This window comes from Arthrobacter sp. P1_H7 (assembly GCF_056405215.1).
Map to the genome: position 1 here is coordinate 55654 of NZ_JBFUCO010000006.1, position 110680 is coordinate 166333.

110 protein-coding genes, 3 tRNA genes and 4 pseudogenes (2 of these 117 running past the window's edge) are annotated in these 110680 nt (G+C 67.5%); 48 read left to right on the forward strand and 69 right to left on the reverse strand.

Features of this window, described 5'->3' with window-relative positions:
* The 7 genes from AC1DXI_RS08110 to AC1DXI_RS08140 all read right to left on the reverse strand — a co-directional run.
* Positions 1–1296: the 5' portion of an MFS transporter gene (locus AC1DXI_RS08110; RefSeq protein ID WP_476938150.1), read on the reverse strand. Its footprint begins 255 nt before the window's first position; only the first 1296 of its 1551 coding nucleotides appear in the window; it begins with the start codon at positions 1294–1296; the stop codon falls past the left edge of the window.
* Positions 1297–1379: 83 nt separating this feature from the next.
* Positions 1380–1943 carry a PadR family transcriptional regulator gene (locus AC1DXI_RS08115; RefSeq protein ID WP_018773635.1) on the reverse strand — a complete coding sequence of 188 codons (564 nt, stop codon included), beginning with the start codon at positions 1941–1943 and terminating at the stop codon, positions 1380–1382.
* Positions 1944–2077: 134 nt separating this feature from the next.
* The gene (locus tag AC1DXI_RS08120; RefSeq protein WP_476938151.1) at positions 2078–2491 is read right to left on the reverse strand and encodes an ankyrin repeat domain-containing protein; all 414 of its coding nucleotides are present in this window, start codon (positions 2489–2491) and stop codon (positions 2078–2080) included.
* Positions 2488–3570, reverse strand: a complete 1083-nt coding sequence (ygfZ, locus tag AC1DXI_RS08125; RefSeq protein WP_476938152.1) for a CAF17-like 4Fe-4S cluster assembly/insertion protein YgfZ — start codon at positions 3568–3570, stop codon at positions 2488–2490. Before ygfZ ends, AC1DXI_RS08120 begins: the two co-directional genes overlap by 4 nt.
* Before the next feature lie 59 nt (positions 3571–3629).
* Positions 3630–4382, reverse strand: a complete 753-nt coding sequence (locus tag AC1DXI_RS08130) for a flavodoxin family protein (RefSeq protein ID WP_476938153.1) — start codon at positions 4380–4382, stop codon at positions 3630–3632.
* Positions 4383–4448: 66 nt separating this feature from the next.
* Positions 4449–5063 carry a nitrobindin family protein gene (locus tag AC1DXI_RS08135; protein ID WP_476938154.1) on the reverse strand — a complete coding sequence of 205 codons (615 nt, stop codon included), beginning with the start codon at positions 5061–5063 and terminating at the stop codon, positions 4449–4451.
* A 167-nt stretch (positions 5064–5230) separates the two neighbouring features.
* The gene (locus tag AC1DXI_RS08140) at positions 5231–5965 is read right to left on the reverse strand and encodes a permease (protein WP_476938155.1); all 735 of its coding nucleotides are present in this window, start codon (positions 5963–5965) and stop codon (positions 5231–5233) included.
* A 243-nt stretch (positions 5966–6208) separates the two neighbouring features.
* Between AC1DXI_RS08140 and AC1DXI_RS08145 the strand changes: the two genes are divergently transcribed.
* The 10 genes from AC1DXI_RS08145 (at position 6209) to asd (ending at position 16545) form a co-directional block, all read left to right on the forward strand.
* The gene (locus AC1DXI_RS08145; RefSeq protein WP_018773628.1) at positions 6209–6907 is read left to right on the forward strand and encodes a winged helix-turn-helix transcriptional regulator; all 699 of its coding nucleotides are present in this window, start codon (positions 6209–6211) and stop codon (positions 6905–6907) included.
* 314 nt (positions 6908–7221) lie between these two features.
* Positions 7222–8244: a mycothiol synthase gene (gene mshD / locus AC1DXI_RS08150; RefSeq protein WP_476938156.1), complete on the forward strand. Its 1023-nt coding sequence runs from the start codon at positions 7222–7224 to the stop codon at positions 8242–8244.
* 88 nt (positions 8245–8332) lie between these two features.
* Entirely contained in the window at positions 8333–10597 is a 2265-nt protein-coding gene (locus AC1DXI_RS08155) for an RNA degradosome polyphosphate kinase (protein ID WP_476938157.1), read from the forward strand.
* A gap of 11 nt (positions 10598–10608) precedes the next feature.
* A complete protein-coding gene (locus tag AC1DXI_RS08160; protein ID WP_476938158.1) occupies positions 10609–11586 on the forward strand; it encodes an NUDIX hydrolase in 978 nt (325 codons plus the stop codon).
* 78 nt (positions 11587–11664) lie between these two features.
* Positions 11665–13311 carry a hypothetical protein gene (locus tag AC1DXI_RS08165; protein ID WP_476938159.1) on the forward strand — a complete coding sequence of 549 codons (1647 nt, stop codon included), beginning with the start codon at positions 11665–11667 and terminating at the stop codon, positions 13309–13311.
* The gene (locus AC1DXI_RS08170; protein ID WP_476938160.1) at positions 13308–13703 is read left to right on the forward strand and encodes a GntR family transcriptional regulator; all 396 of its coding nucleotides are present in this window, start codon (positions 13308–13310) and stop codon (positions 13701–13703) included. The genes AC1DXI_RS08165 and AC1DXI_RS08170 overlap by 4 nt, the downstream gene beginning before the upstream one ends.
* 33 nt (positions 13704–13736) lie before the next feature.
* Positions 13737–14540: a thymidylate synthase gene (locus tag AC1DXI_RS08175; protein WP_018773624.1), complete on the forward strand. Its 804-nt coding sequence runs from the start codon at positions 13737–13739 to the stop codon at positions 14538–14540.
* The gene (locus AC1DXI_RS08180) at positions 14537–15130 is read left to right on the forward strand and encodes a dihydrofolate reductase (RefSeq protein ID WP_476938161.1); all 594 of its coding nucleotides are present in this window, start codon (positions 14537–14539) and stop codon (positions 15128–15130) included. Before AC1DXI_RS08175 ends, AC1DXI_RS08180 begins: the two co-directional genes overlap by 4 nt.
* Positions 15130–15357: an NF038396 family protein gene (locus tag AC1DXI_RS08185; RefSeq protein WP_476938162.1), complete on the forward strand. Its 228-nt coding sequence runs from the start codon at positions 15130–15132 to the stop codon at positions 15355–15357. Before AC1DXI_RS08180 ends, AC1DXI_RS08185 begins: the two co-directional genes overlap by 1 nt.
* A 45-nt stretch (positions 15358–15402) precedes the next feature.
* A complete protein-coding gene (gene asd / locus AC1DXI_RS08190) occupies positions 15403–16545 on the forward strand; it encodes an aspartate-semialdehyde dehydrogenase (RefSeq protein ID WP_476938163.1) in 1143 nt (380 codons plus the stop codon).
* Between the two features lie 44 nt (positions 16546–16589).
* Here asd and AC1DXI_RS08195 read toward each other — a convergent pair whose 3' ends face one another.
* Positions 16590–17696 (reverse strand): winged helix DNA-binding domain-containing protein, encoded by a 1107-nt coding sequence (locus AC1DXI_RS08195; protein WP_476938164.1) that lies wholly within the window; start codon positions 17694–17696, stop codon positions 16590–16592.
* 89 nt (positions 17697–17785) lie between these two features.
* On the opposite strand from AC1DXI_RS08195, the gene AC1DXI_RS08200 reads away from it, so the two are divergent.
* Positions 17786–18304, forward strand: coding sequence for a hypothetical protein (locus tag AC1DXI_RS08200; RefSeq protein WP_476938165.1), 519 nt, complete (start codon positions 17786–17788; stop codon positions 18302–18304).
* Between the two features lie 79 nt (positions 18305–18383).
* Here AC1DXI_RS08200 and AC1DXI_RS08205 read toward each other — a convergent pair whose 3' ends face one another.
* From AC1DXI_RS08205 to AC1DXI_RS08220, 4 genes are all read right to left on the reverse strand, one after another.
* Positions 18384–19451, reverse strand: a complete 1068-nt coding sequence (locus tag AC1DXI_RS08205; protein WP_476938166.1) for a UDP-N-acetylmuramate dehydrogenase — start codon at positions 19449–19451, stop codon at positions 18384–18386.
* 62 nt (positions 19452–19513) lie between these two features.
* Positions 19514–20833 (reverse strand): MFS transporter, encoded by a 1320-nt coding sequence (locus AC1DXI_RS08210; protein ID WP_476938167.1) that lies wholly within the window; start codon positions 20831–20833, stop codon positions 19514–19516.
* Between the two features lie 14 nt (positions 20834–20847).
* Entirely contained in the window at positions 20848–21285 is a 438-nt protein-coding gene (locus AC1DXI_RS08215) for a MaoC family dehydratase (RefSeq protein ID WP_476938168.1), read from the reverse strand.
* Positions 21286–21287: 2 nt separating this feature from the next.
* Positions 21288–21767, reverse strand: a complete 480-nt coding sequence (locus AC1DXI_RS08220) for an FAS1-like dehydratase domain-containing protein (protein ID WP_476938169.1) — start codon at positions 21765–21767, stop codon at positions 21288–21290.
* 195 nt (positions 21768–21962) lie between these two features.
* Here AC1DXI_RS08220 and AC1DXI_RS08225 point away from each other — a divergent pair, with 195 nt between their 5' ends.
* Together AC1DXI_RS08225 and AC1DXI_RS08230 are read left to right on the forward strand one after the other, a co-directional pair.
* A complete protein-coding gene (locus tag AC1DXI_RS08225; protein ID WP_476938170.1) occupies positions 21963–22376 on the forward strand; it encodes an ArsR/SmtB family transcription factor in 414 nt (137 codons plus the stop codon).
* Entirely contained in the window at positions 22373–24070 is a 1698-nt protein-coding gene (locus tag AC1DXI_RS08230) for a SulP family inorganic anion transporter (protein WP_476938171.1), read from the forward strand. The genes AC1DXI_RS08225 and AC1DXI_RS08230 overlap by 4 nt, the downstream gene beginning before the upstream one ends.
* On the opposite strand, the gene AC1DXI_RS08235 is transcribed toward AC1DXI_RS08230, so the two are convergent.
* The 5 genes from AC1DXI_RS08235 to AC1DXI_RS08255 all read right to left on the reverse strand — a co-directional run bounded on the left by AC1DXI_RS08235 (position 24060) and on the right by AC1DXI_RS08255 (position 29115).
* On the reverse strand, positions 24060–24284 hold the full coding sequence (locus tag AC1DXI_RS08235) for a DUF3188 domain-containing protein (RefSeq protein ID WP_018773612.1): 225 nt from the start codon (positions 24282–24284) through the stop codon (positions 24060–24062). The genes AC1DXI_RS08230 and AC1DXI_RS08235 overlap by 11 nt on opposite strands.
* Positions 24285–24412: 128 nt before the next feature.
* Positions 24413–25357, reverse strand: a complete 945-nt coding sequence (locus tag AC1DXI_RS08240; RefSeq protein ID WP_476938172.1) for a DUF2797 domain-containing protein — start codon at positions 25355–25357, stop codon at positions 24413–24415.
* A gap of 25 nt (positions 25358–25382) precedes the next feature.
* Positions 25383–26246 carry an HpcH/HpaI aldolase/citrate lyase family protein gene (locus AC1DXI_RS08245; protein ID WP_476938173.1) on the reverse strand — a complete coding sequence of 288 codons (864 nt, stop codon included), beginning with the start codon at positions 26244–26246 and terminating at the stop codon, positions 25383–25385.
* A gap of 170 nt (positions 26247–26416) precedes the next feature.
* Positions 26417–27412 (reverse strand): aldo/keto reductase, encoded by a 996-nt coding sequence (locus AC1DXI_RS08250; RefSeq protein ID WP_476938174.1) that lies wholly within the window; start codon positions 27410–27412, stop codon positions 26417–26419.
* Positions 27409–29115 carry a glycoside hydrolase family 13 protein gene (locus tag AC1DXI_RS08255; protein ID WP_476938175.1) on the reverse strand — a complete coding sequence of 569 codons (1707 nt, stop codon included), beginning with the start codon at positions 29113–29115 and terminating at the stop codon, positions 27409–27411. The genes AC1DXI_RS08250 and AC1DXI_RS08255 overlap by 4 nt, the downstream gene beginning before the upstream one ends.
* A 103-nt stretch (positions 29116–29218) precedes the next feature.
* Between AC1DXI_RS08255 and AC1DXI_RS08260 the strand changes: the two genes are divergently transcribed.
* Positions 29219–30397, forward strand: coding sequence for an ROK family transcriptional regulator (locus AC1DXI_RS08260; RefSeq protein WP_476938176.1), 1179 nt, complete (start codon positions 29219–29221; stop codon positions 30395–30397).
* Between the two features lie 43 nt (positions 30398–30440).
* Here the strand turns inward: AC1DXI_RS08260 and AC1DXI_RS08265 are convergent, their stop codons facing one another.
* The 6 genes from AC1DXI_RS08265 to AC1DXI_RS08290 form a co-directional block, all read right to left on the reverse strand.
* Positions 30441–31100, reverse strand: a complete 660-nt coding sequence (locus AC1DXI_RS08265; protein ID WP_476938177.1) for an NAD(P)H-binding protein — start codon at positions 31098–31100, stop codon at positions 30441–30443.
* The gene (gene yidC / locus AC1DXI_RS08270) at positions 31097–31900 is read right to left on the reverse strand and encodes a membrane protein insertase YidC (RefSeq protein ID WP_476938178.1); all 804 of its coding nucleotides are present in this window, start codon (positions 31898–31900) and stop codon (positions 31097–31099) included. Before yidC ends, AC1DXI_RS08265 begins: the two co-directional genes overlap by 4 nt.
* A gap of 550 nt (positions 31901–32450) precedes the next feature.
* Positions 32451–32527, reverse strand: a tRNA-Met gene (locus tag AC1DXI_RS08275).
* 62 nt (positions 32528–32589) lie between these two features.
* A tRNA-Thr gene (locus tag AC1DXI_RS08280) sits at positions 32590–32661 on the reverse strand.
* Between the two features lie 198 nt (positions 32662–32859).
* Complete coding sequence (locus tag AC1DXI_RS08285; RefSeq protein WP_476938179.1) at positions 32860–34941, reverse strand: DEAD/DEAH box helicase; 2082 nt, start codon at positions 34939–34941, stop codon at positions 32860–32862.
* A gap of 386 nt (positions 34942–35327) precedes the next feature.
* Positions 35328–35981, reverse strand: coding sequence for an MOSC domain-containing protein (locus tag AC1DXI_RS08290; protein ID WP_018773602.1), 654 nt, complete (start codon positions 35979–35981; stop codon positions 35328–35330).
* Positions 35982–36168: 187 nt separating this feature from the next.
* Here AC1DXI_RS08290 and AC1DXI_RS08295 point away from each other — a divergent pair, with 187 nt between their 5' ends.
* From AC1DXI_RS08295 to AC1DXI_RS08315, 5 genes are all read left to right on the forward strand, one after another.
* Entirely contained in the window at positions 36169–36765 is a 597-nt protein-coding gene (locus AC1DXI_RS08295; RefSeq protein ID WP_476938180.1) for a Tat pathway signal protein, read from the forward strand.
* 2 nt (positions 36766–36767) lie between these two features.
* On the forward strand, positions 36768–37979 hold the full coding sequence (locus AC1DXI_RS08300; protein ID WP_476938181.1) for a glutathionylspermidine synthase family protein: 1212 nt from the start codon (positions 36768–36770) through the stop codon (positions 37977–37979).
* A complete protein-coding gene (locus tag AC1DXI_RS08305) occupies positions 37976–39508 on the forward strand; it encodes an APC family permease (RefSeq protein ID WP_476938182.1) in 1533 nt (510 codons plus the stop codon). Before AC1DXI_RS08300 ends, AC1DXI_RS08305 begins: the two co-directional genes overlap by 4 nt.
* A 9-nt stretch (positions 39509–39517) precedes the next feature.
* Positions 39518–40726, forward strand: coding sequence for an acyl-CoA dehydrogenase family protein (locus tag AC1DXI_RS08310; RefSeq protein ID WP_476938183.1), 1209 nt, complete (start codon positions 39518–39520; stop codon positions 40724–40726).
* A 278-nt stretch (positions 40727–41004) separates the two neighbouring features.
* A complete protein-coding gene (locus AC1DXI_RS08315; protein ID WP_476938184.1) occupies positions 41005–41487 on the forward strand; it encodes a hypothetical protein in 483 nt (160 codons plus the stop codon).
* A gap of 94 nt (positions 41488–41581) precedes the next feature.
* On the opposite strand, the gene AC1DXI_RS08320 is transcribed toward AC1DXI_RS08315, so the two are convergent.
* The 6 genes from AC1DXI_RS08320 to AC1DXI_RS08345 all read right to left on the reverse strand — a co-directional run bounded on the left by AC1DXI_RS08320 (position 41582) and on the right by AC1DXI_RS08345 (position 48480).
* A complete protein-coding gene (locus AC1DXI_RS08320; RefSeq protein WP_476938185.1) occupies positions 41582–42343 on the reverse strand; it encodes an SDR family oxidoreductase in 762 nt (253 codons plus the stop codon).
* 51 nt (positions 42344–42394) lie between these two features.
* On the reverse strand, positions 42395–43759 hold the full coding sequence (locus AC1DXI_RS08325; RefSeq protein ID WP_476938186.1) for a glycosyltransferase 87 family protein: 1365 nt from the start codon (positions 43757–43759) through the stop codon (positions 42395–42397).
* A 102-nt stretch (positions 43760–43861) separates the two neighbouring features.
* A complete protein-coding gene (locus AC1DXI_RS08330) occupies positions 43862–45223 on the reverse strand; it encodes an MFS transporter (RefSeq protein ID WP_018773594.1) in 1362 nt (453 codons plus the stop codon).
* On the reverse strand, positions 45220–45741 hold the full coding sequence (locus tag AC1DXI_RS08335) for a winged helix-turn-helix transcriptional regulator (RefSeq protein WP_476938187.1): 522 nt from the start codon (positions 45739–45741) through the stop codon (positions 45220–45222). The genes AC1DXI_RS08330 and AC1DXI_RS08335 overlap by 4 nt, the downstream gene beginning before the upstream one ends.
* A gap of 127 nt (positions 45742–45868) precedes the next feature.
* On the reverse strand, positions 45869–47077 hold the full coding sequence (locus AC1DXI_RS08340; RefSeq protein WP_476938188.1) for a cystathionine gamma-synthase: 1209 nt from the start codon (positions 47075–47077) through the stop codon (positions 45869–45871).
* Positions 47078–47094: 17 nt separating this feature from the next.
* Positions 47095–48480: a cystathionine beta-synthase gene (locus tag AC1DXI_RS08345; RefSeq protein ID WP_476938189.1), complete on the reverse strand. Its 1386-nt coding sequence runs from the start codon at positions 48478–48480 to the stop codon at positions 47095–47097.
* A gap of 81 nt (positions 48481–48561) precedes the next feature.
* Here AC1DXI_RS08345 and AC1DXI_RS08350 point away from each other — a divergent pair, with 81 nt between their 5' ends.
* Positions 48562–49755 (forward strand): ArsB/NhaD family transporter, encoded by a 1194-nt coding sequence (locus tag AC1DXI_RS08350; protein WP_476938190.1) that lies wholly within the window; start codon positions 48562–48564, stop codon positions 49753–49755.
* A gap of 46 nt (positions 49756–49801) precedes the next feature.
* Here AC1DXI_RS08350 and AC1DXI_RS08355 read toward each other — a convergent pair whose 3' ends face one another.
* Positions 49802–50230 carry a VOC family protein gene (locus tag AC1DXI_RS08355; protein WP_476938191.1) on the reverse strand — a complete coding sequence of 143 codons (429 nt, stop codon included), beginning with the start codon at positions 50228–50230 and terminating at the stop codon, positions 49802–49804.
* A 164-nt stretch (positions 50231–50394) separates the two neighbouring features.
* On the opposite strand from AC1DXI_RS08355, the gene AC1DXI_RS08360 reads away from it, so the two are divergent.
* Positions 50395–51375: a DNA-3-methyladenine glycosylase family protein gene (locus AC1DXI_RS08360; protein WP_476938192.1), complete on the forward strand. Its 981-nt coding sequence runs from the start codon at positions 50395–50397 to the stop codon at positions 51373–51375.
* Between the two features lie 68 nt (positions 51376–51443).
* Here the strand turns inward: AC1DXI_RS08360 and AC1DXI_RS08365 are convergent, their stop codons facing one another.
* Complete coding sequence (locus tag AC1DXI_RS08365) at positions 51444–52364, reverse strand: hypothetical protein (RefSeq protein WP_476938193.1); 921 nt, start codon at positions 52362–52364, stop codon at positions 51444–51446.
* A gap of 132 nt (positions 52365–52496) precedes the next feature.
* Complete coding sequence (locus AC1DXI_RS08370; protein ID WP_476938194.1) at positions 52497–54185, reverse strand: AMP-binding protein; 1689 nt, start codon at positions 54183–54185, stop codon at positions 52497–52499.
* A 111-nt stretch (positions 54186–54296) separates the two neighbouring features.
* Here AC1DXI_RS08370 and AC1DXI_RS08375 point away from each other — a divergent pair, with 111 nt between their 5' ends.
* Positions 54297–54575 carry a putative quinol monooxygenase gene (locus AC1DXI_RS08375; RefSeq protein ID WP_018773585.1) on the forward strand — a complete coding sequence of 93 codons (279 nt, stop codon included), beginning with the start codon at positions 54297–54299 and terminating at the stop codon, positions 54573–54575.
* Between the two features lie 110 nt (positions 54576–54685).
* Here the strand turns inward: AC1DXI_RS08375 and trxA are convergent, their stop codons facing one another.
* From trxA to AC1DXI_RS08390, 3 genes are all read right to left on the reverse strand, one after another.
* Complete coding sequence (gene trxA / locus AC1DXI_RS08380) at positions 54686–55099, reverse strand: thioredoxin (protein WP_018773584.1); 414 nt, start codon at positions 55097–55099, stop codon at positions 54686–54688.
* A gap of 78 nt (positions 55100–55177) precedes the next feature.
* On the reverse strand, positions 55178–55723 hold the full coding sequence (locus AC1DXI_RS08385) for an acyl-CoA thioesterase (protein WP_370123841.1): 546 nt from the start codon (positions 55721–55723) through the stop codon (positions 55178–55180).
* 52 nt (positions 55724–55775) lie between these two features.
* Positions 55776–56504, reverse strand: a complete 729-nt coding sequence (locus tag AC1DXI_RS08390; RefSeq protein ID WP_476938195.1) for a Type 1 glutamine amidotransferase-like domain-containing protein — start codon at positions 56502–56504, stop codon at positions 55776–55778.
* Positions 56505–56686: 182 nt separating this feature from the next.
* Here AC1DXI_RS08390 and AC1DXI_RS08395 point away from each other — a divergent pair, with 182 nt between their 5' ends.
* Positions 56687–57121 carry a DUF7144 family membrane protein gene (locus AC1DXI_RS08395; protein WP_476938196.1) on the forward strand — a complete coding sequence of 145 codons (435 nt, stop codon included), beginning with the start codon at positions 56687–56689 and terminating at the stop codon, positions 57119–57121.
* A gap of 13 nt (positions 57122–57134) precedes the next feature.
* Here AC1DXI_RS08395 and AC1DXI_RS08400 read toward each other — a convergent pair whose 3' ends face one another.
* The 5 genes from AC1DXI_RS08400 to AC1DXI_RS08420 all read right to left on the reverse strand — a co-directional run bounded on the left by AC1DXI_RS08400 (position 57135) and on the right by AC1DXI_RS08420 (position 61581).
* Positions 57135–57584: a VOC family protein gene (locus AC1DXI_RS08400; protein WP_476938197.1), complete on the reverse strand. Its 450-nt coding sequence runs from the start codon at positions 57582–57584 to the stop codon at positions 57135–57137.
* The gene (locus AC1DXI_RS08405; RefSeq protein ID WP_476938198.1) at positions 57584–58126 is read right to left on the reverse strand and encodes a GNAT family N-acetyltransferase; all 543 of its coding nucleotides are present in this window, start codon (positions 58124–58126) and stop codon (positions 57584–57586) included. The genes AC1DXI_RS08400 and AC1DXI_RS08405 overlap by 1 nt, the downstream gene beginning before the upstream one ends.
* Before the next feature lie 92 nt (positions 58127–58218).
* Positions 58219–58947: an MgtC/SapB family protein gene (locus AC1DXI_RS08410; RefSeq protein WP_476938199.1), complete on the reverse strand. Its 729-nt coding sequence runs from the start codon at positions 58945–58947 to the stop codon at positions 58219–58221.
* A 116-nt stretch (positions 58948–59063) separates the two neighbouring features.
* The gene (locus tag AC1DXI_RS08415) at positions 59064–60656 is read right to left on the reverse strand and encodes an ABC transporter permease (protein WP_476938200.1); all 1593 of its coding nucleotides are present in this window, start codon (positions 60654–60656) and stop codon (positions 59064–59066) included.
* Positions 60649–61581, reverse strand: coding sequence for an ABC transporter ATP-binding protein (locus AC1DXI_RS08420; RefSeq protein WP_476938201.1), 933 nt, complete (start codon positions 61579–61581; stop codon positions 60649–60651). Before AC1DXI_RS08420 ends, AC1DXI_RS08415 begins: the two co-directional genes overlap by 8 nt.
* A 116-nt stretch (positions 61582–61697) precedes the next feature.
* On the opposite strand from AC1DXI_RS08420, the gene AC1DXI_RS08425 reads away from it, so the two are divergent.
* Positions 61698–62171, forward strand: a complete 474-nt coding sequence (locus tag AC1DXI_RS08425; RefSeq protein WP_476938202.1) for a DUF1810 domain-containing protein — start codon at positions 61698–61700, stop codon at positions 62169–62171.
* On the opposite strand, the gene AC1DXI_RS08430 is transcribed toward AC1DXI_RS08425, so the two are convergent.
* The 3 genes from AC1DXI_RS08430 to AC1DXI_RS08440 all read right to left on the reverse strand — a co-directional run bounded on the left by AC1DXI_RS08430 (position 62168) and on the right by AC1DXI_RS08440 (position 64247).
* Positions 62168–63316, reverse strand: coding sequence for an EAL domain-containing protein (locus AC1DXI_RS08430; RefSeq protein WP_476938203.1), 1149 nt, complete (start codon positions 63314–63316; stop codon positions 62168–62170). The two genes, AC1DXI_RS08425 and AC1DXI_RS08430, sit on opposite strands and share 4 nt — an antisense overlap.
* A complete protein-coding gene (locus AC1DXI_RS08435; protein WP_079550056.1) occupies positions 63313–63489 on the reverse strand; it encodes a DUF1059 domain-containing protein in 177 nt (58 codons plus the stop codon). The genes AC1DXI_RS08430 and AC1DXI_RS08435 overlap by 4 nt, the downstream gene beginning before the upstream one ends.
* A 164-nt stretch (positions 63490–63653) precedes the next feature.
* Positions 63654–64247, reverse strand: a complete 594-nt coding sequence (locus AC1DXI_RS08440; RefSeq protein WP_476938204.1) for a DinB family protein — start codon at positions 64245–64247, stop codon at positions 63654–63656.
* Positions 64248–64366: 119 nt separating this feature from the next.
* Between AC1DXI_RS08440 and AC1DXI_RS08445 the strand changes: the two genes are divergently transcribed.
* Positions 64367–64945: a LysM peptidoglycan-binding domain-containing protein gene (locus tag AC1DXI_RS08445; protein ID WP_476938205.1), complete on the forward strand. Its 579-nt coding sequence runs from the start codon at positions 64367–64369 to the stop codon at positions 64943–64945.
* A gap of 70 nt (positions 64946–65015) precedes the next feature.
* On the opposite strand, the gene AC1DXI_RS08450 is transcribed toward AC1DXI_RS08445, so the two are convergent.
* Together AC1DXI_RS08450 and AC1DXI_RS08455 are read right to left on the reverse strand one after the other, a co-directional pair.
* A tRNA-Tyr gene (locus AC1DXI_RS08450) sits at positions 65016–65097 on the reverse strand.
* Positions 65098–65268: 171 nt separating this feature from the next.
* Positions 65269–65523: a hypothetical protein gene (locus AC1DXI_RS08455; RefSeq protein WP_028276970.1), complete on the reverse strand. Its 255-nt coding sequence runs from the start codon at positions 65521–65523 to the stop codon at positions 65269–65271.
* Between the two features lie 196 nt (positions 65524–65719).
* On the opposite strand from AC1DXI_RS08455, the gene AC1DXI_RS08460 reads away from it, so the two are divergent.
* Complete coding sequence (locus AC1DXI_RS08460; protein ID WP_018773569.1) at positions 65720–66211, forward strand: YajQ family cyclic di-GMP-binding protein; 492 nt, start codon at positions 65720–65722, stop codon at positions 66209–66211.
* Between the two features lie 19 nt (positions 66212–66230).
* Here the strand turns inward: AC1DXI_RS08460 and AC1DXI_RS08465 are convergent, their stop codons facing one another.
* Together AC1DXI_RS08465 and AC1DXI_RS08470 are read right to left on the reverse strand one after the other, a co-directional pair.
* Positions 66231–67208 (reverse strand): tyrosine-type recombinase/integrase, encoded by a 978-nt coding sequence (locus AC1DXI_RS08465; RefSeq protein WP_476938206.1) that lies wholly within the window; start codon positions 67206–67208, stop codon positions 66231–66233.
* 106 nt (positions 67209–67314) lie between these two features.
* Positions 67315–67719 carry a hypothetical protein gene (locus tag AC1DXI_RS08470; protein ID WP_476938207.1) on the reverse strand — a complete coding sequence of 135 codons (405 nt, stop codon included), beginning with the start codon at positions 67717–67719 and terminating at the stop codon, positions 67315–67317.
* Positions 67720–67768: 49 nt separating this feature from the next.
* On the opposite strand from AC1DXI_RS08470, the gene AC1DXI_RS08475 reads away from it, so the two are divergent.
* From AC1DXI_RS08475 to AC1DXI_RS08495, 5 genes are all read left to right on the forward strand, one after another.
* Positions 67769–67948 (forward strand): hypothetical protein, encoded by a 180-nt coding sequence (locus AC1DXI_RS08475; protein WP_476938208.1) that lies wholly within the window; start codon positions 67769–67771, stop codon positions 67946–67948.
* A gap of 154 nt (positions 67949–68102) precedes the next feature.
* A complete protein-coding gene (locus AC1DXI_RS08480) occupies positions 68103–68327 on the forward strand; it encodes a hypothetical protein (protein ID WP_476938209.1) in 225 nt (74 codons plus the stop codon).
* A gap of 13 nt (positions 68328–68340) precedes the next feature.
* The gene (locus tag AC1DXI_RS08485) at positions 68341–68532 is read left to right on the forward strand and encodes a hypothetical protein (protein WP_476938210.1); all 192 of its coding nucleotides are present in this window, start codon (positions 68341–68343) and stop codon (positions 68530–68532) included.
* A 10-nt stretch (positions 68533–68542) separates the two neighbouring features.
* Positions 68543–69331 (forward strand): hypothetical protein, encoded by a 789-nt coding sequence (locus tag AC1DXI_RS08490; RefSeq protein ID WP_476938211.1) that lies wholly within the window; start codon positions 68543–68545, stop codon positions 69329–69331.
* Between the two features lie 177 nt (positions 69332–69508).
* Positions 69509–69892 carry a hypothetical protein gene (locus AC1DXI_RS08495; protein WP_476938212.1) on the forward strand — a complete coding sequence of 128 codons (384 nt, stop codon included), beginning with the start codon at positions 69509–69511 and terminating at the stop codon, positions 69890–69892.
* Between the two features lie 293 nt (positions 69893–70185).
* Here the strand turns inward: AC1DXI_RS08495 and AC1DXI_RS08500 are convergent, their stop codons facing one another.
* Entirely contained in the window at positions 70186–70374 is a 189-nt protein-coding gene (locus AC1DXI_RS08500; protein WP_476938213.1) for a hypothetical protein, read from the reverse strand.
* Positions 70375–70619: 245 nt separating this feature from the next.
* Between AC1DXI_RS08500 and AC1DXI_RS08505 the strand changes: the two genes are divergently transcribed.
* Positions 70620–71183: a hypothetical protein gene (locus AC1DXI_RS08505; protein WP_476938214.1), complete on the forward strand. Its 564-nt coding sequence runs from the start codon at positions 70620–70622 to the stop codon at positions 71181–71183.
* Positions 71184–71261: 78 nt separating this feature from the next.
* Here the strand turns inward: AC1DXI_RS08505 and AC1DXI_RS08510 are convergent, their stop codons facing one another.
* Positions 71262–71627: a DUF6953 family protein gene (locus AC1DXI_RS08510; protein ID WP_476938215.1), complete on the reverse strand. Its 366-nt coding sequence runs from the start codon at positions 71625–71627 to the stop codon at positions 71262–71264.
* Positions 71628–71727: 100 nt separating this feature from the next.
* Between AC1DXI_RS08510 and AC1DXI_RS08515 the strand changes: the two genes are divergently transcribed.
* Entirely contained in the window at positions 71728–72132 is a 405-nt protein-coding gene (locus AC1DXI_RS08515; RefSeq protein WP_476938216.1) for a hypothetical protein, read from the forward strand.
* Between the two features lie 311 nt (positions 72133–72443).
* Positions 72444–72677 (forward strand): hypothetical protein, encoded by a 234-nt coding sequence (locus AC1DXI_RS08520; protein ID WP_476938217.1) that lies wholly within the window; start codon positions 72444–72446, stop codon positions 72675–72677.
* 181 nt (positions 72678–72858) lie between these two features.
* On the opposite strand, the gene AC1DXI_RS08525 is transcribed toward AC1DXI_RS08520, so the two are convergent.
* From AC1DXI_RS08525 to AC1DXI_RS08535, 3 genes and pseudogenes are all read right to left on the reverse strand, one after another.
* The gene (locus AC1DXI_RS08525) at positions 72859–73128 is read right to left on the reverse strand and encodes a hypothetical protein (protein ID WP_476938218.1); all 270 of its coding nucleotides are present in this window, start codon (positions 73126–73128) and stop codon (positions 72859–72861) included.
* A 496-nt stretch (positions 73129–73624) separates the two neighbouring features.
* Positions 73625–74395 (reverse strand): annotated as a pseudogene (htpX, locus tag AC1DXI_RS08530) (zinc metalloprotease HtpX); the annotation flags it as partial.
* Between the two features lie 70 nt (positions 74396–74465).
* Positions 74466–75737 carry an MFS transporter gene (locus tag AC1DXI_RS08535; RefSeq protein ID WP_476938219.1) on the reverse strand — a complete coding sequence of 424 codons (1272 nt, stop codon included), beginning with the start codon at positions 75735–75737 and terminating at the stop codon, positions 74466–74468.
* 102 nt (positions 75738–75839) lie between these two features.
* On the opposite strand from AC1DXI_RS08535, the gene AC1DXI_RS08540 reads away from it, so the two are divergent.
* The 3 genes from AC1DXI_RS08540 to AC1DXI_RS08550 all read left to right on the forward strand — a co-directional run bounded on the left by AC1DXI_RS08540 (position 75840) and on the right by AC1DXI_RS08550 (position 78683).
* Positions 75840–76307 carry a Fur family transcriptional regulator gene (locus tag AC1DXI_RS08540; RefSeq protein WP_476938220.1) on the forward strand — a complete coding sequence of 156 codons (468 nt, stop codon included), beginning with the start codon at positions 75840–75842 and terminating at the stop codon, positions 76305–76307.
* 22 nt (positions 76308–76329) lie between these two features.
* Positions 76330–77829, forward strand: a complete 1500-nt coding sequence (locus AC1DXI_RS08545; protein ID WP_476938221.1) for a catalase — start codon at positions 76330–76332, stop codon at positions 77827–77829.
* A gap of 203 nt (positions 77830–78032) precedes the next feature.
* Positions 78033–78683 carry a DUF2461 domain-containing protein gene (locus AC1DXI_RS08550; RefSeq protein ID WP_476938222.1) on the forward strand — a complete coding sequence of 217 codons (651 nt, stop codon included), beginning with the start codon at positions 78033–78035 and terminating at the stop codon, positions 78681–78683.
* 8 nt (positions 78684–78691) lie between these two features.
* Here AC1DXI_RS08550 and AC1DXI_RS08555 read toward each other — a convergent pair whose 3' ends face one another.
* The 7 genes and pseudogenes from AC1DXI_RS08555 to AC1DXI_RS08585 form a co-directional block, all read right to left on the reverse strand.
* Positions 78692–79297: a TetR/AcrR family transcriptional regulator gene (locus tag AC1DXI_RS08555; RefSeq protein ID WP_476938223.1), complete on the reverse strand. Its 606-nt coding sequence runs from the start codon at positions 79295–79297 to the stop codon at positions 78692–78694.
* Positions 79298–79423: 126 nt separating this feature from the next.
* Positions 79424–80995: an amino acid permease gene (locus tag AC1DXI_RS08560; protein ID WP_476938224.1), complete on the reverse strand. Its 1572-nt coding sequence runs from the start codon at positions 80993–80995 to the stop codon at positions 79424–79426.
* Positions 80996–81169: 174 nt separating this feature from the next.
* A complete protein-coding gene (locus tag AC1DXI_RS08565) occupies positions 81170–81580 on the reverse strand; it encodes a DUF779 domain-containing protein (protein WP_476938225.1) in 411 nt (136 codons plus the stop codon).
* A 16-nt stretch (positions 81581–81596) separates the two neighbouring features.
* Positions 81597–82607 (reverse strand): alcohol dehydrogenase AdhP, encoded by a 1011-nt coding sequence (gene adhP / locus AC1DXI_RS08570; protein ID WP_476938331.1) that lies wholly within the window; start codon positions 82605–82607, stop codon positions 81597–81599.
* 130 nt (positions 82608–82737) lie between these two features.
* Positions 82738–84156 (reverse strand): annotated as a pseudogene (locus AC1DXI_RS08575) (aldehyde dehydrogenase family protein); the annotation flags it as partial.
* Positions 84157–84301: 145 nt separating this feature from the next.
* Entirely contained in the window at positions 84302–85681 is a 1380-nt protein-coding gene (locus tag AC1DXI_RS08580) for a GAF domain-containing protein (RefSeq protein WP_476938226.1), read from the reverse strand.
* Positions 85682–85796: 115 nt separating this feature from the next.
* Complete coding sequence (locus AC1DXI_RS08585; RefSeq protein ID WP_476938227.1) at positions 85797–87242, reverse strand: FAD-dependent oxidoreductase; 1446 nt, start codon at positions 87240–87242, stop codon at positions 85797–85799.
* A 121-nt stretch (positions 87243–87363) separates the two neighbouring features.
* Here AC1DXI_RS08585 and rarD point away from each other — a divergent pair, with 121 nt between their 5' ends.
* The 4 genes from rarD to AC1DXI_RS08605 all read left to right on the forward strand — a co-directional run bounded on the left by rarD (position 87364) and on the right by AC1DXI_RS08605 (position 91314).
* Positions 87364–88398, forward strand: a complete 1035-nt coding sequence (gene rarD / locus AC1DXI_RS08590) for an EamA family transporter RarD (RefSeq protein ID WP_476938332.1) — start codon at positions 87364–87366, stop codon at positions 88396–88398.
* A gap of 90 nt (positions 88399–88488) precedes the next feature.
* Positions 88489–88893, forward strand: coding sequence for a DUF7793 family protein (locus tag AC1DXI_RS08595; RefSeq protein WP_476938228.1), 405 nt, complete (start codon positions 88489–88491; stop codon positions 88891–88893).
* Entirely contained in the window at positions 88880–90412 is a 1533-nt protein-coding gene (locus AC1DXI_RS08600; protein ID WP_476938229.1) for a putative bifunctional diguanylate cyclase/phosphodiesterase, read from the forward strand. The genes AC1DXI_RS08595 and AC1DXI_RS08600 overlap by 14 nt, the downstream gene beginning before the upstream one ends.
* A 71-nt stretch (positions 90413–90483) precedes the next feature.
* Complete coding sequence (locus AC1DXI_RS08605; protein WP_476938230.1) at positions 90484–91314, forward strand: class I SAM-dependent methyltransferase; 831 nt, start codon at positions 90484–90486, stop codon at positions 91312–91314.
* Here AC1DXI_RS08605 and AC1DXI_RS08610 read toward each other — a convergent pair.
* Together AC1DXI_RS08610 and AC1DXI_RS08615 are read right to left on the reverse strand one after the other, a co-directional pair.
* Positions 91281–92153, reverse strand: coding sequence for a universal stress protein (locus tag AC1DXI_RS08610; protein WP_476938231.1), 873 nt, complete (start codon positions 92151–92153; stop codon positions 91281–91283). The genes AC1DXI_RS08605 and AC1DXI_RS08610 overlap by 34 nt on opposite strands.
* A 129-nt stretch (positions 92154–92282) precedes the next feature.
* Positions 92283–92696 (reverse strand): hypothetical protein, encoded by a 414-nt coding sequence (locus AC1DXI_RS08615; RefSeq protein ID WP_476938232.1) that lies wholly within the window; start codon positions 92694–92696, stop codon positions 92283–92285.
* Between the two features lie 65 nt (positions 92697–92761).
* On the opposite strand from AC1DXI_RS08615, the pseudogene AC1DXI_RS08620 reads away from it, so the two are divergent.
* Positions 92762–93067: pseudogene (locus AC1DXI_RS08620) on the forward strand (hypothetical protein); the annotation flags it as partial.
* Between the two features lie 105 nt (positions 93068–93172).
* Here the strand turns inward: AC1DXI_RS08620 and gabT are convergent.
* Positions 93173–94537, reverse strand: coding sequence for a 4-aminobutyrate--2-oxoglutarate transaminase (gene gabT, locus AC1DXI_RS08625; protein WP_028276688.1), 1365 nt, complete (start codon positions 94535–94537; stop codon positions 93173–93175).
* 76 nt (positions 94538–94613) lie between these two features.
* Positions 94614–96044 carry a gamma-aminobutyraldehyde dehydrogenase gene (locus AC1DXI_RS08630; protein ID WP_476938233.1) on the reverse strand — a complete coding sequence of 477 codons (1431 nt, stop codon included), beginning with the start codon at positions 96042–96044 and terminating at the stop codon, positions 94614–94616.
* A gap of 146 nt (positions 96045–96190) precedes the next feature.
* On the opposite strand from AC1DXI_RS08630, the gene AC1DXI_RS08635 reads away from it, so the two are divergent.
* The 5 genes from AC1DXI_RS08635 to AC1DXI_RS08655 all read left to right on the forward strand — a co-directional run bounded on the left by AC1DXI_RS08635 (position 96191) and on the right by AC1DXI_RS08655 (position 103684).
* Entirely contained in the window at positions 96191–97633 is a 1443-nt protein-coding gene (locus tag AC1DXI_RS08635) for a PucR family transcriptional regulator (protein WP_018775169.1), read from the forward strand.
* A 185-nt stretch (positions 97634–97818) separates the two neighbouring features.
* Positions 97819–99111 carry an MFS transporter gene (locus AC1DXI_RS08640; protein ID WP_476938234.1) on the forward strand — a complete coding sequence of 431 codons (1293 nt, stop codon included), beginning with the start codon at positions 97819–97821 and terminating at the stop codon, positions 99109–99111.
* Positions 99108–99788 (forward strand): FadR/GntR family transcriptional regulator, encoded by a 681-nt coding sequence (locus AC1DXI_RS08645; protein WP_476938235.1) that lies wholly within the window; start codon positions 99108–99110, stop codon positions 99786–99788. Before AC1DXI_RS08640 ends, AC1DXI_RS08645 begins: the two co-directional genes overlap by 4 nt.
* A gap of 216 nt (positions 99789–100004) precedes the next feature.
* Complete coding sequence (gene ppk2 / locus AC1DXI_RS08650; RefSeq protein ID WP_476938236.1) at positions 100005–100886, forward strand: polyphosphate kinase 2; 882 nt, start codon at positions 100005–100007, stop codon at positions 100884–100886.
* Between the two features lie 29 nt (positions 100887–100915).
* Positions 100916–103684, forward strand: a complete 2769-nt coding sequence (locus AC1DXI_RS08655; protein ID WP_476938237.1) for a cation-translocating P-type ATPase — start codon at positions 100916–100918, stop codon at positions 103682–103684.
* Positions 103685–103690: 6 nt separating this feature from the next.
* On the opposite strand, the pseudogene AC1DXI_RS08660 reads toward AC1DXI_RS08655, so the two are convergent.
* Positions 103691–104221 (reverse strand): annotated as a pseudogene (locus AC1DXI_RS08660) (hypothetical protein); the annotation flags it as partial.
* A gap of 240 nt (positions 104222–104461) precedes the next feature.
* On the opposite strand from AC1DXI_RS08660, the gene AC1DXI_RS08665 reads away from it, so the two are divergent.
* On the forward strand, positions 104462–105322 hold the full coding sequence (locus AC1DXI_RS08665) for a DUF1206 domain-containing protein (protein ID WP_476938238.1): 861 nt from the start codon (positions 104462–104464) through the stop codon (positions 105320–105322).
* A 33-nt stretch (positions 105323–105355) separates the two neighbouring features.
* On the opposite strand, the gene AC1DXI_RS08670 is transcribed toward AC1DXI_RS08665, so the two are convergent.
* The 5 genes from AC1DXI_RS08670 to AC1DXI_RS08690 form a co-directional block, all read right to left on the reverse strand.
* Positions 105356–106357 (reverse strand): DNA topoisomerase IB, encoded by a 1002-nt coding sequence (locus AC1DXI_RS08670; protein ID WP_476938239.1) that lies wholly within the window; start codon positions 106355–106357, stop codon positions 105356–105358.
* Between the two features lie 174 nt (positions 106358–106531).
* Positions 106532–108007: an FAD-dependent oxidoreductase gene (locus AC1DXI_RS08675; RefSeq protein WP_476938240.1), complete on the reverse strand. Its 1476-nt coding sequence runs from the start codon at positions 108005–108007 to the stop codon at positions 106532–106534.
* A gap of 89 nt (positions 108008–108096) precedes the next feature.
* Complete coding sequence (gene cobA, locus AC1DXI_RS08680) at positions 108097–109383, reverse strand: uroporphyrinogen-III C-methyltransferase (protein WP_476938241.1); 1287 nt, start codon at positions 109381–109383, stop codon at positions 108097–108099.
* Between the two features lie 245 nt (positions 109384–109628).
* A complete protein-coding gene (locus AC1DXI_RS08685) occupies positions 109629–109925 on the reverse strand; it encodes a putative quinol monooxygenase (protein WP_018775159.1) in 297 nt (98 codons plus the stop codon).
* A 211-nt stretch (positions 109926–110136) separates the two neighbouring features.
* Positions 110137–110680: the 3' portion of an ABC transporter permease gene (locus AC1DXI_RS08690; protein WP_476938242.1), read on the reverse strand. 395 nt of this gene lie beyond the right edge of the window; 544 of the gene's 939 nt are visible here — the last part of the coding sequence; its start codon lies off the right edge, out of view — the gene reads right to left on this strand; the stop codon is at positions 110137–110139.

The following is a 110680-nucleotide window of genomic DNA, read 5'->3' on the forward strand; positions in this document are numbered from 1 at the left end:
TGCTCCCGGCCGGGCGGGGAGCTCGGCCGCCAGCCGCGCCTGGATGAGGACGGCAATGGCGGCGCTGCCGAGCACGGCGCCGATCTGGCGGGTCGTGTTGTAGACGCCCGAGCCGGCGCCGGCCTGCCGCGGCGGCAGGTTCCGCGTGACCGTGGAGCTCAGCGGCGCCCAAATGCCCGCATTGGCGAAGCCCAGCACTGCGCTCGGCAGCAGGAACAGCCAGATGGCGGTATCCGGGTGCATGAGCAGGGCGTTCCAGAACAGCGCCACCGACATCAGGACCAGGCCGGCCGCGGTGATGAATTTCGGGTTCACCCTGTCGATGATCCGGCCGACGACGGGGGCGAGGCCGCCCGAGATCAGCGCCATCGGCACCATCATGAGCGCCGACTGGGTGGGCGTCAGGCCGCGGACGATCTGGTAGTAGAAGATCAGCGGCAGGCTGAACGCGGTGACGGTGAAGCCCACCGTGGTGATCGCAATGTTTGCGAGCGAGAAGTTCCGGTCCTTGAACAGGGACAGGGGCAACAGCGGTTCACCTGTGTTGAACCGCTGCCACAGGACAAAGACCACCAGCACGGCGATGCCGCTGATGATCAGGCCCCAGACGGTGATGGGGCCGGCGATGGTGCCCCAGTCGTACGTTTCGCCCTCCTGGATGCCGAAGACCAGGAGGAACAGGCCGAGGGCGCTGAGCAGCACACCGGGAATATCGAACTTGTGCGGGTGGGTGGTCAGCGAAGGGACGAAACGCTGGGCGAGGATGAAGCCGACAATCCCGACGGGAACGTTGATGAAGAAGATCCATTCCCAGCCGAGGCCGTCCACCAGCACGCCGCCGAGGATCGGGCCAACCAGCGTGGCGACGCCCGCCGTGGCACCCCAGATGCCCATGGCCGCGCCGCGGCGGTCCGGGGGGAAGATCCGGGTAATGACGGCCATGGTCTGCGGCGTCATCATGGCCGCGCCGAGGCCCTGGACCACACGGGCCGCGATGAGGATCTCGACGCTGCCGGAGAGGCCGCACCACAGCGATGCCATGGTGAAGACGACGAGCCCGGAGAGGTAGAGCTTCTTCGGTCCGAAACGGTCCCCCAGGCGGCCTGTGATGAGCAGCGGCACGGCATAGGCGAGCAGGTAGGCGCTGGTCACCCAGATCACCGAGTTGATGTCAGTGTTGAGGCCCTCCATGATGCTGGGGTTGGCCACCGAGACGATGGTGGTGTCGATCAGGATCATGAAGAAGCCGATCACCAGGGACCAGAGTGCCGGCCATGGCCGGGCTACGTTTTCCATACGGTTCCTTAGGGGCTGGTGTGAAACGTGGATGGGCTGTGCGTGTGAGGGCGGCCGGGTCCCGGCCGTGGTCCTGCGCGGGGTCACCACGGCAGTTCGCCGGAGCGGAGCTGGTCCTGAAGGCTGCGGATCCAGGCGATTTCGGCGCGCAGCGTGCTCTGCTGGAACTGGACGTCGATCCAGTACTTGCGCTCCACGCCCTTCTTCGCGAGCAGTTCCTCGCCGGAGACCAGGAAATCGAGTTGCTCCTGCAACGCCTGAAGGCGCCGGTCGAGGAGTTCGACGACGACGCCGGCGGGCAGGTTGTAGGCCTCGGAGATGGCCAGCGGGAAGGCCGGGTATTCGTTGACCGGGGCGGCGAGCATGTCCTGCAGCCACTTCGTGAACGCTTCGCGGCCGGCAGCCGAGATGGTGTACGTGGTGCGCTCCGGACGGTTGCCTCCCCGGTCCGTTCCCGTCGCTGCGACCAGCCCCTGTTCTTCGAGCCGCCCGACGGCGTGATAGAGCGTTCCCGGCCGGACCTTGACCAGCCGGTCCTCGTGCCGGGCGATCAGGAGCTGGTACATCTCGTAGGGATGCATCGGTTCTTCCACGAGCAGGGAAAGTGCGGCGACACCCAGGGGTGTCAATGCGGTTGCCCGGGCCATGGTGCAGTCCTTTTCGGTCTAAGAGTGTCCTCTTCGGTCTCAACGGCGGTTACTCCACTAAAGATTATTCCACGTGGAGTATTTAGGGGCAATCTTCCCGACCCCGCGCCGGCAGAGCCCTGGGCCGGGTTTGGTCAGCCGAGGAGGGCCAGGATGTCCGTCCGGGCGAACATCTGCGCGGCGGCCCGCGCGGTGGGGGTGCCGGCGTCAGGGTCGGCCCCGGCCTCCAGCAGTTCCCGGGCCACGTCTGTGTAGCCCTTGAAGACAGCACCGGCCAGCGGGGTCTGGCCCCGGTCGTTCGGCGTGTTGGCGTCGCCGCCGTGGTCCAGGATCAGCCGGACAGTGCCGGCGTGGCCGTGGTAGGCCGCCAGCATCACCAGCGAGTCGCCGGAGGAAGTGGTCAGCGTGGCCGGGGCGCCGGCGGCCAGGTAGCTGCCCAGCAGCGCGGAGTTGCCCTCGCGGGCCGCGTCGAAGAGCGCGTGGGCCAGCGCGAGTGTCTCGTCGTCGGGCGCGGCGCCCGGCTCGTTCACTTTGGACTCGCCGCTCATCGGGTGCCCCGCAGGAAGCCGGTCTGGCGTCCCACCACTTGGCCGGCGTCGGGGGCCACAATGACTTCCTGGGCCGCGGAGTAGGGCTCGTCCCCGTCCACGACGGTCAGGACCTCGTCCGGGGCGACGGAGCGTTTGATCACGGCCAGGGCCACGGGGCCCATCTCGTAGTGCTGCGCCACGGAGGTCACCGCGCCCACCTTGCGGTCGCCCGCACGCACCTCGCTGCCGGCCGCGGGCAGGGTGTGCTGGGAACCGTCGAGCTGGAGGAACACGAGACGGCGCGGCGGGTGGCCCAGGTTGTGGACGCGCGCGATCGTCTCCTGGCCCTTGTAGCAGCCCTTGGCCAGGTGCACGGCAGTGCGGAGGAGGTCGAGCTCATGCGGGATGGTTTTGTCGTCCGTTTCCGCGCCCCACCGGGGCCGCCACGCCGCAATCCGCAGCGCCTCGGACGCCATGGTGCCGGCGAGGGCACGGTCGCCCACGGTCGCGACCAGCTCGCCCGCGGGGACCAGGTACTCGAACCACGGCCGTTCCAGTCCTGGATGGGCACCCTCGCCCACCACCGCGTAGGAGTAGCCGCCGGCACCGACGTGCGGCCACGGGTCTTCCCAGGCCTGCAGCGCCGCCCATTCCGGGATGCGGCGGGTGGAGCCGAGTACGGCCCAGTCCGCAGAGACGTCCGCGATCTCGACCCGGAGCATGAACTTCATCTTGTTCAGCCATTCGGCGAGCGGGGCCGCCTCGGCCGCCTCGACAATCAGCCAGGTGGTCGCGCCGTCGTCCACCACCCGGGCGTCGAATTCGATCCGGCCCTGCACGCTCAGCAGCAGCAGTTCGGTGGACTGGCCCGGGGCCAGGGAAGTGAGCTGCTGGGAGGACAGGGTGTTGAGCCAGTTCAGGCGGTCCGGGCCGCTGACTGTGACCACGCCGCGGTGTGAGAGATCGACGACGGCGGTGCCGGCGGCCAGCGCCCGCTGTTCCCGGAGCGGCTCGCCGTAGTGGGCGGCGACGCCGGCGTCGGCGCCGCCGGCCTCAACCGCGGCCGGGCGCGACAACAGGGGGCTTTTGATAGTCATATTGAAAGGAACGTCCTTAGCTCTGTGCGTATTCCGGCCCGCTGTGGGGCAGGCCGGCCCTAGCGGTATTCCGGATTTTCAAAGTCGAAGCGGGTGCCGGCTTTCCAGGCGTCGGGCAGGTTTCCGTAGGCGGGTATGCCGCCCGCGTCCTTGAGCATCCGCGCCAGATGCAGCATGTTCCAGGTCATGAAGGTGGTGTTGCGGTTGGTGAAATCGCTCTCCGGCCCCCCGGACCCCTCGTCAAGGTAGCTCGGTCCCGGCCCGACGGGGCCGATCCAGCCGGCGTCGGCCTGCGGCGGAATGGTGAAGCCGATGTGCTGGAGGCTGTACAGGACGTTCATGGCGCAATGCTTGATGCCGTCCTCATTGCCGGTGATGAGGCAGCCGCCCACCTTCGGATAATAGGCCCACTGGCCCTTCGCGTTCAGCTGCCCGGAGTGGGCGTAGAGGCGCTCGATGAGCTTCTTGGTCTGCGAGGAGTTGTCCCCCAGCCAGATGGGCCCGGCGACGACGACGATGTCCGTTTCCTGGACGGCCGGGTAGAGTTCCGGCCATTCATCAGTGGCCCAGCCGTGTTCGCGCATGTCCGGGTAGACGCCGCTGGCGATGTCGTGGTCCACCGTGCGGATCACGCGGGTGGTGACGCCCTGCTTCTCCATGATCCGGCGGCTGACCTCGATCAGGCCCTGGGTGTTGGACACGTCCGGGGACTTCTTGAGCGTGCCGTTGAAGAACACGGCTTTGAGGTCTGCGTAGCCGGTGCTACCGGGGGCTGTGTTGGTGACTGCGTCGTTGGTGACTGCGTCGTTCACGGCATTTCTCCTGGGTCGGTGCTGACAACGGAAAAATCAGTGAGACCGGCTATTGAGACCGCGTAGTTAGCCTACTTTGGCGAGGATGGCCGATGCGTGGGCCTCCAGGCCGCCGCCCGACGTCGAATTCTTGCCGGTGCCCACGTCCCAGCGCCAAAGCAGGTTCCCTTCCACGAGCCCGAAGATCCGGGTGGCCGCCGTGTACTCCTTGGAGTGGCTGCCGCGCATCACCATGTCGGTGCTGAGCTGGATCTGGGGCCCCTTGATCTGCCCGTAGTACAGCTCCGAGATCCCGCCGGGGTGGGCGATGGAGACCGAGATGTCGAAACCGCCGTCACTGTTGCGCAGGGCCTCCACCTCGTCGGCGCTCTTGAGCACGGGGACGATGTCCGCCGGGATCAGGCCGGGGCCGCCGTCCTCGTCACGCTGCTTACGTTCCAGCGCCCAGAAGCCGGTCTCGACGGTGAGGGGACGCAGCTTGGTGCCCTCGTCGTCGGTCAGCCAGCTCTCGGCGCGGTACTGCAGGTACGGCAGGCCGTTGTGCGTGAACGAGACGTGTTGCAGGAAATGCTCGGAGTCCTCGTCCCCGGCCCCCAGCCGGCCGCTGCCCTCCCACTCACCAATGAGCCAGGACAGCGGAACGATTTCGGGGGTCAGATCAGTAGGGATTTCAATCGGCACAGCATCTACCTCTGGAAGCTACGGGGTTTGGAACGTGTTACTTCTGGCCTTTGAAGAGGCGGTACACGACAAAGCCGGCAAACCACGCCATGGACAGGCTGGCCACGCCAAGCAGGACAAGGAAAAAGATCTCATATGCAAGTACGGACATGATGCCATCCTAACGCTTAGTAGATGAGTAGTTTGTCTATGAAGTAGGCCAGGGAACCAACCGCAGACACCGGCCCGAGCCCCATGCCCACGGCCGCCAAAATATTCAGGCCCTCGCCGTTGAGGATGACGAGGCGGCGGAAACTCACCAGCACCGCCCCCACGACGACGCCGACGAGGGCGGCCGGCAGCACGGCGATGTCGGAGAACACCAGGCCGGCGAGCGGCCCGGCAAGGCCGGCGCTCACGATGCCCAGCGGCGCCACGATCCGGTCCGGCCAGCGGATCAGCCCCGCCAGCAGGGCGATTGCCGCGCTGATGGCCGCCACGAGGATCATTTCGCGGACCCCGTTGAAGCGCGAACTCGCAATCCAGCCGGCGCCGAGGCAGGAGAGCAGGACACCCGCGCACGAGCCCAGGGTGGATTCGAGGCGCTGGGCCTGGCCGGTGCCCCGGATCAGCTGCATGACGAAGATTGCCATGACCCCGACGGCCATGAACGACGGCGTCCAGTCCAGGAAGCCGGGAGCCGGGAGATACGTCGCAGCCACCGCCGACCCCACACCGGGCAGGCCAATCAGGACCGCGAGGGTCTTCTTGGCGGGGATGCCGAGAAAGTAGGGCCAGCCGATACCGATGCCGGCGGCGGCGAGCGCCGCGACTGCCAGGAGGACCTCCGGCGAGGAATAGGCGCCGGCGACAATAGCCGCGAGACCTGCCAGGCCGATGATCCCAACGCTCCACGGCTTCACTGTCTGCTCGCCATCGGCAGACCCACCATGGCCAGACCTTCGCTCACTGCGGACCCCAATTCGACTCGGCTCAATTTCGACGGGCCGCGGGCCCTGACGGTTCAATCCTGCCCTATGTGACCGGTATGTGTCGCAAAAGGAGGGCCTGGAGGTGACGGGACCATGGCCGGAATGGGGCCTTTAGGTATACTCAGCATCAGCAACAAGACGCTCAATGATGCGCGGACACCCCTTGGAGGAACAATGTCGCACATCCTGCTATTGACGAACAGCACGGGAACATCCGTGGACGTCCTGCCTGCTCTGGAACTGCTGAACCACCGGGTGCACATCCTTCCGGCCGAGCCCACTGCCCTGCTCGAGACCGACCCCTGCGACATCGTCCTGCTGGATGCCCGCAAGGACCTCGTCGGCGCACGTTCCCTCACCCAGCTACTCAAGGCCACCGGCCTCAGCGCCCCGTTGATGCTGATCCTCACCGAGGGCGGCATGGCCGCGGTCTCCTCGGCGTGGGCCGTGGACGACATCCTCCTGGAATCCGCTGGCCCGGCAGAAGTCGAAGCCAGGATCCGGCTCGGGATCGCGCGCGCCGTCCCGGAGAAAGAGGACGTGCCGACCGAAATCCGGGCCGCCGGCGTCGTGATTGACGAGGCCAGCTACACCGCACGGGTCAACGGCGCCGCGCTCAACCTGACCTTCAAGGAATTTGAACTGCTGAAATACCTGGCCCAGCACCCCGGCCGGGTGTTCACCCGCCAGCAGCTGCTGACCGAAGTCTGGGGCTACGACTACTACGGCGGCACCCGCACCGTGGATGTCCACGTCCGGCGGCTGCGGGCCAAACTGGGGGCCGACCACGAGAACCTGATCAGCACCGTCCGCAACGTCGGCTACCGCCTGACCCTGGTCCGCCAGCCCGAGGACGAACTCACCGAGGCCTGAGCGCACTACGGCCGCCAGAACGCGGCAGCGCCGGTAAGCAAGCGCCGGTGCCCAAAGCACTGAACCAAGAAAGCCCCGGACTCTGGAATCCAGAGTCCGGGGCTTTCTTGGTGCACCAATCCATCGGCACGGAACTTCTCAGTATTTATCAGTACTTCTCAGTGGAGGACATACGGGTCGAACGTATCGAGGCCACCCCAGTGGTGGATCCCCCTCGCATCTGGCTCAACGCCGGACGAGAAACGACTATACGCGGCCGTCCGGAGTTCAACAAAATCGGCCGCCGACCCCCATGCACCCGATAGCCTTGCACCATGAGCCCTGCGCACCCGGAAAACTGGCCCGTACACACTGTCAAAGGAACCGTGGACGGCGCGCTGCTGAGAGACGTCGCTGCCCTTGTCGCCGCGGCGGAAGAGTCCGACGGCAATCCGCCACTGTCCGAACAGACCCTTGTCACGCTGCGCGCCGCCGATGCGGGCGAGCACTCGGTGCTTGCCCTGGCCCTCTACGCCCCGGACGACAAGTCGGATCCCGCGACGGCGCAGGACCTCGCCGGCGTCGCCGTCGTCATCGAGGAGCCCGACGGCACCGGGGTTCTCGAGGTCGCCGTCCACCCGAGCTACCGCAACCAGGGCGTGGGCGACCGCCTGGTGGGCGAACTGAAAAGCGTCCGCGGCTTCGCCGGCCTGAAAGCCTGGTCCCACGGAAACCACCAGGCCGCGGCCGACCTCGCAGCCCGCTACGGCTACGGCGCCGTCCGTGAGCTGTGGAAAATGCGGCTGATGACAGCAGCGGCCGCCCTGCCGGAGGTCCACCTCCCGGAGGGCGTACAACTCCGCGCCTTCGTGCCCGGCCGGGACGAGGACGCCTGGCTGGCCGCCAACAAGGCCGCCTTCGCCCACCACCCGGAGCAGGGCAACATGACACGGGCCGATCTGGACGCCCGGATGGCCGAACCGTGGTTTGATCCCGCAGGCTTCCTGCTGGCCGTCGACCCGGCGGACCGGCTCCTGGGATTCCATTGGACCAAGGTGCACCCCCGGCACGGCGATCACCCCGCCATGGGCGAGGTCTATGTGGTGGGCGTGACCCCCGACGCCCAGGGGTCCGGGCTGGGCAAGGCCCTCACGGTCGCCGGCATCCGGCATCTACAGGGCCTGGGGCTCCGCGCCGTCATGCTCTACGTCGACGCCGACAACGCCCCCGCCGTCGCCCTCTACCGCCGGCTCGGATTCACCCGCTGGGATGTCGATGTGATGTACGCGCCGCTGCCGCAGCCGCAGACGCCGGCCGCCACTCCCGCGCCGGACGGCGTTAGTCAAGTCGGCGGATGACCGCCCCGGCCGGGCCGAAATCTGGGGTCATCCGGCCATGATTGCTTGTAAGGTTGAAGCTACATCGCGCCAGCATTGAGGAGACACCATGCCACGGGATACCGCCCGGACATCCACGTCTGAACCAGCAACGCCGGAAAAGGGGGCGCGTCCGGTACGTGCCCGCTTTGGCTCCTCCGAAGTGCCGGCCTCACGCGCCACGCAGGACCGGATCGACATTCCGGAGTTCGCGCCGAACCTGGAGCCGGAAGGCGACATCAGCCCGGACCGGTTCCTGGACCGGGAACTGAGCTGGCTTGCCTTCAACGCCCGGGTCCTGGAATTGGCCGAGGACCCCAACCTGTACCTGCTGGAGCGGGTCAGCTTCCTGTCCATCTTCGCCTCCAACCTGGACGAGTTCTTCATGGTCCGGGTGGCCGGACTGAAGCGGCGGATCGCGACGGGGCTTGCCGTCCCCTCCCCTGCCGGGCTGAGCCCGATGCAGGTCCTGGAGCAGATCGGCGACGCCGCGCACCAGCTGCAGCAGCGCCACGCCCGGGTCTATGCCGAACAGATCCGTCCGGCGCTGGCCTATGAGCACATCCACCTGATGCACTGGGAGGAACTCGACTCCCAGGCCAAGGACCAGCTCAGCGCCATGTTCGCGGAAAAGGTTTTCCCGATCCTGACCCCGCTGGCCGTGGACCCGGCGCACCCGTTCCCCTACATCTCCGGGCTGTCCCTGAACCTCGCCGTGGTGGTCCGCAACCCGGTCAGCGACAAGGAGCTCTTCGCCCGCGTCAAGGTCCCTGACCAGCTCCCGCGCCTGATCTCCATCGACGGCGCCCGCGCCGGCTCCGTTCCCGGGCGGGTGGCACGGTTCATCGCGCTCGAAGAAGTGATCGCCGTGCACCTGGACCAGCTGTTCGCCGGCATGGAGGTCCTGGAACACCACATCTTCCGCGTGACCCGCAACGAGGACGTCGAGGTCGAAGAGGACGACGCCGAAAACCTGCTGCAGGCCTTGGAGAAGGAACTCCTGCGCCGCCGGTTCGGCCCGCCCGTCCGGCTTGAGGTCACCAATGACATTAACCCGAACATCCGTGCCCTGCTGATCCGCGAGCTCGGCGTCGAGGAATCCGAGGTCTACTCCGTCCCGGCGCCGCTGGACCTGCGCGGGCTCTCGGTGATTGCCGGGATCGACCGGGCGGACCTGCACTACCCCAAGCACGTCCCGCACACCTCGCGCTACCTCAACGAATCGGAAACGTCCAAGGCGGCCAACGTCTTTGCCGCCATGCGGCGCCGGGACATCCTCCTGCACCACCCGTACGATTCCTTCTCCACGTCCGTCCAGGCGTTCCTGGAACAGGCGGCCGCGGACCCCAAAGTCCAGGCCATCAAGCAGACCCTGTACCGCACCTCCGGTGACTCCCCGATTGTCGATGCGCTGATCGACGCCGCCGAGGCCGGCAAGCAGGTCCTGGCGCTCGTGGAGATCAAGGCGCGCTTTGACGAGCAGGCGAACATCTCCTGGGCCCGGAAACTGGAACAGGCCGGCGTCCATGTGGTGTACGGCATCGTGGGACTCAAGACCCACTGCAAGCTCTCCCTCGTGGTCCGCCAGGAAGTGGACGGCCTGCGCCGCTACTGCCACATCGGCACCGGCAACTACCACCCCCGCACGGCCCGCTACTACGAGGACCTGGGCCTGCTGACGGCGAACGAACAGGTCGGCGAAGACCTGTCCAAGCTGTTCAACCAGCTCTCCGGCTACGCGCCGAAGTCCACGTTCAAGAGGCTGCTCGTTGCGCCGCGCTCGGTCCGTTCCGGGCTGATCGACAGGATCGAAACCGAGATCAGGAACGCCCGGGCCGGCATCCCCGCCCGTGTCCAGATCAAGGTCAATTCGATGGTGGACGAGGCCATCATCGATTCCCTGTACCGCGCGTCCCAGGCCGGGGTGCAGGTGGACGTCATTGTCCGCGGCATCTGCTCCCTGCGGCCCGGCGTTCCCGGGCTGAGCGAGAACATCACGGTCCGCTCCGTGCTGGGCCGCTTCCTGGAGCACTCCCGCGTCTTCGCCTTCGCAAATGCCGGCGACCCGGTGGTCTACATCGGCTCGGCCGACATGATGCACCGCAACCTCGACCGCCGGGTGGAGGCCCTCGTGCAGCTGACGAGCGGCGACGACACGAGTTATGTCCTGGACTTGCTCAACCGCTACATGGTGCCCGAAACAGCCAGCTGGCATTTGGACAAGCAGGGCGAATGGACCCGCCACCACCTGGCGGAAGACGGCCAGGACCTCAAGGACGTGCAGTCCTGGCTGCTCGCCTCCCGCTCGCGCCAGCGCTCGACCAGCCTGCGGTAGGGATCGTGAGTGTGAGCAGCGATGCACTGGTTGCGGACCAGGCTGACCAACCCGGCGAAGAGGTTTCCGTCACGGCGGCGGGCGCCATCCCGTGGCGCCTCAATTCGGTAAACGGGGACCAGCTCGAGGTCCTGCTGATCCACCGTCCGCGGTATGACGACTGGTCCTGGCCGAAGGGCAAAATCGACCCCGGCGAGACCATCCCGGAGTGCGCCGTGCGCGAGGTGGAGGAGGAGATCGGGCTCACCGCCCCGCTGGGGATTCCGCTTCCGCCCATCCACTACCATGTGGCGGCCGGGCTGAAGGTGGTCCATTACTGGGCAGTCGACGTCGACGGCGCCGTATTGATACCGGACGGCACCGAAGTCGACAGCGTCATGTGGTGCCCGCCCGAGAAGGCCGCCCGCCTTCTGAGCAACCCGGGTGACATCGAACCGCTGCAGCACCTGGTGAACGCCCACGACCGCGGGGAGCTGGAGACCTGGCCGCTGCTGATCGTGCGCCACGCCAAGGCCAAGCCCCGCTCCTCCTGGACCAAGGCCGAGGGTGACCGCCCGCTGGCCGCCACCGGCATGCGGCAGGCGCAGGCGGTGGGGCGGCTCCTGCAGGCGTGGAAGCCCGCGCGGATCGTTTCAAGCCCGTGGCTGCGGTGCGTGGCCACCATCGCACCCTACGCCAAGGCGGCCGACGCCAAGGTCAAGCTCAACGAGGCCCTTACCGAGCACCGGCACGGCCGCAGCCCGCACAAGACGGCGGCCGTCGTCGAGGGGCTGTTCGACAAGCAGCGGGCCGTGGCTCTGTGTACGCACCGCCCGGCCCTGCCGACCGTCCTGAAGCAGCTGGCAAAACACATGAGCTCCCGGCTGCGGGATCTGCTGCCGTCCTCGGACCCGTTCCTGGCGCCGGGCGAGATTGTGGTCTGCCACGTCGCGCGCGGGAGCAAGAAAAAAGTGGTTGCCGTAGAGCGGTTCAAGCCGTTCGACGACTGAGGTCCTTGACCCCGGGGGGCCCCAAGCCTAGTTTGTATCAATAGCTTGGTACATTACTGCTGAATCTTGGGGGATTCCATGCCGGTCCTGTGGAACGTGCCGCCGCTACTGCTGCTCGGCCCGGCGATCGCCGCCCTGCTGGTCTACGCCGTTCTGCGGTGGGTGATTTGGCCCCCCGGGACCGGAACGTCGCCGCAGACCGTGTCGGAACACGGGCTATGGGTGGGTGTGATCGGCTGGCTCGCGAGCTCACTCCAGGGCGCCATGACCCTGGGCATCATCCCGGCCAATCCCTCGGCAGCCGCCCCCGTGGTGGGCGCCGAAGCGATCGTCCCGGCGCTGGCCTGGCCGGTCCTGGGCTGCCTGGGCGTGCACGCCCTGGGCCAGGTCAGCTACCCGGGGCCGCGGCGAATGCGGCGCGAGGCCGTGCTGTCCGTGCGGCGTATCAAAGACTTCCTGCCCCGCAGGCTGGCATTGACCACGGCTGCGATCTTCGTCTCGGCTGCCGCGGCCATCGCCCGGACTGCCACGCTGCCCGGATTCGCGGCCGTGGCTCCCACCACTGTCAGCGACGGCGCGTACAGCTACTACAACGGTGGAGGCGACGGCCGCATCCCGGGGCCGGAGGTGGCCGCCTGGCTCGGCGGCGCCCTGCTGGTGCTGGCCGTCGGGACGTTGCTGGTTTTGTGGCTGATCGCCCGCCGCCGCCAGCTGGAGTCCCTCGACGCGGCGGACAACGCTGTACTGCGGACCATCGCGATGAACCGGCTGCTGCGCACAGTGTCCACAGTGGCTGCCGGTTTGGCAGTCATCGCGGGGAACTTCGCCGCCCGCCCCGATCCGGCGCAAAGGCTGACGTCGTGGACGAACTTCGCCGGCCTCGCGGCGACCGTGGTCCTGCTCGTGATGTGGTGCTGGCGGCCCCCTCGGCTCGCGGCCGCCCGCCTGGGCGTCCGGAACCGGCCCGAAGCAGGGATCGCCACCGGCCGCCAGCACCCGGCCGCCAGGCTGGTCTCCTCCCTGGGGACGCTCCTGGGCCTCGCGGCCGCCGCGCCGCTGGTCGCCGGCGTCTTCCTTGCCCCCGTGATCATGGCAGTCGCCAGCTACGGGCTTGCAGGGCTCGTGGCCCTGATGGGCACCTCGGTCCTGTTGGTCATAGCCGGCGGCGAGCTGGTCCTGCAGCGCAACTACGGAACGCCGGAGTCGCCGCCCACCTGGCCCCGGCAGCCGGTGGGCCCCGCCCTGCTGACCACGGCGGTCCTGGCACTGCTAATCTTCCTGGCGGCCCTAGCCGGCACCGCCGCGGGGCAGGCCCTGCTGGCCGAAGAACCCGGCTGGGTTCCGGCCGGGCTGCTCGCGGCCGGGACCTGCGTTGCAGCCCTGCCGGCGTTCCTCCGGGCCAGGTCACGCCAGGGTGTCCGCGACGCCCCGCGCGGCCTGGACGTCGCCCTGCGCGGCATTACTGTCCACCGCATCGTGCGGACCCTCGCGGCTACCCTCACCGCACAGGCCGGTGTCCTGTTGCTGACCCAGAGCAATGCCTGGGCGGCGGTGTTCGGGCCGGACGCGTTCGGGGGCGCCGATCCGGCCGCCGGATCGTGGTGGCCGGCGACCCTGGCCGGCTCTGTGCTGGCCGCGGCTGCCGTGGTCATCTCCGTGATCCCCGTGGGTGGCCTGGCCCGGAAGGCCCCCGCTCCCCTGCCGCGGAAGGAAGTCGCCGCGTGAGCGCGGGGATCGCGGTCAACCTGCGTTCGCCCGTTCCCCCCTTCGAGCAGATCCGGGCGCAGATCGCCTCCCTCATCAGCCTCGGGACGCTGGCGGCGGGAACCCGGCTGCCGGCGGTCCGCGGCCTCGCGTCGGACTTGGGCCTCGCGGCCGGGACAGTCGCGCGGGCCTACAAAGAGCTCGAACTGGCCGGGCTGGTCGAAACCCGGCGGCGCAACGGCACGGTGGTCGCCGGCCGCCCCGCGACGCCGCCCGCACCTGCCCCGGGCACGGTCCCGGTGGAGGTGATCGCCGCCGTCGACCGCTGCACTGCGGAAGCCCGCACTGCCGGGCTCGACGACGAGGCACTGCTGGCGATCCTCCGGGCGAGGCAGGGACGGTCACACAAATAAGGAGAGCCAGCGAGTTCTCAGTAGACTGGAACGGTGAGCATCCCTACGCCCTATGAAGACCTCCTGCGCGACGTCCTCGAGCACGGCACGCACAAATCGGACCGCACCGGCACCGGTACCCTCAGCGTTTTTGGCCGCCAGCTCCGCTTTGACCTGAGCAAGAGCTTCCCGCTCATCACCACCAAGCGGGTGCACTTCAAGTCCGTGGCCGTGGAGCTGCTCTGGTTCCTCCGCGGCGACACGAACGTCAAATGGATGCAGGACCAAGGCGTCACCATCTGGGACGAATGGGCCGACGCCGACGGCGAACTCGGTCCCGTCTACGGGGTCCAGTGGCGTTCCTGGCCCACGCCCGACGGCGGCCACATCGACCAGATCGCCGAACTCATCGAGAACCTGAAGTCCAACCCGGACTCGCGCCGGCACATCGTCTCGGCCTGGAATGTCTCCGAACTCAAGGACATGGCCCTGCCCCCGTGCCACGCGTTCTTCCAGTTCTACGTGGCCGACGGCAAGCTCTCCTGCCAGCTGTACCAGCGGTCGGCGGATACGTTCCTGGGCGTGCCGTTCAACATCGCGTCCTACGCCCTGCTGACACGCATGATCGCACAGCAGACCGGCCTGGAACCGGGCGAATTCGTCTGGACGGGCGGGGATGTGCACATTTATGACAACCACATGGACCAGGTCCTCAAGCAGCTCGCCCGCGAGCCCTACGACTACCCCCAGCTGAACATCACCCGCAAGCCGGACTCCATCTTCGACTACACCCTCGAGGACTTCGAGGTGGTCGGCTACCGGCACCACCCGACGATTAAGGCCCCGATAGCCGTATGAGCAACGACAACACCCCGCACCTGCAGCCCGCCGATTTCACTGAGCAACTCCGCGCGTCCACCACCGGCCTCGGGCTGGTCTGGGCCCAGACCAGCACCGGGGTGATCGGCAAGGCCGGCGCCATGCCGTGGCACCTGCCCGAGGACCTGTCGCACTTCAGCCGCCTCACCACCGGCCACCCGGTCATCATGGGACGCAAGACCTGGGAGTCATTCCCGGACAAGTACCGCCCGCTGCCCGGCCGGACCAACATCGTCATCACCCGCCAGGCCGCCTGGCGGGACACCCCGGGCGCGGAGGGCGCCGTCGCGGTCGCCTCGCTCGATGACGCCCTGCTTGAATCCCAGTTCGTGGCCGGCCACGAGACCGTGTGGATCATTGGCGGCGGCGAAATTTTTGCCCAGGCCCTGGACCTTGCCGACGTCGCCGTCGTCACCACCATCGACACCACCGCCGAAGGGGACACCTTCGCTCCCGACCTCGGCTACGACTGGACCGCCTCCGCCAGCCTCCCGGCCAACGGCTGGCTGACCTCCGCCAACGGCACCCGCTACCGGATCACGCTGTGGCGCCGGACGGAGGCCAAGTAATGCTCCGCAAACCCGAGACACTCTTTGTCCTGGGGTACATGCTCCTGCCCCTGCTCGCCCTGCTCTCGGCGATCGTGGGGCTGACCATGATCCTGGGCGGCAACAAGATCCTCGGGGCGATCGTGCTGGTGGTGGTGACCCAGGTCTTCACGTTCGGGGCGGTCTTCGCGCTGCGCCGGCGCAAGGCGGCGCTGCTGGAAGAGCCGCGCGGCGACTATAACGCGTGACGTAACCGACTGCGCCCGGGCGCCGGTGAAGTCTAAACTGGGCCCATGACTACAGCAGCTACCCCGTCCGTCGGCCTGGTCGGTTGGCGTGGCATGGTCGGTTCCGTCCTGATGCAGCGCATGCAGGACGAGGGCGACTTCGCCAACATCAACCCGGTATTTTTCTCCACCTCGAACGCGGGCGGCGCCGCACCGGCCATAGCCGGCGCCGCTGCGGGCGCTGCCGGCAAACTCGAGGACGCGTTCGACCTCGAGACGCTGGCGAAGCTGCCCATTATTGTCACCGCCCAAGGCGGGGACTACACCAAGCAGGTCCACGGCGAGCTCCGCAGCCGCGGCTGGGACGGCCTCTGGATCGATGCCGCCTCCACGCTGCGCATGAATGAGGACTCCATCATCGTGCTGGACCCCATCAACCGGGACGTCATCGACGCCGGCCTCTCCGGCGGGGTGAAGGACTACATCGGCGGCAACTGCACCGTGTCCTGCATGCTGATGGGCCTGGGCGGGCTGTTCAAGAACGACCTCGTCGAATGGGGCACGTCCATGACGTACCAGGCGGCGTCCGGCGGCGGGGCGCGCCACATGCGTGAACTGCTGAACCAGTTCGGCAGCCTCAACGCCGCGGTGAGCACCGAACTGGACGACCCGGCGTCGGCAATCCTGGAGATCGACCGGAAGGTCCTGGCGCACCAGCGCACCGGCATCGACGCCACACAGTTCGGCGTCCCGCTCGCCGGTTCGCTGATCCCCTGGATCGACGCAGACCTCGGCAACGGCCAGTCCAAGGAGGAATGGAAGGCCGGGGTGGAGACGAACAAAATCCTGGGCACCTCCGCCGCCAACCGCGTCGTCATGGACGGCCTGTGCATCCGGATCGGTGCGATGCGCTCGCACTCCCAGGCCCTGACACTGAAGCTGCGCGAGGACCTCTCGGTCGCCGAGATCGAGAAGCTCGTGGACGCGGACAACGAGTGGGCCCGCGTGGTGCCGAACACCAAAGAAGCCTCGATGGCTGAGCTCACACCCGTGGCAGCGTCCGGCACCCTGGACATTCCGGTGGGCCGCATCCGCAAGATGGAGATGGGTCCGCAGTACATCAGCGCGTTCACGGTGGGCGACCAGCTGCTGTGGGGCGCCGCGGAACCGCTGCGCCGCATGCTCCGCATCGCCACCGGAAACCTCTAGGGACCGTCCGGTACACCCCTCCAGGCGCCTGTCCAGTCGCCTGTTCAGGCACCCAGGAATCTGCGGTATTTCGCGGCCTGCAGCCCAAAAGACTTTTGGGCTGCAGGCCGCAGCCCGTTAACGCCGTCGAAGGGTTCGGGCACGACTCCGGCTCCCCGGCCGCCCGGCGGCCCGACCCAGGTGCCGATCACGCCGCCGCCGGCCACGATGGTCTTCTTGAACACGCCGTTGCCGCCAGGGACGATCTTGTCGGCGTGCTCCGGCGGCAGCACGAGGGACCGGTCCGCGTAGCCGAGCAGGAATTCGTCGAACCCCGGCAGCGCCAGAACCGTGCGCTGACCGGGGAGTCCGTCGTCGAGCAGCGCGGCTGTCTCTGGAGAGAGCCAGTAACTGGTCCCCTCAAACTCCAGCTCCGCCAGCTGGTCCGACACCCGGGCCAGGGCAGCCCGGGTTTCCGTCAGCGGAATGCCGGCCCACCAGGCAAAATCACGTTCCGTGGCGGGGCCATGGCTGCGAAAGTAGCGCAGCAGCCACTCGGCGATGCCGTCCGGGCGGTCCAGGGTCCGCGACTCGGTGATCCAGTCGCCGAACGCCACGACCAGTTGCTGGTTGCCTGACAGCGGCCCCTGCACCAGCAAACCCCGCTGGCACAGGACCCCGAGCAGATGAATGCCGCGCTGGCCCGCGGTGGACTGCCCGGCCCGTTCGAAGGCCTGGAACAGTTCCGCCCGGCTGGCCGCCCCCGCGGAGACCAGCCGCAACGCGGATCCCGCCGCGGCGTCCACGTCCGTGTCATTGATCCCGAGGTCCCGGTGGCGCCCGGCCAGGCCACGGATCAGCCGTTCCGAGGTAATGGCCAGCACCCATTTCAAGTCCTCGGGCGCCAGCACGTGCAAGGTGCCGCGCATCGGCCACGAACGGACGATCTCCGCCCGGTCCAGCGCGCCGCGGACGTCCGCGGCGCGGGAACCCGGCACCCGCTGGCCGACAGCCCAGAGAACGGCCTGCAGGTCCTGGGCCTGCATCGCTGTCATGCCGCGGACGGCTTCCGGGACGGACTGAAACCCTGGTCCCAACAGTCCCTGGGCGGCGAGCCGCAACCTGCCGATGGTCCCGGGGGTAAGCCGGCGGATGCCCGTCACTGCTGCCATGGAACCATGGTAAGTCGCGTGTGCTGGCTGTCGGGTTGTTGCCCGGCTGCTCCCAGCCGCCATCCAGCAGGCTTCCCTACCCTTGAATTATGACTATGAGTGAGGTGTGGCCGCTGCTGCGGCCCCTGTGCCGGAAGCTGGCCCTGCTGGGCTGGGCCTCCAGCGCCGCCGGCATGGCTGCCGGGCTCGCCGTCGCCATCGCCAGCGGTACCCGACTTTCGCCCATGATGAGCACCCTGCAGTTGGTGGCCACGTTGTCCATGGCTTTGTCCGTGGCCAGCTTCGTCACGGCCGCGGCGTTGCAGCCGCGGGCACGGTCTCAGGCACCGGTGCAGGCGGCCGTGAAGCACGGAAGGGTCGCCCCGCAGGGCCGGGAGCTCCAGCTCGACTATGGCAGCGAATTTCCGGCCACCGTACAGGCCTTCCTGCTCGGCTCCCTGGCGTTCCTCGCCGGCGCCGTGGCGTTTGCGTGCGCCGGACTGGTGCTGCAAAGCGGGCCCAGTGTCCAGTCCGTGGCGTTCTGCCAGGTCTTCCTGCTCGGGGCCGCGGCCTCCGGTTTTACCTTCATGCTTTTCAGCAAGGTGGCCCCCCGCCACACAGAACCGTAGCCGGGGCGCGGAGGCGCCCCCGCGCGCGGGCCCGGGGGCAGCGGCCGGGCATCGGCCGCTTTCCTGGGGCCGGTCTTCCCTAGAGATCGACGCCGATCAGCAGCGGCTCCGGGTGCAGTTCAATGCCGAAACGTTCGACGACGCCGTGGCGGACCTCCCGCGCGACGGCCAGCATGTCCGCCGCGCTCGCCCCTCCCCGGTTGGTGATGGCGAGGGTGTGCTTGGTGGACAGCGAGGCCCGGCCGCCCGAGACGCTGTCCGGGTCCAGGCCGAAGCCCTTGGCGAACCCGGCCTGGTCGATCAGCCAGGCCGCCGAGAGCTTGGTCAGCCCGTCCGCACCGGCGGGGTACCGCGGGGCCTCCTGCGGCAGCCGTGCCGCGACGTCCTCGGTCACGATCGGGTTCGTGAAAAAAGATCCCGTGGAGTAGGTGTCACGGTCGTTCGCATCCCAGACCATGCCCTTGGACGCCCTGAGCCGCAGCACTTCGCGGCGGACATCGGTGGAGTAGGCCCGCCGGCCCTGCTCGATGCCGAGCACCCGGGCGAGTTCGGCGTAGCGGACCGGGGCGCTCATCCGGCCGAGCGGGAGCTGGAATTCCACGGTGAGCACCACATAGCGCGGAGAGCCGTTGACCGTGGTCTGCTTCAGGATGGAGTCCCGGTAGCCGAATTTGAGTTCGGAATTCGTGAAGGTCTTCACCGCGTTGCGTTCCCGGTCCCAGGTGCGCACCACGGCGATCGTCTGGGAGACGTCGGCCCCGTAGGCCCCGACGTTCTGCACGGGGGTGGCGCCCGTGGCACCGGGGATCCCGGAGAGCGCCTCGACCCCGGACCAGGCATGCTTCACGGCGTGTTCAACGAACGCGTCCCAGTTGTGGCCGGCCTGGACCACCACCGCCACGCCGCCACAGGAGTCCTCGGCGTCGACGGTGAACCCCTCGGAGGCGATCTTCAGCACCGTGCCGGGGAACCCGTCGTCGGACACCAGCAGGTTGGAGCCGCCGCCGATGATCAGCAGGGACTCGCCGGCGGCGTCCGCCGTGCGCACGGCGTCGATAATCCCGGCCTCGCTGCGGGCCTCGATGTAGCTGCCGGCAGGGCCGCCGACGGCGGAGGTGGTCAGGGCGGAGAGCTGGATCTGGGTCACCTGACCAGCCTAGCCGGGATCATCCGCTCGCCTAAGCCGGTGCCGGCTGCACTTGGCTCGCTCTACTGGCCCGGAACGGGCGCGGGTGCGGGGAGTTTGCGGGCCACTGGGGAGAGCAGGAAGCTGGCGATCAGCATCACCATGACGGCCAGCAGCGAGTGGAGAATCCCGACGTGCTCGGCCAGCAGACCCAGCAGCGGCGGCCCGCACAGGAACGCTCCGTAGCCGATCGTGGACACCACGGACACCCGTGCGGCGGCCTTGACGGGATCGTCGGCGGCGGCGGACATGCCGACCGGGAAGCCCAGTGAGGCGCCGAGTCCCCAGATGGCCAGGGCCACGTAGGCCAGCCACGGTACCGGAGCGAAGACGAACAGGCCGAGGCCCAGAACCGCCAGCGCGGCGCACCAGCGCATCACCGGGACCCGGCCGAAGCGGTCCAGGACCAGGGTGCCGGCGAACCGCCCGATAGTCATGAAGGTGACGAACAACCCGTACCCGGCTGCTCCGGCGGCGTCGGTCTGGCCGTGGCCGTCGGCCAGTGCCAGCGCCACCCAGTCCCCCGCCGCTCCTTCTGCCAGGGCCAGCCCGAGGACCAGCACGCCCAGCAGCAGTGTGCGCCGGTCACGCCAAGCCTGGGCGATGAGGCGTTTGTTGTCCAGCGGCGGCTCCGGGACCGCGTCAGTCTGCCGGACGATCGGGATGGGCCCGGTGGAGGGGTCCTCGAAGGTATCTGTCCCGGATGCCTTGAAGGGCGGCTCCCCCTCGACCGGAGTGATGTCCGCCCGGAACCAGGCCGCCGCGGTGGTCACCGAGCCGGCCACCAGCAGGCCCGCCGCGGCCAGGTGCAGGAAGACGGGGATCCCGGCGGCGGCAGCCCAGGCGCCCAGCCCGGCGCCCGCCACTGTGCCCAGGCTGAAGGAACCGTGCAGCCGGGGCATGATGTGCCGCCGGACGGCGCGTTCCACCGCGGCACCTTCGACATTGGACGCGGTGTTCCAGCTGGCGGTGCCCAGCCCGATGATGGCCAGTCCCGCGGCTACCGCCACCGGGCTGGCGAGCACGGAGGTGCCGAAGCCTGCCAGCGCCAGCCCGAACCCGACCATGATGCTGCCGATCCGGATGGTGCGCTTGGAGCCAAGGCGAAGGACAATCAGGCCTGAGGCGGACACGGACACGAAAGATCCCGCCGTCATGCAGAGCAGGAGCAGCCCGATTGTGCCCGGGGTCAGGTCAAGGCCGTCGCGGATGGCCGGCAGCCGGGACACCCACGTGGAAAAGGCAATTCCGCTCGCGGCGTAGGCGACCACCACGGCGTTCCGCCAGTACGTGATCTCGGCGGGCGGGACGAAGACTTCCTTGGTCACTGCAGCCAGATTCACAGAAACGGCATGGGCTAGGCCAGCCTGACGACGGCCTGGGCCTTGACGAGGACCTTCTGGGCGGCGGAGACGACCGTGAGGTCGACGCGGGCGGTGCCGGCGTCGGCGTCGAGCGCCCCGATGGCCCCGCTGACCTCGATCACGGCACCGGCCTCCGGTGTCCCCGTCGTGTCAGCGACGGGCACCGGCTTGGTGAAGCGGGTCTGGAAGTCGACGACGGCGGCGGGATCGCCGGCCCAGTCGGTCACGAGCTGGACGGCCGCGCCCATGGTGAACATGCCGTGGGCGATCACGCCCGGCAGGCCGACGCCGGTGGCGAAGGCCTCGTTCCAGTGGATCGGGTTGAAGTCACCGGATGCGCCGGCGTACTTGACGAGGTCGGTGCGGGTGACGGTAATGCTGCGGCTGCCGATGTCCTGGCCGACCGTGAGTGCTGCGATGTCGATGCTCATGGCTACTGTCCCTCTCCGCGGACCAGGATGGACGAGGTGGCGGTGGCGACCGGCTCCCGGACGCCGGAGGCGTCGATGGCATCGCCGGGGGCAAGGGCGAAGATTTCCGAGCGGGTGGTGATCATGGCTCCGCCGCCCATGGCGCGGACGCCGTCGACGTGCAGTTCGGCGACCAGCCGGTCGCCCGCGACGATCGGGCGGTGGTGGGTGAACCGCTGGTCGGCGTGGACCACGCGGGAGAAGTCGATCCCGGATTCCGGATCCTCTATCAGCTGCGCGTCGGCGCGCTGCGCGACGATGATGGCGAATGTCGGCGGCGCCACGAGGTCGCTGTGACCCAGCGCCCCGGCGGCGGCAACATCGAAGTGGGCGGGGTGGGTGGCCTTGACCGCGCGCGCGAACTCGCGGATCTTCTCGCGGCCGACGTCATACACCTCTGCGGCAGGGTAGCTGCGCCCCTGCAGGTCCGGATTGATTGTCATGGTTCCAGCCTATCGCCACGCCCGGGGCCGTCCGGCTTCGTGACGGGTTGGCGCGGGGCCCGGGTGGGTACTGGCGGGTGCTCCGGCGGGTCTTGACTCGAACGATATGATGAAAACATCAATCCATCAATCCGTATGGCCGCGTTGACCCGCCGGGCCGCGCCGCGAACGGATGCGAGAAAGTGTCCTCCTGCCATGATCTCCGCCGCGCAGACCCCCCTGTACGAAATCAAGGCCAATCTGTTCAAGGCCCTGGCCCACCCGGCCCGAATCCGTATCCTCGAGCTCTTGGCGGCGGCACCGGACACGTCAGCGCCGGTCAGTTACCTGCTCGCCCAGACGGGGCTGGAGCCCTCGCACCTGTCCCAGCATCTGGGGACGCTGCGCCGCAACGGTGTGGTGACGTCGGTCCGGACGGCGAATGTCGTGACCTACCGGCTGGCTCATCCCAAGATCAAGGAGCTGCTCGCGATCGCCAGGGTCTTCCTGCTGGACACCCTGGCCGGTTCCAGCGAACAGCTCCGGATAGCCCAGGAGCTGCCGGCAGGCCACCTCGACCGCGCGGGCGACGCCGACAGTGCCGCCCGCCTCGACAACACAGCGCCGTGAGCGCGGCGCAGGCAGCAGACCCGGCCACGACATCTCGCACGGCACGGGGACGCCTGGCCCGGTTTTTGCCGTCCCGCCGCGACTACGATCTCTTGCGGTCCGCTTGGAAGACGGACCTGTTCGCCGGCATCACGGTGGGCATTGTGGCACTCCCCCTGGCGCTGGCCTTCGGAGTGAGTTCCGGCGTCGGGGCGGAGGCCGGACTCATCACCGCCGTGGTGGCGGGACTTGTCGCCGCCGTCATGGGCGGATCCAATGTCCAGGTCTCCGGCCCGACCGGCGCCATGGTGGTGGTCCTGGCCCCGGTGGTCGCCGCCCACGGCATCGGCAGCATTGCCTTGGTCTCTGTACTGGCCGGGCTGCTCGTCATGATCCTTGGAGCCAGCGGGCTGGGCCGGGCCGTCGCGTTCATCCCATGGCCGGTCGTGGAGGGTTTCACGCTCGGCATCGCCGCCATCATCTTCCTCCAGCAGGTTCCGCTGGCCACGGGCACCGAGGGAACGCCGGGCCACAACACCCTCCTTGCCGCCGTCGAGAGCGCGTCACAGGCCACCATGCCCACTGTGCTGCAGACCCTCGCGGTGGTGGCGGGTGTCGCGGCCGTGATGTACCTGCTGCCCAAGCTCAACAGGTCCCTGCCCGCGAGCCTGATTGCGGTGTTGCTCACCACCGCGGTGTCGGAGATGCTGGCGCTGGACATACCTCGGATCGGCGCGCTTCCGCACTCCCTGCCGGCGCCGTCGATGCCTTCGGTCGATCCGGCCGCGCTGGGCGGACTGCTGATGCCTGCCGTGTCCATCGCGACGCTCGCCGCCATCGAATCCCTGCTCTCGGCCCGGGTGGCCGCCGGCATGGTCGGCCCCGACGGCCGTCCGTCCGGCGCGTACAGCCCGGACCGGGAGCTCACCGGGCAGGGGCTGGCCTCGATCGCTGCCGGATTCTTCGGCGGCATGCCCGCCACCGGCGCGATCGCCCGGACAGCCGTGAACGTCCGTTCCGGGGCCAAGACCCGGCTCTCCGCGGTGGTGCACGCCCTGGTCCTGCTGGCCATCATCTACCTGGCGGCGGGGCTCGTCGGCAGGATCCCGCTGGCGGCGCTGGCCGGCATCCTCATGGTCACGGCCACCCGCATGGTCTCGCGGCACACCGTGACGGCGATCCTGCGCTCTACCCGGGCCGACGCCGCGGTGTTTGTCATCACAGCCCTCATTACCGTCACCTTCGATCTCATCGTGGCCATCCAGATCGGACTCGCCGCGGCAGCCGTGTTCACGCTGCGGACGTTCGCTTCCCTGAGCGGGGTCCGGCGCGAGGACATCCCGGGGCCGCCGGTTCCGGGAGACGAGCACATCGCAATCTTCCGGCTGGACGGGGCCATGTTCTTCGGCGCCGCGGAGCGGGTCCTGCAGGAGATCAGCCAGGTCCGGGACATCCAGGTGGCCATCATCCGGCTGTCCCAGCTGCGGATGCTGGACGCCACCGGCGCCCACATGCTCGTCGAAGTGGTCTCCGCGCTGGAGCTGCGCGGGGTCACGGTCCTGCTGAAGGGGGTCCAGCCGCAGCATCTGGAGCTCGTGACCAATGTGGGGGTCATCCGCTCACTGCGGCATCACAAGCACCTGTTCACATCCCTCCCGGACGCCGTCGAACATGCCCGGAGCCACGTGGTGCGGAACGCGGCCGCTAGCGCTTGAGGTTTTTCCGGATCGCCTGGCCGCGGACCACAAGCCCGGCAATGTGCAGGATCAGGCCCAGCCCGATCACTGCCAGTGAGGCGAGGGCCAGGGCCTGGTTGCCAGTGCTGTTGCCCACCACGCTGAGGATGATGCCGACGCCGATCAGGCCCATGGCGCCGAAGACGAGCACCTTGTAGGCGGTTGACGCGGTGGCCCAGAATTCATTCAGCACCGTGCCAGTCTACCGGGGAGGGCGGGCAACGCCGCGAGGCGCACAATCACTGGCGACACTCACATTGCCTGGCGACGCCGGAATCCGGGCGCGTCCGGTAATTTGCGCGTCACGGGGCAATTTCGGCGTCAGAACAGGGATTCCTGCACGGCCGGGACGTCCGAGCCGTGGTCACCGAGTTCGATCACCCGGGCCTTGAGCTGGCCCAGGTTCACCACGAATTCCAGTCCGCTGCCATCCAGCGCCGCGAGCGCAATGCTGCCGCTCAGCGAGTCGATCCGGAACCCGTGCGCTCCGGCCCCCAGATCGTGCGGATAGGCATGCCGGGCGGCCGGGGCGCAGACCTTCGCGGAGAGTTCCGGCCGGACCCACCGCTCATCCACCACCGCGAAGCCCTCCCCGCCGGCACCGGCGAGCAGGGTCCGGACCTCCCCCGCCAGCCGTCCGTTCAGGGCGTCGAGGTCGACGGCGGCTGCCGGGGCGACGAGCGCGGCGGCCTTGGCGGCAGCGCGGACCTGCTGCGGCAGCCCGGCCTCGCGCGTGATCATGTCCTCAAGGAGACGGACCACGCGGCCATCCTCGGCACGGGCAACGTACCGGGCGACGACGGCGCCCTGCTCGGCGAGCCGGTTCCATTTGCGCGGGTGGGACGCGGTGCCGACCTTGCTGGCCCCATTGGCGAAGGTGGCGACGTAGAGCCAGTGCGGCTGCATCAGGTACGCGCGAAGGCCCGGCGGGACCCGGCCGCCGCGGTGGAAGTCGTGGATCAGCCGGGAGTCGTCCAGGACGAAGCACCGCCCGCACTGGCTGCCCTTGGCGGCGGCTGCCTGGTCGGGGCACAGGACGTGGTCCCGGTCCGCGGGTCCGTGCACCAAGTGATGCCCAAGGCAATGTTTCCCCGCGGCGGCGAGCCGGAAACCAAGGCGGGTGCCGGCGTCGAGCGGCAGTGCGGTGATGGCGCCGTCCGGGTCCTGCAGGCGCATCGCCGGAGGCCTCCCGCCGGACGCCGCGGCGGGCCCGGGCGCCGGACCGTCCCAAAAGACCCCGTGAACCAGATAGCGGGTATCGGTCACGGGGTCTCCTGAATTGGTGTGGCGGCTACAGGGCCGGCTGCACGCCAAAGGCCACGGCGAGCTTCATGATCTTCTCGGCGCGGCCGAGGCGCGGCAGGTCGGAGCCGTCCCGGATGACGCGGCCGCTGGCTTCGAAGTCGGCCATGAAGTCCGTGGCCCACGCGACGTCGGACGGCGTGGGGCTGATGACCTCGTTGATGACCGGGGTCTGGTCGATCGCGAGGCAGAGCTTCCCGGTCATCCCCATCATCACGGTGATGCCGGTCTGTTCGCGCAGGATCGGGTGGTTCGTGCCGACGGTGGGGCCGTCGATGGGGCCGGGCAGGTTACCCACGCGGCTGGCCACAACCAGCTTGGCGCGGGGGTAGGCCATGGCTTCCGCGGTGGCCGCCATGCCGGTGTCGCGGCGGAAGTCGCCCGAGCCGAAGGCCAGGCGGAACGCGCCCTGCGCCTTGGCGATGTTGTTGGCTTCCTCAATGCCGACGGCGGACTCGACCAGGGGGATCACCGGGGTCTTGCCGTCCATCCGGTGGAAGCTCTCCGTGACCTGGTCGGCCGATTCGGTTTTGGCCAGCATGATGCCCAGCAGGCCAGGGGTGCCGCGCAGGCCGGCGAGGTCGTCGGCCCAGAACGGGCTGGTGGCGTCGTTGATCCGGACCCAGGCGCTGCCGCCGGCGGTCAGCCAGTTCACGACGTTGGCGCGGGCGGTGTCCTTCTGGGAGGGGTCCACCGCGTCTTCGATGTCAAGAATGATCGCATCGGCCCGGGAGACGGCGGACTGGTCGAAGAGGTCGGTCTTCATCGCATTCACCAGCAGCCAGGAGCGGGCGATGTCGGCCGGGATATTGCGCTGATGCCGAAGTGATTCGGCGGTGGTCGTAGAGGTCATGCATCTACGCTAGTCGCCCGGGGGCACTTGCCGCTAAGCAATCCGGCCCTCAGGGGCGACCATTACGACCAAAATCACATCCCTGCCCAACTGGCCGGCAGCAGAAGCCGTCTTCAGGGCTCAAACAGCCAGGCGGCCGGCCAGTTGGGTGGGGCGGGGGTCTGGATTGGCTAGGGGATGTTACTTCCCCGGGCCGCGACCCAGAGGCCGTACCACTCGGCGCGGGTCATCGCGGCGGCGGCCTCGGCGGCACCGGCGCAGGCGAGGATCCTGTCCGGGTTCGCGGTGCCGATCACCGGCGCAATCCCGGCAGGGTGCCTCATGAGCCAGCCCAGCACGATCGCTTCCCCCGTGGTCCCCTTCTCGGCGGCCAGGGCGGCCACGAGAGAGGTGGCGGCCTCCTCGGCCGGCGKCCGCGCGGCCGCCGGCGCCCCGGTGTAGAGGCCGCGGGCCAGCGCCCCGTACGCCTGCAGCCGGATGCCGTTCCGGACGCAATGCTCCACGGTCCCGTGCGGGAAGCTGTAGTCCGTGCCCTCCGCATGGTTGACCAGCACCGTGCTTTCCAGCCACGCCCGCTTCAGCAGGCTCATTTCGAGCTGGTTGCCCACCACGGGCACCTCGAGCCGGTCCTGCAGCATCTCGATCTGCGGGCCCGACATGTTGGACACGCCCACGGCCCGCACCTTGCCTTCGGCCATGAGCTGCCCGACGGCGGAGGCCACCTCCGCCGGGTCCATCAGGGGATCGGGACGGTGCAGCATGAGCACGTCGACGTAGTCCGTCCGAAGCCGGGCCAGGCTTTCGTTGACCCGCTCCAGGATGCCGTCCCGGCTGAGGTCGTAGTAGGCCTCCAGGCCCTGCTCATTGAGCCGGATGCCGCACTTGGTCTGCAGCCGGATCTTCTCCCGCAGCCCGGGGGTCCGGGCCAGGACCTCGCCAAAAACGGCTTCGGCCTTGCCGTTGGTGTAGATGTCCGCGTGGTCGAACAGCGTGATGCCCGCGTTCATGGCGGCTTCGACGGCCGCGGCCGCCTCGTCCACGTGCGCGGAGGAGTACGGCTCGGCCGACCAGTCGCCGCCCAGGCCCATGCAGCCGTAGACGAGTTCCTGGGGGAGGTTCCCGGCGTCGGCAGCCGTGCCGGACGAAGCCTGCGGTGCGGGGATCACCGCAGCCAGACGGTGGTGTTGGCCGGCAGCTGTCCGCCGTCCAGCGGGCCGCTGCTGACCAGCACCTCGCCGGCCGGCAGATCAACCGGCGCGTCGCCGAAGTTGGTCACCGTCTGCCAGCCGCCGGGGCGGCTGAAGCGCAGGACGTCGGCGCTGCCGGACTCCTGCCACTGCAGTTCCTCCGAGGTCTGCAGTTCGCGGCGCAGCTTCAGGGCCTTGCGGTAGAGCTCGAGGGTGGAGCCTTCCACGCCGTCCTGGGCTGCCACCGCGTAGCGGCTGAACCAGGCCGGCTGCGGCAGGTGTGCGCCGCCGGCGCCGAAGCCGAACGAGGTGCCCTCCGGGGCCCACGGCAGCGGCACGCGGCAGCCGTCGCGGCCGATCTCCACGCCCTTGTTCCGGAAGAAGGTGGGGTCCTGGCGCTCGGCGTCGGGGATTTCCGCGACTTCCTGCAGGCCCAGTTCCTCGCCCTGGTACAGGTAGGCAGAACCCGGCAGGGCCAGCATCAGCAAGGTGGCGGCACGGGCCCGGCGCAGGCCGAGCTCGACGTCGAGTTCCTCGACGGGGGCGCCGGCCAGCAGCCAGCCCTTGCCGTCCTGGCCCTGGGCGTGCTTGCCGCCGCCCTGGGGCAGGCCGTAGCGGGTGGCGTGGCGGACGACGTCGTGGTTGGAGAAGACCCAGGTGGAGGAGGCACCGGATTCCGTGGCCTCGGCAAGGTTCCGGGCGATGATTTCGCGGAACTCGCCGGCGTCGAAGTCCGCCTGGAGGAGGTCGAAGTTGAACGCCTGGCCCAGGCCTTCCGGGCTGGCGTAACGGGCGCGGCGGGTGGCGTGCACCCAGGCCTCGGCGACGGCGGTGCGCGGCGGGTTGTACTCGTTGAACACCTCGCGCCATTCGGCGTAGATCTCGTGGACTTCATCGCGGTCCCAGAACGGGTGCGAGCCGTCCGGGAAACCGTCCGTTCCGGTGTTGGCGGCGCTGAGCTCCACCTTGGAGATCAGCGGCTCGGTGAGATCCTTGGTCAGCGCGTGGGCGACGTCGACGCGGAAGCCGTCCACGCCGCGGTCGGACCAGAAGCGGAGCGTCTTGAGGAAGTCGTCGCGGATTTCCCGGTTGGCCCAGTTCAGGTCCGGCTGTTCCTTGGCGAAGATGTGCATGTACCACTGGCCGGGCGTGCCGTCGGGCTCCGTGATGCGCTCCCAGGCGGGGCCGCCGAAGACGGATTCCCAGTCCGACGGCGCGAGCTCACCGTTCTCGCCGAGACCGTCGCGGAAAATGTAGCGGTCGCGGGCGGCGGAGCCGCGCGGGGAGGCCAGGGCCTCCTGGAACCATTCGTGCCGGTTCGAGGAGTGGTTGGGGACGATGTCGGCGATGAGCTTGATGCCGGCGGCGTGCAGCGCGGCGGACATCTCGTCGAAGTCCGCCAGGGTGCCGAGCTTGGGGTCCACGTCGCGGTAGTCGTCGACGTCGTAGCCGCCGTCGGCGAGGGCCGAGGGATAGAACGGGGAGAGCCAGACGGCGTCGATCCCGAGTTCCTTCAGGTACGGGACCTTGGCGGTGATGCCCTTGATGTCGCCCAGGCCATCACCATTGGAGTCCGAAAAGCTCCGGGGGTAGATCTGGTACACCGATGCCTGGCGCCACCAGTTGGGGTCGGCGGCGAGATCGGAACCGGACAGGGTGGCCAGCGTGGCGGTGTTGGTCAAAGGAGATTCCTTCGGGTCTGGGAGGGCTTCTGGTAATTTAGATACAAGCTAAATATATTGCCTGAACAATTATGGGTCCGGGGACAGAAGAGGTCAAGAAGTGATGCCGCACGCAGCCGCCGCCACGCCGCAGCTGCTGCGCCGCGTCAACGCCCAGGCCGTGCTGCGCCACATCCGCGGCGCAGATGTTGCCACCGGAACCGAGCTGATGGCCCTGACCGGACTGACCCGGGCCTCGGTCATCGCCGTCTGCGAGGACCTGATCAGCCGGGGCTGGATCGTGGAGCAGGACCAGCCCACAGACCCTGCCAATCCGCGGAAGGGCCGGCCGGCCCGGCGGTTTGCCTTCAACCGGGAAGCGGGCTTCGTACTGGGCCTGGACATTGGTGCCGCGACCACCACCGCCGCCGTGGCCGACCTCCGCGGCACGGTGATCGGCCGTTCCAGCGGGAGCTTCCGCGCGGCGGACATCCCCGCGCAGGAGCGGATCGGCGTCGTCGACCTCGCCTGCCGCCAGGCCTTGGAAGCAGCGGGGGCGGACCCGGGCAGGGTCCTGGCCGTCGGCGCCGGAATCGCCGCGCCGGTGGACCGCGATGGCAACGTTCTGGTGACGCAGCGGTTTTGGAGCCTGTTCGACGTCGGGCTCCGCTCCGCACTGAAGGAACTGCACGGCTGGACGGTGCTCCTGGAGAACGACGCCAACCTGGCCGCGCTCGGTGAGCGCTGGCGCGGGTCCGGCGTGGGCGTCGATGATCTGGTGGTGCTCCTGGCCGGCGAACGGCTGGGCGCCGGCGTGATGGAATCAGGCCGCCTGCTCCACGGCCGCGGCGGGGCCGCCGGCGAGATGGGCTACCTGGACATGGTGGAGGGCGTTGGCTCCAGCGACGGCATCGCCGCCCTGGCGCGGCAGTGGTCGGCGGCCGGCGGCGGACCCTCCGCGGGCGGCCCGGCCAGCGCGCCGCGCGTCTTCGCGGACGCGGCCGCGGGAGACCCGGCGGCCCTGGCCATCCTGGACCGGATTTCGGAGCGCATGGCACGGGTCATCGCCTCGATCGCGAGCCTGATCAACCCCGAGCAGGTGGTGATCGGGGGCGCCGTCGCCGAGTCCGCCGGGGCCCTCCTGCCGGGCATCACAGCGCTGCTTCCCCGCTTCACCGCGACTCCCCCGCGGGTGACGGTCTCACCGCTGGGCGACGCGATCGTCACGGCGGGCGCGGTCCGGCACGCCCTGGACTACGTCGAGGCGCATGCCTTGGAGCTGGCCCTCCCCGCCCCGGCCTGACGGGTCGAGTCCGGCTCGTTCCCTTCGGGGCCGGCCCGCCGGATTAGTCCAACGGGTCCAGCGCTGCCGCGAGCGGAAGTGTGCCGTCCCGGAACTCGATGGTGCGCCCGATCGTGGCCGGCAGCCCGAGGACCGCCGCCGCCACCAGGGCAACGTTGGCCCGGGCGGTTTCGGTGCCGTCCGACGTATCGGCGGGGTCGACGTCGATCATCCCGTTGCCGGGTCCCGCGGTCAGCGTTCCGGGGCCCAGGACGGTCCAGTCCAGGCCTGAACCGCGCAGGTACTCATCCGCTGCGGCCTTGGCCTCGGCGTAGGCGAAGAAGCCGTTGTCCGCGGGGACCCCGTGGTCCGGCCCGGCACCGAAATAGGACACCATGACGTACCTGTTGACGCCCGCTTCCGCCGCGGCGTCCATGGAACGGATCGCGGCGTCGCGGTCCACGGCGTAGGTCCGCTCGGGGCTGCCTCCGCCGGCGCCGGCCGACCACACCACGGCGTCGTGTCCGCGGAGGGCTCCGGCGATCTGCGCCGTCGTCGCGTTCTCCACATCCAGCAGCGCTGGCGTGGCGCCAGTGGCCGCGACGTCGGCCGCATGGTCCGGGTTGCGGATGAAGGAGGTGACCTCCTGCCCGTCCGCCGTCAGGATCCTGGACAGTTCCAAAGCCACCTTGCCGTGGCCGCCGATGATTGCGATGCGCGTCATGGTCCCATTCTGTCCCACCGGACCGCGAACTGCTGCCCCATGGTCCACAGGTTGGTGGTGGTCCAGTAGATCAGGACGCCGATGGGGAACACGATTCCGCCCACACCGAAGACGACCGGCAGGCTGTACAGCAGCAACTTTTGCTGGGCCATGAGCGGAGTCGCAACGGCCTCGTAGGACAGGCTCCTGGCCATGATCTGCCGCTGCGTGATCAGCTGCGAAGCCGTCATGGCCAGGATCATCGCAATGGAGAGGACCCACACCGAGACTGGACTGCCGCCGCCGCCGCCGTGCAGCAGCGAGGCCGAGAGCGGGGCGCCGAAGATCGTGGACTGGTCGAACTGCACGACCTGCTCGGCGCTCATGGCTCCGACGCCTTCGCCCTGGCCCGCCGCGGCGCTGATGCCGGACAGCATCTGGAACAGCGCGAAGAAGAAGGGCATCTGGATCAGCAGGGGCAGGCAGGCCGAGAACGGGTTGGTGCCGTGCGCCTTGTAGAGGGCCATCTGTTCCTGCGCCATGGCCTGGCGGGAGAGCGGATCGGTCTTGCCCCGATACTTGTCCTGGAGCTTCTTCAGGTCAGGCTGCAACCGCCTCATGCGCTGCTGGACGTTGACCTGCTTGAGGAACACCGGGATCAGGGCGGCGCGGATGACCAGTACGAGCCCGATGATGGACAGCGTCCACGTCCAGCCGCTGGCCGCCGGCATGCCGATGGCGCTGAGTCCGTCATGGAAGCCCGCCATCATGGCTGAGACCAGCCATTTGAACGGGGCCATGATGGTGCCAAGAAGGTCCACTGATATCCCCAACCGTCAGATGCTGCAAAGGTACGGTGAAACAAACGGCTTGTCACGGGCTCGCGCCGCGGGAGGGCACCCAGTACCAGCGCTTGTACTGGGCCATGGTGGGGGGCAGGTGCGGGTTCTCATAACGCACTCTCAAATACGATCGCCCCCAAGACAGGCGCAAGACAGCCCTACGGCCTGTTGACCCCGCCGTTAGGCTCAGGGCACGGGTACCGGGGATAGGAAGTGGCCGACCAAAGGCCAGGCCTTGATCATGGGCGCTTTCGCGTTGTTGTGGTTGGCCAATGACGTGGTTGCCGTGTTGTGGGAGAGCCGCCCTTCAAGTGGGTTCTACTGGGTTATGCAGGCTCTGAACCTAGCTCTCTTGGCTGTGAGCTTGTGGTTGTACCGCCGAGCCGTGAAGAGTCCGCCGAAGGGCACAGGATAATGTCAGCCGTCATACCGCACAGTGGAGGGATCCGGAAGGATCGGCCCCTGACCCTCCTCCAAGCAGGGAGACAGAAAGACCCCCGGAATCCATGCGGATTCCGGGGGTCTTATCTGGTAGCGGTGGGGAGGCTCGATCTCCCGACCTCACGATTATGAGTCGTGCGCTCTAACCAACTGAGCTACACCGCCGTAAATGAGGAAAACCTGCGCTAAGCCGGTCAAAAACCGCCTTGACACAGGCCCTCATTCAGAGCCCCCCACCGGAATCGATCCGGTGACCTCGTTCTTACCAAGAACGCGCTCTACCACTGAGCTAGGGGGGCAACGAGTAAATACTCTACCGGAAGATTCGCCCACCAACAAATCGGCGGCCGAACGACGTCGGACCGGCCGGAAACAGCGGAAATCCGGGCTCCCAGCGCGGTCCGGGGAGCCCGGACCCGGCTCCCGGGACCGGCCGGCGGCCGCGGCTGTGACCAAGCGAACACGGGGCCGGGAGGCTTAAACAAGAACGGGCCGGCTCAGGGAGCCCGCTGCTCGGAACGCTCGCTGAAGGAGCGGCCGCCACGGTCAGCGGAGGACCGCTCGCCGTCGCCCTTGCGGAATTCGCGCTTGAAGCCGCCGTTGCCCTTGAAGTTGCCGCTGCCGCCGGAGTAGCCGCCACGGTCTCCGCCGCGGTCGCCGCCACGGTTGCCCTGGTAGGAGCCGCGGTCCCCGGCCGGCTTGCGGCCGTTGTCGAGCTCGAGGTGGATCAGCTCGCCGCCGATCCGGGTACGGGACAGTGCCTTGAGCTGATCGGCGCTCAGGTCCGCCGGGAGCTCCACGAGGGAGTGGTCCGAGCGGATGTCAATGCCGCCGATCTGGGCCGAGGAGATGCCGCCTTCGTTGGCAATGGCGCCAACGATGGAACCCGGCATGACGCGCTGGCGGCGTCCGACGGCGATCCGGTAGGTGGCGTTGCCCTCGGTCAGGGTGCGGGTCGGGCCGCGTGAGCCGAAGCCGTCCTTGGAGCGCTCGCGCTTCTGGAACTCGGGCGCTGCCGGCAGTTCCTTGACCAGCAGCGGCTGTCCGCCCTGGGCCATGACGGCCAGTGCTGCGGCGATCTCCGAGGCCGGCACGTTGTGCTCTTCCTCGTAGGAGGAGATCAGGTCGCGGAACGCTGCAACGTCCTCGGACGCGAGGGTCTCCGTGATGCGCTCGGCGAACTTGCCCAGGCGCAGCGTGTTGACGGTCTCGGCCGTGGGCAGGTGCATCTGCTCCACCGGCTGGCGGGTTGCCTTCTCAATGGAACGCAGCAGGTACTTCTCGCGCGGCGTCATGAACAGGATCGCGTCGCCGGAACGGCCTGCACGGCCGGTGCGGCCGATGCGGTGGACATAGGACTCGGTGTCGTGCGGGATGTCGTAGTTGACCACGTGGCTGACGCGCTCGACGTCCAGGCCGCGGGCGGCGACGTCGGTGGCGACCAGGATGTCGATCTTGCCGTCGCGCAGGGCCTCGACCGTGCGCTCACGCTGCTGCTGCGGGATGTCGCCGTTGATGGCGGCAGCCTGGAAGCCGCGCGAGCGCAGCTTGTCGGCGAGGTCCTCGGTGGCCATCTTGGTGCGGACGAAGGCGATGACGCCCTCGAACTCTTCGACCTCGAGGATGCGGGTCAGTGCATCGAGCTTATGCGGGCCCATGACCTGCAGGTAGCGCTGGCGGGTGTTGGCGCCCGTGGTGGTCTTGGACTTGACCTGCACCTCGGCCGGGTTGTTCAGGTACTGCTTGGAGAGCCGGCGGATCTGGCTCGGCATCGTGGCGGAGAACAGCGCAACCTGGCGGCCCGCGGGGGTCTGCTGGAAGATCTGCTCAACGTCTTCGGCGAAGCCCATGCGGAGCATCTCGTCGGCCTCATCGAGCACGAGGTACTGGAGTTCGGACAGGTCCAGGGAACCCTTGGCGATGTGGTCGATGACGCGGCCGGGGGTACCGACAACAACCTGGGCGCCGCGGCGCAGGCCGGCGAGCTGGGGGCCGTAGGCGGAGCCGCCGTACACCGGGAGGACGGTGAAGTCGTCAATGTGCTTGGCGTAGGAGGTGAAGGCCTCGGCAACCTGGAGCGCGAGCTCGCGGGTGGGAGCCAGCACCAGGGCCTGGGTCTTGCGCGACGGGCCGTTGAGGTCGTGGAGCTCGGCCAGGCGGGACAGCGCCGGTACTGCGAATGCTGCAGTCTTACCGGTGCCCGTCTGGGCCAAGCCCACGACGTCGCGGCCTTCGAGCAGCAGCGGGATGGTTGCTGCCTGGATCGGGGACGGCTTCTCGTAGCCGACGTCCTGCAGGGCGGCGAGGACACGGCCGTCGATGCCGAGGTCTACGAACTTGACGCCTTCTTCTTCGGCGTCCTCGTCCTTTGCCGGGGCGGAGGTGGCCTCGGTCTTGGTCTCAGCCTGCGGGGCAGCTTCGGCAGGCTCGGCGGCCGGTGCTACAAAGTTCGCAGGAGCCTCGGTGAATTCCGGGGCGGAGCCGGCTGCGGGGGCAGCCGTTTCAGAAGTCTCGACGTCGCTCTGGCTAGTCGCGGTGGCGAGTTCGGTGTCGACGGAGTTGTTCTGATTTTCGGGCATAGGTGAAATTTCCTCATCCATAGGGGCCAAGCGGCACAACCCGAGGTGAGCGGAGCCGCAGTACGCGTGACACGAGTGCCGGGCGTACGGTTGACCGGCGGGTCACAGAAGTCCGGCGCTTTCGCAATCCCGTGGCAGGACTTCCCGCTGCATCTCTTGGCTGCTATCCCAGCAGTCTGTACAGCGTTTTCTTTTGCCGGCTCTCCCTATGAAAATGCCCGCATCACATTTGCGGGCCCCAACACTTGCCAGTCCTGCCTCAAGAATTGGGCAGGAATAAGGGATTTCCGGAGTGGGGGATATTTCAAGTGTAGGGCATCGAACAGAACAGTGGTAATTGAGAGGCCGACGGCGGCTGGTGAGCTTGCGCACACCGGCCCCCACACCTAGACCCCGAGACGGCGCTGCAGCTGCTCGAACCTCTGGTGGTACTCGGGCTGGAGGCGGATCTGGCCGTCGGCGTCGGCGTCGCGCAGGGCCTCCATGTCCTCCAGGGTGGGATCGGTGAACCACTTGGCGATTGTCACGCCGTGGGCAGGGACAAAGAGCCGGTGGATGTGGTCTCCGGCTTCGATGCTGCCGGTCCGGACCACCCGGAGGTAGGTGCCCACCCTGCCGGCCTCGGTGAACCGCTGGACCCAGTGTGGCTCGCCCATCCGCCGCTGGAACGTGGCGCAGGGGATGCGCGGGGAGGTGACTTCCACCTCGACGTCCAGTCCGATCTTCCAGCGTTCGCCGATTACGGCATTGGAGGCGTTGAGGCCCGTGATCCGCAGGTTTTCGCCGAAGATGCCCGCCGGCATATCCCGCCCGAGCTCGCCGGCCCAGTAGTCGGCGTCGTCCTGCGAATACGCGTAGAGTGCCTGGTCCTCGCCGCCGTGGTGGATCCTGCTGGCCTGGACATCACCGCGCAGGCCAAGTTTGTGGACTTTCACCGGTCCATCAACCGGGCGCTTGTCGATCGCGGTGACCCCGACGCTGCCGGGATCATCGAGCAGCTGGTGAACCCTGCAGACAGCAAGCACGGATGCGGTTTCCATGGCACCAGTGTAGGCCTGCGGCGCGCCCGCGGCCCGGGACCCAGTGCCGGTACGCTTCCCCCGCGCCCGCTGCAGACACGGCTAGCCCTTTCCATCGCCCCGGATCCGGAGGCCGGTTAGGCTGGCGTCGGGAAAAGCACGCAAGCCTTCCGCGGGATATCCTGCGGCCAGACGTGAGGGGACACATTTGGGCCGAAACGACGAGCACCCGGACGCGCCGCGGCCGGACCGGAAGCAGCCTCCGTGGCAGATTCCACAGCCTGAGCTCCGGCCCGAGCTGCAGAACCAGTCCGGCCAGCCCGCGCCGGGACTTCCGGCAGACGCCACTGCCCCCGCCGTCATTGACCCCTTCGCCCTGGAACGCGAGCGCGGCCTGGCGGGCGCGGCGGCGCGGAAGAAGCGCTTGCAGCGCCGTACCGTCGTCGTCGGGCTGGGCGTCACGGCGCTCCTGGCCGGCACGATCACCGCAATGGTGGCCAGCAACGAGGACGAGGCCGACTACGCGCAGGTGTGCTTCAACGACGACACCGGCGAGCGGGTCGATGATGCCCAGTGCAACAACAACAGCAGCACGGACGGCCGCAGCTCCGGCATCTACGCCTGGTACTTCTACTCCCGCGGCGCCAGCGTGCCCGGATTGGGCCAGAACCGGTCGGGCTACCCCAGCTACAGCAGGACCGTTCCCACTGGAGCCAAGGCGTCCACGGGGTACAGCCCCACGGGCGGCACGGTCAGCAGGGGCGGCTTCGGCGGCAGCGCCAAGGGCGGAAGCACAGGAGGCTAGGGATGAAACGACTGGGATCCGCGCCGCGGCCGGACTGGAAAGAGCGGGTTGAAGCACAGGGCCTGGTTTTCTCCACCACGGCCCTGCCCGACGGCACGAACGTCGAGTACTGGCACGAAGGCGCCTACTACGAATTCACCATGGACGAAGTGGAGACCCTCGAACAGGCCGCGGAGGACATGCACCGCATGTGCCTCGAGGCCGCGAAGTTCCTCGCCACCGGCGCCATGGGCAACATCGGGATCGGGCCGCAGGCACTGGAACTGGCGGCTGCATCGCTGCAGGCCGGCGATGTGGACGTCTACGGCCGCTTCGACTTCGTCTACGACGGCCGGGGCGGCCCGGCCAAGATGCTGGAGTACAACGCGGACACCCCTACCGGACTCATTGAGGCCGCCGTCGCCCAGTGGTTCTGGCTGCAGGACGTCTTTCCCGATAAGGACCAGTGGAACGGCATCCATGAAGCCCTCATCCGGCAGTGGAAGAGGCTGCAGTACCGCACCGGCATGAGCACCCTCCACGTCGCCCACTCCGAGGCGGAAGAGTCCGGCGAGGACTGGATGACGGCGGCCTACATGCGGGACGTCGCGAGCCAAGCCGGCTGGACCACCATCGGCATCAACATGTCCGACATCGGCTGGGATCCGAACCTCAACCGCTTCGTGGACCTGGACAACTTCATGATCAGCACCATGTTCAAGCTCTACCCCTGGGAACTGATGATGAAGGAGCCGTTCGGGCAGCGGCTGCTGCAGCGCGCCCACAATCCGCGCTGGGTGGAGCCGGCCTGGAAGATGCTCCTGTCCAACAAGGCCCTGCTCGCGGCGCTCTGGCACCTCTACCCGGACCACCCCAACCTGCTTCCGGCCTATCTTGACGGCCCCGGGCCGCTCAAGGAGTGGGTGGCCAAGCCGCTGCACGGCCGCGAAGGGGACAACATCAGGATCCACGCCGCCGGCATCGACCTCGAACAGCCCGGCGGCTATGGCCGGGAAGGCTGGTGTTACCAGCAGTTCCACGCCCTTCCCGATTTCGACGGCAACCGCCCGGTGCTCGGCCTCTGGGTGGTCGACGGCGAATCGGTCGGCTGCGGCATCCGCGAATCGGACGGGCCCATCACCGACTACTTCTGCCGCTTCGTGCCCAACACGATTGACGCGCCCGCCCCGACCTCGAACCAGGCCCACTCCAGCAAGGCAGGTATTGCCCTATGAGCACCCGAACCACGACGACGGCCGGCGGCTCCGGTGGTCCCGCCGCGGTTCCCGCCAAGGGGCTGCGCGCCGGGATCCTGGATCTCGGAGACTCCGTCATGTTGGGGCTGGCCTCCACCGCGCCGGTCTATTCGCTCGCGGCGACCCTGGGACTGATCGTGGCTGTGAACGCCAACTACACTCCGTTGATCCTGCTGCTGGGCTTCGTGCCGGTGCTCTTCATCGCCTTCGCCTTCCGTGAGCTCAACAGCGCCATGCCGGACTGCGGGACCACCTTCATCTGGGCCGGCCGGGCGTTCGGTCCCTGGGCCGGCTGGCTGGGCGGGTGGGGCGTGGCCCTGGCCGGCGTCGTGGTCCTGGCCAATCTCGCCCAGGTCGCCGGGCAGTACCTGTGGCTGCTGATCGGCGACGGTTCGCTGGCCGGGAACAGCCTCGTGGTCACCGCCACCGGCGTGCTGTTCATCGTGTTCATGACCCTTGTGAACTACCGCGGCATCCGCCTCGGGGAACATGTCCAGCGGGTCCTGACCTACGTGCAGTACCTCTCGCTGGGCATCTTCGCGATGGCAATCATCTTCCGGATCGCGGGAGGGGTGCCCGGCGGGGCCACCGGCCAAGCCTTCGATCTTGAGTGGTTCAACCCCGCCGGTGCGTTCGCTGATCCCGGCGCGGTGGTGCACGGTGCCATGCTGGCCCTGTTCATCTACTGGGGCTGGGACACCTGCCTCGCGGTGAACGAGGAGACCGAGAACCCTGCCACCACGCCCGGCCGCGGCGCCGTCATTTCGGCGCTAGTCCTCGTGGCGATCTACGTCTCTGTGGCCCTCCTGGTGATGATGTATGCCACGGTGGGCACAGAAGGCATAGGGCTGGGCAACGAGGCCAACCAGGACGATGTCTTCCTCGCCATGAAGGACGTGGTGCTGGGCCCCTGGGGCTGGCTGATCGTCGTCGCCGTCCTGGCGTCGGTGCTGTCCTCAACCCAGACCACCATCCTTCCCACGGCCCGCGGCACCTTGTCGATGGGCGTGCACGGAGCCGTGCCGCGCAGGTTCGGCGAGGTCCACCCGCGCCACCAGACGCCGGGGTATTCCACCCAGGTTATGGGCGCCGCGGCCGTCGCCTATTACGTCCTGATGAGCGTCCTGAGCGAGAACCTGCTCGCCGACTCCATCAGTTCGATCAGCTTGTTCATCGCGTTCTACTACGCCCTGACCGGTTTCGCCTGCATCTGGTACTTCCGCGCGACCCTGCGCGGCTCGGCCCGGAACTTCTGGTTCCGCGGCGTCATGCCCCTGCTCGGCGCTCTTATGCTGACTGCGGCATTCTTCGTCTCGGCGGTGCAGATGTGGGATCCGGACTACGGTGACACGCAGATCTTCGGCGTCGGCGGGGCCTTCATCAGTGGCGTGCTGCTCCTGGGGCTGGGCGTGGCGCTGGCCGCCGTCTGCCGTTTCGCGCCGTCCACGCGGGGCTACTTTCTCCAGCACCAGCCCGCCGCCGGCACGCCACTGCAGGTGCGGCCGTAGGATGCTGGCATGAGCAACGAAGCTGGCATGAGCAATGAGGCCAACCTTTCCGACGTCTCCGATGTCCTGGCCATCGATTCCCTGCTGAGCGCCCAGGAGCGCACCGTGCGCGAACGCGTCCGCGATTTCACGAACCAGCGGATCCGGCCGGGTATCGCCGGCTGGTACGAGGACGCCGTGTTCCCCCTCGAGCTCGCCCCGGAACTTGGCGAGCTCGGCGTGCTCGGCATGCACCTGGAGGGGTACGGCTGCCCCGGCCGCTCCGCCGTCGAATATGGCCTCGCGGCCATGGAACTCGAGGCCGGCGATTCGGGCATCCGCACGTTCGTCTCCGTGCAGGGCTCCCTCGCCATGACGGCCATCCACAAGTGGGGCTCCGAGGACCAAAAGCAGGAGTGGCTCCCCCGGATGGCCGCCGGCGAACTGATCGGCGCGTTTGCCCTGACCGAACCCACGGCAGGCTCGGACCCTGCCTCGATGAAGACCTTCGCCCGCCGCGACGGCTCCGGCGACGACGCCGGCTGGATCCTGGACGGCGCCAAACGCTGGATCGGGCTCGCCTCCGTGGCGGGCGTGCTGGTGGTGTGGGCCATGACCGACGACGGCGTGCGCGGCTTCCTCGTCCCCGCCGGCACCGCGGGCGTCACCGCGACGCCGATCGGTCAGAAGCTCTCGATGCGCGCCTCCATCCAGTGCGACATCACGTTCGACGCCGTCCGGCTGGGCCCCGAGGCGCTGCTGCCGGCGGCGCGCGGGCTGCGCGGCCCGTTCACCTGCCTCAACGAGGCCCGGTACGGGATCGCGTGGGGTGCGATGGGTGCCGCCCGGGATTCCTACGAGGCTGCCCTGGCCTACTCCCAGGAGCGGCTGCAGTTCGGCAAGCCGCTGGCCGGGTACCAACTGACGCAGGAGAAACTCGTGAACATGGTCCTGGAGATCCAGAAGGGCACGCTCCTGGCCCTGCACCTGGGCCGGCTCAAGGACGCCGGCAGGCTGCATCCGGAGCAGATCTCGCTCGGCAAGCTGAACAACGTGCGGGAGGCGCTCGCCATTGCCCGGGAGGCGCGCACTATTCTGGGCGGCAACGGCATCACGCTGGACCATTCCCCTTTGCGGCACGCCGCCAACCTGGAATCCGTCCGCACCTACGAAGGCACCGACGAGGTCCACACCCTGATCCTGGGCCAGCACATCACGGGCCTCCCCGCCTTCCGCTAAGCCCGGGGAGGGGCATGCCACGGCAGTGTTTGTTGACCGTGGGCCCAGCCATCCGGCGAAGAAGAACTGAACTGCGCGGTCGCCCGGATCCCGCGAAGACGGTCCCGGTCGCGCGATACGGATGAGGCCAGTGATGCAAGTGGTGACTGCTGGGTTTTCGGGTAGCCAGCACTCGTGTTCTCCCTGGGGCGCATTCGTACAGTGGTGCCATCGCCACCGGACCGGAGGCAGCCAAATGCCCGGCGGGCCGGGCAGGCTGCCAAGTAAAGGGGGACATCATGAGTCTCAATGCAAAGCCAGCCGCGTGGACGCTTCGGCTCCTTCCGGCACGTCACGCCACGGCCAGCGCGGACGTGAACGACCGGGACATTTCCGCCGCTGGCCAGGGACCCCGCCGGTACCGCGCCCGCATCAGCGCAGCACTCGTCCTGGACCGCAACCGACTTCAGGAGAGCACAGGGACGCTCCAGTCCTGGAGGTTCCACGACTTCGTCAGCACATTCCAGCTCATGCTTCCCCATCGGGTCGAAAAGATTCACCAGGCCTTGGCCGTCGGGGACTGGGAGGACGCGCGCCTCGCCGCCCAAAGCCTGTCCTGGTCCGCATCCAAGGCCGGTGCGTGCCGGCTCGAACTCATCGCCGACCTCATTGATGCCGACCTCCGGTCCGGACGCAACGCCCGGGCACGGGAGACGGCCCGCCTCCTCCAAGGCGCCGCCACGGAACTGGCAACAGCCCTCACCCGGCTGAGCGCCGGCTGACCGGATCCGGCCGCCACCGGATGCTGTCCCAACACCACACCGACCGTGACGTGTCATGCCAGCCCGGCTTCCGATCAGGCGGGGTCAGGGTCCCTCAGGCGGAGAATCCGCCGTCGGCTTTGACCAGCTGCCCGGACATCCAGCGGCCCTCGGCCGAGAGCAGGAACGCGACGGTGCCGGCCACGTCCGCCGGTGTGCCCAGCCGGCCGCCGGGGTGCCGCCGGGCCAGTTCGTCACGGAGCGGCTCATCCATCCAGCCGGTATCCACCGGTCCCGGGTTCAGGACGTTGGCGCTGATCCCGAGCGGGCCGAGCTCCCGGGCGGCGGCGATCACGATCCGGTCCAGGGCGCCCTTTGATGCCCCGTAGGGCAGGTTGAAGGCGGTGTGGTCGCTGGTCAGCGCCACGATGGCCCCGCCGTCGGGACCGGCCTGCCGGGCGAATGCGGCAATCAACTGCCAGCTGGCCCGGGTGTTGACCGCAAAGTGCCGCTCGAAGCTCTCCAGGGATGTGTCCAGGATGGACGAGTCCACGGATTCGGCGTGGCTGAGCACCAGTCCGTGCAGGGTTCCGGCCTCCGCCGCGGCGGCGGACATCAGCCGGTCCACGGCCTGCGGGTCCTGGAAATCCGCCGGCAGAGCCACGACGGCGGCGCCGGTCGCCTGGAGCTCGGCGGTGAGGCGTTCGACGTCGTCCGGCTGGACTCCCCACGGCATCCGGGTGTCGTAGTCCTGCCAGTACGTCAGCACGAGGTCCCAGCCGTCCGCAGCGAGGCGGCGCGCGATGCCGGCGCCGATTCCGGCGAGGCGGCCGACCCCGGTGACAAGGGCCGTCTTACGTGCGTCAGGGGAGCTCATGCCGAACAGCCTAGCGGCGGCGGCCGGCGTGGCGTGTACTAAGCGCGGCGCCTACGAGGAGACTGGGGAAGTGGGGACGGCGGCCCGGGCGTCGCGTTCAGCAGCCGGTTCGGGGGCAAGGTCCGGCTCCGGTCCCAGCGGGTCCCGCCGGAGGGCCACAAGCCAGCACACCAGCAGGGCCAGGGCGCAGAAGACGCCGGCGCTGGAGGCCATGATCCACACCCCGGGCGTCTGGATGTCGAGGTTTTCGGCGCCGAGGGCCGTGCCGATGGTCTTGGGCGAGAAAAGGAACACGAGGATCGACAGGCCCAGCACGCCTCCCATGGTCCAGCGCATCCCGACGTACCGGCGCGGAGCTTCCCGCAGGGTCCAGGCGAAAGCCGGAAAGACCGCCGCGACCCACACCCAGTGGTGGGACCACGAGACCGGGCTGATCAGCAGCATGGTGAGCGCCGTCGCCGATACGGCCACGACGCGGGCGCCCTGATCGCTGGCGGCCTTGATCACGGCGGCACCCACGGCCACAACCGCCAGGCTCAGCAGCAGCCATGGCACGGTGACGTGCGCTTCCGGGACCCCGAAGTGCAGCAGGGCGCCCTTAATGGACAGGTTGTCCACATAGCCCGCTCCGCCCATCCGGGAGGTGTCCGGCAGCATCTGGAGCCAGAACTGCAGGGATTCGGCGGGCCGGAGCAGCCAGCCGGCCACCACGGTGGCGGAGAAGCCCGCGGCCATATTGCCCAGCCCGCGCCAGTCCTTGCGGACCAGGTAGTAGAGCCCGAACACCAGGGGCGTCAGCTTGATGCCTGCCGCGACGCCCACCAGGAAGCCGCTGCCCGGGAAACCGCGGGCCCAGCGCCGGTTGCGGGCCAGCAGGTCCACGGCGATCAGGCCCATCAGCAGGGCATTGATTTGACCGAACACCAGGGTCTCGCGCCAGGGTCCCAGGTTGAGGACCGCCAGGACCAGGACGGCGGCGGCCCAGCCGTTGCCCGGAGCCCGGAAGGTGTCGCGCCAGGAGGCCTTCGCGTTCCAGTACCGGACCGTACGGACCGCGGCCAGGACCGCCACCCCGGCGCCGGCGGCGTTGAACAGGGTCAGCGCCGCCGCCAGGGGCAGCCGGGCCAAAAGGCCGAAGAGGATGGCGGCGAACGGCGGGTAGGTAAACATCAGCGTCGGTCCGCCGGCCCAGTCCACGTTGCCCGCATACAGGGCTGAGGGTGCCGCGCCGGCGTCGTTGAGGATTTTGCCGCCGTACCAGTAGACGCTGAAGTCCAGGCCGTGCTTGCCCCAGACTCCGAGCGAGATCCAGATGAAGTAGCCCACCGCGGCGATGGCCAGGATGACGGAGAGCCGGAACAGGTGCACGACGGGCGAGTGCCGCGCCGGGCTGTGGTCTGAAGCGGGCACTGACATGAATTCCCCCATCGGGCTGCTGGTGTAGACGCTGGCCGTTTGGTCGGTTCCGTCCGGGGCGGCGCAAACGCGCCCTCGCTGTCGGCTCAGTCTACAGAACAGCTACGCCGGGACCGGGACGGACTCCGGCTTCCGGGCGTCCTTGCGGATGGTGGCGCTGATGACGGCAGCGATGGTGCACATGGCAGCGGCGGCAAACCAGGCGTACGTGTACTGGCCGGTGGCGTCCCGGACCGCCCCGGCCGCGAGGGCCGCGGCGGCCGCGCCGAGCTGGTGGGCCGCGAACACCCAGCCGAACACGACGCTCCCGTCGGCGCCGAACACCTGGCGGCAGATCGCGGCGGTCGGCGGGACCGTGGCGACCCAGTCCAGGCCGTAGATGACCACGAACACAATCATGCTGGGCTGGACGGTGGCGCTGAGCAGCAGCGGCAGGACCAGCAGCCCGATCCCGCGGAACTGGTAGTACACGGCGAGCAGGATCCGGGGGTTGAAGCGGTCCGTGAGCCACCCGGAGGCGATAGTGCCGATGATGTCGAAGAGGCCGACGACGGCGAGCAGGCCCGCCGCGGTGGTTTCGGGCATGCCGTGGTCGTGGGCGGAGGGGATGAAGTGGGTGCCGATCAGCCCGTTGGTCGTCGCGCCGCAGATCGCGAAGCCGGCCACCAGGGCCCAGAAGGTACGCACTTTGCTGGCCCGTTTAAGGACCTGCAGGGCACGGACGGCGGCGTTCCGGCGGGGCTCCTGCGCGTCCTGCCCGGCGGCCGGTCCCGTCGGTTCGGGCCCGCTGGACTCCTTGGCGGCGTTCGGGTCGGCGGCCGGCGGCGTCGCCCCGTAGGGCAGAACGCCAACCTCGGCCGGGGAGTTCTTCAGGAACATCAGCACCAGCGGCACCACGGCCAGCGCGCCGGCACCGATGAGCAGCGAAGCCTGCCGCCAGCCCGGGTCCTGGGCCAGGGCCGCGATAAAGGGCAGGAACACGAGCTGTCCGGCGGCGCTGCCGGCGGTGAGGATGCCGATTACCAGGCCGCGGCTCTTGGCGAACCAGGTGTTGGCGATGGTCGCGGCGAAGACCAGCGCCATGGACCCGGTGCCGAGCCCGATCAGCAGCCCCCACGTCAGCAGGATCTGCCAGGACTGGGTCACGAGCACTGTCAGTGCGCTGCCGGCGCCGATCAGCACCAGGGCCACGGCCGTGACTGCGCGGATGCCGAAGCGTTCCATGAGCGCTGCCGCGAACGGCGCCGTGAGCCCGAAAAGCACCAGGTTGATGCTGACCGCGGCGGAGAGCACGGTGGTGGACCAGCCGAACTCGTTCTGCAGCGGCACCATCAGCACACCCGGCGCTGCCCGGAACCCTGCCGCGCCGACGAGCGCGAGGAAAGCCACGGCGGCAACGATCCACGCCGGGTGGATGCGGCGGCGGACCGGCGCCGGGGTCAGGGTGGTTTCGGGGGCACTCATGCGGCGGTTCCGTTCTGGACAGGGGTCCCGATGCCGGCCGAGGCCAGCGGCACGGGGTCCGTGGTGCGGGAAAGGCTGTGCCAGCTCGTGTTGGCGGCCGTCAGCGGTTCCCCGCAGGCCGTGCACGTGTCAGCCGAGGAGGTCCTCTCCCCGCAGCCGCTGTGGATGACGAACATGTGGGCCTGCCCGGACGGGGCCGGGAGATGCTTTTCGGCCCAGATCACGACGGCGTTGAGTACCGGCAGGGCGTCTTGGCCCATGGCGGTGAGGACGTATTCCTGGCGGGTGCGGCCGCCGTCGTCGTAGGGCCGCCGGATCAGGAGCCCGGCGGCGACGAGCCCGGCGAGCCGCTTGGTGAGCACGGAATCGGCCGCCCCCAGCCGGGCCTTCATGGCCTCGAAGCGGCCGTTGCCGAAGAACACCTCACGCAGGACGAGCATGCTCCAGGGATCGCCCAGGATGTCGAGGCCGCGGGCCATGCTGCAGGTCCGCTGGGACCAGTCCGATCGAAGTGCCATGCGGCCCACCCTAGCTGACTCTCTTAGAGAAAGCTAGGGTGGTCCGGCGGAAGGAGGCGGGCGTCTGGTCAGCTGCGCATCAGCCGCGGGTGCGGCTAGCTGCGGGTGCGGTCAGCTGCGGGTGCGGCTAGCTGCCGGAGGCCAGGGAGGAGATCGCGGCGTCGAGGTCGGCGATCAGGTCCTCCACGTCCTCGATGCCGCACGAGAGCCGGATCAGGTTGACCGGGACCGCCAGTTCGGTGCCCTTGACCGAGGCGTGGGTCATTTCGGACGGGTAGTTCATGAGCGATTCGATCCCGCCCAGGGACTCCGCCAGGGTGAACACGGAGGTCGATTCGGCCACCTTGCGCGCCGCGGCCTCGCCGCCCTTGAACTGCACGGAGATCATGCCGCCGAACTTCTTCATCTGCTTCCTGGCCAGCTCGTGGCCCGGGTGGGAGGGCAGGCCCGGGTAGAGCACGGCCTCGACCTCGGGGCGCTGCAGCAGCCATTCGGCCACGGCCTGGGCGTTGTCGCTGTGCCGGTCCATGCGCACCCCGAGGGTCTTCAGGCCGCGGGTGGTGAGGAAGGCGTCCATCGGCCCGGACACGGCGCCGACGGCGAACTGGACGAAGCCGATCTTCTCCGCGAGTTCCGGGTCGTTGACCACGATCGCGCCGCCAACGACGTCGGAGTGGCCGCCGATGTACTTGGTGGTGGAATGCACCACCACATCGGCGCCGAGGGCGAGCGGGGTCTGCAGGTACGGGGAGGCAAAGGTGTTGTCCACCACGAGGAGCGCGCCGGCGTCGTGCGCCACCTTCGCGAGCGCCTCGATGTCGGTGATCTTCATCATCGGGTTCGACGGGGTCTCCACCCACACCAGTCGGGTCTTGCCGCCGCCGTCGGCGCTGCCGCCTGCCGCGACGGCGGCTGCGACGGCGTCGAGGTCGGACATGTCCACCGGGGTGTTGCCGATGCCCCACTCCCCCAGGACCCGGCTGATGAGCCGGTACGTGCCGCCGTAGGCGTCGTTGCCGAGCACAATGTGGTCCCCGGGGCGGGTGAGGGCGCGGATCATCGAGTCTTCGGCGGCCAGGCCGGAGCCAAAGGAGAACGCGGCGCTCCCGCCTTCCAGGGCCGCCAGCTGTTGCTGCAGCGAGTCACGGGTGGGGTTGGTGCCCCGGCCGTATTCGTAACCGGCCCGCAGCCCGCCGATGCCGTCCTGGGCATAGGTCGAGGAGAAGTGCACGGGGGGCACCACCGCCCCGGTGCGGGGCTCAAACGCCTGGCCGGCGTGGATGGCGCGGGTGTTGAAACCCTGGTTTTTCGAGGACGGGCTTTCAGGCACAGACATGGGACTCCTTGAACTGGTCAGTTGCTGAGGTACGCGAGGAGGTCGTGGCGGGTCAGGATCCCCACCGGAGCGCCGACAAACGTCACCATGAGGGTGTCGGCATCGGAGAGGAGTTCGCGGGCGGTCGAGATCGATTCGAGCGAGCCGATCACGGGGAGCCGGGCCTCCATGTGTTCGGAGATCTTGTCCGAGAGTTTGGCCTCGCCGCGGAAGAGCTTGGCCGTGAGGGTGCGCTCGTCCACGGCGCCCAGCACCTCGCCCATGACGACGGGCGGTTCCTGCGACAGGACGGGGATGTGCGAGACGCCGTACTCGTTCATGATGTTGATGACATCGCGGACGGACTCGTTCGGGTGGATGTGGACGAGGTCCGGGAGTTCGCCGGTCTTGGCCTTGAGGATCTCGCCCACCGAGGCCTCGTCGCCGCCGGCCAGGAAGCCGTAGGAGCGCATCCACTGGTCGTTGAAGATCTTCGCCAGGTAGCCGCGGCCGGAGTCCGGCAGGATGACCACGACGACGGCGTCGGCCGGCAGGTCCTTGGCGACCTCCAGGGCGGCCACGACGGCCATGCCCGAGGACCCGCCCACCAGCAGGCCTTCCTCGCGCGCCAGCCGGCGCGTCATGGCGAAGGAGTCGGCGTCGCTGACGGCAATGACGTCGTCCGGGACGGACTTGTCGTAGTTGGCCGGCCACATGTCCTCCCCGACGCCCTCGACGAAGTACGGGCGTCCCGTGCCGCCGGAGTACACCGAGCCGGCGGGATCCGCGCCGATGATCTTCACGACGCCGCCCTCGGCCCCGGGCCGCCCGGCGGAGACTTCCTTGAGGTACCGGCCGGTGCCGGTGATCGTGCCGCCGGTCCCGGCGCCGATCACGCAGTGCGTGATGCGGCCGTCGGTGTCGTGCCAGATCTCAGGGCCCGTGGTTTCATAGTGGCTGGCCGGGGCGGCGGGGTTGGAGAACTGGTCCGGCTTGTAGGCCCCCGGGATTTCGGTCACGAGCCGGTCGGAGACGCCATAGTAGCTTTGCGGGCTGTCCGGCGGGACGGCGGTGGGCGTGACCACCACCTCCGCGCCGTAGGCCTGGAGCACGGCCCTCTTGTCCTCGCCGACCTTGTCCGGCACGACGAAGATGCAGCGGTAGCCCTTCTGCTGCGCCACGAGCGCCAAACCGACGCCGGTGTTGCCCGAGGTGGGCTCCACGATCGTGCCGCCGGGCAGGAGCTGGCCCGTTCGTTCGGCCTCCTCGATCATCTTGACCGCGATGCGGTCCTTGATCGAACCGCCGGGGTTCAGGTATTCGAGCTTCACCAGGACCGTGGCTGCGATGCCATCGGTCACGTGGTTGAGTTTGACGAGCGGCGTATGGCCAATGAGGTCCAGGACGGACGGGGCGTACTTCATAGGTACAAAGTTACCGTCTCCGGCGCGGCAGGCACGTCGGCGCGGCCGCGGTGCTGCCAAGGCTCTGGAAGGTGCGAGGATATGGCGGTGAAGAGGATTGCCCGGCTGAAGAAGTTCAGGAGCTATGCGCTGCCCGCGGGCATGCTGCTGGCCGGGTGCGCGGCGCTGGCGTCCGGGCTGCTGCCGGTCCCCGCCTTCCAGGCGCTGGCAGCACGCACCGTGCCGATACTGGCGTTCGTGGTCGCGATGTCCCTTGTCACCGAGCTGGTGGATGAGGCCGGGCTCTTCCGCGTCGTCACGGAGCGGCTGGCCGCCCTGGGCCGCGGCCGCGTCCTCTTGCTGTGGTTCCTCGCTATCGCCCTCGCCACCGTTTCCACGGTGTTCCTGTCGCTGGATACGACGGCGGTGCTGGTGACTCCCGTCGTCGTGCTGCTGGCCATTCACGCCCGCATTCCGCCGCTGCCGTTCGCGCTGACCACGGTGTGGCTGGCGAACACGGCCTCGCTGCTGCTGCCGGTCTCCAACCTGACCAACCTGCTCGCGCAGGAGCGGCTCAACCTCAGCCCCGCCGCATTCGCTTCGCTCGTGTGGGCCCCGGCCCTGGTGGGCATCCTCGTGCCGCTGGTGCTCCTGTGGCTGGCATTCCGGAAGGACCTGCGCGGCACGTACGGCCCCCAGCCGGTCCGAAAGGCGCGGGACCGGGTGCTGCTGTACGCGGCATCGGGGGTCATGGTGGTCCTGCTGCCGGCGCTGGTGTCCGGGGTGCCGGTGCAGATCCCGGCGCTCGCGGCGGCTGCGGCCCTGCTCCTGCTTTTCCTCTGGCGGCGGCGCTCCGCCCTGCGCTGGTCCATGATTCCGTGGCGCCCGCTGATGCTCACGTCCGGGCTGTTCATGGTGGTGGAAACCCTGCACGCCAACGGGCTCACCCAGTTCCTGACCGGGATCGCCGGCACGGGCGAGAGCCTGCCGGCGCTCCTGCAGCTCGCCGGCCTGGGCACCGGGGCAGCCAACGCGGTCAACAACCTCCCCGCCTATCTGGCCCTGGAACCCGTGGGCGGCTCCCCGGCCCGGCTGGCGGCCCTGCTGATCGGCGTGAACCTGGGCCCGCTGGTGACCCCGTGGGCGTCCCTGGCCACGCTGCTGTGGCACGAACGGCTCCGCTCCCTGAACGTCGAGATCCGCTGGGGAGGCTTCGCCCTGGCCGGTGTGGCCGCCGTCGTTCTCACCGTCCCCTTGGCGGTCGTGGCGCTGTGGCTCACCACCGGGATGCAGTGAGGTCGACGTACTGAGGCCCGGCTGCCCGGCGTGCCCGGCTGCCGCGTCAGGCGCCGATGTCGTTCCCGGCGTTCGCTGCCCCGGCGCCGCCCTCGCGCGGGGCGCTCTGCCAGAGACCGACCACATTGCCTTCGGTGTCCCGGAAGTAGGCGGCCCAGCCCATGGTGCCGATCGCCTCCCGCGGCAAGACGGTGCTGCCGCCCAGGGACGTGATCTTCTCCAACGCCGCGTCAATGTCATCGACGTCCACCGTGACCACGGGGGATGTGAGGTCGCCTTCGCGGCGAAACATGCCGCCGTTGATGGAGCCCGGTACGGAGGGCATGCCGTTGGCATCCGTCGGCGTCGTCTTGATCATGGCGTAGCTCATCTCCGGCACCTGGCTTAGCTCCCAGCCGAACGCCGAACTGTAGAACTCCCGTGCGCGGCCCTCGTCGTCTGCGGGGATTTCGAAATGTACCACTCCACCAGCCATCACACTCTCCTAAGAACAAGGATTCGGGGCCAAGAGGCGGGCGCGGACACACCACGCCACAGCCGGATTTTAGCCCCGGCAGCGCCGGAGGTTAAGGGCCCTACGGCCCGGGCGTCCTTGCCGCGGATGCCGCCGCTGTCAGCGGGCCGTGGGAACATATTCGAATGAGCCTTGCAGACGCCCCCGCAGGCATTGCCGCCGCGGCGGACGCCTCATTGCGGTGGCACCCGGGCGGCCCGTTCGACTTGATGCAAACCATCGGCACGCTCCTGCGCGGCCACGGCGACCCGTCCATCCGCACCGCCCCGGACGGGATCTGGTTCGCGTTCACGACGCCGCACGGTCCGGCCACGCTGCGCCTGGCAACGGCCGGGACGCGGGCGGACCCTGCCGTGGACGCGCAGGCCTGGGGTCCCGGAGCGGGGGACGCCGTCGATTCCGTCCCGCGCATGCTCGGGAACGGGGACGACTGGTCCGGCTTCGACGAGCCCGCATTCCACGCCACACTCCCGCGCATGGTGGTTGAAGCCCGACGCCGGAACCTCGCGATCCGGCTGCCTGCAACCGGGCGGATGATCGACTCACTGGTGCCGACCATCCTCGAGCAGAAGGTCACCGTCATCGAGGCCCGCCGCGGGTACCGCTACCTGATGTACCGCTTCGGGACGGCGGCGCCGGGTGCCGGCACCGTCGCGCCCGCCAATCTCCTGGTCCAGCCGACGGCAGCGCAGTGGCTGCACATCCCGTCCTGGGAATGGCACAAGGCCGGCGTGGGCCCGCAGCGTTCGGGCACCGTCATGCGGGCGCTGCGTTCCGCCGTCGCGCTGGAACGGCTCGCCGCCCTCCCCGCCGCGGAGGCGGCGGCCAAGCTGCAGACCCTGCCCGGAATCGGGGTGTGGACGGCGGCGGAGGTGGTGCAGCGCACGCACGGCTGCCCGGACTCGATTTCGGTGGGCGACTACCACCTCGCGGCCTACGTGGGCGCCGCCCTGACCGGCCGCAGGACGGACGACGCCGGCATGCTCAGGCTGCTGGCCCCCTGGGCGGGGCACCGGCAGCGGGTGGTCAGGATGCTCGGGCTGAGCGGCTTCCGGAAACCGACCTTCGGCCCGCGCATGACCATCCAGGACCACCGCGGCCACTGAAAGCAACGCGGGGTCACTTACGGCCTATCCGCCGCGCTTTCATGGGCGCTAAGTGACCCCGCGTTGTCTCAGACCGGGCGGATTCGCGACCGCTTGATCCTGGCGATCATGGACTCGAAACCCTCTGCGAGGTCATCGGCGTTGGCTTTGAAGTACGCCCAACCCGCGCTGCGGAAGGCCTCGTCGCGACGATTATCCTTCGACTGCTGTTCCCGGGTGAGGTGAGGAGCGCCGTCGTACTGGACGGCAAGCCGGAATCTCCGGTAACCCAAGTCAGCAGCCGGCGAGCGCCGGTCATCCGGATCAAGCCGCAGTTGCAGCTCCGGTTCCGGCAGACGCGCATCCAGCAACGCCAGCCGCAGGAAGGTCTCCGGGAAGGAGTCTGCCCCCACCCGCATCTCCTCCAGGGCCAGCCGGGCCTTCTCGACGCCCTTCATGTTGGGATGCTGGCGGATCAGCAGCCGCAGGCCGTCCTTGTAGGCGTAAGGTTCCGACCTCAGTTCGAGGCTGGGCCGGGGCTGCCGGATGAGCTGGTCGCCCAAGGCAATGAGGTAGTTGAGCGGCAGTACCGCCGCCAGATCCAGCCAGGTCCGGGGTGGTGCGGTGACCGGGATGCCGTCGACCTCGGTCAGCTCGCCGGGGATGCACCGCACGCGGTGGCCTGTGACCCCGGCCCGGCGGACCCTGGGCAGTTCATGGGGCTTGCTGAGGTGGATGGTCGGGCACTCGCCCATCCACGGTGGAAGTCCGAGGCTGGTCAGCACTGCCGCGGTTTCGTGGGAAACCCAGGCACCAGGGGTGGCGGCGGCGAGGACCCGGGCCCGTTCGGCGATCTCAAGGTGCCGGCCGGCGGGCAGATAGATAAGGCGGCCGCCGTCGGACAAATCATGGGCCCGCAGACGTTTGGGCCGGACGCCCAGCGCGCGTGACTCATACACGGTGAACGGTGTCTGGACGAGGCTTAAGGGGAGAGGCACGATGCGGACCATGCGCACCATTGTGACCGCGGATCGGCCTCGGCGCTGAGGTTATCCACAGGCCCTCAGGAATCGCCAAAACGCGGGGTCACTTACGGCCCATCCGGAGCCTCCGGATGGGCCGTAAGTGACCCCGCGTTGCTGTTAAGGGCCGGTCTGGAGGCCCAGCCGGGCCGCGGCCTCCTGGCGCATGTCCACCTTGCGGATCTTGCCGGAGACGGTCATCGGGAAGCTCTCCCGGACGTCGACGTAGCGCGGAACCTTGTAGTGCGCCAGCTTGCCGCGGCAGAACTCGGCCAGGCTGGCGGCGTCCATCGGCGCGGCCCCGGGTTTCAAAATGACGCAGGCCATCAGTTCCTCGCCGTACTTGGCGTCCGGGACACCGATCACCTGCACGTCCTGGATGTCCGGGTGGGTGTAGAGGAATTCCTCGATTTCGCGCGGATAGACGTTCTCGCCGCCGCGGATCACCATGTCCTTGATCCGCCCCTCGATCACGATGTACCCGTCCGCGTCCATCCGGGCGAGGTCCCCGGTGTGCATCCAGGCGTCGGCGTCGATCGCCTCGGCTGTCTTGTCCGGCTGGTTCCAGTACCCGCGCATCACGGCGTAGCCGCGCGTGCAGAGTTCGCCGATCCCGCCGCGCTCCAGCACCTCGCCCGTGACCGGATCCACGACCCGGCTCTCCAGGTTCGGCATGGTCCGGCCCACGGTCTCGGTGCGCTGGGCCATGGTGTCCACGCTCCGGGTCATCGTGGACACCGGCGAGGTCTCCGTCATGCCGTAGCAAATCGCGACGTCTTTCATGTTCATTTCCGTGATGACCCGGTTCATCACCTCGATGGGACACAGCGAGCCGGCCATGACGCCCGTGCGCAGTGTCGAGAGGTCGTAGGAGGCGAAGTCCGGCAGGGCGAGCTCGGCGATGAACATGGTGGGCACGCCGTACAGCGAGGTTCCGCCAAAGTCCTGCACAGCTTCCAGCGCCGCGGCCGGCGAGAACGACCGGCCGGGGATGATGGTGGCGGCCCCGTGGCTGAGCGCCGCGAGGTTTCCGATCACCATGCCGAAGCAGTGATAGAAGGGCACCGGGATAACCACGCGGTCGTGTTCCGTGTAGCCCAGCTGCTCGCCGATCGAAAAGCCGTTGTTAAGGATGTTGTGGTGCGTCAGCGTGGCGCCCTTCGGGAACCCCGTGGTGCCGGAGGTGTACTGCAGATTGATGGGATCGTGCGCGTCCAGTTCCGCCATCCGCGTCTTCAGCTCGGAGTGCCCGACGTCGTCGGCCCGCTTGAGCAGCTCGGCATAGGTGCGCTCCGCCTCAGTGCCGGGCTCGCCGGCGGTCAGCCCGTCCAGGCCGGCGTCCGGGAGGAAGACCAGCTCGCGCAGGTCCGGGCACGCCGCCAGCGCCTGCCGCGCCATCCCGGTGTAGTCGCTGTTCGTGTCCGACGGCGCGGTGACCAGCATGCGCATGCCGTTCTGCGTGACCACGAACTCGAGCTCATGGCTGCGGTAGGCGGGGTTGACGTTGACCAGGATCGCCCCGACCTTGGCGGTGGCGTACTGCAGGATGGTCCATTCGGCGCAGTTGGGGCTCCAGATGCCGATCCGCTCGCCCTTCGTCACGCCCAAGGCGAGGAGCGCACGCGCCAGGCGGTCGACGTCGTCGTTGAGCTTGGTGTAGCTCCACCGCCGGGCCTCTTCGCCGGGCACCGCGGCCGCCTCGATCAGGGCATCGTGGTACGGAAACCGCGCCGCGATCCGTTCGAAGTTCGCGCCAACGGTTTCCTCGAGCAGCGGGACGTCAGTGTCCCCGGCTGTGTAAGCAAGCATGGTGTGACGCTACCAACAGTGCGGAGGCAAAAGAAGAGCAAAGCTTGGAAGTCCTATGAAATCTTGGGTCATGTTCCTGCGCCTGCGCGGCGGCCCGGTAGGGTGATTGCCATGAGTGCACCCGTTGACCTTCAGGCCATTTTCATCCCCAACGACGGCGAATTCTTCCGCGTGAAGCTCGCCCTGGACATCGCGATTGACGAGGTGGTCAACGAGCCCGGCTGCATCCGTTACGAGCTCACCGAGGCCAGCGAGGACAAGCTCGTCCTGACCGAGCGGTGGGCCAGCCAGGCGGACCTGGACAAGCACTCCAAGGGCACGGCCGTCCAGGACCTGAACGAATCCCTCAGCGCACTGCTGGCCGAGCCGGTCAAGCTGGAAAAGCTCTAACCCGCCCTTCCAACCACAACGCGGGGTCGCTCCGCGCCCATCCCTGAGGGATTTATGGGCGCGGAGTGACCCCGCGTTGCATTAAAGCTGTGGGTTTAAGCCGTGGAGGTTCAGGCCTCCGGGATCTGGGTGCCGTCCTGCTTGGCCGCGGCTGCGGCGGCCTCGGCCTGGGACCGGGCCACGTGGGCGTGGACTTCTTCCATGTCCAGGGCCTTGACGGCGTCGACCACCTGCTCGAGCTGCTGCGCGTTCAGGGCGCCAGGCTGCGAGAACACCAGGACCTTTTCGCGGAAGGCCATCAGCGTGGGAATCGACGTGATGCCGGCCTCGGCGGCGAGCTGCTGCTCGGCTTCGGTGTCGACCTTGGAGAAGACGACGTCCGGGTGCTTCTCGGAGATCGCCGAGTATGTGGGGCCGAACTGCTTGCACGGGCCGCACCATTCGGCCCAGAAATCGACGAGGACAATGTCGTTATCCTCGACTGTCGATGCGAACTGTTCACCTGTGATGTCTACGGTAGCCATGAGTCAACGGTACGGGAGCAGCCGTGGATTGTCCCCGGCATTTCGCTGTTGGCACATCCGGGCGGGGGCGTCCGCGGGTCACGCCCAGGCGTGCGGGGCCGGACGCCTGGCGCCGGGCAGGGCGTTGGTTTCGCGCCATTCGTGGATCCACTCGGGCAGCTCCAGATCCGCCGGCGGGGCGCCGAACTCGCGGATGATTTCCTCCTGGCTGACGGGCTTGCCCTTGCTCAGAAGCCGGGTGGCGATATAGGCGCGCGCGTAAACTTCGCCGTCCACCACCATCCGCTGCTCGAAGTAGATGGCTTTCGAGTCCAGGCCGATGATCCGGGATTCGATCGTGTACTGCTGCCAGAGTTGCAGCGAACGGCGGAACGCGATGGTCTCCCCCGCCGCGACCGGGGTCCAGCCCCGGCGGCGCATCTTTTTCCAGGTGCCGCTGCGGGCCATGAGGTCGAAGCGCCCGAGGTCCATGAGCGAGAAGTACATGCCGTTGTTGACGTGCATGGCGATGTCGATGTCCGTGGGCAGTACCCGCAGCGGCAGCGAGGAGCTGTCCCAGATGCTCAGCGGTGGGCGGCGTGAGGACGTGAACAGCAGCAGGAGGGTCCGGAACAGGAGATGCATGAATCATATGTTACCCGCGAGTAACAAGCGTGCCAAGGGGTGGTGCCGGAACCTAGCTGTGCGCTGACAGCACCGAGACGGTGGCTTTGGCGCCGGCGCCGCGAATCGTCCAGCAGCTCCCGGTGCCGATCACGTCCAGCTCCTCGAGGTCCGCCTGGTGCAGGACCAGGGCAGTGTTCTCATCCACGGCGACCGCGCGGTCCACGAGGCCTTTTGCCACCGCCCCAACGGCCCGGCCGAGGGTCCCCGCCTGCGCGGCGTGCACGTCGACGGCGAAGGGCACCAGGCCCAGCCCGTCGCGGATCTCCACTTCTTCGAGACCCTCCGACCAATCCGCTGGGCAGACCTCGGTGCCGCGGATTCGGTAGCCGCCCACGATCGCCCGTACGGGCGCGACCATCGCGCCGGCTGAGAATCCCATATACGGCACACCGTCAGAGACCAGACTGCGGATGGGCTGCGCGGACGGCAGCAAGCCTTCCAGATAGCCCGGCGTCGGCCCGCCCCCGACGACGATGCCGTCGACGTCGTCGAACGCGGCGGGGTCCGCGCCCCGGTTGAATCCGAGCAGGACCGGGACGACCTCGCAGGCTGTCCGGGACTCCAGCGGCTCCACATAGGCAGGCAGGAAATATTCCGAGCTGCCCTCATGGTCAAAGAGAACCACAGCGACGCGCGAAATCCTGCCGGGGGCTCGGCGCCGGAGTTCCTTGACGAACCGGTCGAAGACGGCAGGAACGGTCACGGTGTCAGGGCCGCCGCCAACAAGCAGGATGGTCATGCTTCAACGTACCCGGTTCAAGGCCAATCGCAATGCGACGGCCGCGGCGGCGCCAAAGTTCCTGTGCCGATTGACCGCCGCGGAGGGTGAGGAACATAATCGGAATCGGTACTAGTTTCACGACACGACTGCGCCGACCATGAGGCCGACGGCAGAGCATTCAACGGAAAGCGGTCGGCACTATGACTACTGCCCATCATCCTGTTGCTTCGACTGGCTGGACCGGTTGGGTCCGTTTCGCCGGAGTCATTCTGATCATCAACGGCGTTTTCAGCGGCCTTCAAGGCCTCGTCGCTCTCACCGGTCCCGACACCTACTATCTGTCAACCCCGGGAACCCTGTTCCTCTTCGATGCGAAGGGGTGGGGCTGGTGGAATGTCGCCCTAGGGGTGCTCTTGATCCTCACCGCCGTCGGGCTCTTCTCCGGTGCAACATGGGCTCGAGTCGTTGGTGTTGTCGTTGCCGGCTTCAGCGCGGTCGTTCAACTGATGCTCATTCCGGCGCAACCGTGGTGGTCCGTCATCGTCATCGCCATGGACGTGCTGATCATCTACGCGATCATCGCCCACGGCGAGGAACTCAAGGCTGAACAGGCACCTCCGGCAACCAACCCGTAGGGCACCGACGCGATCAGGCGGCCGCGATCAGCTCCACTTCGTAGCCGTCCGTATTCACCAGGTAAGCAGCGAAGTGGCCCGGGCCGCCTGCGTGCGGATACTTGTCAGGAAATAATTCCGCCCAACCGTGGCTCGGGCCCTCCGCCGCTATGGCGTCCACGTCAGCCCGGGTCCCCGCGCTGAACGCGAGGTGGTTCAGGCCCGGGGCTTTGCGATCGTGCGCGGTTCCGGTCAGCGCCGGGGACTGCTCGACGACGATGTACGTCGCCCCGCGGCGCCAGCTGCACCCGTGGGCCCAGTCCTGGTAGGCCTCGTAGCCCAGCCGGCCCAGCAGCCAGCCCCACTGGTCCCTGGCCCGCTGCAGGTCCGGCACCCAGAGTTCTACATGGTGCAGGGCACCAAAGTCCGCCGGTGCAATTGGAACTGGTGCAACCGGACCAGGCGCAACCGGAACATCAGCCATCAGAACAGTATCCGCTGGAACAGGATGTGGTCCTGCCAGGATCCGGCGATCCGCAGGTACTGGGCTGCCAAACCGATCTCCTCAAAGCCAGCCCGCTTCAGGATCCGCTGGGACGCGGCGTTGTGCGGGAGGGTTGAGGCCTGCAGCCGGTGCAGTCCCAGTTCATTGCGCGCGGTTTGGAGGGCGAACTCCACCGCGGCCGAGCCAATTCCCCGCCCCGTCATGTCCTTGTCCACCCAGTAGCCGAGGTGGGCGCTGAGGAATGGCCCCCGGACGATCCCGCTGAGGTTGATCACCCCGATGATGCGGGAGCCTTCCACGAGGACCCAGGGCACGTCCGTTCCCGCGATGAACATCCCGAGCTTGGATTCAATGCTGGCGGCCTGTCCCTCGGCGGTGAAGAATTCCTCAAACCGCAGCGGTTCCCAGGGCGCCAGGTGCTCCCGGTTCCGCAGGTAGGCGTCGGCCAAGGACCCGGCGTCGGACCTGCGCAGCACCCGCGCGCGCACGGTATCCGTCAAAGCGACGCTGTTCTCGGTCATCCGCAGACTCTAACGGTGATCCCGAACGGCTTCAATCAGTGTGCGGCAGTCACGGCAGTACCGCGATGAAACCCGGGGGTCTCGCTGCGGGTTCAAGCGCTGGCGTCATCGTCGTCCTCGTTAGGGTCGGCGTCGCGAACATTCACACTCTGCACGCCGGGCACATCGAGGAGGTAGGGGACGAGTTCCCGCAGCGGAAGATGACCATGGAAGCGGATGTCCATGAGGACGATCGGCTTTTGTTCATCGCCTGCCTTATTGATGCTCAGGATTGACGAGCTGAACCCCATGTTGGTGGCGATCTCCAACACTTGCCGCAGCACGCCTTTGTTGTCGGCATAGCCCAGGTGCAGGACCCGGTGGGCGTCGGGGGTGGGGATCTTCCTGATCACGGGAGAGACGACGTACAACGTGATGAGGTGGAAAGCGGTCAGCGAAACAGCCAGGGACAGCATTCCGGCGCCGCACGACATGCCGACGGCGGCAGAAACCCAAATGCTGGCGGCCGTCGTCAGGCCGCGGACAACGTTCCGTCCTTTGAAAATCACCCCGGCGCCGAGGAAGCCGATGCCGCTGACGATTTGGGCTGCAATACGGGACGGGTCCACGGTGCCCCCGGCCTGGACGGAGGCGAAACCGTAGGCGGAGATCAGGGTAAACGTGCACGATCCCAGGCCGACAAGAACGTGTGTGCGGTAGCCAGCGACCTTTTGCCGGACCTGCCGCTCAGTGCCAATCAGGGAGCAGAGGACAAACGTCGCCAGCAGGAGCCCGATTTCCACCAGCGTGGTCGGCGTATATAGCCCGTATACGTCCTGCATCCCGCCCTCCGACCGGCCCGAGAGTGGCGTCCCGTCATTGCCGGGATGCGCCAGGAACTCTCGAATTTGATATTACCGCTGCCCCCTATTGGCGAGTAGTGGTGGGTCTGTTCCGCTCACGGGGCCAGATCCCGGCGGCGCCAGCCGGCGTATCCCAGCGCAGCGAGCGCGGCGGCCGTCACAGTGAGTCCCAGCAACGGGCCGGCTGCGCCGGAATCCAAGGGCAGCAGCGGCGAATGCCGGAACGGGGAGAGCTCCATCAGCCACTCCGGGGCGTTCCACAGCACGCCGAACTCTCCCAGGGCAACAAACAGCAGCAGCAGAGCCCAGACCGTCCCCGTGAGCCGGGGCGCCCAGCCGAACACCACCAGCACCGCTGCGGTCATGACCCAGGCCGCGGGGATCTGGGCGGCAGCGGCCAGGGTGACGCGGCCGAGTTGGTTTGCGTCGGCCAGGACGGTGGCTGCGCCGGCCCCGACGGACACTCCGGCCAGCAGCATTAGCACGGCGACGCCGGCCAGCGCCAGGGCGAAATGGCTGGTGGCCCACCGCGGCCGGGTGGTGGCGGTGCCCAGCAGCGCCTCGACGTGGCCGTCCGTCTCCTCGTCACGGAGCCGGCTGACCGCGGACAGTCCGTAGGCAGCGGCCAGCAGTCCCATGATGCTGATCTCCGCAGCAATGAAGGCATCCGTCATGGCCTGGGTTCCGCCCAGCATTATGATCAGGTCCTGCGCGTTGGGCGAACTCAGCAAGTCCGTGACGTTGCCGGCCAGCGATCCGATCACCACGCCGAACACCACGAAGGCGACCGCCCAGGCCGCCAGCAGCCGGAACTGGAGCCGCACGGCGAGGTCCCCGACCCCGCGGAGCGAGCCGCGTGCCGGGCCGGGGCGCTCCTGGCGCAGGCCGGAGCCGAGGTCCCGGCGGGCGCGGAGGGCCAGAGCCACGGGCACGAGTGCGGCGCACAGTGCCAGTGGCAGGGCGAGCACCCACCACTGGTCCCCGGCGAAGGCCCGGATCTGCTGGTTCCAGCCGATCGGCGAAAGCCAGGACAGGGCGGAGGGCCCCGGTTCGGCGAGGTCCCCCACCGCCCGCAGCGCATAGGTCACGGCAACGACGCCGAGGCTCATTCCCGTGGCCGCCCGCGCGCTGGCCGTCAGCTGGGCGGTGACCCCGGCCACGGCGCTGAATGCCATGCCGGTGGCGGCCCAGCCCAGTCCGAACGCGATCGAGCCGGCGGCCGGAAGCCCGCCGGCTGCCAAAGACACCGCCGTGACCAGCCCCAGGACAATGCTGGCTCCGAAGCTGATGGCGAGGGCGGCCGCGAGCGGCGCGTCCCGGCCCAGCCGGCCGCCGCCCAGGAGCTCGAGCCGCCCGGACTCTTCGTCGCTGCGGGTATGGCGGACGGTGATGAACACCATGAGGACGGCCAGGATGGCAGCCATGAACGCCGTGTACTTGATGAGGGACAGGGCACCGAGGGATGTGGGGTCGTAGACCCTGCCGAAGAGGGCTACGAGCGAGGCCGTGGCATTCAGGGCCGTCGCGGCCTCGACCCGGCTCCCGACATCGGGATAGAGCTCGGCGCCGGCCACCGCGGTTGAATACGTTGTCGCGGCGAATCCGGCGATCCACGCCGGCAACAGCCATCGGTCGCGCCGGAGCCCGAGCCTGATCAGGGCTCCGGTCCCCGCCAACGTTTCACGCATCAGCGGTGCCCCCGCTGCCCGACCCGGCCGCGGCCACGGGCACCGCCGCGCCGTAGTGGCGCAGGAAGAGATCCTCCAGGGTGGGCGGCTGGCTGGTCAGCGCGACGAGTCCCGCGTCGGTCAGCGCCCGCATGAACGGGGCCAGGCCGGACGGTTCCACTTGGGCGCTGACGCGGTGGTTCGTGACGACGACGTCGTGGACGCCTGGCAGGGCATCCAAGCCTGCCGGTACCACCGCGAGATCGGCAGTGACGGAGGTACGGGTCAGGTGCCTGAGTTCATCCAGCCGCCCGGTCTCCACCACCCGGCCCTCACGGATGATGCTCACGCGGTCCGAAAGCGCCTCGGCCTCGCTGAGGATATGGCTGCTGAGCAGTACCGTGCGGCCCTGGTTCCGCAGTTCCCGGACACAGCCGCGGAAGGCCTCCTCCATCAGGGGGTCCAGGCCGCTGGTGGGCTCGTCCAGCAGGAACAGCTCAGCGTCGGTGGCCAGCGCGGCGACCAGGGCCACCTTCTGCCGGTTGCCTTTGGAGTAGGCCCGGGACTTCTTCGTGGGATCGAGGTCGAAGAGTTCCAACAGCTGGGCCCGCCGGGCCAGGTCCTGGCCGCCCTGGAGTCGGCCGAGGAGGTCGATGACCTCCCCTCCGGTCAGGTTGGGCCACAACGCCACATCCCCGGGGACGTACGCCAGGCGCCGGTGGAGGCTCGCGACGTCGTGCCACGGGTCCAGGCCCAGCACCCGGATGGAGCCGGCGCTGGCGCGAAGCATGCCCAGCAGCAGGCGAATCGTTGTGGATTTGCCCGAACCGTTCGGTCCAAGGAAGCCGTGGACCTCGCCCGCCTCGACTGAAAAATCCAACCCATTCAGGGCGACCACGGGCCCGAACCGCTTCACAACGCCGACCATCTCCAAGACATTCGCCATGGGGGACACGATACGCCCGGGACCGGCACTTTAGGCCCGGCCGAATGACCCCTTCGCCCGCGGGCGGCCTGTCGCTGTGCTGTCACTCCGGCACCGGGGGACGTAGCCTAGCGGGCATGGAAGACCCTTACGATCTTGAACGGTTCGTGGCGGCCCAGGACGCCGGCGGAACCTACGGGCACGCCCTGGCGGAGTTGCGGTCGGGCATGAAGAGGAGTCACTGGATGTGGTTCGTTTTCCCCCAGTTCGCGGGCCTGGGCCGCAGCGAAACCGCCCGGAGGTACGCCATCTCCTCCCTGGCCGAGGCCCGTGCCTATTCCCGGCACGGCGTCCTTGGCCCGCGGCTGCGGGAGGCTGCCGCCGCAGTGGCCGACCTTCAGGGGCGGTCCGCGGTGCAAATTTTCGGCGGCATCGATGCCCGGAAGCTGCACTCGTCCATGACGCTGTTCCGGCGCGCCGCGCCCGGCGAACCCGTGTTCCGCGACGTCCTGGACCGCTACTTCGATGGCCTGCCCGATCCCGCCACGGACCAGCTCCTGGAAGACCAGCCGCTGGAAGGACAACCCGGCGGTCCGGCCCCGACGGGTTAGCTGTCCGCCGCCAGCGCCGTAATCATCCGTTCCATGCGCGCGACGCCGGCGAAGCGGCCGGCGTTGTCCGTCACCAGCAGGGGGTCAAACCGGCTGGACTGGGTCCGCGTCATGGAACGTGCCAGGGCCTCGCTGAGCGGTGTGTCCAGGTTGACCCGCATTCCCGGGCTCACCACGCCCAGGGCCGCCGCTGAGGGGTCGAGCACCGCAACGGGCCGCAAATGCTCGCCCATCAGCACCACCGACTGCAGGGCCGGGTTGTTATCAAACGCGGCCGCCGCCGTCGCAGTGGTGGCGGCCGTCGTCGCGGGTTCCACGATGTCCCGGACGATGCTCTGCTGCGTGGCCGGGGGTTTGGACGCCAGACGGTGGGCAACGTCGAGATCGATCTGTTCCCACGCGGGACCGGGCCGGGCCAGGCAGTACCCCTGCACCAGGGGCACACCGAGGGCGACGAGGGCGTCCAGTTCCTCCACGCGCTCCACTCCCTCGGCCAGGATCCAGGCATCGACGCGGCTGGCGAAGGTTCCGAGCATGGAGATCAGGGCACGCTTGGCCTCGTCCCGGTCAACATCCTGGATCAGTTCACGGTCGAGTTTGATCAGCGAGGGCCGCAGGGCCAGGAGGTGCCGGAGCCCGGCATAGCCGGCACCGGCGTCGTCGACGGCGATCAGCGCGCCGGCGGCGCGCAGCTGGTTGAGGTCGGGCTCGAGCTCCAGATAGGAGTCGATCGGGGTCTGCTCCGTCAGCTCGACCACCAGCCCGCCAAGGTTGCCCTGGCCGCGCCAGATGCCACGGATCTCCTCCGTCAGCAGCAGCTCCGGTGAGACGTTGAGGGTCAGGAAGCAGTTCGGCGGCAGGGTGGGGCGCGCCGCGAGCGCCGCCCGCAAGGCTGCGGCCTCGAGCTCGGCTGCCAGGCCATGCGTGTGCGCGGCGGCAAACCATACCTCAGGATTTTTTTCGGCGAAGCCCGGGAACCGGGCGAGGGCCTCATAGCCCACCACGGTGCCGCGCGCGGTATCAACAATGGGCTGGTAGGCCGCGGAAAGGCCAACACCCCGGCAGGCGGCCGCCAGCTGCTCCTCCCAATCCGGGCCCGGTGCGGCCCCGGCGTCGGGCGGGAGGCCGCCTGCCTCGTGAATCAACTAACGGGAACGATGGCTCTGTGGATCGACTGCACGACGTCGGCCGGCAGCTCCTCCAGCCCATGTGCGGACGCCGCGTGGGCGGCCACATTGACCAGAATTTCATCGTCGGTACTGCACACCCAGCGGGCGTCACAACCGGGAACCACATCACCACAGGCAAACGACTTCACGAATGCTCCTTCTTCTTCAACAGCGGACCGGACTACCCTACGTTGGCTCCGCGCCGAAAACTGAGATTTTGCTTGCAGAAACGATGCGGCGTCGCCGGCGGCCGTCGCGGCAGTGTTCGCCGGCTGCTGTTGGCTGCTCCTACCTGCCCGTACTAGCGGCGGTACTAGCGGCCTGCCGCCTCCGCTTCGGCAGCGACGGCGGCCGCCTCGATGCGGGCCCGGTGCACGGCCCACCCCTCGGCGGTGCGCGGCGAAAGGTTCGGATCCCCCGGACGCTGGCCTGCGCTGCCGTCGATGAGTTCGCGCAGGATGTCGGCGTGTCCGAGGTGGTGGGCGGTCTCCACGCACATGTGCACGAGGATCTGCTGCAGGGTCACGTGCTTGCGCTCGTCCGGCCACCAGGGCACCACACCGGGCGCGTCGAGCGGAAGGTCCTCGATGGTGGCATCGCTGTGGGCCGCCGAGAGCCGGTGCAGCTCAGTGATCTGCTCCCGCGTCTCGCCGGGGGCTGCCCACATGTCGGCATCCGGCTCCGCGTCGTCGGCGAACCACGGCAGCTTCAGCTCGCTGGGACGGCCGAAGACCTCGCCAAAGTAGCCGAGTTCGACGCTGGCCACGTGCTTGACCAGTCCCAGCAGGTTGGTTCCCGTGGGTGTGAGGGGCCGGCGCACGTCGTACTCGCTGAGGCCTTCGAGCTTCCCGAGGAGGTCTTGGCGCCGGGTGCGCAGGTAGGTGTGCAAGATCGTTTTGTCGTCCATGACCGGCACTATACCGAACGTGCAGGCCCTGCCTGCCGGTACGCAGGGTTTCATAAAACGTATGGAATAATTGGCGCAACGGGCCTCGGGGGGAGGCCCCGAGCGACAGGACACCCAGGGTGAATCTCGATTCCGGTGCACATCGGGTCCGGCCGGCCGCCGCAGTTCTTCTTGCCGCGGTTCTCGCGGCGGCTCTCGCCATTCTGTTGGCAGCCTGTTCTTCCGGCACGGATGCCCCGGGCGGAGTGCCGGCGGGGCGGCCGGCGGCGTCCGCCCCCGCAGCATCCCGGGCGTCCGGAGGCCTGCAGGGGGCGACCGAATTGAACGGGTTCCTCCAGCCGATGCGCTACACGGCCGTCGACGGCGACACGTGGGAGGGCATCGCCGCCCACTTCCGGATGACTCCGGAGATCCTCAGGAGCTTCAACGAAGCAGAGTCCGTTGCCGCCGGCGCGATCATCGACCTCAGAGGGGTGGACGTGCCCCAGTTGGGGGCCGGTGGCAGTGTGACCGGGCAGGACGGCCAGGGACGGCTCCTGTACAGGGCGAGCGCCGGAGACACTCCCGCGGGCATCGCGAGCCGCTACGGTGTCCCGCTCTATGCCCTGCGGATAGCCAACCTGGACCTGTTGACGGGCGGCGAATGGATTCCGCCCGCCGGCGCCACGGTGGCCATTCCAAATCCACCGATCGACTGAGCAGGGCCTTTGAGCCGGGGACAAAGAAAAAGCCTCCGGAACCTAATGGTTCCGGAGGCTTTTCCAAGGGTGGCAGATGAGGGATTCGAACCCCCGTAGGCGTTGCCAGCTGATTTACAGTCAGCCCCCTTTGGCCGCTCGGGTAATCTGCCGAACTTCAAAAGAAGATCACTCGCGGTTCCAGTCCCGGAACGCCTGTTTCCAGTCCGTTCCGCTTCCAGCACCCGCGGGCAAGACAACTTTACAGAACTTCGGCCGAAGAATCGAATCGGCGCCTCAGTAGATCAGAAAAGGGCCAAAAATGGGCCAAAATCCGCGGAAATTCAGGCCTCGCCGAGAATCCGTCCGGCCAGCCTTGCTTCGAATCGTGCCGCCTGCTCTGCGGTGACCTGGTTCAGCTCCACGGCGCGGGCCAGGTCCGTATGGACCCCGTCCATGCGGACTGATGCGTCGGCCGCCGGGCTCAGGATGATGGAGGCCGCCAGCGCGGCGGCGGCAACGGAGCTCGCCGTCGCGGCCAGGGTGCTGGCAGCGGCGGCGGTGGTGCGGTTGACGTAGCGGACGGCCTTTTGGTGCATGTTCTTGCCTTTCAGCATCGGTTCCAACTCTTGCAACTCTGGCCAGCCCGGCTTCGTTCCCGCCGTGATTGAGCTATGAGCGGACTGTGAAACCCGGGACGCAACGCCGGCCGCCACTTCGGGGGCATCCGTACTAGTCTGGAATGCAGACATCCCGGCCTCACTCAGGCACCCGGCAACCATCAGGAGGAAAGTCATGGCAGGCGAATCCACGTTCGACGTCGTCAGCAAGGTAGACAAGCAGGAAGTCGCCAACGCGCTGAACCAGGCGCAGAAGGAAATTGCCCAGCGCTACGACTTCAAGGGCGTCGGCGCCGAGGTCGATTTCAGCGGCGAGAAGATCCTGATGAAGGCCAACTCCGAGGAACGCGTGCTCGCGGTGCTCGATGTGCTGCAGTCCAAGCTCATCCGCCGCGGCATTTCGCTCAAATCCCTCGACACCGGCGAGCCCTACGCCTCCGGCAAGGAATTCCGGCTCGAGGCCTCCATCAAGGAGGGCATCGCCCAGGACCTCGCCAAGAAGATCAACAAGCTGATCCGCGACGAGGCCCCCAAGTCCGTCAAGTCACAGATCCAGGGAGACGAGCTCCGCGTGACGTCGAAGTCCCGGGATGACCTCCAGGAGACCATGAACCTGCTGAAGGGCTTCGACGAGGCCGACCTGCAGTTCGTGAACTTCCGCAGCTAGGACCAATCCTGCCGCGTGATTACAGGGAAGTTGCTTCCGTAGTCCGCACAGAGTCCGCAGGAATCTTAAGGACCGCAGCGATCAGCCTTGATCCTGCGGTCCTTGTTTTGTCTTCGGCAGTCGGCCAGAGGTGGGAGTAAGTGTTCAGGGTGATCGAAGGCACTGCGTGGCCGAGTGCCCGCTGCACGGTGACGACGTCGCACCCATCGGCGATGAGGCCGGAAGCGTAAAAGTGCCGGAGGTCGTGAAGGGTGAACTCCCCTATGCCGGAGGCTTCGCGGACCTGCCGCCAGCGGTCGGCCGCTGAGTTGCGGTTGAAGTAGGTTCCGCCGTACCCGAACAGCCATTGCTCATCGCCGAAGACGCCGACTGTTTCGACGTGTATGGCTAGGACCTGGACCAGTTCATCGGCCACGTAGACAACCCGTTCGGAGCCATGCTTGGGCGGGACGACCTCCGCCGAAGCTTTGGTGCTTCCTTGGATCTGCCGAGAAACACTAATGGTCCTGCGCAGGAAATCCACGTCCGCCAGTTGCAGGCCTGCTGCTTCGCCCAGGCGCAGCCCCGCGAAAGCGCAGACGGAGATGAAGGGGGCGAACCAGTCCGGAGCGGCCTCCAGCGCGTCCCCCAGCTGCTCCGCCGTGGGAATTGTCATCGCTGCTTCACGGCGCCGCTCACGGGGCAGCTTCGCGCCCGCACAGGGGTTTTCCGCGATGATCTTGTCCGTGACCGCAGCCCGGAAGGCGGAGCTGACGATGTTGTAGTAGACCTTCACAGTGGCCGGCGCCAGCCTCGCGGACATCCCTTTGACCCAAGCCTGCACGTGGGACGGCAGGATCGTCCGGATCTGCGATTCGCGGAACATGGCTATTGCCAGGGCTTGTTCGGCTTTCAGCTTGGTCCCGGTGGCCCACACCTGGACTGCGGCCCATTGCTCAAACCACTGGGCATAGGTGATGTTCCCGGCCTTCGGATCCACATACCGGCCCGTGACCACTGAGGCCGTTACTTCATCAAGCCACCGCTGAGCGTCTATCTTCCGGGAAAAGTGCCTCGCGTGCTCCTTACCCGCTGCGTCACGATAGCGCGCCCGCCAGGACCCGTTATCCCTTTTCTGGATGCTTGCCACGAGTGGTCACCTCATCAACGTACGCATCGATGTCGATGGGCTCGTATGCGTCTCCCCAGTCAGATGGCTCCTCCGATCGGATAACGCCTTCGATGCACTCCTGGAACACGCGAATGGCCCCGCGGAGCTTTTCCCGACCGACCTCTAGCGCAGTGTCGGCCTGCGCCCAGCGGCCGGCTAACTCAATAACGGCCGCTTCCGCCGACAAAACTCGGACCCGAAGCTCCGCGAGTCGGGCAACGTCCGGCGAAAGTGTGTCACGTTCCAGTAGCTCCGCCGAAGTCACGCCGAATACTTGCCCCAGCACCGCCAATTCACCCACGGACGTTGGCCTTGCGCCCCGCTCCAACTTCGCGACCATCCCCTGCGTCATGTTCATGCCCGCGTGCAGCAGTAGACAAAGAACGCAAAAACAGGAAGGCGCCGTAATGGCCTACGAATACACGGAGAAAGTCCTCGAGCGCTGGGATTACCCGGCACAGGCGGCGCTATACCGAGAAAAGTTCCAGCAGGAAACGAATCACTGGAGAGGCCGCGCAACCACCGCCGAGACGCAGCTAGCAGCAATCACCCCCGGATACGGCGCCTCATCGAAAGCAGGAAACTGACTATGGCTGGACTTCATGACCTCTCGCGCGGCGAACCCCCGGACATCCACCGACGCCAACGGCAACCCGGAACAACCCCTGCCAGGATCCCCGGCACTCACCGCAGCGGCTGCACCCTCGATCTAACAAACCACCACCCCGCAAGGGACAACTAATGTTCGCTTCCAAGCCGGACCGCCATGAATTCAACATCAGGCAGGCCGCCAGTTACGGAGCCAAGACTGGCCTACTCCTCACCCCAGACGGCGGCCAGGAACCCGCCGTCGTACTCCACGGCGGCGGTGTTATCCAAGCCGTACTACCGGCGGCAGAAGCCCTACGGCTCGCAAACGAAATAGCCGACGCCCTCAGCATTCACCGCAAATACGCGACCAACTAGACAGGCCCGCCGTATGAATCCCTGCCAATGTTTCGAAATCAAGCGCGTCATCATCTGCGAATTGAACCGCGGAGACGGCCCCTGCCTCACCACCGCCGCCGCATCTGAACCGCGCACAGCACCCGAACCGCTCGCTCTCAACAGCGACGGCCTGACTGGCACCATCGCCGCCGCAATCGGCGCAACGATCACCACCAACCTCTAGGAGAAACCCCGTGTTCGCAGAAATCCGCCGCATCGACCGCACCTTCACCGGCCTTAGCATCGACCTTCCCAAAGAATGCCAGGACGCAAGCACCCTAGCTAACGCCGCACTCGCGGCAACCCACAGCCCCGCCGTGCAAGATCTCCATGACGGGATCCTCTCCGGGACCGTCACGCCCAAGAACATCGGCGCGAAACTCACTGACTCCGCAATTGCCATCATGGCCGCGGAACGCATCATCACCGCAGCGGAAGGCACACAGTCGGCCATCAATTCGCTGTACTTCGGAGCACTCAAGGCCAACGCAGACCAGCTTGTGACCGCCCTCCGCCCCGCGTTCGACGAAGCCGCCGCTGTCATTCAGACCGCAGGCAAACACTTCGCAGCCGACGCCAACGAGCGCGACATCCTCAACGCCGGCATGGAAGCAGTCAACGCCTGGCACAACCTCGCCGCAGCCAAGACAGCCATGACGCAGATCATCAACGCCCGCGCCGTCATTGCCGAAGCCGAGCGGGACAACACCAGCGCCTACCTCCACTACATCAGCGGCGACCACACGCAGGCCCAGCTCTGGCAGGCAGAAGCACAGTACACCGGAGTAGGCCACGGACTGCACAACCTGGCACGCGCGGGCTTCACCCTCCACCTCAACACCAAGGCCGAAGCCCAGAAGATGGCAGAGACAGCGCGAACCAAGACGCAGAAGGAACAGGCACAGGCCGAAGCCGCACGCATCGCCGCCTACCAGCAGGACAGCCCGCTTGCATTCGAGCAGGCAGCAAGAGCCACACGGTAACAACCCCGGATAGGTGACGCCCGCGACTCTCGCAGCGCGGGCGTCACTGTACCTCGCACCTACCCAGGCGGGGGAGGCTCAGGGGTGCCTGACCATGACCGCCGGTGAGGTCTCTAGGAAGTGCGGCGGTCCTTGGGGCCGTTTTTTCGCTTGTTCCAATTCACAGAAGGAGTTTGTATGGCTGGGAAACCCAGTGCCCCCGCGGATTTGCGGGCTGTTGGTAAGAAGTTGTGGCGTGACACCTTGGACTTTTTTGAGCTGACCGCGCCTGAATTGCGGTTGCTTTTGGAGGCTTGCAGGACCGCGGATGAGCTAGAAGTCCTCAGAACTGCCATTTTGGAGGGCGATTTGATCACCAAGGGCAGCACTGGCCAGCCGGTCGTGTCGCGTGTATATGACGAGATCCGTAAGCATCGGGACTCACTGGCGAAAACGATTAGCGCCCTTGGTTTGCCCGCGGAAGACGATTCCAAGCCTCTGACTGTTGCCCAGATCAGGGCCCAGAAGGCGAACAACAGCCGTTGGGCGGCTCACCGTAGCGCGGTGGCAACCCATGGCTAGGCGGCGAGTCCCGGAGCCCGTAGAGGCACCAGCAGACGCCGATCCGAACCGGATTGTGTCTCGCGTGCTGGATTTACCACGGGGCACTGTCCGGGGATGGTTCAAGGGTGGAAGTTGCTACAGGGTTTCAGTCGCGGGCCGTGTTTATGGCTGGGGCGAAGGCCCGGCGGTTTGGGCTGCTGTCCTAGACGGCAGTTTCAGGCCCGACGACTTCGGGAAGCACAACAGGTAGAGTCAGAGCGAAGGGGCCGGCGGCACGCCCGGCCCCTTCGTTTTACCCCGCGCGGTATGAGTTACCAGACCTGGCTCGCCTCCAGTTCAACCGTTTTCACAGGGCGCGCCGTGGAGGGCATAGGCGCCGCGCCCTGTGGCTTGTCGTACTCACCGTTGCGAATGCAGTTAATGTCCTGCTGCATGACGCTGATCGTGTCGTGAAGGCGCTTCACTTCTTCAATAAGTTCTTTCATGAGCTTTTCAGACATGCTTCCCCTTAGCTTTGTTAAGGCCGGAGGCTACGGGCGAGGTCCACGGTACCGGTAGCCAGTGACGCCCCCTGCTCGCTTGCGACTTGCAGGGTTCCGTGTTGGCAGCTTCCGCCCGGCGTCTAGGACTCGGGGAAATCGTCGTCCATGCATTGCGCCGGGTCGTTGCGACTGTTAGATTGCGCTCACTCTACAAAGTGGCTGGGGCTTCTCAGAGAAGTTTCCCACTTTCAAGGAGGCACCTCATGGCAATCAACGAAGAAAATTCTCGTCTCGGCCGCTTGAGAAAATCAATTGTCGGCCTATTGCTCACGTTGGGGTTCTTGACCTCCCTAACTTTGGCTGGGGCGCCGACAGCTAATGCGTATCTGTACAACGGCGGGGGTAACCCCGGTCCATACACGGTGTCGCCGGTTAAGTGCCAGTGGAAGATTTTTGGAACATCCTCCAACCTCGTGATGACTGCGCAGCCGCCTCGGGTTTGGGCTTTCAATGCCAGGTCTGGTTTTGGGAATGATGCATCATATGTGCGCTACCAGGCCTACGTTGTGGATGCGAGGAACGGAAACACCCTAGAGCGGAGCGGTTACAGCGGCTGGTTTTACGCCACGGACATAACGCCCGCAAACTTTACGTGGACGTACACCGCTACGAAGCCCTACTACGGGAGCTACTACATCGACTACCGAATCGAGTGGTCAACGTCCACCGCTGCTACCGCGTGGGTGGCGGAGCGCCACGGGTCTTACAACTACATCGACCAGTACAACACAGGACCGTTCGGCAAGACTTCCTGTCGCACGACTTAGAAGCATGATCCGAGTGTCGAACAAACCCCCGTCAGCTAACCATGCTGGCGGGGTTTCCTGCTTGTTCCGGCCCTTACGTCAGCTCCCAGCGCGGGCTGCTTTCGCGGCCTCCCGCGCCTTCTTGGCCTCGCGGGCACCGTCCTTTCTGGCGAGAATGCGCGCCAGGTCTTCATCACTGACTACCTGCCATGCCTGTGATCCGCTGTGCCACTGCAGGTTGGGATACTTGAGCTTGCCGAACTCCTTGAGCACCTCTTTGCTGATAGCCCAATTACCGTTGTCATTCTGATATGACCACTCCGCGCCGAAGTCCTTCCGGATTCTTGCTACCAACTGGTTCTGGTATGCGTGCCGCGGAGCCACAGCTTCAATCTGCGCCAGGAGCCAGCTTGCAACCGTGGAAGCGTCTACAAGTTCATCATCTTTCGCCAAAGTCTCAGTCATTTGTGCATCCTAACCGAATGACCAAGACAAGGGCCGGTGCTTGACGGGGAGGCAACCATTTGGACATTCATTGTCTTAGCCCTGTCCTAGTGTCGCCCGGGTGGTGAAGATCGACGTGGCGGCTGTGGCCCGGATGCTTGGGCGGGGCAGGTATGTTTACGGCATGGCCAGCTTCACCCTGGACGGGGAGACCTTCGAGTATCTAAGACCGGATCCGGGGCATTCACCGGAAGAAGCTAAGTCGTGGACGTACGGGAGCTACCCGAAGATCAGGGCCAGCCTGCCATTGGCTGACGGCGGCACGGTAAGTGTCTACGCCCACGCGGAACGCTGGAACCCCTCACACATCCTTGTGCGCTGGGCTGACGATGGGGACCACGGGCACTGGGCCTGGATCCCCGCCGGCAACGTGGAGCGCGTGAATGATTCCGAGTGGGATATTGAGGAGTACCGGCGGTGCCCCGTCCGCTGGGGGAACCGCTTGGCCGGGTTCCTGCCAGCCTAAGCAAATGCGCCCTTGATGCCAGTGTGACCCGTGTGGTTATACTCATGGCTTGGGGGCGCCTTAGACGGTGTATGTCGGAAGCGTTCAGCAGCCAAAAATTATCTGCCAACCACCGACAGGAGGTGCGGGGAACCGTGCCAGCATTGAAACGATCGTTCTTCCGTAAAGCGGCGGCAGCTGCCGCCCTTTCCGTTGCCCTGGGAGCAGGAGCGCTCACCGCGGCGGCCCCGGCGAGCGCCGCGACCTGTCCAACGGAATTCAATTGGTGCCCCTCGTCATGTGCAGAAACTACCGCGAGTTGCACAGCCGGCGTGTCCACCGTGTACGTCACCGCAGGAACAATCCTGGGGGCGAACAAGTACGGCTGGCCCAAGGGCACCAAGCTGGAATACCGCTGGTTCTTGAACGGCGAGATCTTCGCGGGCGGCTGGCATGAAACCACCAAGGCATGGGAAGGCAAAGGCGATAAGTACGTCGTCCGCGTCAAGGGCACATTGAACGGCAAGGTCAGCTACCGGTTCAGCCGGACGTACGTCGTCCGTTAACCTCCAAGCACAGAGAACCCCCGCCAGTCTTTGCGACTGGCGGGGGTTTCTTGTTTGGCTGTCTAGTCGTCCGCGTCGGCCGGCGTGACGAAGCCGTAGGCCGCGTCATCCGCGATCTGCTGCTCCAAGTCTTGCTACCTTCTTAGCTACTGGGAACGTTTGGCAATAGTCTCAAAACCCGCTAGGAAGTCTTCGACTTATCGGCGGGCGCAAAGTAAATTCTGCCATCCGGCCCCGGGTTGGTGGTTGGGAACTGGTTGAACCGGGTGCCCTGAACTTCGCGCCAACCGATTGGTGACAGTTCCTTCAACACCTGCCAAAGGTCGCTGCCCTCCTTCTTCATTACAAGGAGCACGCCCGAGCCCTCCACAACATGGTAGGCAAAGCGCTGGCCCTCTTTGTCCGTGAACTGGCCATTTTTACCCTGCGCATCCACATATGAAACCGACATAAGTCTCCCTTTTGAACTTTCCGAGTCGATCATTTTGCGCCCGGGCACATCAATAATCCTAAGCAACTAAGGCATGGAACACGCATTCTTGGGAAGCGCCATGACAACGCCATTAGCTCCATCACGCCCGCTACGAGGAGCTAGAGCCTGACTACGAGTTCCTGGAACCCGCCGCCCACTGCACGTGTTCATGCCATTAGGCGGCAGACGCAAAGAAGCCCCGTCAGCTACCCCTCTGGGGGGTCTTCTCGCGTCTAGCCGGGCGCCTCAGTCCGCAGGAAGTCCGCAAGAGGTCCGCAAGGGGCCATTCTCGTGCCGTCACAGCCAACCCCAAAAGGGCCGGTATCTTGCGCCAGTCAGCGCCAGTCAACATCATCCAACCAGTAGCGGGCAGTTCGTGAACTTCCGCAGCTAGCGGCCCGCCCGCGGCGCAAAATTCCGCACGATGCGCAAAAGGGCTGGCGACACCGGTATTCCGGTGTCGCCAGCCCGTTTACGGATTGGCGATCATCATGTGCGAGGCGTTGACCAGCCGCTGATCCTGCGGCAGCGGGGCCAGCTGCACGCCCTGCTCGATCTTGCGCAGGGCGGAGGCGAGCGCCAGCGGATCTCCGGTCAGCGACGAGCCGTCCTCGTCGGCGTCGTACTCCCGTGTACGCGAGATGGCCATCTGGATCAGGGACGCGGCGAACGGGGCCAGCAGCGCCATGGCGATGGCGGCGAACGGGTTCGCATTGCGGCGGTCCCCGCCGCCGAACAGCAGCATCATCTGCGCCACCGAGGTGATGACGCCGGCGACGGCGGCGGCCACCGACGCCGTCAGGATGTCCCGGTTGTAGACGTGCATCAGTTCATGGCCGAGGACGCCGCGCAGTTCGCGGGCATCCAGCAGCCGCATGATGCCTTCGGTGCAACAGACGGCCGCGTTCTGCGGGTTCCGGCCGGTGGCGAAGGCATTCGGCGCCATGGTGGGCGAGACGTAGATGCGCGGCATCGGCTGGTTGGCCCGGCCGGACAGCTCCCGGACGATCTGGTACAGCTGGGGCGCCTCGGCCTCCGTGACGGKGTAGGCCTGCATGGCACGGATGGCGAGCTTGTCGCTGTTCCAGTACCCGTAGGCCGTGGTGGCGACGCCGATCAGGGCCATGATCCAGATCGGCGCGGCACTGCGGGTCCCCGCGGCGATGAACGCACCCAGGCCCAGCAGGACCGCCCACAGTACGCCGAACAGCGCCGCGGTCTTCAGTCCGTTGTGATGCTTGTGCACTGGTCCTCCTGATCCGTGTACTGCAAGCTGATGCCCTGTATTTTGCTGACCTACCAAGGAAAACGAACCGCTACGGTACCGGGTTCCGCGCGTCGTACCGCAAGAATCCGCACTGCTGGCGGGCCAATGTCCAGGCCACGGCTATGCACAACATGCCGCCGAGCAGCAGGACCCAGCCCTCGTTCAAAAGTTTAGTCGCGCCGCCTGCCAGCATGTCCCCGATCCGGGGTCCGCCGGCAACCACCACCACAAACACGCCCTGCAGCCGCCCGCGCAGGTGGTCCGGGGTGGAGGCCTGCAGGATGGTGGTCCGGAAGACTGCGCTCACGGAATCCGCGATGCCGGCCAGCGCGCAGCACAGGGCGGCGGGCAAAAGCCATACACCCACGCCGTCGTCGCCGGAATGACCGGCCAGGACCACCACCAGGCCGAAGGCCGCCACCGAGCCGCCCCAGCCCATCACGGACCACACCACCGCGGCGCCCTGCCGGCGGACGCCGCCCAGCGGCCCCGAGAACAGGCCGGCCAGGAACGCCCCGACGGCCATCGAGGCCAACAGGATCCCCACCGTGGCCTCACCGCCGCCGATCATCAACGCGCCGATGGCCGGCAGGAGCGCCCGGGGCTGGGCAAAGACCATGGCCACGAGGTCGATCACGAACGTCATGCGGAGGTTGGGCCGGGTGCCCAGGAAACGGAACCCCTCCACCACGGAACGCAGCCCGGCCGGCCTGGCGTGCTCGCCCGGCGGCATGGAAGGCAGTTTCAGGAGGGCCCAGAATGCAAACGCAAAGCTGACGACGTCGATCGTGTACGTCCAGCCGAACCCGACGGACGCCACGAGCACGCCGGCCAGCAGCGGGCCGGCGGTCATGGTCAGCCCGAAAATCATCATGCTCAGGGCGTTCGCCGCCGGCAGCAACTCCTTGCGCACCAGCACCGGGATGATGGCGCTGCGGGCCGGCTGGTTGATGGCCTGGGCACCGCTCTGCACCGCCACGAGCGCATAGAGCAGCCACACGTTGCCCAGCTGCAGCCATGCCTGGAGGGCCAGCGCGGCGGTGGTCAGCCAGAGGACGGACGAGGCCAGGAGGGCTACCGTGCGGCGGTCATGGGCGTCGGCGATCGAACCGCCCAGGAGGCCTGCAAAGACCAGCGGCACCAGGGCGAAGAGGCTCAGCAGCCCCACGTAGAGGCTGTCCTGGGTCAGCCGGTAGACCTCCAGGCTGACCGCCACCAGGGTCAGCTGGCTGCCCAGGGCGGAGACGGCGGACCCCAGCCACAGACGGCGGAAGGCCGGACTTTCACGCAACGGCGTAATGTCCGCCAACAATGTCCCCACCGGGCAACTCTAGTGTCGAAGCGGGAGTGCCTCGTGACACGGCCGGACATTATTAGCCCCACCTTATTGTGAGGCAGTCATAATAAGTGCTTGAATGAGGGTATGACGGATTCCTCGGGCACCCACGACGCATGGGCAGCTGCCCTGCGTGCCCACGGCCGCCGGGTTACCAAGCAGCGCCTGGCCGTGCTGGCCGCCGTCGAACATCACCCGCATTCGCCGGCGGAGGCAATCCTTGCCGCCGCCCGGCAGGAATTGCCGGACCTGACCGCCCAGTCGGTCTATGTGGTCCTCGGTGATCTCACCGATCTGCACATGTTGCGCCGTTTTGAGCCCCCGCACTCGCCCGCACTGTACGAGACACGGGTCGGGGACAACCACCACCATGCCGTGTGCATCAGCTGCGGCCGGGTGGAGGACGTCGAATGCGCCGTGGGCCACGCGCCCTGCCTGACCCCGCACTGGAGCCCGGACGCCAAGCCGATGACCATCCAGATCGCGGACGTGCTGTACCAGGGCATCTGCCAGGACTGCCAGCGCACCCAACAGCTTCCCTCCGAACGAAACTAAGAAACCCAACCCAAGGAGAACTATGACTGAGATCATCTCTGCGCCCGCCGTGTCCACGACACAGTCCGGGGCTCCCGTCACTTCCGACGCCCACTCCAAGTCCGTCGGCGCCGACGGCGCGATCATCCTGACCGATCACTACCTGATCGAGAAGCTCGCGCAGTTCAACCGCGAGCGCGTCCCGGAGCGCGTCGTGCACGCCAAGGGCGGTGGCGCCTTCGGTACCTTCAAGACCACAGAGGACGTCTCGAAGTACACCAAGGCCGCACTGTTCCAGCCCGGTGTTGAGACGGACATGCTCATCCGCTTCTCCTCCGTTGCCGGCGAGGCAGGCTCCCCCGACACCTGGCGCGACCCCCGCGGTTTCGCCGTGAAGTTCTACACCACCGAGGGCAACTACGACCTCGTCGGCAACAACACTCCGGTGTTCTTCATCCGCGACGGCATCAAGTTCCCGGACTTCATCCACTCCCAGAAGCGCCTCCCCGGCAGCCACCTGCGCGACGCCGACATGCAGTGGGACTTCTGGACCCTCTCCCCCGAGTCCGCCCACCAGGTCACCTGGCTCATGGGTGACCGCGGCCTGCCGGCCTCCTGGCGTGAAATGCAGGGCTACGGCTCGCACACCTACCAGTGGATCAACGCCGAGGGCGAGCGGTTCTGGGTCAAGTACCACTTCAAGTCCAACCAGGGCGTCAAGTCCATGACCGGTGACGAGGCCGAGGCCCTCGCCGGCGCCGACGGCGACTTCTACATCCGCGACCTCCAGGAAAACATTGCCGCCGGCAACTTCCCCTCCTGGGACCTCCACGTCCAGGTCATGCCGTACGAGGACGCCAAGACGTACCGCTTCAACCCCTTCGACCTCACCAAGGTGTGGCCGCACGCGGACTACCCGCTGGTCAAGGTCGGCACCATGGAGCTGACCAAGAACCCGGAGAACTACTTCGCGCAGATCGAGCAGGCAACCTTCGCGCCGTCGAACTTCGTGCCCGGCATCGCCGCCTCCCCGGACAAGATGCTGCAGGCCCGCATCTTCTCCTACGCGGACGCGCACCGCTACCGCGTCGGCACCAACCACGCCCAGCTCCCGGTGAACCTGCCCAAGAGCCAGGTCAACAACTACAGCCAGGACGGCGCCGGGCGTTACCACTTCAACGCCCCGTCCGTTCCCGTGTACGCACCGAACTCCGTGGGCGGCCCGGCTGCCGTTGAGCCCGGCGTTGCAGGCGGCGGCTGGGAGAACGACGGCGAGCTCACGCTCTCCGCGCACTCCCTGCACGCCGAGGACGGCGACTTCGGCCAGGCCGGCACGCTGTACCGCGAGGTGTACAACGACGGCGAGAAGGCCCGCCTGCTGGAGACCGTCACCGGCGCCGTCAGCGGCGTCAAGAACGCCGACATCAAGGAACGCGCCATCCAGTACTGGACCAACGTCGACGCCGAATTCGGCGCCAAGCTGCGTGCCAACCTCGGTGCCGGCCAGGTTGAGTCCGACGCCGAGGCCGCCAACAAAGTCTGACAGCCGCGTCGAAGCCTGCCTGACCGCCGGCTTGGACGGCCGCTTTGGCGGCCGGCGACCGGCTTTCGGTAACCGGCCTTCAGCGACCGCTGGAGCCAACAGGACGCCCCGCCACGGATTTCCGTGGCGGGGCGTTTTGCCGTTATCCACATGGGTGCTCGTGCCCCTCGCCACCGTGTGCCGCGGCTCCGTAGGATTTGGGCATGACCGCATTCGCAGGCATTCCATTCGCAGGCATTCCAAGTGACGCCTTCCGGTTCTACGCCGATCTTGAACAGAACAACAACCGGGACTGGTGGCTGGAGCACAAGCCTGTCTACGATGCCGCGGTGAAGGGGCCGCTGACCCAGCTGCTGGCCGAGCTGGAGCCACGCTTCGGCCCGGCTAAACTCTTTCGCCCCAACCGGGATGTCCGGTTCTCGCCGGACAAGTCACCCTATAAGACCGCGCAGGGGGCCTTCGCGGCGGTGGACGAAGGCGTGGGCTTCTATATCCAGCTCAGCGCCGACGGCCTCCTGATCGGCGGCGGCTGCCACACGCAAACTCCGGCCCAGCTGGCACGCTTTCGCGGTGCCGTGGACGATCCCGACAGCGGCGATGCCCTGCAGGCGATCGTGCAGAAAGTCGAGGCGGCAGGGTTCGCGGTGGAGGGCGAACGGCTGAAGACGGTGCCGCGGGGCTTCGACAAGGACCATCCGAGGGCCGAGCTGCTCAAGCACAAATCCCTCACTGCCGGGGTCAACGTGGGCCAGCCCGGCTGGCTTGCCGGGCCCGGGGCGGTCGAGGAAATAGCACGGCGCTGGGAGGATCTGCGGCCCCTCGTGGAATGGGAGGGCCGCTACGCCGCTCCCTGAGGTTCAGCTCAGATGTGCTGGCCGTCGGTGGCGAGGCGCCTGTCGAGGTTGTTGAAGAAGACCAGCATCATCAGCTCAAAGGCCTTGCTGGCTTCCTCGGGCTGGTTGTTGACGACGAAGTCGAACTGCAGCCCGTAGAACGCGGCCGTGAACAGGCGGGCGTCGGTGTCGGCGAATTCCGGATGGATGCCCTGGATGACCAGCCAGTCCCGGGCCTTCTCGTGCAGCATCCGGAAGTGCTCCTGCGCTGTGCCGCGCGGCACCGCCGCCACAATGTCCTGCGCTGTGGCCTCAAATTCAAGCCTGGCCAGGTGCCGGTTGCGCTGCGCCATGGTCCACTGCCAGGACTCAAGCAGGAAGGCCCGCCACGCGTCCCGGTCGATGTCCCTGACGTCGGTGGCGCGGATGCTGTCGAGCCGGGATTCGATGCCGCGGATGATCTCGTTGATCAGCTGTTCGCGGTGCCCGAAGTGGTACACCAGGACGTAGCTGCTGACGCCCAGCCCGTCGGCAAGGCTCCGAAAGGTCAGCTCCGCCAGGGTCTTGTCCATGAGGTAGTCGAGAATTGCCGACAGCAACTCTGCTTTGCGTTCCGGTCTTGCTGGGCGGGCCATGTGTCCATCTTAGGGAGCGCCGCCCGACACGCCGAAGTCGCAGGAGCCGTGCGACTCCGCCGGAAATATCCAGCGAATCCGCACTGCTCCGGCGACTTCGATGTGGCGGGGCCGCTCGCTGCCCGGTCAGGCGCGGGTGAGCGCGTCCTCGTCGTCCTCCGCGGACTGTGCGGCCGGGTTGACGGCGCTTGCCGGGCCCGGGCCGTTCACCGAGGCGCGGGCCTCCGCGAACTTTTCGTTCAGCCGGGAGTGGCGCTGGCCGTACGCGAAGTAGATCGCAATACCGATCACGAGCCAGATGGCGAAGAAGATCCAGGTCTCCACGGCCAGGTTCGTCATGAGGTACAGGCACAGGACGGCGGAGACGATCGGGAGCACCTTGCCGAACGGGACACGGAAGGCCGGCTTCAGGTCCGGGCGCTTCTTGCGCAGCACCAGGATGCCGAGGCTCACCATGACGAAGGCGGACAGGGTCCCGATGTTGATCATTTCCTCGAGCAGGTCCACGTTGGTCAGGCCGGCGACGAGTGCCACTCCGGCACCGCAGATGATCTGCAGGCGGGCCGGCGTCGAACGAATGGTGCTGGTCTTGGACAGGGAGCGCGGCAGCAGCCCGTCGCGGCTCATCGCGAGGACCACGCGGGAGAGGCCCATGAGGAGCACCATGATCACGGTGGTGAGGCCCACGAGGGAGCCGAAGGCGATGACCTTGGCGGCGTCGGTATTGCCGACGGCCTCGAACGCGGTGGTGAGCGTCGGGTTCTTGGCCTCGGCCAGCTGGGTGTAGGACACCATGCCGGTCAGGGCCAGGGACACCAGGATGTAGAGCACGGTGACGATTGCCAGGCCGCCGAAGATGCCGCGGGGCAGCGTCTTCTGCGGGTTCTTGACCTCTTCGGCCGAGGTGGCGACGACGTCGAAGCCGATGAAGGCGAAGAAGACCAGGGCGGCGCCGGCGAAGATCCCGAGGGTTCCGTACTGGGCCGGGGCCGCGCCGGTCAGGAAGCCGAAGAAGGACTGCTTGAGGACATCCGCGGTTCCGGTGCCTCCGGTCGGCTCGGAGGCCGGGACGAACGGGGCGTAGTTCTCGAACTTCACGTACGTGAAGCCGACGACGATCACGAAGAGGACCACTGCGATTTTGATGAGCGTGAAGATGTTGCCGACACGGGCGGAAAGCTTGGTCCCCAGGACCAGCAGCACGGTGAAGATGGCAACAATCAGGAAGGCGCCCCAGTAGAGGTCCACGCCGCCCAGGGAAATCGACGGCGGGATGTCCACGCCCATGAGCGCAAAGACTTTGCTGAGGTAGATGCCCCAGTACTTCGCGATCACGGCGCCGGCCGTGAAGAGTTCGAGGATCAGGTTCCAGCCGATGATCCACGCCAGGATCTCACCCATGGTCGCGTACGTGAAGACGTAGGCGGAGCCTGCCACCGGGATGGCCGTGGCGAACTCGGCGTAGCACATGATGGCGAGCGCGCAGGTGACGGCAGCAATCGCGAAGGAGATGGTGACGGCGGGGCCGGCGAAGTTCGCGGCGGCCTTGGCACCGACCGAGAAGATCCCGGCGCCCACGGCTACCGCGACCCCCATGATCATGAGGTCCCACGTGCTTAGCGAGCGCTTCAGCTTGCGTCCGGGTTCATCGGCGTCGGACATGGACTGCTCGATGGATTTGGTCCGGAAAAGGTTCATTAGGAAAGTCCGCAATCTCGATAACTGGTTTGGAAACAGACCTATCCATTGTAGTGTCCATCCACTGGACGGCCATTTTTATCCCACATAGTGAGACGCAAAAGCGGGCCGTGCGGGTTTCCCCTGCACGGCCCGCTTGCGCGCAGCTGCTCCGTATCAGAGCATCCGGGCCGCCTAGACCGGCCAGTTTTCCATCAGCGTCGAGCGGATCAGGAACCGCTTGCCTTCCGGCGCTTCCACCGAGAAACCGCTCCCCCGGCCAGGAACGACGTCGACGGTCAGGTGCGTGTGGCTCCAGTAGTTGAACTGCTCCCGGGACATCCAGAATTCCAGCGGCTGGGGCCGCAGCCCGTCGGAAATGTCGAACAGGCCGAGCAATACGTCCGAGTCCCCCGTGATGAACTCCCCGGCGGGATAGCACATTGGCGAGGAACCGTCGCAGCAGCCGCCGGACTGATGGAACATCAGCGGTCCGTGCTGCACCCACATTTTGAGCAGCAGTTCCACCGCCTCCGGGGTCAGAGCCACCCGGGAGAAGTCCTCCCCGGGGAGGGTCACGGCGGCGTCGAGCTTTGTCACTGGCATCAGAGTCCGTCCTTCATTAGTACTTGATGACCACACGGCCGTCGATCTTGGCATGCTTCATCTCGTCGAGGACGGCATTGACTTCGGAGAGTTCCCTCGTGGACACAGTGGGGTGGATCTTGCCCTGGGCGTAAAACTCGAGCGCTTCCTCCAGGTCCTGCCGGGTGCCCACGATGGAGCCGCGGACCGTCAGGCCCTTGAGCACAATCTCGAAGATCGGCGCCGGGAAGTCCCCCGGCGGCAGGCCGTTGAACACGATCGTTCCGCCGCGCCGCGCCATCCCGATGGCCTGCCCGAATGCTGACGGGTGCACTGCCGTGACCAGGACTCCATGGCAACCTCCGGTTTCGCGCTGGATGACTTCGGCCGGATCCTCGTGCAGGGCGTTAACGGTCAGCTCGGCGCCGTGTTTCTTGGCCAGGGCGAGCTTGTCATCGGCGATGTCCACCGCCGCAACCCGCAGCCCCATCGCCACGGCGTACTGGACAGCGATATGGCCGAGTCCGCCGATGCCGGAGATGGTGACCCACTGGCCGGGCCGGGCCTCGGTCATCTTCAGGCCCTTGTAGACGGTCACGCCGGCGCAGAGCACCGGAGCCACCTCGACGGGGTCCGAGCCGGCCGGGATCCTGGCCGCGAAGCGGGTGTCTACCAGCATGTACTCGCCAAAGGAGCCGTCGACGCTGTAGCCGGCGTTCTGCTGCGCCTCGCACAGAGTTTCCCAGCCCGTCCGGCAGTACTGGCAGTCGCCGCAGGCTGACCAGAGCCACGCATTGCCGACGAGGTCGCCGACGGCCAGGTCCGTGACGCCCTCACCGAGGGCGACGACCTCACCGACGCCTTCGTGGCCGGGAATGAACGGCGGGGACGGCTTGACCGGCCAGTCTCCCTCCGCGGCGTGCAGGTCGGTGTGGCAGACCCCGGTGGTCAGCACCTTGACCAGTGCCTCACCGCGGCCCGGCACGGGAACGGGGAGGGTCTGGATCTGGAGATCCTTGCCGAATTCGGTAACTACCGCGGCTTGCATTGTCGTCGTCGTCATTGTCGTCGTCATAGCGAAATCCTTGCGTCATCAAACTTGGGTGTGGCTTAAGGGCATGTGCAGTGAGCCGGCGTCCCTCCGTGTAGGTGCACAAGTGGTGCGGGCGGGGCGGATCCTTGTACCCGCCGAACGCGGCCCCCGCCGGGTAGGCGTGGTAGTTGTTGACCCACACGCGGCCGGCCTGGATCTCGCGGCCTGCGCGGTAGGCAACGTTGCCATTGCGGGACCAGACGCCGGCGCCGAGGCCGTACAGGGTGTCGTTCGCGATCCCCATGGCGTCGTTGTAGTCGCTGAAACGGGTCACGGAAACAACCGGGCCGAAGATTTCCTCCTGGAAAATCCGCATCTTGTTGTGGCCCTCGAAGATGGTCGGCTGGACGTAGTAGCCGCCGGCCAGGTCTCCGGGCATTTCGGCCCGGGCGCCGCCGGTGAGCACCTTGGCGCCCTCCTGCTTGCCGATGTCGATGTAGGAGAGGATCTTTTCCAACTGGTCGTTGGAGGCCTGGGCACCAAGCTGGGTGTCGGTGTCCAGCGGATTGCCCTGGATGATTTTCTCCACCCGCGCCACGGCGTCGGCCATGAAGGAATCGTAGATGTCTTCCTGGATCAGGGCGCGGGAGGGGCAGGTGCAGACTTCACCCTGGTTGAAGGCAAAGAGCGTGAAGCCCTCCTGGGCCTTGTCGTAGAACGCGTCATTGGTGTCCGCGACGTCGTTGAAGAAGATGTTCGGGCTCTTGCCGCCGAGCTCCAGCGTGACCGGAATCAGGTTCTGGCTGGCGTACTGGCTGATCAGGCGGCCCGTGGAGGTTTCACCGGTGAACGCGATCTTGCGGATGCGGGGGCTGGAGGCCAGCGGCTTGCCGGCCTCGACGCCGAAGCCGTTGACCACATTGAGGACACCGGCCGGCAGCAGGTCGCCAATGAGTTCCATCAGCACCAGGATCGAGGACGGCGTCTGCTCGGCCGGCTTCAGGACGACGGCGTTGCCGGCGGCGAGGGCCGGGGCGAGCTTCCAGACGGCCATCAGGATCGGGAAGTTCCAGGGGATGATCTGACCGACGACGCCGAGGGGCTCGTGGTAGTGGTAGGCGGTGGTGTCTTCGTCGAGCTGGGACAGCCGGCCTTCCTGCGCGCGGACGGCGGAGGCGAAGTAGCGGAAGTGGTCGGCGGCGAGCGGAATGTCGGCGTTGAGGGTTTCGCGGATCGGCTTGCCGTTGTCCCAGGATTCGGCGACGGCGAGCATCTCGAGGTTCTCATCGATCCGGTCGGCAATCTTGTTCAGGATCGCGGCGCGCTCGGCCACGGAGGTCTTGCCCCAGGACGGTGCGACCTTGTGGGCGGCGTCCAGCGCCAGTTCGATGTCCTCGGCGGTGCCGCGCGCCACCTCGCAGAAGGCCTTGCCGGTCACGGGGGTGATGTTCTCGAAGTACTGGCCCTTGACCGGGGCAACCCATTCGCCGCCGATCCAATTTTCGTAGCGGTCCTTGAAGGTGACCTTCGAGCCCTCGGTTCCGGGCTGGGCGTAAACAGTCATTGCTAGCTCCTTTGCTGTGCAAGATGGGGGGGCAGCAAGGCGCTTCCGGCCCCCGTTGCACCCAGCGTAGGCGCGCGAAGGTTGCAGTCAGGTTGCAACCGAAGTGAGCCAGGTCACTGGCGGGGCATTCGGCGGCCCGCGCCGGTCAGGCGCTCAGCTCCCTGTCCAGCCGTTCCAGGTCGGCGACGACGGCGGCGCGCTTGGGCGAGCGCGGTGCCAGCAGCTTCAGCGCGGCGCTGCGGACGTCGACGTCGTCCTTTGCTTCGGGCAGCGCGGCGTACTTCAGGAGCGATTCGGCGCTGCCGTCCGTCAGCAAGGCCTCGCGCATCAGCGCGGAGACCCTGTCCCGCAGCTCCACGATTCCGGGCGCCTCGGAGCGGGGCAGCACGGCGCCGCGGTAAATTTCCAGCGCTATCCGGTGGGCGCCGCGCTGCAGGCAGTCCAGCACCTGCCCGGCATCGGGAACCAGGTCCAGCGGCAGACGGTAAGGGCGTGATTGCGGGACGGCACCGGGGTTGAGCTGCTGAAGTACCTTGCGCAGCCGCACCATCTCCGCGCGCAGCGTCATGGTGGAGGCATCCCCGGTGTACAGGAGGGAGCAGAGCTCCTCGGCGTTCAGCCCCGCGGGGTGGGTGCTGAGCAGGGCCAGGATCTCGCTGTGCCGGGCGGACAGGGCCACGGTGCGCCCGTCGATGCTGAGCAGCGCCTGGTCGCGGCCGAGCAGCTGGAGGCTGTTGCGGTAGAGGCTGTTGGCGCCCGGGCCCCCGGCCGTTTTCGGCCCCGAGTTCCGCCGCCGGGACGGCGGGGACTGGTCCGCGGCAGCCAGCTGCAGCCGCTCCACCCGCAGATGCGCCTGGGCCGCGGCGACCGTGGCCTCTACGAGCGACAACGTATGCGGGGCCACGGCCGACTCGGTGCCGGTGATGTCCACGACCCCCAGCAGGGCACCGGAATCAGGATCGTGGAACGGCACCGCCGTACAGCTCCACGGATGCACGGAGCGCTTGTAGTGCTCGGCGCCGGAGATCTGGATTCCCCGGCCCAGGGCCAGCGCGGTGCCGGGGGCGCTGGTGCCGACTGTCGCTTCGGACCAGTCGGCGCCCGGGACGAACATCATGCCCTCGGCCCGGCGCCGCAGGGCGGCATCCCCTTCGACCCAGAGCAGCCTGCCGACCTCGTCCCCCACGGCTACCAGCATTCCGCTGTCGTGGCTGGGCAGGACCAGGAGCTTGTGGATCACGGGCATGATGGCGGCCAGCGGATGCTGGCGCCGGTATTCTTCGAGTTCCTCGCGGTCCATGGCCAGCGGCGCCTCGGGGTTGTCCGGGTTGGCGCGCAGCTGCGCCGAACGCCGCCACGACTCCTGGATCAGGCTGCTAAGCCCGGGCAGGCGCAGGTTCTCCGGGGAAACGAGCCCCTGCGAGTCGAGTTCCTCGTGCCCGGCGCTGGCATGCTGCTGGCGCAGCGCTGCGGTGACCCCGCCTGCCGGCGGGAACAGTGCTGCGGTATGGACCAGTTTCCTCATTGAACTCCCACCGGACGGGCTCGACGGCGTGCCAAAGGCCGCCTCGTCCGGCCCAGTCTAGTTCCGCGCGGGGCGTTTGGATACGCACCGGTCTGCCGCTTCAGGCGGTCACAGCCTATCCGCGGGAAATCTCGACCATGTCCTCGCGCGGCACCACCTTGATGCGCTCCCGTTCGATCCCGTTGGCGGACTCCGCCGCGGACCACTCGGCGCCGAGGGCGAGCTCGTGGGCATCGAGCTTGATCCACCCTTCCCACGTGGTGTACTCGATGCCGCGCTCCTGGAGCAGGTCGATGATGGCCTGCGGGTCCGGGTTCTGCGCCGGCGGAAGCGTCAGCCGGTCCTCCAGCAGGAAGCCGATGGTCTCCAGCGCGTCGCCCTTGGTGTGGCCGATCAGCCCGACGGGGCCGCGCTTGATCCAGCCCGTCGCGTAGATTCCGGGCACGGCGTTCCCCTCGGCGTCGAGCACGCGGCCGCCTTCATTCGGGACGACGCCGCGGCGGGCATCGTATTCCAGCTCATCCAGCGGCGACCCGTGGTAGCCGATCGCGCGGTAGACGGCCTGGACCGGGTAGTCGAGGAACTCACCGGTGCCCTTGACGTTCCCGGTGCCGTCCAGCTGCATGCGTTCGAACTTGATCCCGGCGACCTTGCCGGGGTTCGCGGCGTCGTCTGTTGTTCCATAGATTTCGACGGGACTGTGCAGGAAGTGCAGGTGGAGCCGGCGCGAGGACGGTTCCTCGGCCTCGGCGTGCTCCTCGACGAGCCAGTTCGTCAGGGTGTTGACCATGGTCCGGATCTGGTTGTTGCTGCGAATGGCCTCGTCCGAGGCCTCGTCGAATTCGAAGTCCTCCGGATACAGGACGATGTCCACGTCCTTGGCGTGGCTGAGTTCGCGCAGCTCCAGCGGCGTGAACTTCACCTGGGCCGGGCCGCGGCGGCCAAACACGTGGACGTCGGTGACCGGCGAATCCTTGAGCGCCCGGTAGACGTTGTCCGGGATTTCGGTGACCAGGAGTTCATCGGCGTGCTTGACCAGCATGCGGGCCACGTCAAGGGCCACGTTGCCGTTGCCGATCACCGCAATCTCCTTGGCCTCCAGCGGCCAGTCCCGCGGCACGTCCGGGTGGCCGTCGTACCAGGAGACGAAGTCGGCCCCGCCAAAGGAACCCTCCAGGCCGATCCCGGGAATATCCAGGTCCGCGTCCTTGATGGCGCCGGTGGAGAAGATGACGGCGTCATAGAACGCACGGAAGTCATGCAGCGTCAGGTCCCGGCCATAAGTGACGTTGCCGAGGAACCGGATGTCGCCGCGGTCCAGGACCTTGTGGAGCGCATTGACGATCCCCTTGATCCGCGGATGGTCAGGAGCCACCCCGTAGCGGATGAGGCCGTAGGGCGCCGGATATGCCTCGAAGAGGTCGATGCTGACCTGGAAGTCGCCGTCCTTGACCTCATTGGACTTCGTCAGGATGTCCGCGGCATAGACGCCTGCCGGGCCGGCGCCGACAATCGCGACACGGAGGGGACGAGAGGAGGTGGATTCGGCCGAGTTGGACACCGGGAGCCCTTCTGAGTCTTAGGGACAGCGCCAGTAGATACAGCGCACAGGCCCCTATTCTAAATGTGCCCCGCCCGCTCGTGCTCCGATTGGCAGGAATAGGCGCCGCGCAGGTGGTGTTATTGGTCTTGTGCCTAAGCCCGAAGGATCCTTCTCCCCCGCCCCACTGACAGCGCCGGCTGGCCCAGCCGTTGAAGCCGGGCCGGCGCCGGKCCGGCCGGCCGGMCCGGCACCGGTGGACAAGGACACGACGGCGGGAATCCTGTTCGGTATCGGCGCCTACGGGCTCTGGGGGCTGCTGCCCCTGTACTTCTACGTCCTGCATCCGGCCGGCGCGGTCGAAATCGTCGCCAACCGGGTGGTCTGGTCGCTCCTGTTCTGCGTCCTGCTCATCACCGTCACGCGGTCCTGGCGGGTCCTGGCTGCTGCTTTCCGGGACCGCACGGTAATTGGGCCGCTGTCCATCGCCGCTGCCCTGATCGCGGTGAACTGGCTGACGTACACCTACGGCGTGACCACCGGTCAGGCCGTCGAGGCCTCCCTGGGCTACTTCATCAACCCGCTGGTCTCCGTATTGCTGGGGGTCTTCGTCCTGAAGGAGAAGCTGCGGCCGCTCCAGTGGGCCGCCGTCGGCATCGGCTTCGTGGCCGTAGGGGTGCTGACGGTCTCCTACGGCAAGCTCCCCTGGATCGCACTGACGCTCGCGCTGAGCTTTGGCCTGTACGGATTCGTCAAGAAGCGCGTGGGCCCGCGGGCGGAGGCGATCACAAGCCTCACCGTGGAGACGATCGTGCTGGCGCCCGTAGCTGCCGCCACCATGATCTTCCTCGCGGTCAGCGGGGCGGCAACTCTGGCCGCACACGGTGCGGGACATTTCTGGCTGTTGGTGGCATCAGGCGTCATCACCGCGGTGCCGCTGCTGTTCTTCGGCGCGTCAGCCCGCCGACTGCCGATGACCACAATCGGCCTGCTGCAGTACTTCGCGCCCGTCCTGCAGTTCATTGTGGCGCTCGTGGTGTTCAAGGAAACCATGACACCGGACCGCTGGGCCGGTTTCGGCGTCGTCTGGCTGGCGCTGCTGGTACTGACCGTAGACATGCTGCACACGGCCCGGAAGAACTCCGTGACCCGGAAACGCGCCCGCGCCGCCGCCTAGCACCACTGCCCGGCGGGTTAGCGGCCTGCGCACGCCTGCCGCTGTGCGTTAGTGTCATCATGAATGGGACACGCTGGGCGAAATTGAGGATTGCTGGTGCCACAAGAGGATCGTGAAACTCCGGGCGGGCGCGACATCTCGTCCCTGGACTTCGACAGCAGCGGCATCTTGCGCCTTCAGTGGGCCCGCGGCGTTGTGATTGACGCCCCCAGCGCCCAGCTGGCCATGGATCGCGTTAATGAGTTGTGCGGCGGCCGGCCCACGCCGTTGCTGATCGACATGGCCACCACGGAGTCCGTCAGCCGGGCCGCCCGGGCCGTGTTCGCCAAACGCTGCGACGCCTCGGCCATCGCGCTCCTCGGTTCCTCCGCCGTGGACCGGGTCCTCGCCAACTTCTTCCTCGGCGTCAATTCCGCGCCGGTTCCCACACGCTTTTTCACCAACGGCGATGAGGCGGTCCGCTGGCTGACCTCGCAGGGCCATGACGGGGCGTGATGATGACCGCCGCCTCGAGGAACTCGTGGACGGCATCGTCGTACTGTCCTCGGGCGATCTGTCGAACCGGCTGTCGGTCTCACCGGCCCGGGACGGGATTGACGCAGTCACCACCGGCATCAACCTGCTGGCCGAAGAGCTCCAGAGCATGTACGAGGACCTGGAAGTCCGGGTCGCCGAGCGGACCGCGCTCCTTGAGGCGGCCAAGGCCGAACTCCGGCGCGTCATCAACACCGATGAGCTGACCGGCCTGGCCAGCCGCTCGCTGCTGCAGGAAAAAGTGGCCGAAGCCGTCGCCGGGGCCGGCGCGGGACGCCAGCCGGCGCTGATCCTGCTGGATCTTGATTCCTTCCGGCTCATCAACGACAGCCTCGGCCACGCCGCGGGGGATGCCGTGCTGCGCGAGACGGCTCTGCGGCTCAGCGCGGCGGCCGGACCCGGCCACGTGATCGCACGCCTCAGCGGCGATGAATTCGCGGTGCTCGTCGCGGACCAGGACACGGAGGCCGTGCTGCAGACCGCGGCCCGGCTCGGTGAATCACTGAAGGACAGAATCGTCGCCGGTGGAGTGGCGGTCGCCCTCACGGCCGGTACCGGTGTCCGGCTGGGGGAATCAGGCCTGCGGAGCGAGGAACTCATCCGCGATGCCGACATCGCCATGCACGAGGCCAAGAAACGCGGAAGGGACACCCTGCTGGTGTTTTCCGCGGCCATGCACGAGGCCGCCAAGCAGCGGGTCCACCAGGTGGCGGAGCTGCGGACGGCGCTGGCGATGGACCAGCTCGAGCTGGAGTACCAGCCCATCATGGACCTGCGCACCGGAGCGATTGCCGGTGCCGAGGCCCTGATCCGCTGGCGCCACCCCGCCCTGGGCCTGCTGGGCCCGGATACCTTCCTCGACGCCGCCGACGAGGCCGGGCTCACCGTGGAAATCGGCCACTGGGTGCTCCGGAACGCCATCGCGCAAACCGGCCGCTGGAAGTCCCATCCGGGGCTTCCAGCGGACTTCAGCACGCACATCAACCTCTCCCCCGCGGACCTGCACCACGTCGATCTGGCGCCCTACGTCGAAGGCCTCTTGACCGAGCACGGCGTCGATCCCTGCCATATCTCGATTGAGATCACCGAAACCGCGATCATGCGCGGCGGCCCGGAAGTGGCCGCCACCATGCAGTCGCTCAATGACCTCGGCGTCCGGATCGAGATCGACGACTTCGGCACCGGCTATTCCTCCATCAGCTACCTGCGCACGCTCCCTGCCGCGCAGGCGAAGATCGATAAGTCCCTGCTCGACGGGCTGACCACGGACCGGCAGCAGGAAACGTTCGTCGCCGCTATCCTGCAGCTGATCCATTCGGCCGGGCTGGGCGCCGTCGCGGAAGGCATCGAGGACAGGGAGCAAGCAGACAGGCTGCGGAAGCTGAACTGCGAATTCGGCCAGGGATACTTCTTCAGCCGGCCGCTCCCGGTGGCGGACATGACGGACCTGCTCGCGCACAGAAACGGCGCGGTCGCGTGAGCGGACCCGTTCCGGCGGGCACACGCAAAACGGGCGCACCCAAGACAGACACACCCAAGACAGGCACACGCGTGCACAGGGCGGCAGACACTATCCGGCTCGCAGCCAGGGTCGCCTCACTCTCCCTGCACCGTCCCAGCCGCCCGGACCGGCGCTGGGATGCCTTCTGGCGCGGCGTGTCACAGGGATCCCTCAGGGAACCGATCATCTGGGACGCCGCCCCGGGCGCCGGGAACGAAGAGATCCGGCACCACCTGCAGGTGATGGCCGGCGCGATGGACACCAGCCTTCCGGTGATCGATCTCGGCTGCGGGAACGGCACCATCACACGGCGGCTCACCGGCATCTTCCCCTCGGTTTTGGGCGTCGACGTCTCACCCCAGGCCGTGGCAGCGGCGCATTCTGCGCAGCCGCCGATCCCCGGCCTCAGTTTCCGGAGCCTGGATGCCACACAGCCGGCCGCGGCGGCTGCGCTGGCGCGCGAACTCGGCGACGCCAACGTTTTTGTCCGCGGCGTTCTCCATGTCCTCAGCCGGCGACGGCAGGCGCGCCTTGCAGGCTCCATCGAAGCGCTCCTTGGCACCCGGGGCAGGGTCTACCTCGTCGAGACGAACGTCCCGGGTGGCGCCCTAAGCTACCTGCGGGAACTGGGCGCCACCGGCAAGCGGATCCCGGGACCGCTCCGCCAGGCCATTGCCGCCCTGCCGAAACCGGGCCACTTCGGTGCCGGGCAACGCTCCCGCGTGTTTCCCCCGGACCGCTGGACCCTCATCGCGGAGGGACCCACCGTCCTGAAGACGGTGCCGATGGAGGCCGGTGGACCGCCCTGCAGCATTCCCGCGTACTGGGCGGTCCTGGCCCCGGGGACTCAGACCTCCGGGAAGGCATCCACCCGCTGGTAGTCGCGCGGGACCACCACCATCGGAACCGGAAGCGCCCTCAGCACCTTGAAAGCCGTGCTGCCAATGAACAGTTTGTGCTTCTCCGCCAGGCGGGAGGACCCGACGATCATGACCTCGCCGTCGTCCCACTCCAGGTCATCGATCGCTTCCTCGATCGTGCGGCCGTGGGCGACCTCCACGCTGACGTGGTGGCCCTCCGGCAGGCGGTGCGCGGCGGCAGCGAGGACGGTGTTGGCGTGGATGTGGGCGGCGTTGACGTTCTCCCCGCCGTCCCCCTCGACGTCCAGTTCCACGAGGGAAACCAGCCGAAGCGGCACGCCACGGCGCTCGGCGGATTCGATCGCGACGTCGATCGCCGCCTCCGCTCCGACGCGCTGGCCCACCGCGAGGGTCAGACGCGTGATGGCTTCGGTATGGCGGTAGCCGCGCGGCGCCAGGGCCACCGGAACCGGGGCAGCGTGCAGCAGGGCGTTGGCCACGTTGCCCACGGTATGGCGCTTGAACAGGCCGCTGCTGGCGGCACCCACCACGATCAAGCCGGCCCTGTACTCGAGAGCGGCCTCGATGAGGCCGGCCGCGAACGATTCTGCCTGTCGGACATGGAAGTGCGCCTCCAGCCCCTCGGGGACCAGGTCCATTCCCTGGCGTTCCGCTGAGCGGATCTGCTGCTCCGCGGCGCTGACCTGGTTTCCTTCCGGATTCATCGCCACATAGGGCGTGTGCCGATCCACCACATAGACCAGGTCGAGATGGGCTCCCTGTGCCCGAGCCATGGCTGAGGCCAAGGCAACGGCGTCCGCACCGCGTTCGGTGGGTGTATAGCCGACTACGTATCGCATGTATGAACCCCTTTTGGGTCTGGGGCAGATGCCAGCTGCGCCCCGGGGGTTCCGGGCGACGTCGGCCGGTCTGCGTTCCTGCAGTGGATAGGAACGACTCTAGTCCAGCGGGCCCTCAAAGGTGGTGACTTATGACCCTGAACAGCACAATCTTCCGGGCCTACGCTGGGGTGGTCGAGGGGAGCGCATCATGGACGCCATTCGCAACCGCAGGACCCGGTCGCGGACCGCGGGGCTGGGAACCCTGACGCTCCTGCTGGTCATGACAGCCTGCACGCCGCCGGCCCCGCAGCCCTCCGCCGGCAGCCAGCCGGCGTCGCAGTCCCCGACGGCCTCCGCCAGCCCGACCGCCACGCCGTCGCCGTCCGCAACCGGGGATGCCGACGAAACGGCACCGCCGCAACCGGGCGACAAAGTGATCTCCTCCACGGTCACCCACGACTGGTCGGTGCCGGGGCCGACCACCCCGTTCCACACCGACCATGAGAATCCCGTGCCCATCGCGGCGCCGCCGGCGGCGCCGCTGCCGACGCTGTCCGCCATCGGCGCGGGCCAGCACCCCTCCGATGCCCCGCCGTATGACCAGTTGAGCTTCCGGTTCGCCGGCGGGCATCCCGATGCCCGGCACGGGAACCATCCTCGAGGTGACGTTCCGCGGGGCCCAGGCGCACACCGCGGACGGCACGGCGAGCACCGTGACCAGTGCGCCGCCACCGGCAATCGGATACCAGGCACTCACCAGCTACGCGCCCGCCGGGGACTTCGAGGGCGTGCTGAGCTACGGAATCGGCGTCGGCCGTCCGATGGGCACCATTCCGGAGACCAAGGTGCGCGTCATTGAGGTGGAGAAGATTGAGCAGGGCCAGCACCTGTACGTGGTGGCGATCCAGCTGGACGCGACCGCCTGGAAGTAGGGCCGGGTGCGGGGCCGAAACAGAAATCAGGACGGAAACAGCGGAGGAGCCGCGGACCAGGTGTCCGCCCGGCAGCTCATTGGCCTTGGCTCATGGGGCCTAGGGCTAGGCGTTGGCCTTGATGGCCGCGGCCAGGACCCCGAGGCCGTCCAGCAGCAGCTCGTCGCTGATGACCAGCGGCGGCAGCAGCCGGATGACGTTGCCGTAGGTGCCGCAGGTGAGGATGATGACACCCTCCTTGAGGCAGGCTGCGGCGACGGCCTTGGTCAGCTCCGGGTTCGGCTCCTTGGAACCGGCCTGGACGAGTTCAATGGCCAGCATGGCGCCGCGGCCGCGGACGTCACCGATCACGGAACTGTCGGCAAGCTCAGCGGCGAGTTCGCGCAGCTTGCCGAGGGCAATCTCTTCGATGTGCTTGGCGCGGCCGTTGAGGTCGTACTGTTCCATCGAGCCGATCGAGGCCAGCGCTGCAGCGCACGCCACCGGGTTGCCGCCGTAGGTGCCGCCGAGGCCGCCCGGGTGGACGGCGTCGAGGAGGTCTGCGCGGCCCGTGATGGCGGAGAGCGGCATACCGCCGGCGATGCCCTTGGCCATGGTGATGATGTCCGGGACAACACCTTCGTGGTTCACGGCGAACCATTCGCCGGTGCGGCAGAAGCCGGACTGGACCTCGTCGGCGATGAACACGATGCCCTTGTCCTTGGCCCAGTCCGCCAGTGCGGGCAGGAACCCGTCGGCGGGGACAATGAAGCCGCCCTCGCCCTGGATGGGTTCGATGATGATCGCGGCAACCTGCTCGCCGCCAATCTGCTTCTCGATCATGGTGATGGCGCGCTTGGCGGCCTCGGCACCGGTGATCTCCGGGTTTTCCTCGCGGAACGGGTAGCTCATCGGCATGCGGTAGACCTCGGGCGCGAACGGGCCGAAGTTGGTCTTGTACGGCATGGCCTTGGCGGTCAGCGCCATGGTCAGGTTGGTGCGGCCGTGGTAGGCGTGGTCGAACGCGACGACGGCGTCCCGGCCGGTGGCCAGGCGGGCCACCTTGACGGCGTTTTCGACGGCCTCGGCGCCGGAATTGAACAGCACCGTGCGCTTTTCGTGGTCGCCCGGGGTGAGGCGGTTCAGCTGCTCGGCGACGGCCACATAGCCCTCGTACGGGGTGACCATGAAGCAGGTGTGGGTGAAGTGCTCCACGGCTTCCTTCACGGCGCCGACGACGGCGGGGTCCGAGGCGCCGACGCTCGTCACCGCGATGCCGGAGCCGAGGTCGATGAAGGAGTTGCCGTCGACGTCGTGGATGATGCCGCCGTCGGCGTCGGCCACGAAGACCGGGACGCTGGAGGCGACGCCGGCGGCGACCACGGCCTTGCGGCGCTCGGTCAGGGCGACGGACTTGGGCCCCGGGAAGTCGGCCTGGACGCGGCGTTTCTGTTCGAGCCGGTAGGTGATGTCATGTGCCGTGGTGGTCATGGGAAAGCCTTTCTAAGCGTGCGGTTGAGCGCGCGAGTTATGCGTCAGGTTGAGTTAGCAGCGTTGTGCGCCTGCGTTATGCGTCGAGCGCACTCATGACGTGCTTGATGCGGGTGTAGTCCTCGACGCCGTACATGGACAGGTCCTTGCCGTAGCCGGACTGCTTGAAGCCACCGTGCGGCATTTCGGCCGTGAGCAGGATGTGGGTGTTGATCCAGACGGCACCGAAGTCGAGGTCCCGGCTCAGGCGCATGGCGGTGCCGTGGTTGGACGTCCAGACGCTGGAGGCCAGGGCGTAGTCGACGTCGTTCGCCAGCTCCACTGCCTCGTCCTCGGTGCTGAACTTCTGCACCGTGATGACCGGGCCGAAGGTTTCCTTCTGGACGATGTCATCGCTCTGCTTGGCGCCCGTGACAATGGTGGGTTCGAAGAAGAAGCCCTTCTCGCCCGCGCGGTGGCCGCCGGTCTCGATCTTGCAGTTGGCAGGCAGGTGCTCGACAACAGAGGTGACCGCGTTGAAGTGGTTGACGTTGTTCAGCGGGCCGAAGTAGTTGTCTTCGTCGTTCTGCGACCCCGTGTGCAGGGTCTTGGTGTGCTCCACCATGGCGGCGACGACGTCGTCGTGCACCGAATCCTGGACCAGGACCCGGGTGATCGCCGTGCAGTCCTGGCCGGCGTTGAAGAAGGCGAACTCGGCAATCGCCGCGGCGCTCTTCTTGATGTCGGCGTCGGCGAACACAATGGCGGGGGCCTTGCCGCCGAGTTCCAGGTGGGCGCGCTTGAGTCCCTTGGCGGCGCCCGAGGCGACGGCGATGCCGGCGCGGACGGAACCGGTGATGGAGACCAGGCCGGGGACCTTGTGCTCCACCATCATGGCGCCGGTCTCGCCGGTGCCCAGGACCACGTTCAGGACGCCGGCCGGGAAGATCTCACCGGCGAGCCGGGCCAGCACCAGGGTGGATTCCGGGGTGGTGTCCGAGGGCTTGAGGACCACGGTGTTGCCGGCGGCCAGGGCCGGCCCGATCTTCCAGATGGCCATGAGGAACGGGTAGTTCCACGGGGCCACCTGCGCGACGACGCCGATCGGCTCGCGGCGCACGTAGGAGGTGTGGCCTTCGAAGTACTCGCCGGCGGACTTGCCTTCCATGATGCGGGCCGCACCGGCGAAGAAGCGCAGCTGGTCGGCGCCTGCGGCCACTTCCTCAGAGGCGATCAGCGACCGGACCTGGCCGGTGTTGCGGTGCTGGGCCTCCACGAGCTCGTCGCTGTTGGCCTCAACGGCATCCGCGAGCTTGAGCAGCATGAGCTGCCGCTGCCCGGGCGTGGTGTGCTTCCAGGTCTTGAAGGCGTCTTTGGCTGCCGTCATGGCGGCGTCGACGTCGGCCTGCACCGAAATCGGCGCCTGCGCCACCACGTCACCGTTGGTGGGGTTCACGATGGGCAGCAATCCTGTGCCGGCGGGCGTGACAAACTCGCCGTTGATGAAGTTTTGCAAGGTTTGAACCACGGTGTACAACCTCTTTCTTACTGCCAATGACGGATGTGTGACTGGTCACGAGCCTATGCCAGCAGGGCAACGCAGGGAATAGGCACCTGCACACCATCCCCGCGAAACTTTAGTGCGCTTGACCAACACCCGGCTATCCTGAATCCATGGCCATTTCACTCGCTGCCCTGCTGGGAGTTCCGTCCCTGAATCTCACCAAGGCCGGACTCGCCGAAACCACCTGGCACCAGGACATTCTTTGGGTGGCCGTCACCGAACAGGAGGATCCGCAGCGCTTCCTCAATGGCGGCGAACTGATCCTGACAACCGGGATGCGGCTCAAGAGCGCCGCGGAGCAGCGCCGGTTTGTGCGTCAGGTCCAGCGGGCAGGTGCGGTGGGCATCGGGTTCGGGGTCGGCCTGACGCACGACGCCGTTCCGCCGGCCCTGATCGCCGAGGCCAACCGGTGGGGGCTGCCGGTGGTTGAAGTGCCGTACGAGACACCTTTCATCGCGATCGGAAAGCTCGTGGCCGACGCCCAGTCCGCGGACCACCTGGTCAAGCTCGAGCGGCTCATCGCCGGGCACCAGATCCTGGCCCGCGCGCTGCTGACCGGCGGCGGCCTTGCCGAGCTCCTGAAACACCTGGGGTCGATGCTGCGCACCGAGATCGTCCTGACCCAGTTCACCGCCCAGCTGTACAACAGCGTCGCCGGCCACCCGGCGCCCAAGGCCGAGGGCTGGGCGTCCTACCCCATTCCCACGGGTCGCCGCGACGCCTGCACCCTGTGGGTGAAGCAGCCGTTCGAGGACACGGGCATCGTGGGCTACGCCCAGAACCTGATCAGCGTTGAGCTCAACAACATGGTCAAGCAACGGCAGGCGCAGCGGGCGCTGGCCGGCCAGGTCCTCGACGACGTCATCCACGGCACGCTGGAGGCGTCCGAAGCCACCCGGCGCCTGGCCGGCGTCGGCATCAACAGCACCCGCAAGAACGTGGTCCTGCTCGCCGAATCGGCCGCCCACCAGAAACAGCTGGGCAGCTCTTCGCTGCCCCAGCCGCTTGCGGCGGCGGTCGGCTCCGTCGTCGGGAAAGACCTCGTGGTGGTGGTGCCCGACGACGGCAGCGGCGCCAGCGCCCTTGCCCGCAGCCTCAGCGACCACCTCGCCGAGGCCGGGATCCATGCCACGATCGGCATAGGCGGGGCGTACACCAAGCCCAACGGCCTGCGCTGGAGCTATTTCGAGGCCCGCGACGCGGCCAGCCACGGGCTGCCGGTCAACGAGCCCGAGCGGCTGAGCCTGACCTCGCTGCTGCTGGCCAGCGAGGACGTCCCGCTGGCGGACATGGCCAACGAATCGCTGAACCCGCTGCGGGCCTTCGACGCGGCGCACGGCGCCGAACTCATGGCCACGCTGGAAAGCTACCTCGGCAACAACGGCTCGGTGGCGGCCGTCGCCGAGGAACTGACCCTGCACCGCAACACGGTCCGTTACCGGCTGGCGCAGATCACCGAACTCACCGGATACGACCCCGCCCAGACAGCGGACCGGGTGCAGCTCTGGCTTGCGCTCGCGGTGCAGCGGCTCAGCGCCCGGCACCCGCGCTGACCCCCGCAGCCCCCTACGCTCCACCCCGCCACACACCAGCCGCACCTCAAGCAACGCGGGGTCACATCGAGCCCATCCGACGTCCTGCCATGGGCGCTAAGTGACCCCGCGTTGATTTCTGTCACTTGCCGAGATATTCGCCACTAAAGGCTGAGTCTCAAACATCAAACGTCTAACCTTTAGCTATGGCTAGCAGCACGGCGGTTACCGCACCTTCCCAGACAGCTCCACCCGGCGCGGTCCGCCCGCGCGGCGTGATCGTAGCCGGCGTCGTGGCGCTCGTGCTCATCGGACTCAACCTGCGCGCCGGCATCACCGGCGCCGCCGCGCTCTTCCACGACCTGCAGGCTGTCCTGGGTTACGGCCCGCTGATCGCAGCCCTGCTCCCCTCAATCCCTACGCTGTGTTTCGCGGTGGCCGGAGCTGCCACGTCCTGGCTTACCCGGCAGCTGGGGCTGGAAAAGGCCATCCTGCTCTCCCTCGTGATGCTGGCGGCCGGGCTGCTGCTCCGCGGCGTCCCGTCCACCGGGATGCTGCTGGCGGGCACCGTGGCAGGGATGTCCGGGCTGGCCATCTGCAACGTGGCCATGCCCTCCTTCATCCGGGTGCACTTCGCGGACCGCACGTCCCTCATGACCGCCGTCTACACGCTGACCATGACCACGGGCGCCACCGCCACCGCCGTGCTGATCGTTCCGGTGGCCCAGGCCCTGGGCTCGCCCTCGGCGGGCGTCGGCGCGATTGGATTCCTGGCCCTGGGAGCCTGCCTCGGCTTCCTCCCGATCGCGGTACACGCCCACCGCAACGCTTCCGCCGGCAAGGCTGCCCGGGTTTCGCCTTGGCCCCTGCTGCGGACCCGCACGGGCGCGCTGATCACCCTCGGCTTCACGGTGCAGGCGCTCCTGGCCTATGCCGTGCTCAGCTGGTTCCCCTACATGCTGGCCACTATGGGCCTCACCGCCTCCGACAGCGGGCTCATGTTCGGACTCATGCAGCTTGTCTCCGTCCCCGCCGGCATGGTGCTGGTGGCCATCGGCTCACGCCCCCGGATGCTGCGGACGGCGTTCTACCTTGCCACCGTGACCATGGCCCTGGGCGTCCTGGCCATGCTGGTCCTGCCGGCTGACTTGGCTCCACTGACCGCGGTGCTGCTGGGCTTCGGGCTCGGCATCTTCCCGCTGGTCATGGTGATGATCAGCCGCAGCGGCCGCACCACGGCCGAGACCACCGCGCTGTCCACCGTGGCCCAGTCCGCCGGGTATCTGCTGGCGACGCTCGGGCCGTTCGGCATGGGCCTGTTGCACAGCGCCACCAATTCCTGGACGCTGCCCCTGGCCCTGCTGCTGGCCGTGGCCCTCGGCCAGATCGCGGTAGGCCACCTCCTCTCGGCGGGACCGAAGGAGCTGCGGGCCAAGGAACTGGCGGCCAAAAAGCTGCGGGCGGCCACCCCGCACTCCTCGGAAGGAACCCGGCGATGACCCTCACGGCTTCGCACCGGCCACCGCTGGCGGAGGAAATCACTGCCAAGCTGCGGGCCCTGATCCACTCGGGCGAGTGGCCGCTGCAGCAGCGCATTCCGGCCGAACCTGAGCTGATGGCCGCGTTCGGGGTCTCCCGTGGCACCCTGCGCGAGGCCATCAAGGCGCTCGCCCATAGCGGAATGCTCGAGGTCCGCCGCGGGGACGGCACCTACGTCCGCGCGACGAGCGAGATCGCAGGCGCCACGCAGCGGATGTATGAGGACCACTCCCAAGAGCACATCCTCGAGGTCCGTGTCGGGCTGGACACCCAGGCGGCCCGGCTCGCTGCACGCCATGCGACGGCCGAGGACCTCACCGCCCTGCGCGGTTTGCTCACCGCCCGCCGTGCCGCCTGGCTGGCCGAGGACTACGCCGCGTGGGCCCGGGCAGACTGGGACTTCCATGCGCGCGTGGCGCAGGCGTCCGCCAACCCGCTGCTGCATGAGCTGTTTGTCAGCTTCGGCAGCGTATTCCACAATGATCTGCTCCGCCAGCAGCGGCGTGGAGGCTTCAACGGCCTGCCGCAGGAGGGCCACGACGAACTCGTGGCCGCGATTGCCGCCCGCGACGAGGCGGCCGCCGTCGAGAGCGTCACCCGGAACCTGAATTCCTGCGCGGAATGGCTCCAGGAGTAGCCCAAGGCTTTCCCAAGGTGAACGGAAGATGCTCTGTCTCAGTGGCGGCCGCCACCCGCGCACCGGCCTCGCAGCCGGGCGGGTTCCCGCCATCATCGGCGTCAGCGCCGAGTCCAGACGGCCGGCCCCTGCGCCCAGCAGCAGGGGCCCGATAAGTGCAGTTGCGCCCTGGTCCCCGGGCCGAGGTGCCGGTCTCTTTGGATGACAGTCTCGCCGGTGTCGCAGCGTGTGGTTTACCTCAGCAAGTACGTCGCGAGGAGGTCGATGGTGGGCAAGAAGAAGAAAAAGACCAAGGGCTCCGACGCAGAGGATGAGCGCGCCGGGCAGAAGATGCCGCGCAAGAAGTACGAAGCGGAGATGGCCGTCCTGCAGGGTGAGCTGGTCGCCATGCAGGAGTGGGTGAAGTCCACCGGAGCCAAGATCTGCATCGTCTTCGAAGGCCGCGACACGGCCGGCAAGGGCGGCACCATCAAGCGCATCGTCGAGCGGGTGAGCCCCCGGGTGTTCCGCGTGGTGGCGCTCCCCACACCGACCGAGCGGGAGAAGTCGCAGATGTACCTCCAGCGCTACATGGCGCACTTCCCTGCGGCGGGCGAGGTGGTCATCTTCGATCGCAGCTGGTACAACCGTGCGGGCGTGGAGCGGGTGATGGGTTTCTGCACCCCGGAGCAGACCCAGAGGTTCCTCGACATGACTCCGATGGTGGAGAAGGCGATGGTCGACTCCGGCATCATCCTGCTCAAGTACTGGCTCGAGGTCAGCGCGGACGAGCAGACCAGGCGGCTCGAGAGCCGCATGGACGATCCCCGCAAGACCTGGAAACTCTCTCCGATGGACCTGAAGTCCTACAAACGGTGGTACGACTACTCCCGGGCCCGGGACGCCATGTTCGAGGCGACCGACACCGCCTGGGCACCGTGGTACGTCGCGCACAATGACATCAAGAAGCGCGGCCGGCTCAACGTCATCAGCCATATCCTCAGCCAGGTGCCCTACGAGCCGTACCCGGGGCTCGACGTCGAACTCCCCAAGCGCCAGAAGGCCGGCGATTACACCGAGCCGGCACTGGCCGTTCGGCACATCCCCACCCCGTTCTAAGCACCGCACCCGGCGATGAGGAGGAAGTCATGAGCGACGATCCCGGAGCAGTAGCTGGGGTGGCCCCGGCGGAGGCGGACGCGAGCTGGTACGCGCTGGCACCGGCGGAAGTGGCGGCCGAGCTGAAGGTGGATCCGGCTGGCGGGTTGAGCACGGAAGAGGCGCAGCAGCGGCTGCAGGAGTACGGCCCGAACGCCCTGGCCGCCGCAAAGCAGGAGCCGGTGTGGAAACGGTTCTTCAAGCACTATCAGGACTACATGCAGATCGTCCTTGTGGTCGCCGCCCTGGTCAGCTTGCTGATCGCGGAATACGGAACCGCCATTGGTCTGGCCCTGCTGACGCTGTTCAACGCGTGGCTGGGCTACCACCAGGAGGGCAAGGCCGAGGAAGCCGCCGCCTCCCTGGGGCAGATGATGAAGGCTATGGCCAAGGTGCGCCGCGACGGTGACGTTGTGGAGCTCCCCGCCGAACAGATCGTCCCCGGCGACATCGTGGTGGTCGACGCCGGTGACCGCGTCCCCGCCGACGGCCGGATCATCCTGGCGGCAACCCTCCAGATCGAGGAGGGCGCCCTGACCGGAGAGAGCGTCGCCGTCGAGAAGGACACCGCGACCATCGGCCGGCACGACGTCGGCATCGGCGACCGCCTGAACATGGCGTTCATGAACACCAACGTAACGCGGGGCCACGGCGAAATCCTCGTCACCACCACCGGCATGGGGTCGGAGGTCGGCCACATCGCCCACATGCTGTCCGGACAGAAGGCGGAGAAGACTCCGCTCACCAAGCAGGTGGACCGGCTCACCATCTTCATCATTGTCGCGGCCCTCTTCGCGTTTATCGCCATCGTCGTGATGGGCCTGGCCTCGGGCGAGTCCTTCGCGGTGCTCTTCGGAATCGGTGTGGCGCTGGCCGTCGGCTCCATCCCGGACGCGCTGCCCGCCGTCGTCACCACCATCCTGTCCGTCGGATCGGTCAATATGGCCAAGAAGAACGCCATCATGAAGGTTCTCCCTGCGGTCGAGACCCTGGGCTCCACGTCGGCCATCAATTCGGACAAGACCGGCACCCTGACCCTGAACCAAATGACGGTTCGGGAGATCACCACAGTGCAGCACCACTACACCGTCAGCGGTGAGGGCTACAGTTTCGACGGCCAGATTCAACGGACCACCGGCGACGCCGAGCGGGACCTGGACTACGTGATGTACTCCTGTGCCCTGTGCAACGACTCCGATATCAACGACGGCGAGGTGGTCGGGGACCCCACCGAGGCGGCACTGTACGTGCTCGCGCAGAAGGGCGGCGTCGACGTCAGGGAATTCCGCCGGAACAACCCGCGCGTGGCATCGGTACCGTTCGATTCCGATTACAAGTTCATGGCCACGTTCCACCGGATGCCGGGGGCCGATGGCAGGCCCGTGATCCGGGCCTACGTGAAGGGGGCACCCGACGTCCTCCTGAGCAGGTCATCTTTCGGCCGGATGCCGGGCGGCCGCTCCGAGCGTCTCACCGACGAAATGCGGGGCAAGGTGCTTGCCGAGAACGATCGCATTGCCAGCCAGGGCAGGCGGGTGCTCGCCCTGGCGCAGCGCGAGTTCGACCCGGCGACGTTCCAGCCTTCGGGTGACCTGATGGCACTGATGCAGGACCTGGAGATTTCGGCGCTGATCGGCGAGGTGGACCCGCCGCGTGCCGAGGCGGTGGCCGCCATCGCCAAGGCAAAGCACGCCGGCATCCGGGTCCGGATGATCACCGGCGACCACGCCGTCACGGCTGCGGCAATCGCCGAGGAGCTGGGCATCAGGGGCCGAGCGGTGACCGGGGCCGAGTTCGCGGCCATGAGCGACGCGGAGGCCGACAGCCAGGTGGACGGGATCGGCGTGATTGCCCGTGTCGCCCCCGAACACAAGGTCAGGCTGGTCGAGGTGCTCAAGCGCAAGGGCAACATCGTCGCCATGACCGGCGACGGCGTGAACGACGCACCGGCCATTGCAGCTGCCGACATCGGGATCGCGATGGGCATCACCGGCACCGACGTCGCCAAGGGCGCGGCCAAGATGATCCTGGCTGACGACAACTTTGCCACCATCGTGGCGGCGGTCGAAGAGGGCCGGCTCGTGTACGACAACCTGCAGAAGTTCATCCGGATCCAGGTCGCCAACCTGTTCATGTTCATTCTGGCGTTCATCGGATCCTCGGCGTTCGCCATCGCAGGCACGGCCCTGCTCAGTCCGGCCCAGGTGCTGTGGATCCACATGGCAATCGTCGCCCCGATCGGGGCGGTGATGGGCCTGGATCTCGCGACGCCGGGCATCATGGACCGCAAGCCACGGCCCTTCAACCAGCCGATCCTCGTCCGGTCGATGATGGTGCGCCTGTTCGTCGTCGGGCTTTTCATGGCGGCCGCGACGCTGATCCTCGTGCAGATCGGCAAGACCACCTACGGTTCACTGGAGGTCGGCCAGACCATGGCCGTGGTGGGGCTGGGGCTGATGAACATCTTCGTGGCGCTCAATCTGCGCTACCCGACCGAGAGCGCCTTCGGGCCCGCCACGGTGTCCAACCCGAAGCTGCTCTGGGCGTTTGCGTGGGCCGTCCTCGGCTCGATGCTGATCACCCAGATGAGGGTGATGCAGGACCTGTTCGGCACCGAGCCGCTCACCGGCCAGCAGTGGCTGCTCTGCCTGGTGCCGGGCGTGGTGCTGCTGTTCCTCGGTGAACTGTTCAAGATCATCCTGCGGGCCCGGCAATCGAAGAGCCGGGCCGCAATCTCGGCTCCCCCTGTTACGGCGTGAGCGGACCTGGAGGCCCTTCAGGACGTTCTTGGGGCGCTGCATCTCGCCGTGCTTGGCGCCGAGAACAATCACCCAGCCGGCGAACACGGGGATGGCCCACTGCAGCATCTTCAGCTGCTGCTGCGCGGAACGGAGTTCCTCGGAGGCGCCCGGCTTCGGCTCGGTGGCACCCTTGGCGCCCTCGGCGGCCAGTTTTTCGACCTTGGCTCCCTGCAGGCCCGCGTACAGGGTCACAGCGGCACCGGCGAGGGTGACGACGGACTTGTAGACGCTCAGCCGCGTGACGCCGTCCTGCTTGGCCATCCGGCCCTTGTTCTCCCACATGACGGCGAGGCCCGAAAGGAAATGCGCCCCAAACGCCGCCGTCTGGTACGGCGCCCACTTCTTCCAGCCCAGGCTTGAGAGGCGGGTACGTTCCGCCGGGTCCTTGGCAACAGCCGTGGCACCGTTGAGCCCAATGGCGCCCATCAGGGAACCGCCGAACCAAGCGGCTGCCGTCAGGTCGTGAATGGATCGGGCAACAAGATTACCTGCCATGTTGAGCTTCCTATCATCTGTCTTCGAATCCGAATCGCAGGGGCAGCAAGGCTGCCGGTCCGCGGCATGTCCACGAGCGGGGCCATGACCCGGCTATGGTAAGCACACTTACCAAAAACGCGGTAGTCCAAGCGGCTGCCGCTTCGCCGCGCGTAGAATCGGCGGGTAGGCACACCACCGGCACGCCGCCGGGGCACCGCCGGGGCACCACCGGGGCACAACACCGTTCCACCGGACCAGATGAGGTTTGGCAGCATCAACGTGGCAGAAAAAGAGTCCGGGATCGAAGCCGCCATCGGCGACGCCGTCGACACTGCGGAGGCGGCGTCGAACAGTAACGTGCTCGACGTCGTCGCACGTTCGGGATTCGCCGTGATGGCCGTGCTTCATATCGTGATCGGGGCCATCGCCGTCGCCCTGGTCCTGGGCGCGCCGGGCCAGGCCGAACCCACCGGCGCCATCGAACAACTCGCCGCCAACCCTTGGGGGCCGGCCGTGATGTGGGTGGCCTGCATCGCCTGCGCGGGCCTCGCGCTCTGGCAGCTGAGCGAGGCGACGCTCCGGGGCCGCCACCTGCCGCGCCGGGAACAGCTGGGCAAACTCATTTCCTCCGGCTTCCTTGCCATAGCGTACGGGAGCGTCGGGCTGAGCTTCGCGGGCTTCGGGCTCGGCCAGCGCGGCGATTCGGGCGACTCGACGCGGGATTTCAGCACCGCTCTGGTCCAGTCACCGTTCGGGGTCCCGGCTCTGGTCGGCCTCGGGCTCACCATCATGGGAATCGGCGTGTATTTCATCGTCAAGGGCTTCGGGAAGAAGTTCAAGGAGGAACTGCAGCATTTCGAAGGGACCCGCCGCGGCAAGCTGATCAGTGTGCTCGGCGTCACCGGCCACGTGGCGAAGGGGCTGGCGCTGATCCTGACCGGGCTGCTGTTCGTCATCGCCGCGGCGACCAACAACCCCGGCTCCTCCACGGGCCTGGACGGCAGCCTCAAGGCGCTCAGGGACCACCCCTTCGGCCCATACCTGCTCCTGGCGATCGGGGCGGGGTTCATTGCCTACGGCGTGTTCGCGCTGGTCCGGGCGCGCTTCGGCCGGATGTAGCCGCGCCGGCCGAACTAAGCCGGCGCGATGCTACTAGCCCGCGGCCTTCCGCAGCGGCACCACGTCGCCTTCCTGGTACAGCAGGGCGCGGATCTCGGACTCGGCGGAATCCAGCCGCCTCGGGTCGATCGTCTCCCCGGCCGCGAAGTGGTCCAGCAGCCGTGGATCCACGTAGCTTTTCCGGGCGATCGACGGCGTGTTGCCCAGGACCGCGGCCGCGTCCTGCATGGCCTGGCTCACCGCGCTCTTCCGGGCCGAGACTTTCGCCTGCGGGCCGCTCTGCGCCAAGCTGACCGCTGCCGCCGCCGTCCCACGAAGGGTGCGGAAATCCTTCGCGGTGAAGTCCTCCCCCGTGCGCTCCTTGACGTACTCGTTGATGTCCGCGCTCGACACCGGATGCCAATTGCGGCCGTCCCTGTAGGCCAGCAGCCGGGCGTTGCCGCCGCGGCGCTTGAGCTGGCGCACGACGGCGGCGAGGTCGGCGTCGTCGATCCGCGACTCCCAGGTCTTGCCGCTCTTGGCCGGGAAGCTGAGCCGGAGTTCGTTCTTGCGCACCTTGACGTGGGCGCAGAGCAGGGTGGCGAGGCCATGGCTGCCGTTTTCGTTGGTGTAGCGCTCCGAGCCGACGCGCAGCGATCCGCTGTCGAGCATCCGAAAGGCGGCCGCCAGCACGCGTTCCCGGGTCAGGCCTTCCGAGCGCAGGTCCATGGTCACCAGGCGGCGTGCGGTCGGCAGGGTCTCGGCCAGCTGGAGCGAACGGTCGAACTTCAGCCGGTCTTTCCGTTCCCGCCAGCTCGGATGGTAGATGTACTGCCGCCGGCCCACCGCGTCGACGCCCGTGGCTTGGATGTGCCCGTTGTCGTACGGGGCGATCCAGACGTCCGTCCAGGCCGGCGGGATCCCGATGCCCTCGAGCCGTTCCCGCACGGGGCCCGGCGGCAGGGTGGACCCGTCCAGGTCCTTGTAACTGAACCCGGTGCCGGCGGGAACCCTGCGGTATCCGCGGCCGGACGCGTTGCTGTGGCGGAGCCTCACTGGCCGGCCCTGGGCGAATCGTGGTCATCCATGACGGTAAGCCTACTGACTACCGCCCAGGTTTCCACGTCCTTTCACGCCCTGAACACATCGCGGGGTCACTTCGCGCCCATAACCCGGCCTGGGACGGGCGCGAAGTGACCCCGCGTTGCTCTGTCGTGTTCTGGATTGAGGCTAGACCTCGACGGCGGCGCCGCGGGAGATCTCCACCATGTCCTCGCGGGGCACCACCTTGATGCGCTCGCGCTGGACGGCGACGCCGTGCGACCCGCCGGCGGCGGTGGCCTTTTCCCCGAGGGCGCGTTCGTGTTCGTCCAGGGCCAGCCAGCCTTCCCAGCTGGTGTATTCGACGCCGCGGCCCGCCAGGAGATCGACGATCGCCTCGGGGGCGGGCGACGCGGCCACCGGCAGGTTCTCGCGGTCCTCGAGCAGGTAGGTCACGGTTTCGAGGGCGTCACCCTTGGTGTGGCCGATCAGTCCTACCGGCCCGCGCTTGATCCAGCCGGTCGCGTAGAGCCCCGGCACGTGGCTGCCGGCGGCGTCCAGGACGCGGCCGCCGTCGTTCTGGACAACGCCCTTGCTGTGGTCGAACTCGACCTCGGGGAGGGCGGAGCCGAAGTAGCCGATGGCGCGGTACACGGCCTGGACCGGGTAGTCGACAAACTCGCCGGTGCCGCGGGCGTTGCCGGTACCGTCCAGTTCGGTGCGCTCGAACTTGATCCCGGCGACGCGGCCGGGGGTCCCGGCGTCGTCTGTCTTTTCTCCGTAGATCTCGACCGGGCTGTGCAGGAAGTGCAGGTGCAGCCGGCGGGACGCGGTGAGCTCGGAGAGGTCCTCGGGCTGTTCGGCGATCCAGTTGGTGAGCGTGCCCACCATGGTCTTGGTCTGGTTGTTGCTCTGGATCTGCCGGTCCGATTCGGCGTCGAACTCGAAGTCCTCGGCGTAGAGGATGATGTCCACGTCCTTGGAGTGGGAGAGTTCGCGCAGTTCCAGGGGCGTGAACTTGACCTGGGCCGGCCCGCGCCGGCCGAACACGTGCACGTCCGTGACCGGCGAGGACTTCAGCCCGGCGTAGACGTTGTCCGGGATTTCGGAGACCAGGAGGTCGTCGGCGTGCTTGGAGAGCATGCGGGCCACGTCGAGGGCCACGTTGCCGTTGCCGATCACGGCGATTTCCTTGGCCTCCAGCGGCCATTCGCGGGACACATCGGGGTGGCCGTCGTACCAGGAGACGAAGTCCGCGCCGCCGTACGAGCCCTCGAGCTCGATGCCGGGGATGTTGAGGTCCGCATCCTTGATGGCGCCGGTGGCGAAGATGATGGCGTCGTAGTGGGTGCGGAGGTCATCGATGGACAAGTCCGTGCCGTAGTCCACGTTGCCGAAGAACCGGATGTCGCCGCGGTCCAGGACCTTGTGCAGGGCGTTGACGATGCCCTTGATGCGGGGGTGGTCGGGGGCCACGCCGTAGCGGATCAGGCCGTAGGGTGCCGGGTAGCGGTCGAAGAGGTCGATGCTGACGGTGAGCTCGCCGCTCTTGACGGCCTCGCTCTTGGTCAGGATGTCCGCGGCGTAGACGCCGGCGGGACCGGAGCCGACGACGGCGACGCGCAGCGGGCGGGCGGCGGTTCCTACGGGGGTGCTAGTTGACACGGCTGTGTTCCTTTTTTCTTCTGCATCCGTTGCTCCACAAACGCCCTTTTGGGGCTTGATAACGGCAGTTATGGAGCAATCGACGGGTGTTAGGGGGTCAGTACGCGGGTCTTGGTGGTGCGGGGAGCGTTCGGGGAGGTGGTGCTGTAGTCCGCGGTCTTGAAGTGCGACGGCGCGAACGGGCTGACGCGGACCACGTCGCCGATCACGATCACGGCGGGGTTCGCTACGCCTGCGGCCTCCGCCTGGTCCGCGATGGTCCCGAGGGTTCCGATGGTCACCCGCTGGTTTGGCAGGTATCCATTCTCTACGATGCCAACAGGCGTCTGAAGAGGCAAACCGGCGCGGGCCAGGGAGGCTGCGGAATCGCGCAGCTGGCCCACGCCCATGAGCAGGATCACAGTGTGGTCGGCACGGGCCGGAACTTCTGCGAGTTCCTCGTGGCCGGTGACCACACTGAAGCCTTTGGCGAGCCCGCGGTGCGTGACCGGGATGCCGGCGGCGGCTGGGACGGATATGGCCGACGTGACACCGGAAACCACTTCGACCTCGACGCCGTGCTGCCGGCAGAATTCGGCTTCCTCGCCGCCGCGGCCCAGCACGTAGGGGTCGCCGCCCTTGAGCCGGACCACGCGGTGGCCCTGCAGGGCTTCCTCGACCAGGATCCGGTTGATCTCGGACTGTGGCACCGGATGGTGGCCGGGGGTCTTGCCGACCTCCACCACGCGGACGTCGGGGGCCAGTTCGGCCAGGAGTTCACGCGGGCCGAGCCGGTCCGCCACCACGACGTCGGCCTGGCCAAGGAGCCGGCGGCCGCGGACGGTGATGAGTCCGGTGTCGCCGGGGCCGCCGCCCACGAGGGCCACGGATCCGGTTGTTGCCCCCGTGCCGGAAAGACGGTGCCGGCGCAGCGGCAGGTCTCCGGTGGCCAGGGCGGTGGCGACGGCGTCGCGCAGGGCCATGGCACGGCGCGGGTCTCCACCGGCGTTGACGGCGATCTTGACGTCGTCCACCACGGCGACGGCAGGCGTCCAGGCGGCGGACGCTTCGTGGTCGGAGGCATTGACGCACCAGATGCGCTGCGCCTCGGCGTCGGCAGAGACCTGGGCGTCCACGGCGGCGTCGCCGGTGGCGGTCTGGACAAACCAGACGCCGTCGAAGTCGGAGGGCCGGTACGGGCGGGGCTCCCAGTTCAGGAGGCCGGCGTCGGCGAGTTCAGCCAGCGCCGGGCAGGCAACCGGTGCCACGACGGTGACGCGGGCTCCGGCGTCGAGCAGGCCCTTGGTGCGCCGGGCGGCCACCGGTCCGGCGCCGACCACCAGCACGGGACGGCCGAGGAGGCGCAGCGCCGTGGGGTAAATGTCCTGAATTGCCATGCATCGACGATAGGGCGGCGTCACATAGCGGAACAACGGTGCGGCAACACCAGTTCACGCAAGGTAACGCCGCGTCACATAATTGCGGGGTCCTGTGGGCTCATCTGGGCAGGCTGGGAGCGGTCCGGGGGCACTTTGACGTCCGAAGCAGACATCTCGGGCCAGAATGACGGCGTGTCCGCGCCAATGTGCCCCCGCCCCGCCGGCGTCTTAGTGGCTCGGGTGCTCGGAGCGCGGGCCACGGCCTACTTCACGGCGATGAGCTCGATGAGTTTGATGTCGGGATCCTTGGCGAGCAGGGCGGGACCGTGCTCGCCAAGGGCGGCGGGGATGGCGCCGCCCAGGTGGGCCTGCCTGTCTTCCTCGGTATCGAAGGTGTCGAAGATGCCGAAGGTGTTCTCGTTGACCCGGAAGGCATACCAGGTTCGCGTTCCGGGCTCATTGAGCACGATCTCCCGCCCTCCGTTCAGGAAGTCCCAGACGTCCTGTTCCTTCCCCGCTTTGGCTTCGACCAGGGCCAGCACGCCAAATTTTGCTGCCACAGCGACCTCCTAGGGATCAGTGGTGGAATCGGGCTTTGCATCAGTCGTGGAATGGGCCGTAACCCGGCCTCTAGGCGCGAGTGTAGGCCCGTGCCCGTGTCCGGGCAAGGAGTCATCGAAAAAGCAACGCGGGGTCCCTTACGGCCCATAAACCTAAGGATTATGGACCGTAAGGGACCCCGCGTTGCTTTGGTGGGGCTGGATGGTGGGTCTAGCGGGTGCTGCCGGCCAGGAGGCCCCGGCGGCGGAGCAACCGCTTTTCAATCGGGGCGAACACGAGCAGCTCGATCAGGATTCCGACGGCGAGGATCAGCAGGATGGCGGACATGACGATGGTCATGTCGGACAGGACGCGGCCCTGGTCCAGCATGGAGCCCAGGCCGAAGCCGATGGTGCCGCCGACGGCGATGATTTCCGCCGCCATGAGCGAGCGCCACGAGAACGCCCAGCCCTGCTTGAGGCCACCGAGGTATCCGGGCAGGGCCGCCGGCAGGATGATCTGCAGGGCCAGCTGGAGCCGGGACGCACCCAGGACCTTTCCGACGCTGCGGTACTGCGGCGGAATCTGGTCCACACCGGAGATCAGGCCATTGATGATCGAGGGAATGGCACCCATGAACACCACGAAATACACGGTGGCGTCCGTGATCCCAAACCAGAGAATGGCGGCCGGCACCCAGGCCACCGACGGCAGGACCTGCAGCCCGGAGATCAGCGGCCCGAACGCGCGGCGCAGCGGTGCCACCTGGGCCAGC

What these genes read in the sequence shown, in the direction of transcription:
- AC1DXI_RS08120 (WP_476938151.1), bottom strand. Translation starts at nt 2,491, where the DNA reads ATGAGCGGCGAGTCCAAAGTGAACGAGCCGGGCGCCGCGCCCGACGAC.
- AC1DXI_RS08555 (WP_476938223.1), bottom strand. Translation starts at nt 79,297, where the DNA reads ATGGCCCGCCCAGCAAGACCGGAACGCAAAGCAGAGTTGCTGTCGGCA.
- AC1DXI_RS08325 (WP_476938186.1), bottom strand. Translation starts at nt 43,759, where the DNA reads ATGTCAGTGCCCGCTTCAGACCACAGCCCGGCGCGGCACTCGCCCGTC.
- AC1DXI_RS08645 (WP_476938235.1), top strand. Translation starts at nt 99,108, where the DNA reads ATGACCCTCACGGCTTCGCACCGGCCACCGCTGGCGGAGGAAATCACT.
- AC1DXI_RS08600 (WP_476938229.1), top strand. Translation starts at nt 88,880, where the DNA reads ATGACGGGGCGTGATGATGACCGCCGCCTCGAGGAACTCGTGGACGGC.
- AC1DXI_RS08510 (WP_476938215.1), bottom strand. Translation starts at nt 71,627, where the DNA reads ATGACTGAGACTTTGGCGAAAGATGATGAACTTGTAGACGCTTCCACG.
- AC1DXI_RS08285 (WP_476938179.1), bottom strand. Translation starts at nt 34,941, where the DNA reads ATGCCCGAAAATCAGAACAACTCCGTCGACACCGAACTCGCCACCGCG.
- AC1DXI_RS08310 (WP_476938183.1), top strand. Translation starts at nt 39,518, where the DNA reads ATGAGCAACGAAGCTGGCATGAGCAATGAGGCCAACCTTTCCGACGTC.
- AC1DXI_RS08640 (WP_476938234.1), top strand. Translation starts at nt 97,819, where the DNA reads ATGGCTAGCAGCACGGCGGTTACCGCACCTTCCCAGACAGCTCCACCC.
- AC1DXI_RS08385 (WP_370123841.1), bottom strand. Translation starts at nt 55,723, where the DNA reads ATGCATCTCCTGTTCCGGACCCTCCTGCTGCTGTTCACGTCCTCACGC.
- AC1DXI_RS08400 (WP_476938197.1), bottom strand. Translation starts at nt 57,584, where the DNA reads ATGGCTGATGTTCCGGTTGCGCCTGGTCCGGTTGCACCAGTTCCAATT.
- AC1DXI_RS08365 (WP_476938193.1), bottom strand. Translation starts at nt 52,364, where the DNA reads ATGGTCCGCATCGTGCCTCTCCCCTTAAGCCTCGTCCAGACACCGTTC.
- ygfZ (WP_476938152.1), bottom strand. Translation starts at nt 3,570, where the DNA reads ATGACTATCAAAAGCCCCCTGTTGTCGCGCCCGGCCGCGGTTGAGGCC.
- AC1DXI_RS08305 (WP_476938182.1), top strand. Translation starts at nt 37,976, where the DNA reads ATGAGCACCCGAACCACGACGACGGCCGGCGGCTCCGGTGGTCCCGCC.
- AC1DXI_RS08370 (WP_476938194.1), bottom strand. Translation starts at nt 54,185, where the DNA reads ATGCTTGCTTACACAGCCGGGGACACTGACGTCCCGCTGCTCGAGGAA.
- AC1DXI_RS08315 (WP_476938184.1), top strand. Translation starts at nt 41,005, where the DNA reads ATGAGTCTCAATGCAAAGCCAGCCGCGTGGACGCTTCGGCTCCTTCCG.
- AC1DXI_RS08405 (WP_476938198.1), bottom strand. Translation starts at nt 58,126, where the DNA reads ATGACCGAGAACAGCGTCGCTTTGACGGATACCGTGCGCGCGCGGGTG.
- AC1DXI_RS08440 (WP_476938204.1), bottom strand. Translation starts at nt 64,247, where the DNA reads ATGGACGACAAAACGATCTTGCACACCTACCTGCGCACCCGGCGCCAA.
- AC1DXI_RS08615 (WP_476938232.1), bottom strand. Translation starts at nt 92,696, where the DNA reads ATGGCGGACAGCGTCGGCAGCGGCGCCGCCGGCGGCGCCGCGATGGGC.
- AC1DXI_RS08420 (WP_476938201.1), bottom strand. Translation starts at nt 61,581, where the DNA reads ATGGCGAATGTCTTGGAGATGGTCGGCGTTGTGAAGCGGTTCGGGCCC.
- AC1DXI_RS08245 (WP_476938173.1), bottom strand. Translation starts at nt 26,246, where the DNA reads ATGACCTCTACGACCACCGCCGAATCACTTCGGCATCAGCGCAATATC.
- AC1DXI_RS08635 (WP_018775169.1), top strand. Translation starts at nt 96,191, where the DNA reads ATGGCCATTTCACTCGCTGCCCTGCTGGGAGTTCCGTCCCTGAATCTC.
- gabT (WP_028276688.1), bottom strand. Translation starts at nt 94,537, where the DNA reads ATGACCACCACGGCACATGACATCACCTACCGGCTCGAACAGAAACGC.
- AC1DXI_RS08200 (WP_476938165.1), top strand. Translation starts at nt 17,786, where the DNA reads ATGACTATGAGTGAGGTGTGGCCGCTGCTGCGGCCCCTGTGCCGGAAG.
- AC1DXI_RS08335 (WP_476938187.1), bottom strand. Translation starts at nt 45,741, where the DNA reads ATGGCACTTCGATCGGACTGGTCCCAGCGGACCTGCAGCATGGCCCGC.
- AC1DXI_RS08185 (WP_476938162.1), top strand. Translation starts at nt 15,130, where the DNA reads ATGCTCCGCAAACCCGAGACACTCTTTGTCCTGGGGTACATGCTCCTG.
- AC1DXI_RS08195 (WP_476938164.1), bottom strand. Translation starts at nt 17,696, where the DNA reads ATGGCAGCAGTGACGGGCATCCGCCGGCTTACCCCCGGGACCATCGGC.
- AC1DXI_RS08225 (WP_476938170.1), top strand. Translation starts at nt 21,963, where the DNA reads ATGATCTCCGCCGCGCAGACCCCCCTGTACGAAATCAAGGCCAATCTG.
- AC1DXI_RS08165 (WP_476938159.1), top strand. Translation starts at nt 11,665, where the DNA reads ATGCCGGTCCTGTGGAACGTGCCGCCGCTACTGCTGCTCGGCCCGGCG.
- AC1DXI_RS08470 (WP_476938207.1), bottom strand. Translation starts at nt 67,719, where the DNA reads ATGAACATGACGCAGGGGATGGTCGCGAAGTTGGAGCGGGGCGCAAGG.
- AC1DXI_RS08215 (WP_476938168.1), bottom strand. Translation starts at nt 21,285, where the DNA reads ATGAGCATCGACATCGCAGCACTCACGGTCGGCCAGGACATCGGCAGC.
- AC1DXI_RS08500 (WP_476938213.1), bottom strand. Translation starts at nt 70,374, where the DNA reads ATGTCTGAAAAGCTCATGAAAGAACTTATTGAAGAAGTGAAGCGCCTT.
- AC1DXI_RS08560 (WP_476938224.1), bottom strand. Translation starts at nt 80,995, where the DNA reads ATGAACCTTTTCCGGACCAAATCCATCGAGCAGTCCATGTCCGACGCC.
- AC1DXI_RS08485 (WP_476938210.1), top strand. Translation starts at nt 68,341, where the DNA reads ATGAATCCCTGCCAATGTTTCGAAATCAAGCGCGTCATCATCTGCGAA.
- asd (WP_476938163.1), top strand. Translation starts at nt 15,403, where the DNA reads ATGACTACAGCAGCTACCCCGTCCGTCGGCCTGGTCGGTTGGCGTGGC.
- AC1DXI_RS08410 (WP_476938199.1), bottom strand. Translation starts at nt 58,947, where the DNA reads ATGCAGGACGTATACGGGCTATATACGCCGACCACGCTGGTGGAAATC.
- AC1DXI_RS08610 (WP_476938231.1), bottom strand. Translation starts at nt 92,153, where the DNA reads ATGCGATACGTAGTCGGCTATACACCCACCGAACGCGGTGCGGACGCC.
- AC1DXI_RS08475 (WP_476938208.1), top strand. Translation starts at nt 67,769, where the DNA reads ATGGCCTACGAATACACGGAGAAAGTCCTCGAGCGCTGGGATTACCCG.
- AC1DXI_RS08115 (WP_018773635.1), bottom strand. Translation starts at nt 1,943, where the DNA reads ATGGCCCGGGCAACCGCATTGACACCCCTGGGTGTCGCCGCACTTTCC.
- AC1DXI_RS08565 (WP_476938225.1), bottom strand. Translation starts at nt 81,580, where the DNA reads ATGCCAGTGACAAAGCTCGACGCCGCCGTGACCCTCCCCGGGGAGGAC.
- AC1DXI_RS08540 (WP_476938220.1), top strand. Translation starts at nt 75,840, where the DNA reads ATGACGGATTCCTCGGGCACCCACGACGCATGGGCAGCTGCCCTGCGT.
- AC1DXI_RS08580 (WP_476938226.1), bottom strand. Translation starts at nt 85,681, where the DNA reads ATGAGGAAACTGGTCCATACCGCAGCACTGTTCCCGCCGGCAGGCGGG.
- AC1DXI_RS08525 (WP_476938218.1), bottom strand. Translation starts at nt 73,128, where the DNA reads ATGTCGGTTTCATATGTGGATGCGCAGGGTAAAAATGGCCAGTTCACG.
- cobA (WP_476938241.1), bottom strand. Translation starts at nt 109,383, where the DNA reads ATGGCAATTCAGGACATTTACCCCACGGCGCTGCGCCTCCTCGGCCGT.
- AC1DXI_RS08350 (WP_476938190.1), top strand. Translation starts at nt 48,562, where the DNA reads ATGGCGGTGAAGAGGATTGCCCGGCTGAAGAAGTTCAGGAGCTATGCG.
- AC1DXI_RS08415 (WP_476938200.1), bottom strand. Translation starts at nt 60,656, where the DNA reads ATGCGTGAAACGTTGGCGGGGACCGGAGCCCTGATCAGGCTCGGGCTC.
- AC1DXI_RS08340 (WP_476938188.1), bottom strand. Translation starts at nt 47,077, where the DNA reads ATGTCTGTGCCTGAAAGCCCGTCCTCGAAAAACCAGGGTTTCAACACC.
- AC1DXI_RS08455 (WP_028276970.1), bottom strand. Translation starts at nt 65,523, where the DNA reads ATGCACCAAAAGGCCGTCCGCTACGTCAACCGCACCACCGCCGCCGCT.
- AC1DXI_RS08375 (WP_018773585.1), top strand. Translation starts at nt 54,297, where the DNA reads ATGAGTGCACCCGTTGACCTTCAGGCCATTTTCATCCCCAACGACGGC.
- AC1DXI_RS08460 (WP_018773569.1), top strand. Translation starts at nt 65,720, where the DNA reads ATGGCAGGCGAATCCACGTTCGACGTCGTCAGCAAGGTAGACAAGCAG.
- adhP (WP_476938331.1), bottom strand. Translation starts at nt 82,607, where the DNA reads ATGCAAGCCGCGGTAGTTACCGAATTCGGCAAGGATCTCCAGATCCAG.
- AC1DXI_RS08320 (WP_476938185.1), bottom strand. Translation starts at nt 42,343, where the DNA reads ATGAGCTCCCCTGACGCACGTAAGACGGCCCTTGTCACCGGGGTCGGC.
- AC1DXI_RS08425 (WP_476938202.1), top strand. Translation starts at nt 61,698, where the DNA reads ATGGAAGACCCTTACGATCTTGAACGGTTCGTGGCGGCCCAGGACGCC.
- AC1DXI_RS08505 (WP_476938214.1), top strand. Translation starts at nt 70,620, where the DNA reads ATGGCAATCAACGAAGAAAATTCTCGTCTCGGCCGCTTGAGAAAATCA.
- AC1DXI_RS08545 (WP_476938221.1), top strand. Translation starts at nt 76,330, where the DNA reads ATGACTGAGATCATCTCTGCGCCCGCCGTGTCCACGACACAGTCCGGG.
- AC1DXI_RS08345 (WP_476938189.1), bottom strand. Translation starts at nt 48,480, where the DNA reads ATGAAGTACGCCCCGTCCGTCCTGGACCTCATTGGCCATACGCCGCTC.
- AC1DXI_RS08330 (WP_018773594.1), bottom strand. Translation starts at nt 45,223, where the DNA reads ATGAGTGCCCCCGAAACCACCCTGACCCCGGCGCCGGTCCGCCGCCGC.
- AC1DXI_RS08355 (WP_476938191.1), bottom strand. Translation starts at nt 50,230, where the DNA reads ATGGCTGGTGGAGTGGTACATTTCGAAATCCCCGCAGACGACGAGGGC.
- AC1DXI_RS08290 (WP_018773602.1), bottom strand. Translation starts at nt 35,981, where the DNA reads ATGGAAACCGCATCCGTGCTTGCTGTCTGCAGGGTTCACCAGCTGCTC.
- AC1DXI_RS08155 (WP_476938157.1), top strand. Translation starts at nt 8,333, where the DNA reads ATGCCACGGGATACCGCCCGGACATCCACGTCTGAACCAGCAACGCCG.
- AC1DXI_RS08655 (WP_476938237.1), top strand. Translation starts at nt 100,916, where the DNA reads ATGAGCGACGATCCCGGAGCAGTAGCTGGGGTGGCCCCGGCGGAGGCG.
- AC1DXI_RS08550 (WP_476938222.1), top strand. Translation starts at nt 78,033, where the DNA reads ATGACCGCATTCGCAGGCATTCCATTCGCAGGCATTCCAAGTGACGCC.
- AC1DXI_RS08220 (WP_476938169.1), bottom strand. Translation starts at nt 21,767, where the DNA reads ATGACAATCAATCCGGACCTGCAGGGGCGCAGCTACCCTGCCGCAGAG.
- AC1DXI_RS08265 (WP_476938177.1), bottom strand. Translation starts at nt 31,100, where the DNA reads ATGACGCGCATCGCAATCATCGGCGGCCACGGCAAGGTGGCTTTGGAA.
- AC1DXI_RS08480 (WP_476938209.1), top strand. Translation starts at nt 68,103, where the DNA reads ATGTTCGCTTCCAAGCCGGACCGCCATGAATTCAACATCAGGCAGGCC.
- AC1DXI_RS08390 (WP_476938195.1), bottom strand. Translation starts at nt 56,504, where the DNA reads ATGACCATCCTGCTTGTTGGCGGCGGCCCTGACACCGTGACCGTTCCT.
- AC1DXI_RS08300 (WP_476938181.1), top strand. Translation starts at nt 36,768, where the DNA reads ATGAAACGACTGGGATCCGCGCCGCGGCCGGACTGGAAAGAGCGGGTT.
- AC1DXI_RS08665 (WP_476938238.1), top strand. Translation starts at nt 104,462, where the DNA reads ATGAGGTTTGGCAGCATCAACGTGGCAGAAAAAGAGTCCGGGATCGAA.
- AC1DXI_RS08395 (WP_476938196.1), top strand. Translation starts at nt 56,687, where the DNA reads ATGACTACTGCCCATCATCCTGTTGCTTCGACTGGCTGGACCGGTTGG.
- AC1DXI_RS08180 (WP_476938161.1), top strand. Translation starts at nt 14,537, where the DNA reads ATGAGCAACGACAACACCCCGCACCTGCAGCCCGCCGATTTCACTGAG.
- AC1DXI_RS08260 (WP_476938176.1), top strand. Translation starts at nt 29,219, where the DNA reads ATGCCGCACGCAGCCGCCGCCACGCCGCAGCTGCTGCGCCGCGTCAAC.
- trxA (WP_018773584.1), bottom strand. Translation starts at nt 55,099, where the DNA reads ATGGCTACCGTAGACATCACAGGTGAACAGTTCGCATCGACAGTCGAG.
- mshD (WP_476938156.1), top strand. Translation starts at nt 7,222, where the DNA reads ATGAGCCCTGCGCACCCGGAAAACTGGCCCGTACACACTGTCAAAGGA.
- AC1DXI_RS08145 (WP_018773628.1), top strand. Translation starts at nt 6,209, where the DNA reads ATGTCGCACATCCTGCTATTGACGAACAGCACGGGAACATCCGTGGAC.
- AC1DXI_RS08360 (WP_476938192.1), top strand. Translation starts at nt 50,395, where the DNA reads ATGAGCCTTGCAGACGCCCCCGCAGGCATTGCCGCCGCGGCGGACGCC.
- AC1DXI_RS08495 (WP_476938212.1), top strand. Translation starts at nt 69,509, where the DNA reads ATGGCTGGGAAACCCAGTGCCCCCGCGGATTTGCGGGCTGTTGGTAAG.